Below are 112,482 nucleotides of genomic sequence, written 5' to 3'. Positions count from 1 at the left end.
ATATATTTATCCCCCGTTTTGAAACGGTAAGTAATCTCTTCATAGCTTTGCCCTTTTACTTTAATCATTTTCTTCGTTTGATTCAGTACAACATTCTCTGTTGGATAGAGTTTTTTACCATTGGTTGTTTGGAAACTATTTGGCAATTTACCATAATAACTTAGCTGAAACGCTACCGAGAACAGGTCAAAGGTTGGCATTGTTAATGTTTCTTTTTTCAATGGATCTGCCACTTTCCCATATTGAATATTCTTTGAGTCAATTTCTGCCATAGCATAAGTTTTACCATTTCGAGAATCACGGTAGCTAAGCATATTAAACTGCTCATTACGCTCTTGTCCTTTTGCCGTAAAAACAATGTTATATAAAGGGACATTAATTTTCGACACAATCGAATAATTACGCCCATCATTTTTAAAATGAACATAAGCGGGCATTAAATAATTTGAGCTATATTTAATATTAAAATCTTCCGCCATGGCATTTGCAAAAAAACCGAAAGAAGTGACCGCTAGTAATAATGCTTTTTTAAACAATTTCATTATTTTTCCTCTAATTTTGTCGTTTCGAACATACGTAATATTGCATTGTTATCACGTAACTGCTCTGCTCTTTCCACCTGCATTTTGGTTAGATGTGGTGAAAAATAGTGAATAAAATCATACATATAGTTACGTAAGAACATTCCTCGCTTAAAGGCTATCTGCGTCATACTTGATTGGAATAAATGACTTGCATCAATCGCAACAAGATCGGTATCTTGTTCAGTATGTGCCATTGTTGCCATAATCCCAACGCCAAGCCCTAGGCGTACATAGGTTTTAATTACGTCTGCATCCGTTGCCGTAAACACAATATTCGGCAAAATACCCACTTTATTAAATGCATGATCTAAATCTGAACGACCTGTAAAACCAAAGGTATAAGTAATCAGGTCGTATTTTCCAAGCTCTTCGACAGTTAATTTTCGATTTTGTTTCGCAAGCTCTGCAAGGGGGTGATCAGGTTTGACAATCACTGAACGATTCCACATATAACAAGGCAATAAAACCGCATTTTCAAAGAGATATTGTGCTTCCGTCGTGATCGCTAAATCCACATCCCCCGCCATTAATGCATCGTAAATTTGATTCGGTGAACCTTGGTGTAAATGCAAACTGACTTCTGGATAACGTTCCTTAAATTTTTCAATCACAGAAGGCAACATATACCGAGCTTGTGTATTGGTCGTCGCAATACGTAACACCCCTTTATTTGGGCGAGTTTGTTCTTCGGCTACAGATTTAATGCTCTGTGCTTTTACCAATAATTCACGAGCAATCGCCACAATCTTTTCACCCGCAGGGGTAAGTCCACGAATATGCTTTCCATTACGCTCAAAAATATTGATGCCAAGCTCACTTTCTAATAAACGTACCTGTTTACTGATGCCTGGTTGGGATGTATACAACGTTTCTGCGGCTTCAGTAATATTGAGATTTTGATTAACGATCTCAACAATATAGCGAAGTTGCTGTAATTTCATTTTCCTGTCCTATTTGCAAAATATTAATTAGATCTGACCGCTTACAATGTGAATTAATTGTCTAATATCCGTAATTTCATAAGTCGGCTGAATATCTGTTTTATTGTTCTCGCCTGTATGATTAAACCAACAAGAGTCAATCCCCACACGGTTTGCTCCTAAAATATCAGACGTTAGCGTATCGCCCACCATTAAAATTTGAGACTTATCGACATTGCCAATTTGGTCAAAAGCAAATTCAAAAATCTTAGGGTCAGGCTTTGCCACACCAATAATTTCGGACACAACCACCGTTTCAAAAAATTGAACAGTTTGTGTATTTTCCAATCTTTTTTGCTGAAGAGCTTCCAATCCATTTGTGATGATGCCCATTTTCACTTTTCCATGCAAAGCATGAAGCATTTCCATTACATTTGGTAATGGTTTACTCACAATAGCCATTTCAGCCATTAATTCTTGATTTAATGCTAAAGCATCTTTTCCTGTTTTTTCAGCTAATTGAGCAAAACGTATCGTTTGCAGTTGCTGAATAGTAATTTCTTTATTTTGATATGCAACCCATAGCGGTTTATTGATTTCCTGAAAAGCATCATAATCAGTCTCACTAAAATCAATGCCATAACGAGCTAACATTGTTTTAAGCCCTAAATATGAATTAAATGAAAACAGTGTTTCATCCGCATCAAACAAAATCCATTGATATTTCATTTATCCCTCATTTAATATTTAGTTTTAATTTGAGATTTTACTCTTTGTACTCATTTTTGGATATAAAAAAACGAGAGTAGAATCATTCTACTCTCGTTAATTTCTAATTAATGATGCTTTTATTCAGATTTCATTTGTAATCCATTGTACGAAATGTTGTACTTTTTCTATTTCCGCCATCTGTGGTGGAAAAACAACATAAAATGATTTTTCATCATTCAAGCCCGTTGCAAAAGGCTCAACTAAATTACCTTGATCTAGCTCATGTTGTGCAATAGTTTTATTTGCAATCGCAATCCCTTGTTGATGCATCGCTGCTTGAAGTGCCATAAAGGTATGGCTGAACATAGACCCTGTTTCTTCAACATCAATTTTTGCTGATAAACCAAAATGTTCAACTGTTCTCTTCCACTTATTACGACTAAATACATGTAATAATGTTTTCCCAATTAAATCTTCTGGCTTTTTCAATGGATTCTCTTCTAAAAATTTAGGCGAAGCCAAAATGACTAGTGGCGCTTCTGTCAAACGAATAAACTCAACGTTTTCCCATTTACCTGAACCATAATAGATCGCCACGTCAATTTCTTTACCTAATTGCCCTTCATCTTGATCTACGCCTTTAATACGCACTTCCACATCAGGAAACTTTTCGTGGAAGTCATTTAAACGAGGTACGAGCCAGTGCATACCAAAAGTTTGTGGCACGCTGATCGTCAAAATCTGACGTTTATTTTTAGAACGGATTTTATCTGTTGCTTTGGCAATTTGTTCCAATAGCGGTCTAATTTCATCGAAATATTGCAAGCCCAATTCTGTTAATTCTAATATACGATTTCGGCGATGAAATAACTGAATATCTAGAAAATCTTCTAGTAACTTAATTTGATGGCTCACTGCAGCTTGTGTGACAAATAGCTCTTCTGCAGCTTTAGTAAAGTTCAAATGACGAGCTGCAGATTCAAAAGCTTTTAGTGCATTTAAAGGAGGTAATTTTTTGTTGTTCATAAATTTCTATGTCGTAAGTGACTTTCGCTATCCATTATTTTTTTTGATTAATAAAATTAAAAAATCTCGTTTGTATAAGTGGTCAAACATCTTTAAAATTCGCACCGTACTTAGATGGATAGTGATAGCTGTCTTTGGCTATTTTTGAATTTTAAGTATGATGTTGTGTTTGCATATTGGTCTAGGTAACTAGACTAGAGTAACGAAAGTTACTCATTTCACTTCCTGTATATTTTGAACCTTTTTGGTTTAGCTACCGCCCGCTTTGGGCGGTTTTTTTATACCTAAACAGACCTTATTCTAACAGAATCTATAAATCCTGCTACAAAAAGCGACTTTTTCTTCAACTTTTCTTATTTTTTTGATTCTAACTTATTCATTTTGTTCTAGAATAGTGTAAATTTATTTTTCTAATACTCACAAAAAAGGACACAACAACATGACAACAAAAAATATTGATTGGCAAAACTTAGGCTTCTCTTATATCAAAACAGACTATCGCTTTATCGCTCGTTGGAAAAATGGACAATGGGATGACGGGGAATTAACGACGGACAATACACTCCATATTCATGAGGGTTCTACTGCATTACATTATGGACAGCAATGTTTCGAAGGCTTAAAAGCCTACCGTTGCAAAGATGGTTCAATCAACTTATTCCGCCCAGATCAAAATGCAAAACGTATGCAAGTGACCTGTGACCGTTTGTTAATGCCACAAGTTCCTGTTGAAATGTTTATTCGAGCTTGTAAAGAAGTCGTTAAAGCAAATGAATCATGGTTAGCGCCTTACGGTACTGGTGCAACACTTTATTTACGCCCTTTTGTTATCGGTGTGGGGGAAAATATTGGGGTACGAGCTGCGCCTGAATACATTTTTTCAGTATTCTGCGTACCTGTCGGTGCTTATTTTAAAGGCGGTTTAGCACCTGCTAATTTCCTTGTATCAGACTATGACCGCGCAGCACCAAATGGTACAGGTGGTGTAAAAGTCGGTGGAAACTATGCCGCAAGCTTATTACCACATGAACTTGCCGTTGAACGTAAATTTGCTGATGCCATTTATCTTGACCCTAAAACCCACACTAAAATTGAAGAAGTTGGTGCAGCAAACTTCTTTGGTATCACTAAAGATAATAAATTTATTACACCTGCATCGCCATCCATTTTACCAAGTATTACCAAATACTCACTACTCCATTTAGCGAAAGAACGTTTAGGTATGGAAGCGATTGAAGGTGATGTTTATATCGATCAATTAGATCAATTTGTGGAAGCTGGCGCTTGTGGTACAGCGGCAGTCATTACCCCTATTGGTGGAATTCAAAACGGTGATCACTTCCATGTATTCTATTCAGAAAAAGAAGTTGGACCTATCACTAAACGTTTATATGCAGAGCTAACAGGTATCCAGTTTGGTGATGTGGAAGCCCCTGAAGGCTGGATTGTTAAAGTAGAATAATCATAAACACAAGCGGTTAGTTTTGATAAAACACTTGCAAAGTGTCTCTCAAATCTGACCGCTTACAAAAAGGAGAATTACGATGATTCAACGTTTCCAAGTTGGTAAACGCCTTTCTGAAATGGCGGTTTATAATGGCATTGCCTATCTTGCAGGGCAAGTTCCTGAAGACGATAGCCTTGATATGTATGGTCAAACCAAACAAGTATTAGCTGAAATTGATAAATGGCTTGCCGAAGCAGGAACAGATAAAAGCCGTATTCTCATGGCGCAAGTTTTTGTGGCTAATATGATCGAGTTTGATGATATGAATCGAGCTTGGGACGAATGGGTTGCCGAAGGCAATTCACCACCAAGGGCGGCGATTGAAGCCAAGCTGGCGAATCCAAATTGGAAAGTGGAAATTGTCGTCACTGCAGCGATCTAATTCTAAAGGGGTAAAGGAACAACATTTACCCCTTTAATCTAAATCGCCCACGGCTATACCTTGTTTTCATCAAGGCTAAAATCTGCTCTTTTTCGCTGGAAACTGCTTGATTACTCTGCTTTGCCACCGTCAACGAATGTTGAATAGAATGAGCATGGGTAATCGCAATGGCTAAAGCGTCCGCCGCATCGGCTTGCGGTTTGGCTGAAAGCTGTAAAATACGTGTCACCATATCTTGCACCTGCACTTTATCTGCAGAACCAATACCAACCACAGTTTGCTTCACCAAACGAGCGGCATATTCAAACACCGGCAAATCGTGATTGACCGCCGCTACAATCGCCGTTCCCCTTGCTTGACCAAGTTTTAACGCTGAATCCGCATTTTTCGCCATAAATACTTGTTCAATCGCAAACATATCGGGCTGAAACTGGGTAATGATTTCCGTCACTCCAGCATAAATACGTTTTAAGCGTGTTGGCAAATCTTCCACCGAAGTCCGAATGGCTCCGCTACCTAAATACTCTAATTGTCGCCCTGTTTGACGAATCACGCCGTAGCCTGTCACTCGAGAGCCTGGGTCAATACCTAAAATAATTGCCATATTTTCCTAAAAATAAAAGTGGATCTGTTGTTCACAAATCCACTTTATATTAAATATCAATCAGATAATCAAATTATTTTGCGACAGAGCAGTTTTTCGCAAGAATTTGATTATTTGCCGTAAACATCACTGGGACTGTTGTTTCCGCAGTTTTCTCATTGAAGCCCATATCTAAACTCCATACGTTTGTGCCAGAAACAAATTTCACGCCATCAGTGTAAGCGGTATCTACTTTAAGGTTTTTACCCACAACTTTCTTGTTAATTGTCACTGTTGCTGTCGCTGCTTCACCGTTATTGAACGTATAAACTGCTGAAACAGGCTGGTTTGTTTTACCATTCACGCTACAAGTATAAGCAACTGTTTTTGAACCTGTTACCATATCTTTCGCTGCTGTTACACCACTAGAAACAGCGCTGCCCGTCGCTTTTGCACCGTCAACAACAGCACCACCTGCAGATTTCGCGCCATCAACGACTGCGCTACCCGCATCACCTACCGCACTTACAGTAGAAGATGCGACATCAGATACAGTTGAACATGCAGCTAAAACAACAGAAGCCAAAACAGCTGGAAGGAATTTAACAAATTTCATCATATTCTCCGAAAAAGAAAATTAAAGTAAGGCAGCGACCTCATCGCTGATTTCACCATTATGATAAACGTTTTGAACGTCATCACAATCTTCTAGCATATCGATTAATTTTAATAATTTAGGTGCAGTTTCCGCATCTAAATCTACCGTAGTCGATGGAATCATTGTCACTTCTGCGTTTTCAACTTTGAAACCTGCTGCTTCAATACCATCACGCACTGTGCCTAAGTCTTCCCAAGCCGTGTAGATTTCAAACGAACCATCTTCTTGTGGCTGAATGTCATCTGCTCCTGCTTCAATTGCTGCTTCGGTTAATGCATCTTCATCCGCACTTGCAATTAAAATTAAACCTTTTTTGCTAAACAGATAGCCAACCGAACCTTCAGTACCTAAGTTACCACCACATTTAGTGAAGCTTGGGCGAACTTGTGAAATGGTACGGTTAGCGTTATCACTTAGACACTCAACCATCACCGCAGTTCCACCCGGACCGTAACCTTCATAAATTTTTGTTTCCATATTGGTGTCATCACCACCACCCACACCACGATCAATCGCACGATTAATCGTATCACGTGTCATATTGCTAGATAACGCCTTATCTACTGCCGCACGTAAACGTGGATTTGAACTGACATCACCGCCGCCTAATTTTGCCGCAGTCACTAATTCACGAATTAATTTAGTAAAAATTTTACCACGTTGCGCATCTTGTGCTGCTTTGCGGTGTTTAATGTTAGCCCACTTACTATGACCTGCCATTCTATTGTTTCCTTCTTTCTGAATTTTTAATGTTAATTAAATTTGTAGCAACTATGTTGCTCTATATGTAGGGGCGGGGTTTATCCCCGCCCGAAAAATGTTTTCTATCGCTTGGGCGGAGATAAACTCCGCCCCTACGAATATTCCAAGCGGTCTATTTTTGCAAAAATTTTACAATCGCTTCTGCATTATTTGGCGACTTAGTCAATGCTGCAGCTTCTTCAACAGGCAACCACTGATACGCCAAATGCTCCGTCAAAATCGGTTCGATTTCATCGGGCAAGCCCAATAAAAACCAATGTTCCGTATTATGCGTTACGTCAGGGGCGTATTTATAGCGGAATTGCGGAAAAATCTCAAATTTCACACTTGTTTTGCAATCATAAAGTGCTAAATTTTGAGCAATTATATTAATTCCGACTTCTTCTTTAACTTCACGCAGTGCTGTTTGATAAGGCTCTTCGCCCATCTCAATCGTGCCTGTCACCGACTGCCAAAAGGTTAGATCGTCTTGGCGTTTGAGCATTAAAACGTTATTCGTCTTTTTTGCATAAATCACGACTAAGACAGAATTGGGATTTTTGTAATTCATTGTCTGCTATTCTGTTATAACAATGTTTCTAGGGTTCTAGCCATTAAATATAAGCGATTTGGACTTTGCTGAATGGGCATAAAACCATACTTTTGATAAAAATCCGCCACGCCGTCTTTTGCATCAACCACAATAATTGGGAAACCAACAATACGACTTGCTTGATAGAGATTTTTCAACGCATCACGCAACAGGATTTTCGCATAGCCTTTCTGTTGATGCTTTTTATCCACCGCCAAACGAGCCAATAAGCCTGCCGAAAGTGGAAATTTTGCCTGTTTTTGTAACATTTCAGGTAATTCTGCCACATCAAGCCGTGTCATTGTTAAGGTATAAAATCCTAAAATTATCGTCGGCTGCTGCGGTTCGACCAACACATAAGTGCGTGCCGTGTCTTTCATCGCTTGCTGATTTGCTGTCTGCTGCAGAAAGCGATTTAAGATCGGGTTACCACAGTCAAAATATTTGCGATGATGAATGCTGGGATCTAATAACTGAATATCCATTGACTATCTTTGCTCATCTAAAAAAAGCGATCGCAAATGGGCATTGGGTTCAGGTGGATTATCCAAATAGTGCAGCAGCAAACGGGTATCTTCATCATTAAACTGCGTCATTTTTTCTTCACGCAAAATTGCATTTGCCTTTTCAATCGCAGCGTTTAGCACAAACGAATTTAGGCTAGAAATACCCACTAACGCTGCCGCATTAAGCAGTAATTCTTGGGTTGCCACATCAATTCGAGCGGTAATTCGGGGTAAACTTGCTTGTGTCATCTTTTACTCCTGTGTCATTTTGGCACATTATAAAATCAAAACAGGAAATAGCAAGATAAAACAAGGGGCGAAAATTTCCGCCCCTATCTCCATTACTCTTTTTCAACCGTTGTCTGAATAGCCAATTCCGCCAACGCTTTTGGATTAGCAAAGCTCGGTGCGTCTGTCATCAAACAAGCTGCAGCAGTGGTTTTCGGGAATGCGATTACATCACGGATATTTTCTGTGCCAGTGATGAGCATCGTCAAACGGTCTAAACCAAACGCCAAGCCTGCGTGCGGTGGGGTACCGAATTTTAATGCGTCTAACAAGAAGCCAAATTTCTCTTTCTGCTCTTCTTCGTTAATACCTAAAATGCTGAAGACTGTTTGTTGCATTTTCGGGTCGAAAATACGCACAGAACCTCCGCCGACTTCATAGCCGTTGATCACCATATCGTAAGCATTCGCCACGGCACCTTTCGGATCTTTTACAAGCTCTTCAGGGCTTAAATCTTTCGGTGCGGTGAACGGGTGGTGCATTGCTGACCAGTTGCCTTCATCATCTTTCTCAAACATCGGGAAGTCCACTACCCAAAGCGGTTTCCAAGCGGTGAGATCCGTTAAACCTAGATCACGTCCAACTTTCAAACGCAACGCACCCATTGCATCGGTCACAACTTTTTCACTGTCCGCACCAAAGAAGATAATATCGCCATTTTGAGCATTGACACGTGCCAACAACGCTTTTACCACATCGTCTGTTAAGAACTTCGCAATCGGGCTTTGTAAGCCGTCTAAGCCAGCATTAACATCGTTCACTTTCGCCCACGCCAAGCCTTTTGCACCGTAAATGCCGACAAATTGAGTATATTCATCAATCTGTTTACGGGTAATTTCCGCTCCATTTGGTACACGGATCACCGCCACACGTCCTTCAGGATCATTCGCTGGCTCTTTAAACACTTTAAACTCAACGTCTTTTAAAATATCCGCCACATCGACTAATTCCAACGGATTACGCAAATCAGGCTTGTCTGAACCGTAACGACGCATTGCTTCGGCAAAGGTCATTTGTGGGAACTCACCTAAATCGACATTTAAACGCTCCAACCATAAGCCACGAATCATTTTTTCCATTAACGCACGCACTTCAGGGGCGGTCATAAAGGTGGTTTCCACATCGATTTGGGTAAATTCAGGCTGACGATCCGCACGCAAATCTTCATCACGGAAACATTTCACGATTTGATAATAACGGTCAAAGCCCGACATCATCAGCAACTGTTTGAACAACTGTGGCGATTGTGGCAAGGCGTAGAATTTGCCTTTATGCACACGGCTTGGCACTAAATAGTCACGCGCACCTTCAGGGGTCGCTTTGGTGAGCATTGGCGTTTCAATATCAAGGAAGCCGTTGTCGTCCATATAACGGCGTACAAAACTAGTGATTTTGGCACGGGTTTTCAAACGCTCCGCCATTTCAGGACGGCGTAAATCCAAATAACGATATTTTAAACGCTGTTCTTCGGTGTTATTTTGGTTGAAGTCAAGGGGCAATACCTCTGAATTGTTATAGACCAACAGATCTTTCACCAACACTTCAATCTCACCCGTTGCCATTTCTTTATTAATTTGAGATTCATCACGGGCAATCACTTCGCCTTTAATTTGCACACAGGCTTCGGCACGCAACGCTGACGCTTGTTTGAACAACGCTTCATCTTTCTCATCAAAGAAAACCTGCACGATCCCTTCACGGTCACGAATTTGCATAAAAATAAAACGACCAAGGTTACGCACACGGTGTACCCAACCGCTTAATGTTACTTGCTCACCAACGTGAGTACGGTTTAACACACCGCAATAATGAGAACGCATCATATTTATTATCCTTCTTATCTAAAATTTTGAAAAAATTGTGGCGATTATAGCGAAAAGTGGTTAAAGAAAACAGATTGCAATGGAAAATAATCATTTATACCTTGAAATCCCTTAATTTGTCGCTATATTAGCGGTCGTTTTAGTACAAAAATTTGCAAAGTCAAAATTTGAGGATAGACAATGACTAACCAAACTGAAAAAGAACAAGTAGAACAAGAACTTAACCAAGCAACAGAAACAGCAGAACAAACAGCTGTGGAGCCTGAAGTGCAAGAAACCGTATCGCAAGAAAATGCGGAAATCGACCCGCTTACAGAGGCAATTGCCCGAGTTCAAGAGCTTGAAGAATACATTGCCGAAGCGGATAAACGCGAACAAGATATTCAACTTCGTGCGAGAGCAGAGATTGAAAATATCCGCCGCCGTGCAGAGCAAGATGTGGAAAAAGCCCATAAGTTTGCGTTGGAAAAATTCTCAAAAGAGATGTTGAACGTGGTCGATAACTTAGAGCGTGGTTTGCAAGCCCTTGAGGGAGCAGAAGAAAGCGTGAAATCAGGGGTGGAATTAACGCTCAAAGGCTTAATTTCAACCTTAAACAACTTCGGTATTGAAGCCGTTGGCGTAGTGGGCGAAGCCTTTAACCCTGAACTTCACCAAGCCATTTCAATGCAACCTGCCGAAGGCATTGAGCCAAACCACATCAGCGTGGTATTACAAAAAGGCTACACCTTACACGGACGAGTTATTCGACCAGCAATGGTAATGGTTGCAAGTTAATTTTCTGTTTTTCGACGCAGATCACAAAATTAGCCCAAACCCGTTGTGTGATTTATGTTATTTTTTAAGCATATCAATCACACAAGGAACAACAAATGGACGCAACAATGAGTATTCGATTTGATAAACTTCGCTTTGTGAAAAAGCTACAAGAAGCCAACCAACCACCTGAAGTGGCGGAGGCTTTTGCTGATGCATTAGACGATGCACTTGAGCAAAGCCAGCGGACTTTGCTAAGTAAAGCTGATTTTGAGTTGAGAATGACCCAAATGGAAGCTAAATTTGACACAAAATTAGCTCAACTAGAAACTCGGCTCACAGACACGATGTACAAAATGGTCGGTATTATTGTGGCTGCGATGAGCTTAATTATGGGACTAATGCGATTTATCAACTAACCGAATAACTTACCTTATCCCTTACTTTGCATAAGTAAGGGATTTTACTTTTATTGCTACGATTACCACGATGTCACTACAATTTAACTCTGTTGCCTTACTTCTCGTTGCCTTAATTTTACTCGGCATTTTCAGCCAAAACAGTGCTGTTACTATTGCTGGTGCAGTCTTACTGATTATGCAACAAACCTTGCTCGCAAAATATGTGCCTTATTTGGATCAATATGGCATTAAAATTGGCATTATTATTCTCACTATCGGCGTGCTTGCTCCCCTTGTTTCAGGGCGGATTGCGTTTCCTGAACTGGTTCAACTTTTAAACTGGAAAATGATTGTCGCCATTATTGCAGGTATTGCGGTAGCTTGGCTTGGCGGACGTGGCGTAAACTTAATGGGCGCACAACCGGTGTTAGTCACCGGCTTATTGATCGGCACGATCATTGGTGTTGCTTTTCTTAAAGGCGTACCTGTCGGACCGCTCATTGCGGCAGGGATTTTGTCGTTGGTCATTGGAAAATCGTAAATTAAATTTGAAATATGCAAAAAAATCTTAAAAACCGACCGCTTGATGAAACGCAAAAGGCGTTAATGGCTCAACTTAAAGATCTAACTAATATCGATTATCGCCGTTTGCATTCTCGCATTCAGGGGCTTGCGAACATTAAAAACGACCAAGCCAAACAAGCCGTTATTGCAGAAATTGAAACCGATCTTACCGCTTGTAAAGCCCGTTTTTCGTTACGTAAACAACAAGCAGAACAGCTTAACATCGACTATCCCGATCTGCCTGTATCTGCTCGCCGTGATGAAATTTTAAAACTGATTACGGAACATCAAGTGGTGGTGATTGCAGGGGAAACGGGGTCGGGTAAAACGACTCAGTTGCCGAAAATGTGTTTGGAACTTGGGCGTGGGGTGAAAGGGTTGATTGGACATACCCAGCCACGCCGTATTGCCGCTCGCTCGGTGGCAAGCCGTATTGCCGAAGAGTTGAAATCGGAACTCGGTTCGACTGTCGGCTATAAAGTCCGTTTTAACGATCAGATTAGCGATAACACGCTAGTGAAGTTGATGACGGACGGGATTTTGCTCGCCGAAATTCAGAACGACCGCTATCTCAATCAATACGACACATTGATTATTGACGAAGCCCACGAACGCTCGCTCAACAACGATTTTATTCTCGGCTATCTGAAACAGATTTTGGCGAAACGCCCTGATCTGAAAGTGATCATCACCTCTGCAACCATTGATGTGGAACGCTTTTCCAAACATTTCAACAACGCTCCGATTATCGAAGTATCGGGCAGAACTTTCCCTGTGGAAGTGCGTTATCGCCCGATTGTCGAAGAAGAAGATCAAGACCAGCTACAAGGCATTCTCAATGCGGTGGACGAACTGCAAGCGGAAGGCAGGGGCGATATTTTGATCTTTATGAACGGTGAGCGTGAAATCCGTGATACCGCTGAAGCCTTGCAGAAACAGGAACTTCGCCACACGGAAATTTTGCCGTTGTACGCCCGTTTATCCGCCGCAGAACAGCAACGGATTTTCAATCCAAGTAGCCTAAATCGCATTATTCTTGCTACCAACGTGGCGGAAACTTCACTGACCATTCCGAATATCAAATATGTAATCGACACGGGAACGGCTCGTATTTCCCGTTATAGCTACCGCACCAAAGTACAACGCTTGCCGATTGAGCCGATTTCGCAAGCGTCCGCCAACCAACGTAAAGGGCGTTGCGGTCGTATTTCGGAAGGGATTTGTATCCGCTTGTATTCGGAAGACGATTTCAACTCACGCCCTGAATTTACCGATCCTGAAATTTTACGCACCAATTTAGCGTCCGTAATTTTGCAGATGACGGCGTTGGGGCTGACGGATATTGCTTCGTTTCCGTTTGTTGATGCACCTGATGGGAAGCAGATTCAGGACGGTGTGCGTTTGTTGGAAGAGTTGGAAGCTATTACCCCCTTTGAAAAAGGGGGTCGCTACGCAGTAGCGGGGGGATTTGATAATGCGAAAAAATCCCCCCCTGCCCCCCTTTTACAAAGGGGGGAGCGTTCGGCATATCGCCTCACAGAAATCGGTCGCCAGCTCGCCCAACTCCCTGTCGATCCACGCCTTGCTCGAATGGTGATCGAAGCCGCCAAAAACGGCAGTTTGCACGAAGTGATGATGATTGTCTCCGCTCTTTCTATTCAAGATCCCCGTGAGCGTCCGCAGGAAAAACAGCAATCGGCGGACGATAAACATCGCCGTTTTGCCGATAAAGAGAGCGATTTTTTGGCGTTTGTGAATTTGTGGCACTACATTCAAACGCAACAAAAAGAGCTGACCAAAAACCAGTTTCGCAAGCTCTGCCAAAAGGATTATCTCAACTATTTGCGGGTGCGTGAGTGGCAGGATATTTATCATCAACTTCGCCTTGCGGTGCGTGAAATGGGCTTGCCGATTAACAGCGAAGACGCAAATTATCAGCAAATTCATACCGCTTTATTGGCTGGGCTGTTGTCGCATATTGGTTTAAAAGATAACGAAAAAATGCACTATTTAGGGGCTAGAAACGCTCACTTCTACCTTTTCCCAAACTCTGTACTTTTCAAAAAACAGCCAAAATGGGTAATGGCAGCAGAGTTGGTGGAAACCACCAAATTGTGGGGACGAATGGTGGCACGGATTGAACCTGAATGGGTGGAGCCGTTGGCGAAGCATTTGACCAAATCCAGTTACAGCGAACCACGTTGGGCGAAGTCGAAAGGGGCGGTGGTTGCCGATGAAAAAGTGTCGCTCTACGGCATTCCGATTGTGGCAAATCGCCCTGTGATTTATGGGGCGATTGACCCTGTGGTGAGCCGTGAGATCTTTATCCGCTCGGCGTTGGTGGAAGGCGAATGGCACAATAATTACAAATTTTTCAAAGAAAATAACCGCTTGATCAAAGAGATTGAAGAGCTGGAACACAAATCTCGCCGCCGTGATATTTTGGTGGACGAGCAGGTGCTGTTTGAGTTTTACGATCAGCGGATCGGCACAGACGTGGTGTCGAGCAAACATTTCGACAGCTGGTGGAAAAAGGCATCGCAGAAAGATCCTGAACTGCTCAACTTTGAAAAATCGTTTTTGATGAACGACAACGCTAACAAGGTGAGCGAGCTGGATTTCCCGAACTTTTGGTATCAAGGCTCGCTCAAGCTCAAATTGAGTTATCAGTTCGAAATCGGCTCACAAGCGGACGGTGTCACCGTGCATATTCCGTTGCCGTTGCTCAACCAAGTTGAGCCTGACGGCTTTGACTGGCACGTTCCCGGCTTGCGACAAGAGTTGGTGATTGCCCTGATAAAATCCTTGCCGAAAGCCACTCGCCGTAGTTTCGTGCCTGCCCCAAACTATGCGGAAGCCTTTTTGTCCCGAGCCGAGCCGTTCAAAAAGCCGTTGCTGGAAAGTTTAAGTTACGAACTTCGCCGAATGACAGGCGTGAGCGTTGAGCCTGAGCAGTGGGATTTAAGCCAACTGCCTGCCCATTTACGCATTAGTTTCCGTGTGATTGACGACAAAGGCAAAAAAATTGCCGAAAGCGAAAATTTAGACGAGCTGAAATTTCAATTAAAAGATCAAGTGCAGCATACACTTTCCAACATCGCCGATGACGGTATTGAGCAAAGCGGTGTGCATTTGTGGAATTTTGCCGATTTACCGCAATTTTACGAGCAGAAAAAACAGCATTTCAGCGTGAAGGCGTATCCTGCGATTGTCGATGAAAAAGAAGCCGTGGGGATCAAGCTGTTTGAAACAGAATTTGAGCAAGCCAAAGCAATGCAAGCAGGCTTACGCCGCCTGTTGTTGCTTAATGTGCCGTCGCCGATTAAGTATTTGCACGAAAAACTGCCGAATAAAGCGAAACTCGGGCTTTATTTTGCTCCGTTCGGCAAAGTGTTAGAGTTGATTGACGACTGTATCGCCTGTGCGGTGGATAAGCTGATTGACGATTTCGGCGGTTTTGTGTGGACGGAAGAGAAATTCAACGCCTTGCACGAATTTGTACGAGCGAATTTGAACGATACAACAATCGAAATTGCCAAACAGGTGGAAAAAAATCTCACCCTTGCCTATGAAATCAACAAGCGGTTAAAAGGCAAGCTAGATTTTACAATGGCATTTGCGCTTTCCGACATCAAAGCCCAAATTGAAGGTTTGATCTACCCTGATTTTGTCACCAAAACAGGCTACAAACGCCTTGCAGATTTACACCGCTATCTCACCGCTATCGACAAGCGGTTAGATAAACTCGCCGTGGACAGCAACGCCGACCGAGCCAAAATGTTGCGTGTGGAACAGGTTCAAAACGCCTATCAGCAACTGTTGGCGAAACTACCGAAATCCAAACCAATTTCTGATGACGTGTTGGAAATTCGCTATATGATCGAAGAGCTACGAGTGAGCTTATTTGCACAGCAGTTAGGAACGAAGTATCCAATTTCGGATAAGCGGATTTTGAATATTATTCAAACAATTAAGTTGTAAGTTTTAATTAAGGATATTTCTAATGCAGACCGATAAACAATCAACAATTTATTCCGTTGCGGTAATTACATCGACTATCGGAAGAGCACACCTTGAAAGAGCAATTTTAAGTGTTAAAGCTCAAACTTACCCTTGTAAGCATTATGTATTTATCGATGGGGAACAATTTGCGGCGGACGCTAAAGCCATTTTAGATAAATATCCTGACGTGATTGCCACTTATTTACCAATGAATACTGGGGCAAATCGTTGGACGAACAGCAGTATCAATGCCATTGCACCATTTTTAGTGAAAGAAGATGCAATCTGCTATTTAGATGATGATAACTGGTACGAACCAACTCACGTTGAAATGGGAGTAAAAACCTTGAATGAATCAGGGGCGGATTATGTCTATTCGTTCCGCAATTTTTATTCTCCAAATGGACAGTTTATTTCTAAAGATACATTAGAATCTATTGGATTTTATGAAAATAGACTAGATAATCCATATAATTTCACTATTACTGTCAATGATTCGACAATAAAAATGAATACAATCTCTCACAAAAAACATCATATTGATACCAATTGTTATATGATGAGAAGAGAGTTAGCTATATTGACATCACAATTTTGGTATAGTGGTCTACAAAATGATACAAATGTATTTAATGCTCTTATAAAATTAGGAGCTAATCATTGCAGTACAAGAGAATTCACTGTCAATTATCTATATGATTTAGACAAATATGATATGGGCTTTATTACTACTTTGGAAAATTACTTCCCTCATTTAAGTAGAGAAAGGATAAGACAGATCAATTACCAGCTTACTGCACAAAAGCAACAGCAACATCTTGAGCGCCATGGCGGTGTTTATCCTTGGGATAAAGACTAAATTGAGTATTGCGTGAGAGAGTTTCTCACGCATTTTCAATGCAATATTATGTAGCAATTACATAAACTGTTTTTAAAGGTTATGAAATATAAGGCGTGTTACTGATCTAATTTTAATTTCTCAATTTCTTTACTAAATTCTTCAATATCATCAAAACTTAAATAAACGGAAGCGAAACGAATATAAGCCACTTTATCTAGTCGTTTTAATTCATTAAGTACAAGATCGCCGACAAATTTACTCGAAACTTCCCGCTCGCCTGTGGCTTGTAGCTGTAAAATAATATGATGAATCGCTTTTTCCACATCATCAGTATGTACAGAACGTTTTTCTAATGCTCGGGATAAGCTGGTTCTTAATTTGCGTTCATCAAATGGCTCTCTATTGCCGTTATTTTTTACAATATAAGGAATGAGAAGCTCTGCACTTTCAAAAGTGGTAAAACGTTCTTTACATTCAGGGCATTCACGTCTGCGGCGAATTTGATAACCATCTGCCGCAAGGCGTGAGTCGATCACTTTGGTATCATCAGCCGAACAAAATGGGCAACGCATTATTTTAATCCTTTTTGTCTTGCCACAAATTCTGCATGCAGATTTTCAGGTGGCGGTGGCATTTGTAAGTAGTAGCCTTCTGTTTGGATTTTTTGCAAAACTTCTTGATTATCTACCCGCTTGAGCTGTTTCTCGCCGACTAAATTAAACAACATCACAAATTCAGGTTTGCCAAAAATTTGACGCAACTCCGTAGGTACTTGCTCAAACTGGTCACGTTTTTCAACGTAAAGATACATGCCTTCTTTTTTCGGGCTTTTATAAATTGCACATAACATTGTTTTATTCGTCCTCAAGTTGATAACTGCCTTCATAATTGGTAAAGCGTGAAAATTGTCCTTGGAAACCCAGTGGAACTCGTCCAATCGGGCCGTTACGTTGTTTACCAATAATAATTTCTGCCATGCCTTTGGTATCAGAATTATCGTGATAGACTTCATCACGATAAATAAACATGATTAAGTCCGCATCTTGCTCAATAGAGCCTGATTCACGTAAATCCGAGTTAACCGGGCGTTTGTCTGCACGTTGCTCTAAGCTACGGTTAAGCTGAGAAAGTGCGACAACTGGCACTTGTAATTCTTTCGCCAGTGCTTTTAATGAGCGGGAAATCTCTGCAATCTCAAGGGTTCGATTATCGGCAAAACCCGGCGCTCTCATTAATTGCAAATAGTCCACCATAATTAAACTCAATCCGCCACTCTCTTTAAATACACGTCTTGCACGAGAGCGTAATTCCGTTGGTGTTAAACCCGAGCTATCGTCAATATAAATATTGCCACGCTCTTGTAAAATACCGACCGTACTGCCAATACGAGACATCTCTTCATCATCTAATTGCCCCGTACGGATTCGGGTTTGATCGACGGTAGAAAGCGATGCAAACATACGCATCATAATTTGATCCGCAGGCATCTCAAGGCTAAAAATCAGCACAGGTTTATTTGGCTTTTTAATTTTATTGCCAAACTCATCTTCGACTTCCACATTTCCCATTGCCGCATTTTCACAGAGATTCATAGCAAAGGTGGTTTTACCCATAGACGGACGAGCTGCCACAATGATTAAATCCGATGGCTGTAAACCAGCGGTTTTACGATCTAAGGCAGAAAAGCCTGTCGAAACCCCTGTCACCCCAGAGTTATTTTTCGATCTCGATAGAATTTCAATGCGGGACAAGGTTTCCATCAAAATATCATCAATCTTTTTAGGTCCTTCGTCCGTTGCTGTACGCATTTCTGCAATGTGGAAAACGGATCTCTCTGCTTCATCAAGCACTTCTTTCACGCTTAACCCTTTTGGGTTATAGCTCATCTCAGCAATTTTATTACTGGCGCTGATTAACTCTCGGCGGATTGCCCTTTCGCTGACAATATCTGCATAAGCTAAAATATTGGCAGCACTTGGAGTATTTTTGGATAATTCTGCTAAATAGGCAAAGCCACCCACATCTTGCAAAATACCTTTATTTTTCAAGACTTGGTCAAGGGTTATGATGTCAATCGGCTGGCTATTGCGAGACAGCGTTGCCATCTCTTCAAAAATCAAACGGTGAGCGTGATTATAAAAATCGCCCGCTTGTACCCGTTCGGCTACGCCATCCCAGTTATCATTACTCAATAAAATTCCACCTAATACAGCCTGTTCTGCTTCAATAGAATGTGGAGCAATGTTCAACTGCTCGATTTGTTTATCTTTTGAAATCTCTTTCGCTTTTTGAAATTCGGACATGAGCGCTACTCTTTGGGGAAATCATGGTACTAGTTTAGCGAATTCATCAACATTTTTCAGCTGATTTACACAATGAGAAAGATAACAAGCGGAAAGTTATACAATAAAATTTGCAAATAATTTGTCTGATCTAACCGCTTGTCGTCGAAAATAAGGTTAAAACAATTGCCAAATAGGCTTGCACTCTGCGGGTAATTCCAGATTTTTACCGAGTTCAATCCAACCTGTAGGGAAATGGAAATCAGAGCCAGCAGAAGCATAAAGATCAAACTCTTTTGCCCAACGAGTTAAGAGCTGGCGTTGATCAGGCGTTTGCGCACAACCTGCAACTTCAATGCCATCGCCCCCTGCCTGTTTAAAATCATCAATTAAACGACGAATCCATCTTGCAGTTAGCTTGTAACGTAAAGGGTGAGCAACACAAATCACACCGCCTGCCTTGTGCGTCACTTGGATTGCTTCTTCTAAGCTACACCAAACTGGCTTCACATAAGCCGGCTTTCCCATACCTAAATAACGTTTAAAGGCATGTTCATCATTACGCACATAATCATTTGCCACTAAAAAACGAGCATAATGCGCACGAGTCACTTCGCCACTGGCAAGGGCTTTTGCGCCTTGATATGCACCTTTCACGCCCGCTTTCTCCAATTTTTCCCCAATCAGTTCTGCCCGTTGCTGACGCAATAAACGCTGTTTTTCTAAGAGTTCAACCATAGCAGGATGCGTTTCATCAATGTTCAAGGCGGCTAAGTGAATACTCTTGCCTTCCCATAAAATTGAAATTTCTACTCCGCTAATAAACTGGATAGGCTGAGATTGGGCAAAAGCTTTCGCTTCCGCAATACCTGAAACCGTATCATGGTCAGTCAGCGCTAACATCTTTATGCCTTGCTCGACCGCTCGTTGCACTAATTCTGTTGGCGTTAAGACACCATCTGAAGCCGTACTATGACAGTGTAAATCGTATTTCATTAAGACTCCTTAAGTATCCCAGACTGAATAAAAAACGCCCGATAAGCATCAATCTTCTTAGCAAGACTTAAGGGGTAAGCTCGAGATGTAGATGGCAATCGATATAGAAAAAGCTCACGATCAGGTTGATAAGGAAAAGGAACAAAGCCATTTGTTTTTGGCTCTTTGATTTTTTCAGGCAGTAATGTCAGCAAGGTTTCTGTCGCCTTTCCACCTGTAGTAAAAAGCCAACGGCAGTGCGGAACTTGTTGAAGCACATCAGTTAAATTCACAGGTTCTACAATTTTTAGGAATTTATCCGATGCATTTCCTTGTTCACGAATGGCTGTTTCAGCCGTTGAACACAGTGCAATGCCTTTTTCTCGTAAAAAAGTTTCGATACGTTTTGGATCAAAACGTTTTTCATCACCTACTCGAAAGTAGTCAATATCGTTAAAAAAGATACTGCCAAAAATTCGCCACATATCATTTTGAAAATTAGGGTAATGAAATTCCATACAACGTTTTTCAGGCGTTGGTGGAAATGTCCCCATCATCATAACTGTTGCATTTGGGGGTAAAATAGCAGGAAAAGGGTGTTTTTCTATCTGTTGCATAGGTAAACAAAATGGGCATTACCGCCCATTTTTCATATTAGTATGGATTTGGGAACATTATCCCTATCTGATTATTTCTCGCAAGCTTTTAATGACACTGACCATTCTGCGCCTGATTTAACTTTATATTTCTCCGCAAAATTGTCCATATTTAAAGCAAAAGAGACATTCAGTAAGCTATTAAGATACATTAATGGTCTGCCTTCTTCGACATCCCCAAAACTGCTCTTATAAGGCATACTGCCTGAGTAATGAACCTTCACTTCATTATCCAGTTGTTCTTTGATTTCAACACAAACCTTTCCATCTTTTTGAATACCTGATTTTTCAAGTAATTCACTGCTAATATTCGTCCAAACATTACCATATTGAATATCAAGTACAGGGATATTACCTTTTAATACCCCTTCTTCAAGGGTTGGTTTTTGATACGCAATTTCAGTAACTTTTGCGGGTAATTCTGCACCAACTTCTTCAAAACTAATTTGCCCTGATGCTAATTTTGCGCCTGTATAAGCATAAACATCACGTCCGTGGAAAGTATAAGATTTTTCTGAGCCTTCTAAACGGTTTTTGGTTTCGTCAATTTCACGAACGACATCAATACCTAAAGATTCAGCCACAAGGGTTAAAGTACCATTATCAGGGGTAACGAAGTAGTGACCTGTTTTAGTTTTGAGTACCACCGATTTACGATCGGTCCCTACACCTGGATCAACCACACTGACAAAAACAGTACCTGCAGGCCAATAAGTTGCCGTTTGATATAAACGATATGCAGCTTCCCAAATATTATAAGGCGGGATTTCATGTGTTAAATCAAACATTTTAAGATTGCGATCAACCCCAAATGCAACGCCTTGCATAGCAGAAACAGCACCATCTTTTAAACTAAAATCAGTTTGAAGAACAAGAGCATTTGCAGATTGTTGTGCAAAAGTGACCGCTTGTTGAGATGACGATTTTTCTGTTGTCGCAAACGAAGCCATTGAAAATGCAGCAATAGTAATAGCTAACCAAGTTTTATTCATTTATTAATCCTTATTTTTCATGTTTATTGATAGATTAATTAGATAGTAATCGTTTGCGTCAAGATTGTCTATAAGCCCCAAGGTTTATTTTTGGTTCAATAATGCACTTATTGCTTTTAATTTATCTTTTTTTGTTAATCCTTGATCGGCAAGCTGATTTAGCTCGGAAAGCAAGGCTTCCGATCCACTGCTACTTGTCGCTTTTACAGGCTGGGGTTGCATTAATTGCGTAGCGTAAGCGGTCAGATCTTCCAATAATTTTACTTTTTCGGGGTTATCGTGATATTGAGCGGACAGCTCGTTAATCGCCTGTTCAAAGGCTTCGGCTTTGGCTTCAAGCTGTTGATAGCAATACTTCTGCCAACGTACTTGTTCCGCACGGCTTAGGGTTTCAGGGTAATGTCTTGCTCGATAGTGGAACAGCAACGGTTCAACACGGGGATCGGCAAATTTTAAGCCGTGATGTGCTAACTCTTCTGGCTTAAGGTTTCGCAAAATCGCCATATTATTTTTGTCAGCTGGCTCAAAAAAGCCGTTGTATAACGTTGTTTCGACATTGTTGGACGCTGGATAGGCTTTTTCTTCCGCAAAAATTTCAATCACCTTTTCTCGCACAAGGCTTTTTTGTGATTTGAGCTGTTTCAAATTCTCTAAACAGGCTAGGCGGTCGATCCCCAAACGAGCTGCATTTTCAGGCAATAAGGTTTTGGCTGGGGCTAAAATCGGGCATTTATTGATATGCACCAACTTCAACGGCACAGACGCAAGCCCCTGTGCTTCAAGCTCGGTTTTTTTGGTGTAAAGACGCTCACGCAACAGCTCGGCAGGTTCATTGAGCAACGCCGACATATCACCCGACAAATCACACACAATCACCGCATTTTTATTGGTCGGGTGCCACACCAATGGCACGACCCAAGCGGTGTTGCCACGATAATTGCCCAACATTCCCGAAACGTGTACAAGCGGTGTCATTTCGCCCACATCAATCATCTGCTCTAACGCTTTTTTGCCCCGATTTTGCAAGAAAAAATCGAACAATTTCGGCTGCTTCGCTTTAATCAATTTTGCCATTGCAATGGTGGCATACACATCCGACATCGCATCGTGTGCGTTATCGTGAGCAATGCCATTCGCTTTGGTGAGATTTTCCAACTTAAAACTCGGCATACCGTCATCGTCATACGCCCACTCAATCCCGTCAGGACGCAACGCATAGCAAGCACGCACCACATCAAGCAGATCCCAACGGGAATTGCCGTTTTTCCAGCTATATTCATAAGGATCAAAAAAGTTACGGAAAAAGGTATAACGAGTCATTTCATCATCGTAACGAATGTTGTTATAGCCCATTGTGCAGGTGTTCGGCTGGCTAAATTCAGCGTGAATACGCTCAGCAAATTCAGGCTCGGACAACCCTTGTTGATTACACAGCTGCGGCGTAATTCCCGTAACCATTACCGCTTCGGGTGATGGCAGGTAATCTGCGGTCTGCTTGCAATAAAACATCACGGGTTCACCGATAATGTTAAATTCACTATCCGTGCGGATCCCCGCAAATTGTGCAGGACGATCGGACGCAGGATCGACCCCAAAACTTTCGTAATCGTAAATAAAAAAGGTTGGTTGATTCATCTTTTTGCCTTAATTTCACCGCTGTTAGTAATAGCCCGAAAATAAATTAAAAAAAATTTCAATTTTTTTGAACTAACGCGAAAAGGGGGAGTCTCACGAATAGCATAATGTGCTAGTTTATTTTTTCATTTCCTTAGGTAAGACCTCCCCCGATACTGATTATTGGTATCGGGTTTTTTTATGCTTTAAGATCTCAACCCTATCCCACGTTCAACTAAAGAGTACGCCCAAGCATATAACGCGATAATAAATAACGTTAATACCGCAAAAGTATAGTAAATTGGTACATCGCTGATCCCTAAAAATCCATAGCGAAAACCACTAATCATGTACACAATCGGATTGAATTGCGAGACCTTTTGCCAAAATTCAGGCAATAAACTAATAGAATAAAAAACACCGCCAAGATAAGTTAATGGCGTTAAAACGAATGTAGGGATAATGCCGATGTCATCAAAGGTTTTTGCAAAAACGGCATTAATTAAACCGCCTAAGGCAAAAGCAATGGTGGTCATCAACATGGTTAAAATAATAATGCCCCATGAATAAATATCAAAAGAGACAAAACAGAGCGTAACTAAAGTAACAAGAACCCCAACCATCACGCCACGCATAATACTTCCCGCTACATATCCCCAAATAATCGTGTGAGTGGAAAGCGGTGAAACCAACAACTCTTCAATATTCCGTACAAATTTACTTAAGAAAAAAGAAGATGCCGTATTGGTATAAGATGCAGTAATGGCTGACATCATAATCAAGCCTGGTGCGATAAACTGCATATAGCTTACGCCGCCCATATCACCAATACGATGCCCGATTAATTTACCAAAAATCAGGAAATAGAGCGTGGTAGTAATAATAGGCGGTACTAAAGTTTGTCGCCAAATACGCAATACACGTTTGGTTTCTTTTGTTGCAAGAGTATAAAATCCTGTAATATTCTGCATTTTTTATCCTATTTCAAACTCATAAACAGCTCTTCCAAGCGGTTTGATTTATTACGCATACTGAGTACTTCAATCTGTTGCTCGCTGAGTTGTTGAAACAATTTATTCAAGCCTTGACGACGTTTTACTTCAACTTCAATCGTCGTTTCATCTACCCATTTAAACGGATAATTATCGATCACAAGCGGTCGGTTTTCGCTTAAATCTAGCAAAAAGGTTTCTGTTTCCAACTTAGCAAGCAAGGCTTTCATAGACGTATTTTCAATAATCTGCCCTTGCTGAATAATACCAATGTTACGGCACAGGGTTTCTGCTTCTTCTAAATAATGGGTGGTTAAAATAATGGTTGTGCCTTGTTGATTTAGCTCACGCAAAAAATCCCACAGACTGCGACGAAGTTCAATATCCACCCCTGCCGTTGGTTCATCTAAAATCAGTAATTTAGGATTGTGCATCAAAGCTCGAGCAATCATCACACGGCGTTTCATTCCGCCCGAGAGTTCACGGGTAAAATGTTCCCGCTTTTCCCATAAGTCTAATTTTTTTAACCAAATTTCCGCTTGTTTTAAGGCTTGATCACGCTTTACGCCATAAAAACCCGCTTGATTCACTAACACATCAATCACTTTTTCAAATTGGTTAAAGTTAAATTCTTGTGGAACCAAGCCAATTTGTTGTTTTAATTGAATTTTTTGACTATCCAAGTCATAACCAAACACCTTGACCGAACCGCTCGTTTTATTGACTAGGGAGCTAATAATCCCAATAGTCGTCGATTTCCCTGCCCCATTATGTCCAAGCAATGCATAAAAATCGCCTTGTTCAACACAAAGATCGATCCCTTTTACCGCTTGAACACCCGTTGGGTATTGTTTAATTAAATTTCTTATTTCAAGTGCGTACATGTATTCTATTCCGCTACGGCTCTAATTGTTGATTCATCCATTTGAGCATCAAAAGCCTGTTGTAAAAGTTTAAGTTTTTCGTCCGCTTGTAAGGCTTGTTTAGCTTCCAAAGTCAACTGTTCAAAAATGGTACGACGGAGTTCAAGGGGAGTTTGAAACTCATGACTTTCTCCCTCTGCCATTTCATAAGTTAGCTCTTGTTGTGCAAAGGCATTGTTTAAACTTTGAACAGATTCTTCGTTCTTTAGATGTGCCATTGAAGGCTTAAGCATCAGTTTAAGATGATTACCTTGTTTCTCTGCAAGATAACTATTTAATACTAACTGACGAGTCACGCCGCCAATCTTCAAGTTTTGAACAATACGGCTCCACTCATCTTTTTCACAAGCTAATTCAATGGTTTTTTTCACCAGTTCAGGCGTTTTTTCTTGCAAGATAGCCTGCTTTATATCGGAAGGTTTAGGTGCTTCTTCTTGATTTTCTAACTCTGGATTTAACCATGTCCATCGATACTCTTCATCACTGACGTTTTCCTTAGGCTTAGGTTTTACTGCAGGGAGAGCTTTCTCTCGCTCTTCCTGTGCAGACACTAAACTGGCAAAACCTTGATGAATACTTTTCTTAGGCGGTTTAGGTGTAAGAATAGGGGGTGTTAATTCAGACTTTTTTTTTTCGTCGTTTTGTTCTTGCTTAGCTTTAAGCTGCTGACGAGCTTTCATCGCTAATAACGCAGGAGACATTCCCTCTGTTCCATTATTTGGCGGTAATGTCGAAGAAGCGGGTTGTTGTTGACTATTTTTTGCAAAATTTTGCTCAGAAGTCACCGCTTGTTGTGTCATACCCGATGACTGCTGTTGAGCTAAACGCTCACGCAACTGGCTAATGCTATTTGGGGCTTGCACAGGGGCAACGCTCTGTGTCGGCTGTTGAGCCGTTGGCTGAACTGTTGCCACGCTGATATTTTTGGGATGAAATGCCAACGCTCTCAACATTGTCATTTCTACGCCAGAACGCTGTTCAGGGGCGAAAGGTAGCTCTTTTTTGCCCGTGAGCATCACTTGATAGAAAAACTGCACATCTTCAGGCGAAATCTGTTTTGCCAAAAAGTGAAGCGGTGTCTCTTCTTGATTAGGCTGCTTGAGTAGTTGCAACATCGCAATTTGGTGCAGGGTTTCCGCCGTATCGCTCAACAGCTGTTGCCAATCCACACCTTTTTCCGCAACGGCTCGAATCACCGCCATTGCCTTTTCACCGTCCGCATTCGCAAGGGCTTGCACCAGCTCTAACGGCTGATGATCGTCAATTAAGCCGAGCATTTGGCTGACAATAGGCAAGGTGATATTCGCATTGCTCACCGCAATGGCTTGATCCGTGAGACTCAAGGAGTCACGAATACTGCCCTGTGCCGATTTTGCCAACTTCGCCAACGCAGGTAGCTCAAAGGGGATTTGTTCTTGGGTCAGGATAAATTCGAGATGTTGCTGAATTTGCGACACGTCCAACGCCCGCAGATGAAACTGCATACAGCGAGAGAGAATGGTGATCGGCAGTTTTTGCGGATCGGTCGTTGCCAATAGGAATTTGACATACTCAGGCGGTTCTTCAAGGGTTTTGAGCAACGCATTGAAGCTGTGGCGAGAGAGCATATGCACTTCGTCAATCAAATAAACCTTAAAACGCCCGACCGTTGGCTTATATTGCACATTGTCGAGCAATTCACGGGTATCTTCCACTTTGGTACGAGACGCCGCATCGATCTCAATTAGATCGATAAACCGCCCTTCTTCAATCGCTTTGCAGTTAGCACATTGTCCGCACGGATCAGCAGTAATGCCCGTTTCACAGTTCAAGCCTTTGGCAAACAAACGAGCAATGGACGTTTTACCCACGCCCCGTGTCCCTGAAAAGAGATAAGCGTGATGTAGCCGCCCCTCTCGCAAGCCATTTTCGAGTGCGGATAAAACGTGTTGTTGCCCAACCACTTCACTAAATCGCTGTGGTCGCCATTTGCGTGCTAGAACTTGATAGGACATTTGACCTCTTGATATGTTACATAGCTTTAATGCTATTTCCCCTCTCTCTGCTTTAGGATTCTGAACGAATCCTAAAGCTGTCTCTCTCCCGTAAACGGGAGAAAGGAAGAACTCGACAACCTAGTTTTTTCAACGTGGGGAATTTTATTAGTGACCTTCAAAACTCACTAACGAATATGAATTCACACCGAGTTTTTCCAAGCGTTCTTTACCGCCCAAATCAGGAAGCCAAATCACAAACGCCGCATTTTCAACAGTACCATTTAAACGGCGAATTAACTGCACTGTTGCTTCTACCGTACCACCTGTTGCAAGCAAGTCGTCGATCACCAATACATTATCACCTGCTTGAATAGAATCTGTATGAATTTCCAACGTATCTTCACCATACTCAAGGGCATAAGATTGTGAAATCACCGCACGGGGTAATTTTTTCGGCTTACGCACCAACACAAACGGTACACCTAACGCCAATGCTACAGGCGCACCAAAGATAAAACCACGAGACTCCGTGCCGACAATTTTGGTGATCCCTTTATCTTTAAATTCCGCCACAATCGCATCAACAGACGCTTGGAATGCTGCTGGCACTTCTAATAAAGACGTAATATCACGGAAGATAATCCCTGCTTTTGGGTAATCAGGAATAGATTTAATAGATGATTTGATTAGCTCAAGTTGCTGGCTCATTTTTTGACCTTTTAAACAAGAAAAATAACCTGTGGAATTTAGCAAAATTTATAGGAATTACAAGGAAAAAATAGAACAAGCGGTGCGTTGTTGCAAAAAATTTGCAAAATCGCACCGCTTACTTGAAAGTTTGGATTATTTACGTTGGCTAAACAACCAATCTTGAATCGCCGTGATGTTATACGCCACTTTCCATGTTGCCATATGGGCAATAGCTGGCATATCGCTGCGTAATTTCTCGTGTTTCAACGAACCGCCTGCAAAGGTCGCAAAATGAATGTTTCCGCCTTGTGCTAAAAGGGCTTTCACGTTTTCGTTTAGCTCGTCAATGCTTGCTTCTCCATTCCAACCAAAACTTTCTTTCACTACACCGCCGTTTGCCGCCAAGACTTTGACGATCTCTTTTTCGGTCGGGAATGCTTTCGGATCTTTTTCAGAGACTAAGATAAACAGCTTGTTTTTTGCCATTGGTGCAGTTTTGGTCGGCTCCCACTGCCCTGCCACGATGTAGCTCGCCGCAAAGAAATCAGGGTATTTGATGTTCATCGCAATGCTCATCATTGCACCGCCACTCTGCCCTGTGGTATAAAGGCGATTTTGGTCGATGTTGTATGCTTTGCTCAACGATTTGATCAGGTTGATCGTTGGGTCTAAATCCGCAGGATCGTCCGATTGATCGTTGGTAATAGTATGGTCAAACTGCGGTGCTAACACAAAGGCTTCGTGGCGAGCTTGAAACTCTGGCATCGCCCAAACCGCTGCCCCATTGCCTTGATACAAAGTGTTTTTGACATTGCTATTGGTTGAACCTGCATCGTGAATAAACATCACCAACGGATAAGATTTTTTCGGATCGTAGTTTTTCGGCACATAAAGATTGTACAGCACTTTGATCCCTGTCGCTTCATCGGTGAAAACGTGTTGGGTGAAATTTTCCGCCACTAACTGACGAAGTTTGCTGGTGGTTACTTTTTCCGCTTTCGCTTTGCGGTTATCGCTCACTTCTAACACTACATCACGCTCAAAAGATGGCTCTCGTCCAACGTGGGCTGTAACAAAGCCACTGTCCGCTGGCTCAAGGGTCAATAACACTAAATCAGATTTCGGGCTGTCGCAGTAAGGCACGGTTTTCTCGGCACACTCCACCACGCTGGTGGCTTTTAACACAGTGCGACCATTGACGCTGAATTTATCCGCTTGCACCTTAGTTTGTGGTTGGTCGTATTTTAATAACACGTGATTGACCTGTTGCCCTTCGCCTGTTGGCTGGCTGACTGCGGTGGCATCAACAATACCTGCCAATGCAGAACCCGAGAAAACGAAAGTCAATAACGCAGAAAGTTTAGTCAATTTCATAAAGATTTCCTTGTAAAGAATGATGATTAAAGAATACGTTTAATAGCAGTTTCCGCCTGTTTTTCACCAGCATTTAGCGCCTTTTGATACCAATCTAACGCCAACTGGCGATCCGCTTTGACCCCAATGCCCTGTTCATAAATCCGCCCCAATGCCATTAATGCAGGGGCAGAAATTATATCCCCCCGTTGAGCAGATTGCTGATAATAGTCTAACGCTTTAGCATAATTTTGTGCGATTCCTACCCCATTTTCATAGAGATAACCCAGCCAATACTGCGACGTAATATCGCCCTTATCGGCGGCTTTTTGGAACTGCACAAAGGCTTGCTCGGGATTTTTCTCCACGCCCAACCCGTTTAACAACATCAAACCTAAATAACGTGGTGCTTTCATATGCCCTTGATTATCCGCTTGCTCAAAATAGGTGCGAGCCGTTTGGTAATCTTTGGCTTGGTATAAAGCAACGCCTTTATCTAAGGCAATTTTCGCTGTTGTGTTAGACGCAAGGCTGGACACCGTACCACAAGCGGTAAGTAGTAAGGTCGTCATAAGTAGCAGTTTTTTCATAAAATCTCCCTGTTGAATGTGGGTAGGATAATGGGTAAATCTTAATAAATGCTTAAGAGCATTGATAATTCAAAAAATGTAATCGCTTAATGAAACAAAGTAGGGTGGGTTTTAACCCACACATTTCTTCTTTGAAAAACATTCCCTTCCCCCGTTTACGGGGGAAGGTGCCGAAGGAGGAAGGGGGGATTGCAAACGAAGTTGCAACAAGACATTGCATTTATATGGCTTACTTCCCCCCCCTCAGCCTTCGGCAGCTCCCCCCGCAAGCAGGGGAGCGAATGCTATAAAATCATAGTGTTATGTGACATTTTACGAATTATCAACAGCCCCTAAACTTCCCACTCAATAAACGCCCACTGCGCTTGTCCGTGTGTGATTTTTTGTTGAGATTGCTCTCTTTGTTGATAGAACTGTTGCAATTTGGTTCGCTCTTGTTCCGTCAAGGTGCCGAGAGAAAACTCCACTGCATTTTGCAAGTCTTGGTAATTTTCACCTTGAAACTCACCGCTTGCACCTTGCAAGAAATGCAATTCTGCCTGAATACCACGTTGATATAGGCGATTGAGCAGGTAAATATAGGTCGGAAAGCCAATCGCATCTCGCCCAATCGCTTGGAAAACGCCGCTGTCGAGAAAATGGGGCTGGGTGATAGCGGTGAGATAGACCCGTTTTTTTGCTTTGGCGGTGAGTTTGTCGATCATATCATCAAGATCAGCCACAAGGGTTGAGCGAGAAGCGATCACAATATCCGCCTGTGGTACATCCGCCCAATCATCGTTCCACGATTTATGTAACGGCACAATGTTGTTCAAGCCGAGTTGCTGTTGATAATGGCTCAAGAGTTGCAACATTCCTGCACTAAAATCTAACGCATACACCTGTTGGCAACGTTTGGCGAGCGGAATAGCAAGGGTTCCCGGCCCTGAGCCAATGTCCAACACGCTGTCTGTCGGATCGATACGCATTTTGTCGATAAATTGCGTAGTGTAGCTGTTCTCTTTTTCGACAAATTTTTCACCAAAAGCCACCGCTTTTTTATCCCATTTTTCTGCACTGACATCGTGATAACGGCAAGCCACTAAGTGCTTTTTGTACAATGTCGCAAAATCAATTTCATAAAACGAGTTCATATTTTCTCCTAAAAAGGTAAATGCTGTGCTAGCAAATCGGCTTCAATTTTATAGGTTTGAGCCAGTTGTTCGAGAGTGAGCATCGCCTTTTTCTCCCCTTGTAGAAAGGCAGGCGAACGCTGTTTATCCAAAATCACAATGCTGTCGGCTAAATAATGTGCTTGTTGAGGCGAATGTGTGGTAATCAGCAGGGCAATTTGCTGTTGGCGAAGCCGTTTAATCTGTTCTAACAGCCGAATTTGATTGCCAAAATCAAGGCTTGACGCAGGTTCATCCATAATCAGCAATTTGGCTTGTTGGGCAATCGCTCGGGCAATCAGCACCAACTGCTTCTCACCGCCACTAAGTTGATGATAATAACGGGGAGCTAAATGGGCGATCTGCATTGTCTCTAGGGCTTGCAGGGCAATTTGTTCATCGGTTTTAGCTGGAGTTTGGTACCATTTCAAATACGCCGAACGCCCCATCAGCACCATCTCTTTCACGCTAAACGGAAACAGGCTTTGATGAGCTTGGGGAACATAGGCAATCTGTTGAGCCAGCTCCTGCTGGCTGTAGCTAGCAAGCGGTTGGTTATCAAACCAAATTTGCCCCTGCAAACTCGGCTGAATACCGAGCAAGGTGCGTAAAAAGGTGCTTTTCCCTGCCCCATTCGCCCCGAGAATACAGCAAATTTCTTGCGATTTTAACTGAAAATGAATGTCTGAAATCAGCGGCTGTTTGCCATAGCCGATTGTCAGATTTTCGGTGGTGATCAACGGCTTCATTGTTGCCCTTTTAATAATAATTCGGCAAAGTAGCTTATTTTATATATAACACTACTTTGCCGATACGTTTATGTAAATAAAATCTTAGTAAGTAAACTTAGAATTTATAGCGGATATTACCAAAGAATACACGACCTTCTTCAGGGAAACCTTCACGATATTCATAGTTTTTGTCAAACAGATTTGAAACACCTGCTTCTAAAGCCAAGTTTTCAACAGGCTTGTAGGTAAATTTCACATCTGTTACCCCAAAACCTGCCAATTTAGTATCTTGTTGGCTTTGTGAATAACGGCTACCGACTAACTCTTGTGAAAGATAAGCGCTGAATTTCGGTGTAATTTGGTAATCTACATAAACAAAGCCTTTATGTTTTGGTAAATCATAGATTAAAGCATCTTTGTTTTTGTACTTCGCACGGATATAGGTGTAGTTACCGCCAAGTTGTAACGCATCTGTTACAAAGTAAGTGGCACTGAGTTCTGCGCCTTTATAGTCGGCAGTATCAATGTTTTGTGCTTGGCGTGTGCCATCTGCTAAATTTACATTACCAATTTCATCTTTTACTCTTGAGTAAAAGAGCGCACTTTCAACCCTTAAATTGTCTGTGAGATTTTTCGCATAGGCGATCTCGTAGTGGTGTGCCGTTTCAGGTTTTAAGTATGGATTTGGGGTATTTTGCCCTAAACGTTTTGAGTATCTCTCTTTCATACTCGCAAAGTAGGTTTTCTTCGCATAGCTGAGGCTTAACTCATCATCGGCAAAGAAACTGTGTTTTAAGGCGATTTGATAGTTCAATGCGTGGCGTTTGCCCACATCAAAATCATAAATGCCATATACATCACGCCCCGTACCTGAACCGCTACCACTTCCTGAACCACCACTTGAACGGCTAACCACAATATAATCTTCGGCACTGACTGCATCTCTAGTGTCGTAGCTAGAACCTAAAATTAACTTAGTAGCTTCGCTAAATTTATGGGTATATTCAAGCCCGAAAGAGTAAGTTCTATCCGCCATTTTTTGCCACGGCTCTTCACCTGTTTTTACGCCACGAGCATTATAAATATCGTTCTTTTCTTTATGCACATCATATTTATAACTGGTAGCAAACTTCAACTCATTGTGCGGGTTGATATTCCAGCCTAATTCAACACCTGCTCCATAAGTTTTATCATCATAATAACTTGGCGCATTGCTAGCATTGTGAGCGGTAAGTTGGTTTGTGGTGTAAGCGTTTAATTGGTTTTCAAAGGTATCGTAATAGAACTTAGTTTTTACATAGAACGCATCATTAAGTTGAGTGTGTGATAAGAAGTAAACCCCTTCTTTATCCCAAACTGGCCAATCCCAAAAACGATTGACTTGCTGTCTCCACGTTGCATATTTGCCCGTATAGAATGGTTGCTGTTTTTCACCTTTTTGATTGGTATAAGCAATGACATATTCATCGGTCGCATTTGGTGTGTAACCAAATTTCAGGCTGATTTTTCTATCTTTTTGGATTGAATTTTCACGTCTATTGCCGTCTTCATTGCCGTAGCTATCTGCTTTGAAGTCTTTAGCAAGTTGCTGACCTCTATCTTGCATAAAGCTACCGCCCGCTTGGAAGTAGAATTTATCTTGGCGTGTGCCGATATTAAAATCAAGGTTATTGCCGAACGTACCGCTACTTCTGCCACGTTCAAAACCATAACCGATCTCACCTTCTAAGGCTTTGGTTGGTTTTTGGCTGATTAAGTTGATTGCGCCACCCATCGTATTCGCACCGTAAAGCACCGAGCTTGCGCCTTTGGATACGACAACACGGCTTAAATCAAAGGTGGTAAAACGTCCAAAGTCGGCATTGCCGTCATAAGGCACATAAACCGGAATACCGTCAATAAAGAGTGGTACACGTCTAGCATCAAAACCGCGCACATAGAAATTTTGCTCGCCTCTTGCGCCTTTTTTGTCCACATAAAGCCCTGCGGTACTTGGGGCAATTTCAGAAAGGCGTTTGATTTGGTTTTGTTGAAGTTGCTCACGTTCAATAACAGCAACATTCGCATCACTCGCTTGTTGAGAACCCACATTTCCAACTACCTCAACTTCACCCAAGCTAAATACTTCAGCATTTGCCGTTATTGCCGCTGTTGTTGCAGCAATACAGGTAATCGCAATCTTTTTTTTCATTTTTAATCCTTAAGTTCATTATTATAGTAAATCGCTATTTATATTCATATATAGCGATGGCGATATGTTAATCATAAATAAACTTTTTGCAAGTTTTTAAAATTAAGAAAAAACAGTAAAAATGAAAAGACTCACTTTAATTTAAAACAGGTAAAGCTCTCTTTTTGCCAACGTCGAAACAGGCAGTTAAAACAGCTCTGTAATTCGCTATCAACTAATTCGTCATCGTCGGCATCTACCGTAAAATGTGGGCAACTTGCGGCACTTTCTCGAGCCTTAGGGTAGTGATATTTATCATAAAGAAATTGCCCATTTTCATCGAAATTTTGCATTAAAACGCCCTTAATGTATCAATATCAAAGGTCATAAAAATGCCGTCATCGTTCTGTTTGGCGAGCAACACCGCTTGATGATGTTTAATCACCAGTTTAATTTTATCTTTAAACTGCACCATTGCTGTGCGGTCAATTGGATTAAAATCTTCATCTAACACTCTATCGCAAAGTTTGGCATCTAAAATTTCCGCCACGCTCATCAGCGGTTTTGGTGGTTTTGCTTTACCTTTTACTCTACCGTCTTCGCCAGTGAGCCTGAGCCCAAGCCCTGCCAATGCACCAATCACGCCACGCCCTTCGTTGGTTAATGGTTTGAGATAAATATGGTTTTTCTCGGCAACTGCCAAGGCTTCTGCTTTTTCGATTACTTCATTTTTGGCACGCAGACCAAATTGGATAATCTGTTGTACATTCTTAATTTCATCTTCAAAGACTGCACAAAATCCAGCTTCTGCACTTGGCGCACTTTCTTTCAGTAACAGATCTTCGGCAAAACGAATAATGTCAGGCAGTGCACTTTTCTCGACTTGAGTACTAAATGACATAGAACTGTTGTGGGAAGTGTAATCGATCCGTTCATCGAGCAATAACTGATGACGACCAATAAAGGTGCAAGGAGCAAAATGTTGGCTGATATAGTTTGCAATCATTTCGGCTAACATTCCCGTGGATTTGGGATAACCCAATTCATCGGTATCATCAATGCAGAGATATAGTGTCTGTTTCATCGTTCCCCCAGGAAAATAAAATTCGTCAGATTTTACTTATTACAGCCGGTCTGTTTGCACGCAAAATTTGCAAATTTTTAGGCTCAACTGACCGCTTGTAGTAAGCACAACATTAGCTTACCTTATATCGATATATAAATATATACATAATGCTTCTTTATTATTCAATAAAAACAAGATAGACTGTTCGCATCTCTCTTTTGACCTAATACTATGAAATACTCGTTTAGCATTCTGTTTCTCACCACTTTGATGATAGTGACAGCCCTGATGTCTCTATCGTTAGGTCGTATGGGCATTCCTGTTGAAAATGTGATTGATACATTACTGGGAAATAATCCCAATGCGATGGAAAATAACGTTATTCTAAATCTCAGATTACCACGCATTTTAAGTGCATTGCTTATTGGCTGTGCTATGGCGATAGCAGGCACTGTCTTTCAAGGTATCTTTCGTAATCCGCTGGTTTCACCGGGAATGTTAGGTGTTTCAAATGGGGCTTGTATTGGTGCGGCTTTAGCTATCATTTTTGGTTGGCACCTTTGGGGCATTCAGCTACTTGCCTTTGTTGGCGGTATTTGTGCTGTAATGCTGACATTGGTGATTCCACGATTAATGAAAAAAGATTCCGCCATTATTCTTGTGCTATCGGGTGTTATTGTTTCAGGTTTTATGGCGGCTTGTATGGGGTTGATCACCTACCTTGCGGATCCAGAAACAGAGCTTGCCGATATTGTCTATTGGCAATTAGGTAGCCTTGCCAAATCGAACTATACGAATTTAATCTACCTTTCCCCTATTATGATTGGTTCAGCCATTGCCCTATTTGCGATGCGTTGGCGGATAAATTTATTATCCCTTGGGGAGCAAGAAGCCAAATTAGTCGGGGTGAATGTCAAACTTGAACGTAATGCGATGATTGTCTTTTCAACCTTACTCACCGCTTCCGCCGTCTGTATGAGCGGAACAATTGGTTGGATTGGCTTAATTATTCCCCATTTAGCGAGAATGCTGATCGGTGATAATAATTTGAGAACATTGCCAGTGGCGGCATTAATCGGTGCTACCTTTTTATTGGTTGTCGATACTGTCGCTCGTAATTTATACACCCAAGAAGTGCCGCTCAGTATTTTAACGGGATTTATCGGTGCACCGTTTTTTGCTTGGATCTTAATTCGTCAGCGTGTTGTTGAGTAAAGGAATACACTATGTTAAACGTCAAAAACATTGTATTTAAACGTGGCGAACGGACAATTCTCAACGATGTTAGCCTAAGCCTAGAGAAAGGGGAACTTTTAACGCTGTTAGGGGCAAATGGGGTAGGCAAATCAACCTTATTAAATTGTATTGCAGGATTACTCGTACCAAATCAAGGCGATGTATTGTTAAATGGCATTTCGCTTTCCCGTTTAAGTGCTAAGCAAGTCGCTCGTCAAATTGCTTATATTTCACAACACTCTCCCCAAACCTACCAATACTCTGTTAAAGATTATGTTGTACTCGGGCGTGCAAGCCATTTAAATATGTTTGATAAACCAAGCGAAGCGGACTATCAGCTTGTGGAAGATGCATTGCAAAGGCTGGGTATTTCACACTTAATTGATCATATTTATATGCAACTTAGCGGTGGGCAAAAACAGTTAGTCAATATTGCTAAAGTATTAGTGCAACAACCCCAACTGATTTTATTTGATGAACCAACGTCTGCCTTAGATTACGGCAATGTCTTTAAGGTATTACGCTTAATTCAAACATTGGCGGAACATCAATTTACAGTGATTATGACAACGCATAATCCTGAACACCCTATTTTGCTACATCATAAGCTCCCCCATAGCAAAACAGCGTTACTCACTAGCGAAGGCAAATTATGTGTTGGCAATACCGCTGACATTATCACTGAACCTAATTTAACCCAACTTTACCAATATGCGAATTTGCGTCTTTTTAATGTCGCAGAGCTAGAACGTAAAGTTTGTACTATTTCTCGTTTATAAAAGGACTCTTTATGATGCTCAAACATTTCAACATTTTTAATCGTACATTGGCGATTACTTTGCTCACCAGCTTTTTAATCGCCCCAATCAGTCAAGCTCGAGTTGTTCAAGATATTGAAGGAAAAGGAATTGAACTACCTGAAAAAGTAGAGCGTATCGTCGATTTATGGCCTGCAAACAATCAAATGGTGCTTTTGCTTGGTGGTGCCGATAAATTAGTCGGAACAGCCAAACCGATAGTCAATAATCCTTGGTTTGTTGAAGTTTATCCGAAAATTAAAGATGTGCCTGTATTAGCAAATGGCAACGATGTAAACATCGAAAGTCTATTGGCACAAAATCCCGATGTGGCTTTAATGTCAAATAAAAATCAGCTTAAACTGGTTGAACAAGCGGGCGTAAAAGGTGTGTTAGTGATGTTCCAAGATTTTGATGGGTTGAAAAAGACGCTTCAAATCACGGCAAATGTTATCGGCGGTAATGCACCAAACATTGCTCAAGAATATATCAAAGAGCTTGATGGTAACATTCAATTTGTTGCTGACCGACTCAAAGATTTGAAAGAAGAAGAACGTCCGACAGTTATTCATATCGCTAACGGTTCAAACACCACCAAAATTGATGGCGGAATGTCGATTGTCGGCGAATGGGTAAAATTGGCAGGTGGAAAAAATGCGTTTAACGACAAAGCCAACCTTGTTGATGTCACGATGGAAGATATATTAAGAGTGAATCCTGATGTCATTATTGTAGGGAGTGCCAATGCTGTACAGGGCGTAGAGAAAATTTTATCTGATCCTATTTGGAAAGAGCTACAAGCGGTGCAAAAAGGCAGAGTTTATGTAAACCCACAAGGCACATTCCCTTGGGATCGTTACAGTGCCGAAGAAGCACTACAAGTGCTGTGGGCAGCAAAATTATTACACCCAACAAAATTCGAAGATGTTGATATGGTTGCTAAAACTCAGGCGTTTTATAAAAAATATTACAATTATGATCTCAGCAAAGAAAATGCCGAGCAGATTTTAAAAGGCGGATCGCCGATTAAATAAACGTCAAGGAACTTATATGATCTACTTTTCAGACAAAGAACTCGATGATTTTTTATTAGAAGACATTTATCGTGGCGATCTGACGACCCACGCTTTAGAACTGGAAAAAATCCCTGCTCGGATTTTATTTAAACGTAAAAATGCAGGGATTGTGGCTGGCGTTCAGGTGGCGGAGAAATTGTTAAGAAAGCTTGATATTCAGCCGCAACTTTTTGTCTCTGATGGGGATTGGGTTGAACAAGGCACGCTGTTGCTCTGTGCTGAAGCCACCGCAGATAAGCTACATCAGGCGTGGAAAGTGGTGCAACTGGTGTTGGAATGGTCTTGCGGCGTGGCACAATATACCGCCGAGATGATCGCCAATGCCAAGCAGATCAACCCAAAAGCCGTTGTGGCTTGTACAAGAAAAAGTATTCCGAATACTCGCAAGTTAGCGACCAATGCGGTACTGGCGGCAGGTGGGCATATTCATCGTCAAGGGATTAGTGAAACTTTATTGGTTTTTACCAATCATCGCAATCTATGTGAAGAGCCTGAAAATTGGTCTGCCATTGTGGATAAACTCAGAATCGAAGCCCCCGAGAATAAAATCACCCTTGAAGCCGATAATTTGCACCAGTTTGAGCAAATGCTTTGTGCTGAACCTGATATTATTCAGCTCGATAAATTCTCGCCTGAACAGGTAGAGCAAGCGTTGCATCTGCTTGAAAAATCACAGAAAAAGATCACTTTATCTGTGGCAGGGGGCGTAAATAAGAACAATGTCGCCGAATATGCCAAATTGGGTATTCAGCTGTTCATTACCTCCGCACCTTATTACGCACCGCCTGAAGATATTAAAGTGGTGATTGAAAAATGGAATGGGTAGAGTTATCTCTGCCCTTTTAACAATAAATAAAGAAAAAACGGCGCTCCACAAAGCGAAGTTAAAATACCGAGTGGGATCTCAATCTGTGCTACCGTTCTTGCAAGGGTGTCGGTTAAAACCAAAAAGCTGGCACCGAGCAAAATCGAGACGGGCAACAAGCGGATAAAATTCGCCCCGACCAATAAACGTGCGATATGTGGCACGACCAACCCGACCCAGCCGATAATGCCCGTAATGGAGACGGCACTGGCGGTGCAAAGGGTGGTGAAAATAATCAACAAGTAGCGAGTGCGTTTCACCGATACACCCAATGCTTTGGCTTCATCTTCATCAAGGGAGAGCAAATTCAACCGCCAACGCAGTAAGAAGATCGGAAAAATCCCGAGTATAATCAACGGGGTAAGTTGAATAGCATCGTCTAAATTGACCGCTGTAAGACTGCCTAATAGCCAAAAGGTAATGCTCGGTAACTGGGTAAATGGGTCGGCAAGGATTTTTAACAACGAAATGCCTGCCCCTAACAATGAACCTATCGCAATGCCTGAAAGTACGAGTACCAACACAGGATCTCGCTCTCGATTAGCACTGGCAATCAGCGACACGATCAGCACCGCCAAAATCCCACCGCTAAAGGCAAAAAGTTGTACATAAATCATCGGCAACTGGCAGAAAATCGCCAAAGACGCTCCAAATCCAGCCCCTGCGGATACGCCTAAAATATCAGGCGACACTAGCGGATTTTTGAACATTCCCTGATAGGTCGCCCCTGCACAAGCCAACGCCGAGCCCACCAAACACGCCACGATAATGCGTGGAATACGAATATGCCACAGCACCGTTTGCGTTTGGTTTGCTTCACACTCTTGCCACAAACAGACCAAGCCCTGCCAAAGCTCCGTTGGGGAAATCGCATATTTCCCCACATTTAACGAGAGCAAGACAGAGCCAATCAGTAACAGGATAAAAATCGGCAATAAACGGTGAGCCATTAGTTTTTCGATTGTGGCATTAGCTCTTTGGCTTGTTCATCACTCAACTCAATTTGATAGAACAATTTGTAGAACGCCTTAACTTGTGGCACAAACTCGTCCGCTTTTTTGCCTGCCAAATGATGTTGCAACCATTCCATACCCAATAGACGATTTAAACTCGGCGGCGAGTCTAACCAACCAAACGGCTTATTCGACACAAGATAAACTTGCTTATTTTTCACCGCATTGAGAGCTTGCCATTGCGGATTGTCCCAAACGCTTTGATAAAATTCAGGGAACTGGGTAAAGATAATATCAGGGTTCCACTGCAACAACTGCTCCATTGAGACTTTCGCCAAGCCTTTATGATCGCCCGTTGCCACATTTTTCAGCCCGACCAACTCCATTGCTTCCGTATGAATTGAGCCAGCAAAGCCGGTCTCCAAACCGTCCGCACCACGAGCGAGATAAACGGTTTTTGCAAAATTTTGGGTATTTCCGACCGCTTGTGCTAACACATTTTCTGCATATTTTGCCAAAGGTTCAGCCTGCTCGCTGTTGCCAACCAGTTTGCCTAATTCACGCAATAATTCAGGGGTACGGGTCAAAGCACCGTCTAACAACACATAAGGCACTTGAGTGTGGGCTTGGGTTTTCTTCGCTTGATCGAGATAATTTGGCGACACATTGCCCACATCAACAATCAAACTTGGGGCAAGTGCTACGATTTTTTCAGGGGAAAGGGTACTGTTTTTGCCCGACACACGCCCGAGCGTTTCAAGCTGTTGCAAAGCTGGCGGAAATAATTTCCCTGCCGCTGACTGCATTTTAAAGCCTGCAAAGCCCGCTAATTTTTCAGGAGCAACGGCAAGTAACACCACATCACTCGGGTTGCCCGCACTGATGATTTTCTGCACCGTTTCAGGCTTCGGCAACTCGCCAAAATGCACGCTGATCGGATTTTCTGCCGCATTACTCAACGATGATGCAAACAGTAATGTTGCTAAAGGTAATAGCCACTTTTTCATAGGTTCTCCAGTAGTTGTGAGAGTTATCATTATATAGACAATTATATAGAGATAACGTTTTTACAACAAGAGAACAAGCGGTTAGATTTTTGGGCGATTTACATCGTGGTGTTTTATTCATATAAACTTTGATAATATGCCCTTATTCAACAAAAACTTACTTGGGCATAAAGATGAAAAAATCACTTAAATTTTTGAAATGCTTTTCTGCGGTGGCGGTTGCAGTATGTGCTGGTGTGGGAGCATTTTTAACCTTGCACCCCACTTTTGGCGGCAAGCCCGATGCGGAAAGTTTAGCCAAGATCCGTGCCTCATCGGCATTTGACGGCACGAGATTTGTGAATTTAGAACCAACGATGAATATGACCGTTAAAGAGCGTGAAGACTTTTCCGTATGGGATTGGGTACTCAATGTCGTCAATCCGCCGCCGAATAAGCAGCCAAGCGAACCTTTGCCAACCCTTGCCCTTGATGTGTCGCAGTTGCAAAACGGCAGTTTGGCGTGGTTTGGACATTCTACGGTGCTGTTTCAAACCGATAATCAACGTTTTTTGATCGATCCTGTTTTTTATCGTGCTTCGCCCGTGCCTTTGACTGGAAAGCCGTTCGCGATGACCCACACTCCTACTATTGACGAACTTCCGCCTATTGATGCCGTGTTGATTTCTCACGATCATTACGATCATTTGGATTACAACGCCATACGCGAGTTAGACAGCAAAACCCAGCATTTTTATGTGCCGTTGGGTGTCAAAGCCCATTTGCAACGTTGGGGCATTGCCGATAGCAAAATCACGGAAATGGATTGGCACGAACAAGTCAAGCAGGGCAACGCCACGATTACGCTTGTGCCGTCTCGCCATTTTAGCGGACGTACTTGGGGAGCGGACAGCCCGACATTGTGGGGCGGTTATGTGGTGAAATCGCCAGATTTATCGCTCTATTTTAGCGGCGACAGCGGTTACGGCACGCATTTTGCGAAACACATCGCTCAGTATGCCCCCTTTGATGTGGTGCTAATGGAAAACGGTGCGTATAACAAACAATGGGCGTTGATACACCAACAACCCGAAGAGAGTTTTCAGGCAGCTAAAGATGTTAAAGCAACCTTGCTTGTGCCAATCCACTGGGCGAAATTTGATCTAGCCTATCACGCTTGGAAAGAGCCGATTGAACGCTTGCTCAACAGCAATACCCCACCACAAATGCAAATCGCCACGCCCAAAATCGGGCAGGTATTTCACTTTAGCCAACCGCCAACGGAAAAATGGTGGGAAAGTGTGAAGTAGTGGGGAAATCCAAGAGCGGTTGGATTTTAGGGATTTTTTGCAAATTGCAAAATTTTCTCAAAATTCAACCGCTCTTTAATTTATTCTCTCTGCCACAACGGATTTCGTTCAATCAAATCTTCCACCCATTGTTGAAACAGCTTCACTCGTTTCGGCGTATAGCGTGAATGGGGGTAAATAAAACTCATCGGCATAGCTTGAAGTGGGTAATCTTTTAACACTTGCACCAATTCGCCTGTGGCTAAATAAGGCTCGGCAAAGGCTTTTGGCACATAGCCGATGCCTAATCCTGCTAACAAAGCATGGTAATAGGTTTGAGCGTTATTGTAGGTTTGGCTTGGGGTTTGGTGAAACAGAATACCGTCTTTGACTTGTTCTCTGATTTCCGCTGCCACATAAACCCGAGCGAGCTTGCCTGTGGCGGCAAATTTAAAGGCTAAGTAACAATGCTGTTCCAAATCTTCCGCATTCTGAATGGGGGCGTGTTGCTGTAAATAGTTCGGTGTAGCACACAAGCAGAACGGCATTTGCCCAATCACTTTTGCCACAAGGCGATCATCAGCAATCACGCCGCCACGAATGGCACAATCCACCCCTTCTTCAACCAAATCCACCACACGCTCGCTACTGCCGATTTCAATGCGTAAATTTGGATATTTGGCTAAAAATGACGGCAAATTCGGCACAATCAGGTGATCGGCAACAGGCGAGGGCAATTCAATTTTCAACAAGCCCGAGACATTATCCCCTTGCTGAACTTCTTGGTTGATTTCTTCAATTTCATCTAAAAGCGGTAAGATCCGTTGATAATACTGCAAACCATCCGCTGTCGGCGAAACACGGCGAGTGGTTCGATGTAACAATTTAACACCTAACTGATTTTCAAGGCTTTGAATTTGCCCTGAAAGCGTGGTGGTCGCCACATTTAAATCTTCCGATGCGTTTTTAAAATTGCCTGTTTCCACAATGCGACAAAAGGCACGCATTGCTTCGAGTTTATCTAATGCCATTATCCTACCCTATTATGCGAGTTTTCGTATAGAGAAAACGATTTTACGTTATTTATCGTAGAATATGCAAACCCTATAATCTTAAAATCAATTTTCACTTATAGAGTGATAAAACAATGATTTTAGGTTATTTCAAATTATTTTTACGTTTCAGTGTCGCGACTTCAATGATTTCTGCCATTGCAGATCGCTTTAACTTATGGAGCCCTGAAATGACGGTTTGGGGAACAATGGACGCATTTATTCAATACGCTACACCAGCAATGTTCTATATTCCTGATCCGCTAATGCCAGCTGCCGCTTGGTTTGCCACCATTGTTGAATTAATTGCGGCAATCACCTTGCTTTTAGGCTTCAAAACGGAATTATCCGCTAAAATTTCAGGTATCGTCTTGGCTGTCTTTGCTCTGTCAATGACCTTTTCATTTGGAATTAAATCGGTATTTGACTATTCGGTATTTAATGCTACCGCAGCCGCATTTTCAATTTTACTGATTAAAGAAAAATTCTTAGAATTAGATTCGTTATTCGATGCTAAAAAAGGTAACCACCAATAACGGAGCAAACAATGAAAATTCTACAAATCCTAGCCCACCCTGATTTTGCTAATCCACAACGTGCGGCAAACCAACTGGCACAAGCAGGTTTAGACAAACTTTCTGCATTACCAAGTGCGGAAATCATCACTTATAACCTTTACGATCCGAATTTCCATTTGCCACGCATTGTGGCAGAAACCTTAAACGTGCGTGATCCTGCCTTGATGTCAGAGACACAAAAGCAAGATTTTGCTGCACAACAGGCAATTCTTGAAAATTGGAAATCGGCGGATTTGATTTTTATCTACTCGCCAATCCACAACTTCAACGTGCCGTCTAAATTAAAAGATTTTTTGATAACGTGTTGATTATCGGGCAAACGTTCGCCTTTACGGAATTAGGCTACAAAGGCTTAATGTCTGATGCAACTAAAGTTACAGCGGTACTCACGAGTGGCAGCGATTTCAGCACTGACTTCCGTTATCAAACCCTTGACATCGCCCCGCAATTCTTACGCGTGGCGTTGCATAATATGTCACAATATGAAACTGATTCGTGCGCAAGGCTTAGACATTATCGGCAACGATAAAGCCGCCTTAGTTCAACAGGCAAAACAAGAGTTAGTGCAACATATTGAACATTTAACCTTATAATGAGTAGCAAGCGGTCTCTTTTCGATGCAATTTTGCAAATTTCATCGAAAAACAGACCGCTTTTTTATTGATAAAAAGGAAGTAATATGTCTAAAGAACGACTTGCGGCTTTTACAGACGGTGTATTTGCCATCATCATTACCATTTTAGTGTTAGGATTATATCGCCCAACCGCCATCAATGCGGACGAGCTGATTATTTTAGCGGAACGCTTTTTTTGTTACACCTTAGCGTTTTTCTGGCTAGGTAGTATTTGGGTGCATTTGCACAACAGTTGGGAACGTGTGGAACGTATTTCGCAAGGCACAATTTGGTGGAGCATTATTTTTCTCTTTTTCACATCGTTAGTTCCCCACGCTAACGCCATTATGGACGACCATTTTTACGATCCCATTTCACAGATTTTATATGGTATTGTCGTTTGTGGCACGGTGATTACTTATATGTTGCTTAACCGCCAGCTCTACCAAATCAACCCACAACTCGCCACATCGCATCGTAAATTGCATTATTGGCTGATTGCTAGTTTGCTTGTTATTCTGATCGGTATGGGATTAAGTCTTACCATTTACCCTGCCAGCGTCTCTTTTGCAGTATTGGCAAGTTTGCTGTTTGTGATGATCCCTAGCCATTTCTATGTAAAAAATCATCAGGCGTAAGGGCTTTGCGGAAATTTGCGGAAAAATAGAACAAGGGCAGTTGTGGGGAACTGCCCTGTTTGTTGGGGGTTAGAAAGCGTGTTCCATCATAATTTCTCCATCTTTATGTACTCTGTGTAAGGTAAATCCTTGTTCTTTCAAGGTTTCATAGCTCTCTTTAACCATTGTGGGATTGCCACAAATTAAAAAGCGAGTATGTTCTTTAGTAAACGGAAAATTCAACACTTTCGCTAATTCGCCGGATTTGAGCAACGCAGGAATACGCTGCTGTAATGCCCCTGCAACCGTTTCACGAGTGATAACTGGCTGATAAACAAATTTTTGAGCAACGAGCGGATTTTGGCATAAACGCTCAAAATGCTCTGTAAAAACAAGATCTTGCTGATACGATACCGAATGTACCAACACCACTTTTTCAGCCTGTTGCCATAAATCATTACGGCTCAACATAGAAAGAAAAGGGGCAATGCCCGAGCCTGTGGCTAACATCACGATTTCTTTGCCCTGCGGAATACGGTCTGAAGTAAAAAAGCCCATTGATTTGTTGTCAATCAATAACTTATCGCCCACTTTCATCTGAGCAAAATGTGCCGACATCACGCCGTCTTCGACCAAAATGGCATAAAAATCAAGGGGATCTGCTTGCTACGCCGAAATCATCGAATAAGCTCGCCACACATATTCGTTGCCGTCCCAAAAGCCGAGTTTGGTAAATTGCCCTGCAACAAAATTAAAATGTGCTGGGCGGCTAATACCAAAAGACATCAGCTTTGGCGTGTGATGTGTAATCCATAAAACTTCTTGTTCACTAAAACGCTGTTCTTGGTTTTCCATTATGATTTTCCTATTACAAATTAAAGATAGCAGGATTATATAAACCAAAATTAAACGAATAAATGGGGTAAAATCGTTTTCTTTTTACGAGAATACGGATAATTCTGTCTTTATTAGGATAGATGGAATAAGAAAAAAGCGGTCAGATTTTGCTGAAATTTTGCTAAACTAAAGCAAATTCATTTATAAAAAAGGAAATACACAATGGCAATGCAACCTGTTGAATTAGAAAAATTTTACCGTTTAATCAATCACGGACCGACGACGATTATTTCTGCGGCGGCGGACTGTGTGGAAAATGTGATGTCGGCGGCGTGGGTGTGTGCGGTGGATTTTGCACCGAAAGCGAAACTTTCCGTGATTTTGGATAAACAAACTTTTACGCGTTCGCTGGTGGAAAAAAGTGGCGAGTTGATTGTGCAAATTCCTGTGGCTCGTCAGGCGGAATTGGTAATTGCGTTAGGCGAAAGTCGCAAAGAGAATCCAAACAAAATGGATCAAGTAGAACGCTTTTATCAAGACGGCATTGCCGCCCCATTTGTGAAAGGCTGTGCAGCGTGGATTCATTGCAAAGTGATTTCTGAACCTGAAAACCACCAAAACCACGATTTATTTGTCTGCGAAGTGTTATCAGCGTGGGCTGATGATGAAGTGTTCAGCAATGGACATTGGCATTTTGAAACGGCGGATAAAGGCTGGCGGACATTGCATTACATCACAGGCGGGCATTTTTATACCATTGGCGATGCGATTGATGTGGGTTGATTTGCTTTCAGGCTACCTGAAAAGTCTTTGCACCATAAAAATGCCGTCTGAAAAAACTTTTCAGACGGCATTTCCCCTATCAATAAGCAGACGATCTATTTTCTTCACGCCAACGTTGTTCGGCTGGAGTGTTGGGCATAGGCGGTTTAAAACCATTGACCGTCCACAATTCAATCGGCGTTTCGCCAATATGCAATTCCCAGCGATAACCCCGTTCAGCAACATACGGATTTAAAATGCGTGAACACGCCTGTAAAAATTGCTGTTGTGTGGCTTCATCTTTGATAGAACGAGCGATATGGTTAATTGTTACCCGCACAAAATCGGTGGCAGGTTCGCCCCCAATGTACAACTGCGTATCGTCCAAAGGGTGAAACAACACATTCACATAAAATCTAGGTAAAAACGTGGCGTATAAATCGGTAATTTTTACGGCGATTTCGCTTTTATCTTGTTCGCTAAACGCATTTTTAGGGTGATAAATTTTCCACATTGGCATAAAAAACTCCTTATGCTTGATAACGTTCGGCAGGATTGCCAGATTGGGTGAGTGCTTGCATTAATTGACCACGACTCATTTCAAATTGTTGCCATGTATCCAGTTGTGGCAAGGTCGGATAACACACGCTTTCGCCTTGTGCCAATGCGGTCAATGCCGTATCAACCAAAGTTTCAGGTGTCATAAATAAATGTTCGGGAAATGGGGCAGGTTTATCGCCAAAAAATTCCGATTTAACAGGACCAGGCATCACCACTTGGGCAAACGCACCATGTGGCGACAACTCGGCATGCAACGCACGAGTAAAATTCAATACATAAGCTTTGGACGCACTGTATGCCCCAGCCCCTGCACTTGCCATATGTGCCACGATAGAACCGATATTCACAATCGTCCCTTGTTTTTCACGGATAAAGCGTTTGGACGCAACTAACGACAAACGTGATAAGGCTTGCACATTCACTTTAATCACTTCATCAATTTGCGACCAAGTAATCTGTTCTGCCATACCCAACGCCCCCAAGCCTGCACAATTCACCAAAAGGGCTAAATTCTCTTGCTGTTCAATCAAATGGCTCACGCTCTCTTGCCCACTTTCTTCACTCAAATCGGCAGTATGAACGGTAATATTGACTGAATATTGGGTACGAATTTTGTCTGCCAACTGTTCCAAACGCTCACGGCGACGGGCAACCAATACCAAATCATAGCTTTGTTTGGCTAAACGCTCGGCATATACCGCCCCAATTCCTGATGAAGCACCTGTAATTAACGCTGTTTTTGTCATTGCTTGACTCCTATAAAAATTATGACTGGTTAAGATGTGCGCATCTTAACTCTTATAATTAGAGTTAGTCAAGCTCTTATTATTGAAGTTTTGTAACTTTTTTGATAAAGTATTGATATTACAATTATTTTTTATGGAATTTTTGAATGAAATCAAATGATTTTGACAATATCGTGTGTCCGATTGCCGATGTGTTATCGGTGTTGGGCGATAAATGGTCTGGTTTGGTCTTGCGGGATTTGATGTTGGGCATCAGCCGATACAGCGATTTTAGAGCGTCTAGCAACATTACCAACGCCACATTAAGCGACCGCCTGAAAACGCTAGAACAAAACGGTTTGGTACAAAAACAGCTTTACCAAACTCGCCCAGACCGCTACGAATACCATTTAACGCCACAAGGTCAATCTATGGCGTGGGTGATGTTGGCTCTGGCGAAAGTGGGTACGCAATGGAATTTATCAGGCTGGGAAAATGTGCCGTTACGCTTTGTCAATCAACACACAGGCAATCCCATTCGCTTGACCGTTGTGGACGATGTCAGCGGTCAAGAAGTGGCTTTACACGACTTGAAAATAGAACGGGATAAATAAAAAATGCCGTCTGAACCCAAATTCAGACGGTATTATCATTTTCTAATTCCACAATCTTTTAAAACTTAATCACTTCACTTTCATCAGGCACAAACACTCTATCGCCCAAGCGGTGTTTTTGTACAAACTGGCACAGTTGTTCACGGCTGAACTCGCCTCGACTGCCAACATTGCATTGTAAGATTTTGTGTTTAACGCGGCATAGTTCATTCGTTGCATTTTTATTTTCCTTATTTATTAAAACTGTGGCGGATTATAGAAAGGAAGAGCGTTCGGATAAATAGCAAAAAATCGTTATCTTTGTACGAGAATACGGATAATTGACGTGGTTTCGCGGACTTTTTAAGTCGCTCAAAAACAAAAGAGCGGTCGAATTTTGACGTGTTTTTGCAAATTAATAATAAAATCTCAGCAACCTTTTATTTTCAGCCATTTTATGCTAATTATTAGCACAAGCCTTTTATCTCACATTACGCTTATGTTTACTCAAACTTTTACACGACTCAAACAATATCCCATTCAGCTTTATGCGACTTCGCTGACCTATTACAGCCTGATTGCCCTTGTGCCGTTACTGTCATTTTGGTTAGGATTACTGGAAAAGCTCGGTATTGACGATCTGTTTCACACTGTGATGCACGGCTTTCTTGAACCAATGGGGCAAGTGGAAAGCATTGTCGGCAGTACTTTGTTTGAGTTTGTGCATAACACGCATAAAGGGCTTGCTGACCATTTTACCGTCAGCTTTTTCTTTCTCGCTATTCTGTTCTTTATTTATAAAATTGATAATACAATCAATCAGTTATGGAGGATCAAAAGTAAATTAGATTGGCATTTCGTGAAAACGTGGGGCGGAATGTTTTTGCTGATTTTGCTGTTCTCTGCCCTACTTTTTGCGATCAAATCTTTCCCAAAACCCATTCAATATCTTTGTAATTACAACGTAGCTTTTACGCTATTAATCTGGATTTTCTTCACCTTACCCCGCACAAAAATTCATCTCAAAGCAGCTCTCTGTGGCTCCCTTTGCTGTCTTGTTGGCTGGTTGCTGATAAGCCGCCTGTTCCAACTGCTGATTTACTGGAACGACACCTATTTAGTCGTCTTCCACGATTTTGTCGGTATGATGATTATGCTACTTTGGATTAACTTGCTTTGGGTGTTGCTTTTGACTTCGACAGTATTGGTTAAAGAGATGAATAAAAATTAAGTACCCGCATTTTATAGTAAGTACTTTTGCCTATATATTTTAGTACCTACAATTTATCTGCCAAATACCCTTCCCGAAACCCTTTTGGCGTTGTTCCTTCGTACTTTTTGAAAAACTTATTGAAGTGGGTCGCTTCTTCAAAACCAAGTTGTAAGGCGATTTGTTTGATCGATTGTTGCGTATGCACTAACAGCCGTTTTGCCTCTAGCAACAGTCGTTGATTGATGACCGTTTTGGCAGGTAAACCTGTATGAGCAAGGCAAGCTGAGCCTAGCGTTTTTTCGGTACAGGCAAGCTGTTCGGCGTAAAATTGTACTTGGTGTTTGCTACGAAAATGCTGTTCAAGCAGTTGTCTAAATTGTTGCCAACGTTGTTTTTTGTGGTCTTGTGCAGACGGTTTTTCCGCATAAAGCGTGGTTAAAAGTGCGAGAAAACTGTGCAACTGCGTTTGCAATAAAGGCTGATAAGTTTGTCCGTGCCAGTCAAAATGACGACATTGTTTGAGCTGTTTTAACGCCAATTCAAGCAAGCCAGCTTGTTCAGCTGTAACTTGTTGTTTTTGTGGCAACGTTTGCCCTAACTCTGCACTCAACCATTCCGCTGGAAAGGACAAGCCCCAGCCGTCCCAGCCTTGCATTGAAAGAAAATGATGCACCTGTTGCGGACGAATTAACAACCATTCGCCCGTTTGTTGTGTGACCTGCTGAAAATCCAACAAATGCGGACATTCGCCTTCCGTCACCCACAGCCACACATAACAATCAAAGCGGTGCTGTGCATTTAATTGCTGACGAGCCAGTTCATCGGCTTGCAAATCGCTTTGAGTAAATTCGCTAAACAGACAAATTTCTAACTCTGCGGTTTGGATAATTTCAATCTTATTTCCTGTTTTTGCCATAAATTAGCCTATTTTTACCTTTTTATACCGCAATTTTTACGGAATAATACACAGTATCAAAATCAAAGACAATAAGGAATAAAAAATGACACAAACCGCTTTAATCACAGGGGCATCAAACGGTATCGGTTTAGAGTTCGCAAAAATTCACGCAAAACAAGGGGGCGATTTGGTGTTAGTCGCTCGTTCTGCGGACAAACTCGCCGAACTTGCCGATGAATTACGCCAAACCTACAACGTCAAAGTGACCACCATTGCACAAGATTTAGCCCAACCTCAAGCAGCACAAGCGATTTTTAACGAAACCGAAAAACTCGGCATTCAGGTGGATATTTTGATCAACAACGCAGGCGTGGGCGGTCACGGTCGCTTTTTTGAGCGTGATTTAGTCAAAGAAAGCCAAATGATCCAGCTCAACATCGCCAGTTTAACGGAATTGACCCACTTTTATTTGCAAGGAATGGTCGCTCGCAAACAGGGCAAAATTTTGAATGTCTCGTCCACCGCAAGCTTTTTACCTGGCCCGTTGCAAGCGGTTTATTACGCCAGCAAAGCCTATGTTACTTCCTTCAGCCAAGCCATTGCTGAAGAAGTGCGTGAATTTGGTGTAACCGTGACCGCACTTTGCCCAGGTGCGGTGGCAACAGGTTTCGTTGCTGCTGGCGATTTGCAAGGTGTAGATGCGTGGAAAAATGCAAAAACGCCTGAAGAAGTCGCCGCTTACGGTTACAAAGCAATGCAACAAGACGAACTTGTGGCGTTTAACGAAGCGAAATTAAAATTTGCGTCTGACTGGGTTCTACCGTTTTTACCTCGCAAAACGGTATTGAAAATATCGAGAATGGCAATGGAGAAGAAAAAGTAGCTTAAAAAACGGAGATAATTCAAGCCACTTTATAGATAGCACTAGTGTTCACGCTGGTGCTTTATTCAATCCGAATTTGCAAATTTTAGTAGTAAACTGACCGCTCACTTACCTATTTACTAATACTATCCGCCCACTTAAACAATTCATCTAAATCATAATCGCCCGAATGTGGTACGCCCCAAGGGGTTGCATAATCCACATTTTTACCAGCCATATTGAGCTTCACGGCTAAAATTGCAGAAATAGCGTAGGATGTATCTCGGTCAGAGCTACCAACACGAATACGCCAATGTTGTGCGGCATTTGGATTATCGAGATAATTCATTGCATTCATCATTTTAACCGTTTGAGCATCTGCCATTCCGCCCTGTTTTGTTGAATGAGCAAGGGCATATGGGGTGAAGTGCTGATTATTGGCACTTTCCGTACCGAACAGGTTATTTTCACCTGTGCTTAAATCAAAGGCATCAAACGCAGGCGGCGATTTCATTCGTTTTTCTGAATGAATATAACCGTTCCAATCCATATCGTTTACGCCGTCTTTGCTTAACGTTAGCCAATTTTTATCGCTTAAATCAGCACCATTTTTGCGAGCCGTATCTGCCGCCTTAACCAGCACATTTTTCAGATAGGTTTTAAACGAGCCATTGCCTTGAGCATCAAGGGTAAGCGGATTGCCGTTTTCGTCTTTCAAGTTCAAGCTGTTTAGATAAGCAGGGAACGCCGCTTTTAACTCGTCAGAGACCTTGATTTGCTCAGCGGTTAATTCGCCTTCGATTTTCGGCATCGGTTTTGAACGGTCATTGAAACTTGCCGCATTGAGCTTGCTCATATCCATACGGCTAAATTGGTTTAAGCCGTTAAATTCCCACTCATACGCCATATCCGCGTGTTCAAGGTTAGTAATCGGGCAGTAAGCGGACACCGCAAAAATCGCATCGCTTGCTTCAGCTGCTCCGATCTTTTTAAGTTCCGCCACATAATCAGCGTGATTAGCACTTGCCCCTAACAATGCCGATAACGCCCCACCTGCACTGGTTCCGTTTGAGATGATTTTGTTCGCATCCCCTGCCATTTTCGCATCGTTAAAGTGCAAATAACGCACCGCCGATTTTAAATCCACAATCACTGCTGGGGCTTTGCCCGTATATTTGCCGTCTTTCTCAAGGGTACGCCCACGAGCACCCACGCTTGCTACCACATAGCCTTTAGAAAGTGCGGTGACAATCGCATTCGGTTTATCGTTTGAGCCAAAGCCTTTTTTATCATAGGTTGCCGCTTTGGCTGGCATATAACCGCCTACCGCATTTGGTAAGAAAATCGGGGCAGTGTTGGCGTTAAAACCGTTGATAGAGTCGCCATTAAAATAGGCTTCTGGCACATAAACATTGAGTGTTTGATAATCAGGTTCTAACGGATTTTGCACATACACAATTTTCTCAAAAGCACGGAATTTAATGCTCTCGCCGTTTACTGTCGCTTCAAACAAGCGGTAGTTTTTATCGTTAAAATTGAGATCAAAGCCCGTTTCCGTCTGGTTGAAATAAGGACGATCCGCCAACGGATCAGGCATTGTCGGCGGTGCAGCAAATACGCTTGATACCGTGGTTGCAAAAAGCAGTGTGGTTAAAGTGTTGAGTTTCATCTTGTTCTCCGAGTAGTCCAAGTTATATAAGAGTTTATATAAGACGCTAAAATGGTTCAATGAGTTCCCGAATTGAGAAAAAAAGATGAAATTAGCCAAACACTTTCTCTAAATGTGCTTGATAATCCGCTAAATATTTCGGAACATCAGGGGCTTTAATCACATCGTTGCAAATAAAGGTTGGCAAACGGCTCATCCCTAAAAATTCATTAGCTTTATGGAAATGTAGATACAGCCCATCCACGCCGTTGCCTTCAAAGAAATCTCCTTCACGGGTAAACGCCTCAATCGGGGCATTCCATGTTAAAGAAAGCATATGTTTTTTACCTTGCAACAAACCACCCGTGCCATAACCCTCTGTCGGGTTCACACGGTGGCGACCATCGCTTTGGTACAACTTGCCGTGTCCCGTTGTAAAGACTTCATCCATATATTTTTTCACCGTCCAAGGCTCGTGCATCCACCAGCCTGGCATTTGCCAAATCACCGCATCCATCCAAACGAATTTCTCGATTTCTTCAGCAATATCATAGCCGTGATCAATCACGGTTTCTTGCACCTGATGCCCAAGTGCGGTCAAAACTTCTTTCGCTTTTTGATGTAACGTATGGTTCAACTCACCATGTGAATGACCAAAATTTTTACCACCATCTAATAATAAAATATTCATTTTTTCTTCCTTCTTTGGATAGGTCATAAAAAAGGCGTTACGCCCTGATAAGTGTATGTACGCTTATTATAGAAAAGATGACAAGGTAAGTTAAATCAGGATTTAAAATAGCCCTTATCAGAAAAGATGATATGAGAAAACGAGGGAAAAGTGCGGGCAAAATTTGCAATATTTTTCTAAATTCTGACCGCTTGTTAAGACTAAATTAAATACACCTGTTCCCCCAATAACAACAGGGCAATGGTGATCATCGCCACGCCTGAAAAGCGGCTGATCCAACGGGATAAATCGGGGCGGTAGCGTAAACTGATGCCGACACCCAAGCCCACAAAAGGGTAAATCAAGGCACAGTTGGCAATGTGAATTAAACCGAAAAACAAGGTTTGAACAGGCATTGAAATGTTAGTTTGTGCCGTTAAAAATTGGGGGATTAAGGCTAAAAACATCAGCAACACTTTCGGATTTAAACCGCTTACCGCAATGCCTTTGACGATCCACTGCCGTGCAGGTTGTTGCTCGCCTTGGCTTTCGCCCACTGCTGGCGGTTGGCATAACACTTGTTTACCTAGCCATAACAAATAAGCCGCACCGAGAAAGGTCAAGGCTTGTAGCAACACAGGAAAGGCAACGACCAACGCCCCCACGCCAGCCATTACCGCAAAGATCACGAGCAAATAGCCCAATAACATTCCCAATAACGCCGTGAACACTTTGTTTTTCATTCCTGCCGACATCACATAAGCCCAGTCCGCACCAGGGGTTAAGGTCAATGACATTGATAACGCCCAAAAGCTCCATAACATTGTTTCCGACATTTTTTCTTCCCTTTAACTCAAATTTAATGCCATTATTGTAGCAATCTTGCCCTAGAAAGAAGTTGCAAAGATTGCTAAGATAAGCCTTATTTTTAGAAGATTATTGCGTATGGATAGAATAGATCGAAAAATTCTTGCAGAAATGCAAAAGAATGGGCGAATTTCTCTCACAGAATTGGCGGATAAAATCGGCATCAGCCTCTCGCCTTGCCAACGGCGTGTAAAACAACTAGAACAAAACGGCGTAATTCAAGGCTACCAAACGGTAATTGACCCCAAAGCCGTGGGGCTAGATTTCTCCGCCATTGTGTTTGTAACCTTGAAAAATGTGGTGATGGACGATGTGGCTAAATTTGAATTGGCGTTGCAAGATCTGCCCGAAATTATCCAAGCACAACGCTTATTTGGCGACATCGACTATATTTTGCACATCGTCACACCATCGCTAGAATCTTTCCAACTCTTTTACGACAAAAAACTCACCAGCCTGCCAAATGTGTTGCGACTAAGCTCCACGCTGGTAATGAAAGAAGTTGTGCCAAAACGAGCCTTGCCGTTGAAGATTTAAACGGGAAAAGTGCGGTGGGATTTGTATAGACTTTTGTAAATTTCTGCTCTCCGAAAATCAATAGCTAACAAATCTTCCCAAAATCCCACCGCACTTTGTGTAATGCTAAAAATTTCGCATTCAAGTTAAATTATTTAATAAATTCAACCACTTGCTCAAAAACTTGGCGTGTTTTCGGGCGAGATTCTTGTTTGCGATAACCAAACGCTACCATTACGCTTAACTTAAATTCCTTTGGATCAAATAACCCTTTTTCTGCCAGCAATTTTTCCATTTTGGCATAAGGAAAGCCTTCAATGGGTGTGCTGTCAATGCCGATCATTGCGGCGGCGGTGAGCATATTCCCTAGCGCAATATAACTTTGTTTACACGCCCAATCGTAAAAAGCTCGTGGATTGTCGGCAAACTCGCCTTCAAATTGGCTGTATTGACGGAAAAAGTTTAAACGCATTGCAATGGCATCTTCAGGTAGCTGTTGCACCGTACGCATAAAATGCGGTAAGTAATCGCCGTTTGGGTCAAGAGTGGTTTGATGACGCACTAAAATCACCACAAAATGGCTAGCATCAGTCGCTTTTTCGCCTGCACCCCACGCATTTTCGCGAATCAGTTGCTTGATTTCTGGGTTTTCAATTACTAAAAATTTCCACGGTTCAAAGCCAAACGAACTCGGCGATAAACGCCCTGTTTCGAGAATAAAACGGAAATCGTCATCGCTGATTTTCTTACTCGGATCATAAACTTTGCAGGCGTGGCGGAAGTGATATGCTGCTAAAATTTCATCTTTATTCATTGGTTTTTCCTTATTTTTCTAACACTTTTACCACGGCGGACATTTGTAAATCGCCGTAACCTTGTGCAATGGCTTGGTTAAATAATTGATGGGTTTGCGTAATCACAGGGGCGGATTCCGCTTGTTTTGCCGCTTGTAAGGTATAAGCCAAATCTTTGGTTAAAAGTTCCACTGGGAAAAGCGGTGCAAAGTTTTCGCTTAACATCGAATTTGCCGCCATTTGTACCACGCCACTCCAAGCGGATGTATTGCTTACGGCATTCAAAATGGCTGGCACATCGCTATGTTGGTGTTTGAGTAAAGTGATCAATTCCGCTACCACCGCCACTTGCACGCCCATTAGGGTGTTGGTCGCCAATTTTGCCAAAGCACCCGAACCAATTTGCCCGATCACTTGCTCAGCCGTTTTACCCATTACCACTAAAATCGGTTTCGCTTGCTCAAAAATCTCCTGCTCGCCAGCCACCAAATAGACTAATTGCCCCATTTCGGCGTGCGGACGCGTGCCTGATACTGGCGCCTCTAAAAGAGCGGTCTGATTTTCCGCAAATTTTACCGCCAACTGTTGAATCCACTGATACGTCAGCGTAGAGCTTTCAATAGCGATCGCCCCAGCTTTCATTCCGTATAACGCCCCCGTTTCCTGATCCAACCAAACCTGTGCCGATGCCTCATTATCTCGCACCATTGCGATCACAAAATCCGCATTTTCCGCCGCTTGTTTTGGTGTTTCCGCCCAGCTCGCCCCTTGTTGTAGCAAAGGCTGTGCCGCATTCGGGCTGCGGTTCCACACTTTCACCTTAAAACCCGCTTGCACCAAACGGCTCGCCATTCGGCTGCCCATTGCCCCTAATCCTAAAAAAGCGATCGTTTTCATATAAACCTCTTATTTATCAATCTGTTAAATAACGTTTAAGCTAAAGCAAGTAAAAAAGTGCGGTGAAATTTCAAGTGGTTTTGCGTTTGCAAAATTTCCACAAAATCCCACCGCTTGCTATTAGTAACTGGTTTTGTTTTTCGCCGCTTTTGTTAAGCCGTCAAGCCACGCTTGGTGTCCGTTTACCATTGGGTTTGGCACGGTTTCCGCTAAGCCTTTGGCGAGTTTACCGATTTGGCTTTCTTCGGTGAGCACACGCACGCGGTTGTTTGGCAAATCTTCTAAAATCCACGCGTGATACACATCGCTGAAATCTTCGCCTTCGCCGAAGGTGCCTGACCACGCAAGGCGGACAAGGCTGCCGTTTTCGCTGATGTCAAACTCTTCCACTTTGCAAGTGACGTGAAAGCCGAATGTGTCGAACACAAAGTTCGCATTGGCAGAAAGCTGGCTGGTTGAGCCGTCGCCCACCACGATGTTTTCAGCGTTTTGGTAGTAAGTTCCCCACGCTTTGGTATCGACTAAGTAAGGCAATACGTCTGCAACGCTTAAGTTTTTAACGATCACTTCGTTTGAAACGTAGTTGTCGGTTTCGCCTGGGGTGTATTTTGCTGGCCAAATGATTGCTGGTTGTGAATAAGTTGTCATTTTAAATTCCTTTGTTTATCAATAGGTTAAAAAGTATGTACTAGCGTTTTCGCTATGGGGGCATTATAGGTAGGGTTAAAATATAAGTAAAATCACTATTTAATATAATCCACATCAGGTAAAATGATATTAAAAGCAATCAAACAGACAAAGGGACAAAATGAAATCACTTTATCAACTGGATCTTAACTTACTTAAGGCTTTTGCGGCACTAATGGAAGAACGCAGTGTCAGCAAGGCGGCAGAGCGTTTAGCCATTACCCAGCCTGCGATGAGCGGTATTTTGGTGCGGTTACGGGAAAGTTTTGATGATCCACTTTTTGTGCGGGTGCAACGGGGCGTTGTGCCGACCAATCGGGCGTTAGAACTGGCGCCGCAAGTGAAAACAGTGCTACATCACGTTGAATTATTGTTGCAACCTGCGGAATTTGATCCGCAAACCGCCGAATTGACGGTGCGGATTGCCTGTACGGATTATGCGATGCGAGCGGTGATCGTGCCGTTTTTGAAATTGCTCAAAAAGCAAGCTCCGCACATCAAAGTAGCAGTGTTGGCGATTAACGAAAGTGCGGTGCAAAATCAGCTCGAACAGCGACAAATTGACTTTGCGTTGGTCACGCCCGAGTTTCAAGCCCCCGATATTCACGCCAAAAATTTATATGACGAACGCTATGTGTGTGCCGTGCGACACGACCACCCGATAGCCCAACAATCGCAACTTTCCCTTGAACAATTTTGCCAGTTGGAACAAGCATTAGTGTCGTATCGTGGCGGCAGTTTCAGCGGCGTGACCGACCAAGCCTTGCAAGAGCTTGGCTTGCAGAGAAATGTGAGTGTATCGGTACAAAATTTCATCGTCCTACCCGAATTGCTCACCGAAAGCGACCTACTCGCCGTGGTGCCAGAACGCTTAATCGCAAACTTGCCCAACATCAAATGTTTCGAACCGCCTTTAGCCATCAAAGGCTTTACCAAAACTCTCATCTGGCACGAACGCACCCACAAAGATCCCGCGTATCGTTGGGTGAGAGAGTTGATGGCGAGGGCTTGTGGGAGTTAATTTTGAATGAAACAAGCGGTGAGATTTAGCCAATTTTCTACAACTACCCAAAAATCATCGTCCAATAATCACTCCCCTTTGCCAAAGCATAACCGATCACAAAAAATTGTGCGGTGCCGATGATAATTCCCCATAGGCTTGCCAAAAAGACGGTGCTCAAAGGCAATCGCATTGAGCCTGCTAGCAGTGGCATAAATTTGGAGAGCGGACCGGTAATACGAGCGATGAAAATCGCCATTCCGCCACGTTTGAGCATTAAACGGTAGGCTCGGCGGTAGTGTAAACGGCGTTTGGCTTTGGGGCGAATATATTTGGCGGCGATCTGCTTGCCATAACGTTTGCCGACAAAATAGCTCAATACATCGCCTAATAATGCCGCTGCCCAAATCAGTGGCACAATCCACCACTGTGAAGATTGGGCGACAAAATAGCCGCCTGCGATAAAGAAAAATTCGCCTAGTACAAATAAACTCACGCCAATAAAGGCATCAGCAAATGCCCCTAAGCATAAAATCGCAGGCAGCCACGGTGAACTAAACCACGCCACCAACCAATCAGGAAGTCCGCTCATTAGGCTTTATCGTAGTGACCAAACGGATAGTGAATTTCGTTATTGCGTAACTCGCCACGCCACATTCTCATTACGTTGGCTTTCAAATAGGTGTAGCCCATTTTGAAAATACCGTCTTGATTTAAACGACGAGTATTGAACTCAAAAAAGACCGGCAACATACGGAATTTCACTGTTTTTGACGCACGGTTCACATAGTCGCAATCTTCGCACAGGCTGATCTGCGTATCAAAACCGCCTAACATTTGATGAACGGTTTTCGTAGAAAAAATACAAGCGCCCGTGCAAGTTGGAAACGTATATTGTGTTGCCACCATACCTAAATCAAACAAACGCACACCCACTCGATTTAACCGTGACGGTTCCGTACAATTCATTCTACCTGCACCAACTAATAAACGCTTGTTAATCAAGGCGTTCAAAGCGTTGCCGAGAAAATCAGGGGCAATACGCACATCGGCATCAAAAAAGACAATCCGCTCATATTTCGCATTTTCCGCTCCAGTGTTACGCCCAAGACTATGCCCACGTTCAGACATCACCACAGTGCGTAAATCTAATCTGTCTTGATAAGATTGAGCAATCTCAACGGTATTGTCATCACTATTGCTATCCACCACAATCACTTCAAAATTTTTGTATTGTTGAGCGACGAGATCATTAAGGATATTGCCGATATTTTTAGATTCATTTAGGGTAATAATCACCACGCTGAGAGGGCAGTGTTCCGAAAATAAAGAAGTTTGATTTCTCATTTGCTTTCCTTTCCAATTTAGAGCTGAATGAGAAATACTCTAATCTATAAACCTTAAAAAAATCTTAAGAAAGTAATTTATTTTATAATCTTACCCCAACCCTTTTCGGCACAATAAAAATTGCTGGCAACACAAACAACACCATTAGCCAAAAACTGCCTGTTGGCGAAACTTCGTACACCAATCCTGCAATAAAGGTAAACAGTGCCATAAACATACAACTTGCAAAGCCGAAATAGAGAGCCTGAAGTTTAGCAATCTGTTCTACTGGTTGCGTAGAAATATAGCGGATCATCGCATAATGCCCTGCTCCGTAAGAGATCGAGTGGAACATTTGCAGAGCCATTAACATTGCGAGATTTGTGTTTGAAGCCAACAAGCCCCAACGAACCGCAGAGCCAATAGCAGAAAGTAGCATCAAGTGATAAATTGTCCAGGTTTTGAACAGTCTATTCGCAAAGAAGAAAAAGAGAATTTCAGAGACAACCGCCAATCCCCACAACAAACTGGCTTGTTGGGTCGAAATCCCCGTGGAAGCCCAATAGATTGTGCTGTACGCATAATAGGCGGCGTGGGAGGCTTGAATAAGCGATACGGCTAACAACATTTTGAATGTGGTTGGCACTTTCAAGAGATCGATATAGCTCAAATCGGACTGGCTTTTGTTTGCCGATTGCTCAAAATAGTGGGTCGGTTTTGCCACTAAACCTGTGCCAAGAAAAACCAACCAGCCGATAATAATCCCAATAATCGCACTTTCGCCTAGCCAACCGACCAAATAGCCCGTACTGACCGAGCCAACCACAAACGCAATCGAGCCAAATAAGCGAGTTTTGCCGTAATCAATGCCTGCTTGCTGTTGCCATGTTGAGGCAATGGTATCAGCAATCGGCATTGCCCCGCCGTTAAAGATATGAAACAAGGCAATGGCAGGGAATAAAATCCAAATGGATTGTACCCCAAAAGCGACCAAAAACAGCGTTGCAATCGCTGCCCAAGTTAGCCATCTAGCAAGGGAAAGCAGTTGGTTTGGGTGTTGCACTCGTTTTGAAAAAAACATTGCCCCTAAAAAGCGAAACAGATAGCCTGAGGCAATCAGCAAGCCGATCAACCCCGAATTATAGCCGTGATGATTAAGCCACACGGGTAAAAACGGCAACAGCACGCCATAGGCACAATAAAAGCCGAAAAAGTTAAAGGACGACCATTGAAACGGGCTAAGTTTTATCATAGTAATTTTTCCATCTCTTCCGCCCGCTTGATCGCAGCCAACATCGCCTGCTCAACGGTTGCGGTTAATTCACGCTGTTCAAATACGGCTAAGGCTTGAGCCGTTGTGCCGCCTTTGGACGTCACATTTTCTCGCAAGGTGGCAAGCGGTAGTTCAGGATTTTCCACCACCATTTTCGCCGCCCCCAACGCCACCGATTGCACCAAATAACGAGCGTCTGGTTCGCTAAAGCCCATTTTCACCGCCGCGTCTTGCATTGCTTCCATAAATTTGAAGAAATAAGCAGGGCTTGAGCCGGTAATCGCAATAATTTGGTTCAACTGGGCTTCCGTCTCCACCCAGTAACATTTGCCCACCGCCGAAAGTAGCTGTTCGGCAAATTGACAAGCGGTCTGTTCGACCGATTTTTTTGCAAATAATCCCGATATTCCTTCGCCAATCAAGGACGGTGTATTCGGCATAGTTCGCACGATATTTTTCGCAGTTGGCAACAACTGTTCAAGGCGAGCCACCGAAATCCCAGCCGCCACCGAAATCACCCATTTTTGACGGAAATCGACCTGTGCAAACTCAGCACACACGTCCGACATCATCTGCGGTTTCACCGCCAATATCACCACATCAGCTTGTTCCACCGCCTGCACATTATCCAGCTCAACCTGCACGCCCATCGCCCGAAGCTGTTCTCGCCGAGCTTCGTTACTTTTATTGCGAGCGATAATGTGTGCCGCCGGATAACCGCTTTTAATCAAGCCTGAAATTATCGCAAACGCCATATTGCCCGCCCCGATAAAAGCGATTTTTTTGTGTTGCATTGGGTTCTCCTTGTTTTTGTGAAATGGGTTTTAGCGTAGAATACGTAAGTTTTCCTTTAGCTTGTAGGGACACACTGCGTGTGTCCGCCTATCTATTTTTGTGTAAAGGCGATATTCAACGGACACACGCAGTGTGTCCCTACATCTATGTTGCTAAAGAAAAAAGATAATGACTATTCTACCCCACTAACAAAGGATCACTAAATGTTTTGGCTCAAAAATATAATGATTTACCGTTTAACCAGTGAATTGTCGTTTGACAGCAACGAACTGGAAAGCCAATTACAACAGACCAAGTTCACCCCTTGTCAGCAAGGCGATATGCAAAAATTTGGCTGGTCGGCACCGCTTGCAACCAGCGATTTATTGCATTTTGCTCAAGGCAAACAGTTTCTGTTGGTTTCCCATAAAGAAGAAAAATTGTTGCCGGCACAGGTGATTAAAAAAGAAACAGAAAGTCGCATTGCAGCCCTTGAGCAGAAAGAACAACGCAAGTTAAAGAAAACCGAAAAACAGGCGATTAAAGATGATGTGGTGGCGATGTTGCTGCCACGAGCGTTTAGTAAACATCAATTTACGGCGATTTGGTTAGATTTGGATAAACAGCTGGTTTATGTGGATAGCGGTTCGGCAAAACGGGCTGAAGATACACTGGCATTATTGCGAAAATCGCTCGGCTCACTGCCTGTTGTGCCGATTTCCTTTGCGTTGCAACCAAGCGAAGTGATGACCGATTGGCTTGCCAAAGGGCATACACCAAGCTGGCTGACCTTGTTGGAAGAAGCAGAGCTGAAATCCTTTGACACCGACAGCGTTATCCGCTGTAAACGCCAAGATTTAGAGAGCGATGAAATTGCACAGCACTTACAAGCGGGTAAATTCGTCACCAAACTTGCGTTAGATTGGGAAAATCATTTTTCGTTTGTATTGAACGAAGATGCGACATTGGTAAGGGTGAAATTTGCCGATGAAGTGCGTGAGAAAAATGATGATATTCTCAAAGAAGATAAAGCCCAACGCTTTGATGCGGATTTCTTGTTGATGACAGAAGAATTGCGTCTGTTTACCGAGAAATTAGCGGAAGAGTTTGGGGGAGTGAAAATAAATCTGTAAATTTTTAAGATGGTGTATGTTTTTAAACCAAAATTGTTTGAAATATATAACTCATTGATTTGTAAAATTCCCTTCCCCCGTTTACGGGGGAAGGTGCCGAAGGCGGAAGGGGGGATTGCAAACGAAGTTTGCAAAATTTTAGCGATATTTAACCGCTTGCAGTTTACTCGTTGGGCAAATCCCCCCCTCAGCCTTCGGCAGCTCCCCCCGCAAGCAGGGGGAGCAAATTTGTATTTCGAACATTTGTGGTTTCTTACACTATTATTTAAAACAAAGAGAAAACAATGAAAACCTATCTCGTCGGCGGTGCAGTGCGTGATCAACTGCTCGGCTTGCCTGTAAAAGATCGCGATTGGCTGATTGTCGGAGCGACACCTGAACAGCTTTTGGCACAAGGCTATCAGCAAGTCGGCAACGACTTTCCTGTGTTTTTGCACCCACAGACCAAAGAAGAATACGCCCTTGCTCGCACGGAACGCAAAAACGGCAATGGCTACAACGGCTTTGTCTGTGATTTTGCCCCTGATGTTACCTTGGAACAAGATTTGATCCGCCGTGATTTGACGATTAACGCTATCGCTGAAGATCTAGACGGCAATTATCACGATTTTTACGGCGGTATGGCTGATCTGGAGAATCGGCAACTTCGCCACATCTCCCCTGCCTTTGCAGAAGATCCGTTGCGAGTGTTGCGTGTGGCTCGTTTTGCAGCACGCTTTTATTCTCTTGGCTTTCGTATTTTCCCTGAAACTGCAAAATTAATGCAGGAAATGACCGCTTGTGGTGAGCTGAATCATTTAACCGCTGAACGTGTGTGGTTAGAAACACAGAAAGCTTTTGAAACAGATGCTCCGCAGATCTATTTTCAAGTTTTGCGTGAAGTCGGGGCGTTGAAAGTGTTGTTCCCTGAAGTCGATGCCCTGTTTGGCGTGCCGCAACCTGAACAACATCACCCTGAAATTGATTCGGGTGTACATACTTTGTTGGTGTTGGAACAGGCGAAAAAGTTAGCAACACAGGCGAAAGATCCTGAAAGTCTGTTATTTGCCGCACTCTGCCACGATCTTGGTAAGGCTTTGACACCAAAGGATATTTTGCCCCACCACTACGGACACGAGCAGAAAGGTGTTGCCCCAACCGAGCAGTTAGCCACTCGGCTAAAAGCCCCAAGCCATTGCAAAGAGTTTGCTAAGTTAGTCGCAGAGTTTCATACCCATAGCCACAAAATCATGGAATTACGTCCTGAAACGGTGGTGAAACTATTTAATAAATTAGACGTTTGGAGAAAACCTGAACGCTTTTTTGACTTTTTATTGGTCTGCGAAGCGGATAGCAAAGGACGTTTAGGCTTTGAAAACAGAGAATATCCACAAGCAGAATATGCCAAACAGCTTTATACGATTGCAAGCCAAATTGATGTGCAAGAAGTGATTAAAGACGGCTTTGAGAAAGCGGGGATTAGAGCCGAGCTAGATAAACGCAGAGCAAAAGCGATTCAAGAATGGAAAAAATCCCACTCTTAAAATAAGAGTGGGAATTTGCTAATTATTTTGTCAAATCAATCTGATAAATCGCAAAGCCGGTTTCATCGGTACCGACTAACGACATTGGATATTGTGCTTTTTCGGCGATAAAGGCTTTAGCTTTGTCGCTTGGCGATGTTTCAAAACGAACATCTAACTTGCCTTTTGTCACAATCGGCGCAATACGCCAGTTTTTATCTGCCGTTGGGCTAACCTGACCTTTCGCTTTACTCTCTGCACTTATGTAATTCGCAAGAATTTGACGGTTTTCATCCGGTGCGGCAAAGACGATATGATCTTCGCCTGTTCCTGGGAATTTATTACCATAGGCACGATAGTTGTTGGTCGCAATTAAAAATTCTGCTTTTGGATCAACTGCTTTGCCGTTGTAGGTTAAATTCAACACACGGTGAGCCTTGTCGTTAATCAATTTGCATTCGCCATCATAACGAGCCGGTTGAGTAATATCATATTGATACTGCACACCGTCAATCACATCGAAGTTGTAGGTGCGGAAGCCTTCCCAGTCTAATAGAGTTTGTGGCTGTTCATTTGTTGGGTCGATCTGTTTGAACATACCCGCACTGCACTCTAACCACTCTTTTAACTCTTCACCTGTCACTTTCACAACCACCAATGTATTCGGGTAGAGATAGAGATCCGCAGCATTACGGAAAGTTAATTCGCCTTTGTTCACTTCCGTATAGCCATTTGGATCGTTTTTACGTCCGCCTGCTTTAAATGGTGCACCCGCACTTAAAATTGGTAAGCCTGCAAGGTGTGGCAAGCCTTTGACGATATTTTCCACATAGGCTTTTTGAGCTTGATTGACGATTTGCACCGTTGGATCATCTTGAACAAGCGCCAAATAGCTGTACATATTGTCGGTTGCTTTACCGATAGGCTGTGACACAAATTTGCGAGTCGCCTCGTGAACAGGTTTTAATAAAGCGGCAACTTCAGGGTGATTTTCAACAGTGGCAGCTTTTTTCTCATTGTCGTAAATCGGACGCAATACCGCTTTACCGTCCACCACTAACCATTTGCCATTTTGTTTGGCTAAGGTTAAATCTACCACGCTGATATTGTTTGCCCAGTAACCTGCCATTGACTCTGGAATGCCTTTCACCGTCCCTTTTGCAATATCTACATTTGGCGATTTTGCGAACTCTTTATTTGGGAACAAGCGGTGCGAATGCCCAAAAATAACCGCATCAATGCCTTTTACATCAGCAAGATAGAACGCCGAATTTTCCGCTCCCTCTTTGTAAGGTTCATCAGACGGACCTGTGTGTGCCAACGCCACGATTAAATCTGCCCCTGCTTTTTTAACAATCGGCACATACTTTTCAGCGGTTTTCACAATATCACGGGCTTCAACTTTGCCGTCCAAATGAGCTTTATCCCACACCATCACTTGTGGCGGCACAAAGCCGATATAGCCCACATTTAAGGTATGTTTCACGCCGTCTTCATCTACCACGTCTTTTTTCTGAATAAAGTAAGGCTGATAAACTGGCTCATCAGTTCCTGGTTTGACGATATTGGCGTTGATAATCGGGAATTTCGCTTCTTTAATCGCATCATCAAGGTATTTTAAACCGTAATTAAATTCGTGATTTCCCAACGTTCCTACATCATATTTCATCAAATTTAACGCATCGATCGCAGGGTTTGATTTACCTTCTTTATAACCTACCGCTGCTTGATAATCAGCAATCGGATTACCTTGAATTAAGTCACCGTTATCCACCAACACACTGTTTTTCGCTTCTTTACGAGCCTGTTCAATCAAGGTTGCCGCACGGGTAAAGCCGAATTTGGTTGTCGGAGCATCTTTGTAGTAATCAAAATCTGTTAAAAAACTATGAATATCTGTTGTGCCAATCACACGCAATGCAACTTTGCTATCACCAGCCGCAAATGCAAAGCGATTTGCACTAATCGCTAACACTGTTGTTGCACCAATTTGAAGAAAACGTCTTCTGTTCATCATAACAAGTATCCTTATAAATTTAAAAAGGGGCGGTATTATAGGAAAAATTTACGCTAATATATTGATTTTTTTAATAAAAATGTGATTGATATCACAAAAAAGGCTAAAGTACGTTACTTTAGCCTTCTCAATTATTCGTATTCTTCTAACCAAATCGTCAAGATCGCTTCTAAAATATGCTCATTTGACGCTTGGGGATCATCATCAAAATCTTCCATTTCGCAGATCCATTTGTGCATATCGGTAAAACGCACAGTGGTTGGATCTAAATCTGGGTTCATATCATACAGATTTTCTGCGATCATTCTTACATCTGTCCATTTCATTAGTGTGCCGCCTCGTTTGCGTGGTTTAAGTTATATTTTGGAATTTCAACAACGAGATCTTCTTCACCAACAATACATTGACAAGACAAACGGCTGTCCATTTCTAAGCCCCACGCTTTGTCTAACATATCTTCTTCTTGATCTGATGTTTCGTTTAAGCTATCAAAACCTTCACGGATCACAACGTGACAGGTAGTACAAGCACAAGAGCAGTCGCAAGCGTGGTGAATTTCCACCCCTGCGTTATGTGCAACTTCTAGCAAATTTTCACCCGGCTGTGCTTCAACAACCATACCCTCTGGGCAAAATTCTTCGTGTGGAAGAAAAACAATTTTTGGCATAATGTCCTCTAATATCTTCGATTTAACTTGTAGGGTGGGTCTTGACCCACCATAAAAAAATTATATGTGTTAATGGTTTTGGAATAATATCGGTAAAAGCATTTCCCCCCTTTGAAAAAGGGGGGAACCCGACCATAAAATCAGGCGTTTTTTTATCCCATCACATCATCCACCGCCTTACCTGCCAATGCTTTTTGAATGGATAAATTCATTCGTCTTGCCGCAAAGGCTTGGGTGGCGATGTCGAGATCTTTAACACCTTGCTGAATAGCTTGGCGATCTGTGCCTTGTTTAGCCGAAATCAACTTCTGCAACTCGGCTTCAATAGCTTTAAATTCATCAACAGACAACAATTCCGCCCCATCTTCTTGTAAGGCAATAATCACACTGTCGATCACCCGATCTGCTTCAACACGCTGTTCGGCAAGCTGACGGGCTTCCATATCTTGTTTGGCGTTGGTCATTGATGATTTAATCATCTCGGTGACTTCTTCGTCCGTTAAGCCATAAGACGGCTTGATTTGAATGGACGCTTGCACTTTGGTCGATTTTTCCATTGCCGTTACGCTGAGCAAACCGTCCGCATCAACTTGATAAGTCACTCGAATATGTGCCGCTCCAGCGACCATCGGCGGAATGCCACGCAAGGTAAAACGCCCGAGTGAACGACAGTCGTCCACCAATTCCCGTTCGCCTTGTACAACGTGAACGGTCATTGCCGTCTGCCCATCTTTAAAAGTCGTGAACTCTTGGGCTTTTGCCACAGGAATGGTGGTGTTGCGTGGAATGATTTTTTCCACTAAACCGCCCATTGTTTCAATGCCTAACGACAGCGGCACGACATCAATCAACAACATTTCCGCATCAGGTTTATTGCCGACCAAAATATCCGCTTGAATGGCGGCGCCTAATGCCACAACTTTATCAGGGTCAATGGACGTTAAAGGCGTTTTGCCAAAGAACTCGCCCACTTGCTCACGCACAAACGGTACACGGGTTGAGCCGCCGACCATCACCACTTCACGCACTTCTTGAGCGTCCACGCCTGCGTCTTTTAAGGCACGGCGACAGGTCATCAAAGAGCGTTTGACAAGCGGTTGGATTAACTCATTAAATTGCAAACAGCTAATTTCGCCTTGCCAATTTGCAAATTTCACCGCAAAACTATCCGCTTGCGATAAGCCGATTTTCACTTGAGTGGCAAGTGTAAGCAACTCACGCTGTTGGCTTGCGGTTTCAGGTTGAACGCCTGCTTGTTCAGCGATCCAATTAGCAAGTAGATGATCGAAATCATCGCCGCCTAACGCCGTATCACCGCCTGTGGCAAGCACTTCAAACACCCCACGACTTAAGCGTAAAATCGAAATATCAAAGGTGCCACCGCCCAAATCATACACGGCAATCACGCCTTCTTGTCCGCTGTCTAAGCCGTAAGCGATAGCCGCCGCCGTTGGTTCATTCAACAAACGCAACACATTTAGCCCCGCCAAACGTGCCGCATCTTTGGTACTTTGGCGTTGAGCATCATCAAAATAAGCTGGCACGGTAATCACCACGCCTGCCAACTCGCCAGCTAAACGCTTTTCTGCAAACTGATTTAAGTGGCTTAAAATATCCGCCGACACTTCAATCGGGCTTTTGTTACCTTGTGGCGTTTGGATCAACGGCAAGCCGTTATCGCTGGCGGCAAATTGATAAGGTAAATTAGGGTAACGCTGTGCCACGTCCGCCAACGAACGCCCAATCAAACGCTTCACCGAAATCACCGTATGTTGCGGATCCGCTGCCGCTTGAGCAAAGGCTTCAACCCCAACGGTTTTGCTTTGCGAAGAATAATGTACCACTGACGGCACTAACGCCCGTTCTTGCTCGTCTAGTAGCACCGTCGCCTGTCCGCTACGCACCGTTGCTACTAAAGAATTAGTCGTCCCGAGATCGATCCCCACCGCTAAACGATGTTGATGCGGTGCCGCTGATTGACCCGGTTCGGCGATTTGAAGTAATGCCATTTTATTATCTCGTCATTTTATTAAGTTTGAATAACTCTCTCCCGCTTGCGGGAGAGAGTAAATTAATTCACCACATACCCCATATCATCAGGCGCAAAAGTCGCTTGATAATGGCGTTCTATCGGTTGTTTTTGTTTGGTTTCAGGGTTGATCACTTGATTACCGTTTAAATCAGTCATATCCGCTTGCCAATTAGCCCAACGCAGATCGTGATAAAAACTCGCAATATCAGCAGTTAATGCCCAGCCGATAAACTGAGAATAGTTCAGTCCAATGCTTTCCCATTTCTGCTTTTTCGGGTGAAAATAATGTACTAAGCCGACCTTTTCGCCCAATCCACCGCCATTTACGGCAAAATATCCGCCAATGACATCATCAGCAATTAATAAATGAAACGGACGTTCGCCCGATTGCTCAAAGGTTTTGCCAAAATTCCATTCAAATAAGCCCCGTGGCAATTTCTCACTGCCCGAGCCTAAAATGCGTAACCAACCGTGATCAATTAAAATCCCGCCTGTTTCATAAATCACTGCTCCCAATGGCGTACTGGTCGGCAGTTGTATTCCAACTAGCTCTGCTCCAGCACTTTCTACATCTCGTGGCAGAATTTCATAGTGATTATTCGCTGCATTAAACCACGTTTGCATAATGGCCCAAGCAGATTTTTCTTTGTCGTTGAGTTCTTCAAGGTTCTTCATTATCTACACTACATTTTTTATCCGTGTTGAGAAATTATCTCTTCCCACGTTAATCTATAATAAAACCAATAATGATTTCTAAAAGGTAAATTATATATTGGTAACCATGGTTTATAAGCAGTATTAAAATGTAAAACTAAAGGTATTTCATTTTCTCTTCTTTGTATAAAATGTAATAGACCATTTTTATAATAAATATATTCCCCACCCACTAGATAATTTACATTATGACTTAGTTGTAACCATTTTCCATTGAATAATATATTCAATATGCCTTGGTCCCCATCAGGAACCTGATGAACACATTTTTCTGTTAATTCTAATGCCTTTTGATGAATTTGATATTCTTTCCATAATTTATTATTAATTAATAAAACTCCTGCATTAAAATTATTTACAGTATTATAAATATTTTGAGCAATATCATCTAAAGATGCCGCGACAAAATTATCGCCTAAGTCTAGATCAAATAATGCTTGCAATGAACCATTAACAACTAAATCACTATCTAAATAGAGAACTTTATCATCATTAATAAATTCAGACACAAAATATCTAAAATAGGTAGATTCAGATGATATATGAGCCAATGTTGGATATCTTCTAAGCGCATCATTATTTATTTTGACATCAATGACTTCACAATTTATTTTTTCTAGAAATGTATTTAAATACTGAAACCACTCATAAGAGAATTCTCTATTAAAAATAAAAAAATTGAGATTTTTATTATACAAACAAATAGATTTAATTGTAGTCATTAATTGTTCAGAAAAGCGCAGGTCTGCAGCTAATACAATACTCTGTCTATTCATTATTATTCCTAATAACTAAAAATCAAACAATACTTCTTCTACTCGTTCAATTTCAATAAGCAATTTTTTTATAAAACGAAGTTTATCATTAATAGCTAAGGCTTCACTCCATTGCTGAGAATCTAGTGTTTGTTCAAGCTGTTGCAAAATCGCTTTCTGTTCTTGTTCGATTTTTTGGGTGAAAGCGGTGAGATCTTCTTCGTTTTTTGCAGTTTCGATGCTTTCTAAACTTTCTCGCCATTCCATTTGTTGCATCAAAAATGCCATATCTCGATTGCTTTTTTGCTCAATATCTTGCTGTTCGCCTGTGTGAATGGCGATGATCGCTTCAGCTCGTAAAATCGGATCTTTTAAAATATGCAAAGCATCATTAATTTCCGCCGATTTTTGTATTGCCAAACGTTGTTCTGTGGCTGAACTGGCGGCGAAATTATCGGGGTGTAATGATTTTTGCAAGGATAAATAGCGTTCAGACAGTGCTTGGCTATCAATCTGAAACTGTACGGGCAAATCAAATAGCGTAAATGGATTTAACATTCAAACCTCTTAAACGCTCTTAAACATTGAAACTTTCGCCACAACCACATTCGTTTTTCACATTTGGGTTGTTATATTTAAAGCCTTCGTTTAAGCCCTCTTTGACGAAATCCAATTCCGTGCCACTGAGATAGACTAAACTTTTTTCATCGACAATAATTTTGACGCCGTGTTGTTCAAAGACTTGGTCATCTTCGTTTAAAACATCAACAAATTCAAGGACATAAGCCAACCCCGAACAGCCCGATGTCTTTACGCCCAGCCTTAATCCGATCCCTTTGCCACGGTTTTCTAAGAATGTACGAACACGATCTGCTGCTGCTTCTGTTAGGGTGATACTCATTTTTTCTCCTTGTTTATCTTTGTTATAAAAACATTGTAGGGTGAGTCTTGAGCTGTCACTCAAATATAAATTAATGGTGGGTCAAGACCCACCCTACAATACTCTTAAAACGCAAGCGGTCAGATTTTGCAAATTTTTTACAAAAACTAACCGCTTGTTGAACTATTACTTACCGTTTTTCTCTTTGTAATCCGCAATTGCTGCTTTGATTGCGTCTTCTGCAAGAATTGAGCAGTGAACTTTTACTGGCGGTAATTCAAGCTCTTCAGCGATATCGCTGTTTTTGATTGCTTGAGCTTCATCAAGTGATTTGCCTTTCACCCATTCCGTAATCAGTGAGCTTGATGCAATCGCAGAGCCACAGCCGTAAGTTTTGAAACGTGCGTCTTCAATGATACCTTGTTCGTTTACTTTAATTTGAAGTTGCATTACGTCACCGCAAGCTGGCGCACCAACCATCCCCGTACCAACATCTGTTGCTTTTTTGTCGAATGAACCAACGTTACGTGGGTTTTCGTAGTGATCGATAACTTTATCGCTATATGCCATTTTTAAATTCCTCTTTTTTATTAGGACACAAGCATTGTGCCCCTACACTTTTGTGTCTGCATTTGTAGGGACACACTGAGTGTGTCCGCCATAATTAATGATGCGACCACTCAATCGAGTTTAGGTCGATACCTTCTTTGAACATATCCCATAATGGTGAAAGTTCACGTAATTTGGTTACTGCTTTTTTCACGATTTCAATCGTGTGATCGATCTCTTCTTCTGTTGTCCAACGACCGATAGAGAAACGGATTGAGCTGTGTGCTAATTCATCGTTTAAGCCTAATGCACGAAGTACATAAGACGGCTCTAAGCTCGCAGACGTACAAGCTGAACCTGAAGACACCGCAATGTCTTTTAGCGACATCATCATTGACTCACCTTCAACGAAGTTGAAGCTGATGTTCAAGTTGCTATCCACACGTTTGCCTTCTTCCATTGTGCCGTTTACATAAACTTCTTCCATATCTTTGAAGCCGTTGAATAAACGATCACGCAACGCTTTAATGCGTGGCATTTCAGTTGCCATTTCTTCTTTTGCGATACGATACGCTTCGCCCATACCCACGATTTGATGTACAGGTAACGTTCCTGAACGCATACCACGCTCGTGACCACCACCGTGAATAATCGCTTCTAAACGCACACGTGGTTTACGGCAAACGTATAAACCGCCGATACCTTTTGGTCCGTATAATTTGTGGCTTGAGAACGACATTAAATCCACATTTAAAGCTTGTACATCAACAGGGATTTTACCGACTGATTGTGTTGCGTCCACGTGGAAAATGATTTTTTTCGCACGGCAGATTTTACCAATCTCTTCAATTGGCTGAATAACGCCGATTTCGTTATTTACGTGCATAACTGACACTAAAATCGTATCTGGACGAATTGCCGCTTCTAACTTAGCAATATCTACTAAACCTGTGGTTTCTGGCTCTAAATAAGTGACTTCAAAACCTTCACGCTCTAATTGACGGCAAGTATCTAACACCGCTTTGTGTTCTGTTTTCACGGTAATAATATGTTTACCTTTGGTTTGATAGAAGTGTGCTGCCCCTTTAATTGCAAGGTTGTCAGACTCTGTTGCACCTGATGTAAACACGATTTCACGGGAATCCGCACCAATCAAATCAGCGATTTGGTTACGAGCGACATCCACCGCTTCTTCCGCTTCCCAACCAAATTTGTGAGAACGAGATGCAGGGTTACCGAACACACCGTCCTTTGTCATATATTCCATCATTTTTTTCACAACACGCTCATCGACTGGCGTTGTTGCAGCATAATCCAAATAAATTGGTAATTTCATTGTTACTCCTAACTAAGAGATTTTATAAGATTAATGGTGATGATCGTGGCAGTGAGAAGTCTCACAATCGTGATCGCGATTTTCTTCAATTAATTCAGCTAGTGTTATCGTATGCAAATATTGCTCAATTTGGCTTTCTAAGCGTTCCCACAATGAATGAGTCAAACAGCGACTGTTATTGCTACAATTACCACTTCCTTTACATTTAGAAACATCCACGCTTTCATTAACAGCTGCAATAATCATCCCCACGTTGATATCTTCCGCAGATTTCCCAAGCTGATATCCTCCACCAGGACCACGAATGCTATGAACAATGCCTTCACGGCGAAGTTGCGCAAAAAGCTGTTCTAAATAAGAAAGAGAAATAGCTTGGCGATCAGAAATATCGGCAAGACTGACTGGCATATCTTTGCCATGTAACGCAATATCAAGAATTGCCGTTACTGCATAACGTCCTCGTGAAGTTAGTTTCATGCTTGAGCCTTATTACGAATTAATAACATATTATTAATAGTGAGAATTCTATATACCCTACTTTTTTAGTCAAGTTTTTAATAGGGTTATTTTGAAAGGTTTTATGTATAGATTGAATAGCTTTGATTGTTAAAAGCTATTCAATTAACCTTATTTAACGTATTGATAATTGGAAAATCATTGTTTCCACTTGATAGCTAAAAGCAAACTTAGCATCAAGCTGATAACCACTTTCTACAGATTTAATTTCACTTGTAATTTGGCAAGGCTCAGAAGCTGCTGCATTTGCTTTACTTACAAAATAATCTAATGCATCTTGAGCTTCAGATTCTGTTTTATAAACCTGAGAAATTTCAGCAACGCAATCACTATTATCGATGATATTTCCTACATCAACACTACAGCAAGTTTCTGTTTCATTTACTTTATCTGTCATATTAACCTCGAATTCATTGAAAAATTAAACCAGGAGCATTGTACTCCCCTTGGCTTTTAAGTTCAATTTATTGATTAAAATGTGAAAAAAGTTCCCTTTTAACTGGTCGGAACTGTTCATTTTCCAAAGAATTTTCATTGCTTGAAGTTTATTAGCTCCGTAGAATCCGCCTGTTTTTTTATTTTAACTATAACAACAATTCTTTAAAGGATTACCGAATGACTAAATTTACTAAAACTGTGATTGCATCACTTTTTACTGTTAGTGCCGCAGGTGCTTCTGCTGCAGCGTTCCAATTAGCTGAAGTTTCAACTTCTGGTTTAGGTATGGCATATGCAGGTAATGCTGCTGTTGCGGATAATGCATCAGTAGTAGCAACCAACCCTGCATTAATGACAAAATTTAAAAATACTGAAATCTCAGCTGGTGGCATAATCGTAAATGCAGATGTTGATGTCACTGGTACTATTGGTTCAACCAAAAACAATGCGTCACATAAAAATGTAATCCCTACAGCACTAGTCCCTAATTTATATATTGTATCCCCGATCACAGATCGTTTTTCTGTTGGTGGTGGAATGAATGTAAACTACGGATTGAAATCAGAATATGATTCAAACTTTGCCGCAGGTGTTTATGGTGGTAACACAGAATTAACCGCCCTAAACTTTAATTTCAGCGGAGCATATAACTTAGGCTATGGTTTTAGCATTGGTGCTGGTTTAAATGTCATCTATTCTGATGCACAAGTGAGCCGCCACTTAGGTAGCACAGGTAGTGATGTATCTCGTTTACTAAAAGCAAGAGCAGCACAATCAACTAACCCTGTTGTTTCAGCAACATTAACAAATGTTGCAAATCAAATTGCAGCGATGCCAGCAGAAACATCTGTCTCAAAAATCAAGGGTGATGCTTGGAGCTTAGGTTGGAACGCAGGTTTAGTTTATGAAATCAACGAAAACAACCGTTTAGGTATTTCTTACCACTCACCTGTCAATGTGAAATTTAAAGGAAAATATTCAAATGATTTCCCAACGGCTTATAACGCCCTACTATCACAGCTTTCAACGGTAGGAGTAACTTTACCAATTACTGAAGCCACAGGCGGAACTAGCGTACCAGGACGCTTAAACCTTCACTTACCAGCATATTGGGAAATCACAGGTTATCATAAATTAACCAATAAATTAGCAATGCAATATAGCTATAAACGTACTGAATGGCGTCGTTTCAAAAGCTTAGATGCTTATGGTGAAAAAGGAAATAAATTATTCAGTAAAGAAGAAGGTTATAATGATACTTCTCGTATCGCGCTTGGATTCTCTTACGATGTAAACGATAAATTAACACTACGTACTGGTATTGCTTATGATGAAAGTGCAAGTGTGAACCATCCTTCGATCTCAATTCCTGATACAGATCGTACATGGTATTCTTTAGGTGCAACCTATCGCTTTACACCTAATCTTTCTACTGATGTAGGCTACTCACACTTACGTGGAAGTAAAAATGAATTCAGAGAAGGAACGACAGGTCAATTTAAAGTTAAATCAAGCGCAAACCTTTATGGCTTAAATCTTAACTACAAATTCTAATTTTCAGTTGATGTAATATCAAAGGCGTGTACACTTAGTGGCACGCCTTTTTCTATGGAGCCTGAAATGAAAAATCCGATTTTCTATGAATTTTATCCATCTCCAGTCGGTGAGCTTTTACTTATCGCATCAAACCAAGGATTAATCGGCATTGAGTTTGAACAAGAACAAAATGCGGAGATCGTTAAACATTGGCAATTGGCTCAAACGGCAAGCGGCCAGATTCAAGAGATTTTTTGCAAAACCAAAGCCTATTTAGCCCGTTATTTTGCAGGCGAAACGCTCGATTTTAATCAACTAGATTTTCTCGCTCCACAAGGTACGGCATTTCAACAAGCTGTATGGCAAAAACTACTTGAAATACCCTATGGTAAAACAACTAGCTATGGTGAAATTGCCGCACAGCTTAATAACCCAAAATCCGTCAGAGCCGTCGGCGGCGCTGTCGGCAGAAACCCTATTTCCATTTTAATCCCTTGCCACCGTGTTTTAGGTAAAAATCAAAGTTTAACGGGGTTTGGTGGAGGATTGCCCGCCAAACGTTATTTACTGCAACTGGAAAAGATTAGCTATAAAGATCAAGGAATTGAATTTGTTAATCCAAAACGGAAGAAATTTTAGATATTGCAATTCTAAATTGTAGGGGCAGACCGATGTGTCCGCCCCTACTATGTCATCATTTAAAAGGAAAGATATGCAAAACAACAACTTAGCCACCAAATTTGTCCATGCGGGACGTAAAAAACGTTATACCCAAGGATCCGTCAACAGTGTTATCCAACGTGCGTCTTCCTTGGTTTTCGATTCTGTTGCTGATAAAAAAGAAGCCACCAAAAACCGCTATAAAGGCGCACTCTTTTATGGTCGCCGTGGCACATTAACCCATTTTGCGTTGCAAGATGCGATGTGTGAACTGGAAGGCGGTGCGGGTTGCTATCTCTATCCATGTGGCGCAGCAGCGGTTAGCAACAGCATTCTTGCCTTTGTCGCCCAAGGCGATCACGTGTTAATGACGGGTGCTGCTTACGAGCCAACGCAAGATTTTTGTAATCTCATTCTAAAACGTATGGGCGTAGCAACGACGTTTTACGACCCTCTAATTGCGGAAGATATTGCCGATCTGATTCAGCCAAATACCAAAGTATTGTTTTTAGAATCACCTAGCTCTCTCACTATGGAAGTGCCTGATATTCCTGCTATCGTCAAGGCTGCTCGTGCGAAAAATCCTGATATTGTGATTATGATTGACAACACATGGTCCGCAGGTGTGTTATTCCCCGCCCTTAAATATGGCATTGATATTTCTATTCAAGCAGGAACGAAATACTTGGTTGGGCATTCTGATGCCATGATTGGTACCGCCGTGTCTAACGCTCGTTGTTGGGATCAACTGCGTGAAAATTCGTATCTCATGGGGCAAATGGTGGATGCCGATACGGCTTATGTTACCGCCCGTGGTTTACGTACCTTAGGCATTCGTTTAAAGCAGCATGAAGAAAGTAGTATTAAAGTGGCGCAATGGTTGACGCAACGTCCTGAAGTAAAAGCCGTTTACCACCCAGCTCTACCAAGTTGCCATGGTCACGAAGCCTTTAAACGTGATTTTTTAGGCGCAAGCGGTCTATTTTCCTTTGAACTTTGCAAAACACTTTCGGATGAAGAACTGGCTCATTTCCTTGATCATTTTGAGATCTTCTCCATGGCATATTCATGGGGTGGCTTTGAGTCATTAATTTTAGCTAACCAACCTAAAGAGATTGAACGTATCCGCCCTGCCATTGAACGAAAATTAACAGGCACGTTAATTCGGGTGCATATTGGTTTAGAAGCGGTGGAAGATTTAATTGCAGATCTTGAAGCAGGATTCGAGCGGATTAAATAGCCGTGGGTTTCAGCCACGGTTAAGTATTGCAGTATCCAGTAAAAATACAGGTAGTCAGTTCTCCAAAATTGCAAAATTTTTCAGAAAACTGACCGCTTGTATGATTTATATAAATAATCACACACTCCTTATAAATTAATAAAGCAAACGTTTGCTTTAATGTTTGCCTTTGTGTAAAATTCGCCATCTTTTTTTATCTATCATTTCACTTTTTAGAGGTTTTACACTATGTCTCTTCTTTCTCGTTTCCAATTGGCTGAACGTGGTTCAAATGTTCGCCAAGAGGTCATTGCAGGCTTAACAACCTTTTTAGCTATGGTTTACTCGGTTATCGTTGTACCTAATATGCTCAGCGCTGCAGGCTTCCCTGCAGACTCGGTATTTATTGCAACCTGTTTAGTCGCAGGTTTAGGTTCAATCTTAATCGGCTTATGGGCAAATGCGCCAATGGCGATTGGCTGTGCGATTTCATTAACCGCATTCACCGCATTTAGTTTAGTGTTAGGTCAAGGTATCAGTATTCCTGTTGCATTAGGTGCAATCTTCTTAATGGGCGTAGTGTTCACTCTCGTTTCTATCACTGGTATTCGTGCTTGGATTTTACGTAATCTTCCATCTAGCATCGCGCACGGAGCAGGTATCGGTATCGGCTTATTCTTACTTTTAATCGCAGCAAACGGTGTTGGCTTAGTAGTCGGCAACCAAGCAGGTTTACCGGTCAAAATGGGCGAATTTACCTCTTTCCCTGTCATTATGTCTTTACTTGGTTTAGCGGCAATTATCGGTTTAGAGCGTTTACAAATCAAAGGCTCAATCCTTTGGGTAATTATCGCCATCACTATTATCGGCTTAATTTTTGACCCGAATGTAAAATTCGGCGGTGAAATTTTCAAATTACCAACCTTTGGTGAAAATTCACAATTTTTAAATTTAGATATCATGGGCGCACTGAATGCGGCGATTTTACCGGTGGTATTTGCCCTTGTGATGACCGCTATCTTTGACGCAACAGGTACAATTCGTGCCGTTGCAGGACAAGCTAACTTACTCGATAAAGACGGTCAAATCATCAATGGCGATAAAGCGTTAACCTCTGACTCTGTGAGTAGCGTACTTTCAGGTTTATTCGGTACAGCGCCTGCAGCGGTATATATCGAATCAGCGGCAGGTACTGCAGTCGGTGGTAAAACAGGCTTAACTGCAGTAGTCGTCGGCGTATTATTCCTATTAATGTTGTTCTTCCAACCATTAGCGTTCTTAGTACCGGGTTATGCCACTGCGCCAGCGTTAATGTATGTAGGTTTATTAATGTTAAGCAACGTGTCTAAATTAGACTTTGATGACTTTATCGGTGCTATGTCTGGCTTGGTATGTGCAGTGTTTATCGTATTAACGGCAAACATCGTAACAGGCATTATGTTAGGTTTTGCAACCTTAGTAATTGGACGTATCATTGCAGGCGAATTTAACAAATTAAATATCGGTACTGTGATTATTGCAATCGCACTTGTCGCCTTCTATGCGTTAGGCTATGCAATCTAAATGCTAAGAGCGAACACTTCGCTCTTTCAAAGAAAAGGGGCAAATATCATTTGCCCCTACATCGATAAGCTCTCTAACAAGCGGTCGCTTTTTTCAGCTTTTTTACAACCATCGTTCAATTTAGCATAATATATGTTAAGTCAAGACATCAACCAACCAGTTGACTACCACAGGATAAAAAGCTGTTCTACCTCCAACTTTATTTACTCTATCTGCAAATAAGCTTAACCACGGCAGTAATTGTTGCCGAATAAACGTATCTTGCTCATTTTCTGGTAACTGGTTTAACACTTCTAAGTATACACAAAGGTGATCACTTGGTTCATTATACTGCTTATTTACACTCAATTTGAACCGCTCTAGATATCTATCCATTTTGGTTAGATTTTGTTCCAGTTCTTCATCACCTAAATATGCTGAAGCATAAGGTAATGCACTTACCGCACCTTCAAGTAAAAAGAGTTCCGCATAATCTGCTGCAAGCTCTAAACGAGAATGAGTTTGGATGACCATACAAGCGGTTAGTATTTGCTGAAAATTTGCAACCTGTTGTTCAAAACCAAGCTCACTCATAAATGCAAAAAATGGTTCAAATGTTCCCGCTTGTAAGTTATGTAACTGCTCGTCCGATAGTTCTCGTCCAAGAAGATTACTAAACCAAGTGTAGATAAATCGGCGTTCTTCAACGCCGAGTTCTGCTGGTAATGCCATTAAATTGTTACCTCGATTGGACCAGTAAAGCCATTTGGTTGTGGCGCTTCGCCAACAAATTTCTCAATATTTACTAAGCAAGTATTTGCACTTACTGCTTGGGCAAGGCTTGAGCTACCAATATCTAACGTCATTGTGTTAGGATCGCCATAAGTATCGATTGAGCCTATTTTTTCATCTAGTGGTGAATACCATGCGCCTTCTTGTAAACGCACTACTCCAGTAGGGAAATTATCAGATAATACTGCCCCTGCAATTGCTTGACCGCGATCATTAAAAACGCGCACTAGATCTCCATTTTTGATGCCTAATTTTCCCGCATCTTGTGGATTCAAATATAGCGGTTCACGACCTTGTACCGTGTAAGTATCTCTCAGATCTTTTGATTCACAAAGTTGTGAATGTAAACGTTTATCTGGGTGAACAGATTGCAACCAGAAACCAAATTTTTCTGATTTTGGTCCACCATGTGAACGTTCAACTTTTTCAAACCACATTGGATGACCTTTACAATCATCGTAGCCAAAACTCGCAATTTTGTTACTAAAAATTTCAATAAAACCTGATGGTGTACCCAATGCATGTAGTTCAGGATCTTCACGGAAATCCGCGTGTCTAACCCAAGGTTTACCTTCTGGGAATAACACATAACCTTTCTGCCAGAATTCGTTAAATTCAGGCATTTCAAATTTGCCTTTATTTTCTGCACGGCAATCATTATACAGCTTCTGTACCCACTGCATTTCATCCATACCCCGTGAATATTCTTGCTCACGACCAAAACGACGACAAAGCTCTCTGAAAATCTCAAAATCTGGGCGTGACTGGTAAAGAGGATCGATCAATTTATGCATCGCAATCACACCACGATTACTGTATGAACCATAAGCGTCAATATCATTTCGTTCAAATGGTGTACACGCCGGCAATACAATATCAGAGAAACGGCAGGTCGCAGTCCAGCTATAGTTAATTGATACGATCGTTTCTAATTTTTGAAAGGCTAACTTCATTTTGTTGCGATCAGAATGGCGGTGCCATTGGTTACACCCCGTAAAAATAGCCATTTTATATGGTGCATAAACGACTTTCTGACCATTAAAATTAATTGTTTCACCTGCGTGTAATAATGAGTCACTTGCACGTGCAACAGGAATCACAGCGCTGTAGCCTTTATAGTCACTATTATTATATTTCGGTTTTTTACCTTCATCTAAGTTAAGTGGGAACGCTCCTGGCATTGCAGCACCTGATTCAGGAATACCGATTGAACTATAATGGTGAGCATAGCTAATCCCTCCGCCCGCTAAACCAATTTGACCAAGCATTGACGCTAATACTGCCCCCATCCAATATGGCTGTTCGCCATGTTGTTGACGTTGAATAGCCCAACCGAAGATTAATTGAGTACGTTTTCCTGCAAGCATGTGACTAAACTCACGGATTTTATCTGCTGAAACACCACAAATCTCAGCTGCCCATTCTGGAGTCTTAGCCACTTTATCTTCCGTTTCCCCTAATAAATATGGTACGAATTTCTCAAAACCGACTGTATACATATCGATAAATTTTTTATCGTAGAGATTCTCCGTATAAAGTGTATAAGCAATCGCTAACATAAACGGAACATCCGCTTGTGGATTAATGTAAAGATGTTCACACCCCAAATAATTTTGGGTTTTACTCTTAACAGGATCTACCGAAATGACATTAATCGCCTTATCTGCTACTTTCTGTTTAAGTTGTTCTAGGTAAGCATAAGCTTCATGTGTTTCGCAGTTCCAACCTACTTGTAGATTTTTCACAGGATCACTTGCCCAGAAAATAATGTTTTGGCTCTCTTTTAAAATGACTTCCCAAGACGTTCCTTGTGAATACACTTCCGTTGAACCAAGTACATATGGCAAAATCGTTTGACCTGCCCCCGTTGAATAGTCTCCTGCCGTACTAACACTATTACCATGCATCCCCACAGCACGAATCATGTGGTTACCACAGCTATGGAATTGCCCCGTTGAACGCCAACCTACGTTACCCGTGTGTAATGCCCAAGGACCGAATTCTTTTTGAATGCGTTCTAGCTCTTCATAAAATAGATCTAATGCTTCATCCCAAGTTACACGCACAAAACGGTTATCACCACGTTTGGTTTTATCACTATTATGACGATTTTTAAGCCAGTCTAAACGTACCATTGGATAACGGATACGTGATTCACTATAAATTAGCCCTTTGATTCCATTAATCATTTCCGTTGGATATTTATCATATTCAAACGGTCTCACTTCTGCTACTCGCCCATTGACAATTTTGGCACGAATGGCTCCCCAGTGAGATCCAGTAATCTTCCATTCACTGCTCTCTTTTGCAAATACTTTTTCGGCAACCAGGAAATTTGATGTTGCCATTGCCCCTGCCATAACTGACATGTTTTTCAAAAACTGACGACGGGATAATTTCATAATATATTCCTTCAAATTGTAATTCTGACTGATGATTGGGGCATATTACCCCAGCTACTACTCAATTAATGTTTTTCAAAATCTGATGAGTGCATTTGTAGGTAACGTAACACTTCTTTACCCGTCTGCTTATCCATATTGGTAAAACCTACCATACCGTTAAATAAACCAATCCAGGCATTTGAATCGAAGTGAGCAACATCTGGCTGTCTATGACAGGTACTGCATTGGGTTTTATAGACACTTTCTGCGTGAGCCCAAACTGCCTGAATATCTTCAATTAAGCTTGATTTTGCTACCCATACTTGCATTTTTACTTTTTGCCAAGTCAACCCTGTTATTGGATCTTCTTTTGTTTCAATAACATCAAATTTTGGTTCATTCGCCATAAACTCTTTATTTAATACGGCATCCGTAATATTTTTACCAAATTGGTCATACCAAATACGGCCAAAACCTTTATCTTTACGCCACATAACTAATTCAACTAAATCGGCACTACCTTCACTTTTAACAAAATTTACAGGTACTGCTGTTTCAAGTTGCCCAATTTGGGCAGTAAGAGCATTGTCGCTAAATAATTGAATAACATTTTTAGTGTAGTAAGTTTTCGAAGAAATAGGCGCCTTCACCACTAAATTATCAAATTTAGAGACTTCACCTGTATCATTACTTGATTCAGCTTGTTTTGGTAAATGATGTGCAATACCTTTATGACAATCCATACAGCTTTGATCTTTAGCTGCAGCTGGTTTCATTGCATTGCGAGCTTTCTCAGACATTTTGTCAAAATCCATGCGTTCATAACTATGGCAAGCTTTACACTCTTTTGAACCATTTGCTTCAAAACGTGCCCATTCACGTTCAGCCATTTCTTGACGGTGTTTTTCGAATGCTCCATCTTCTTTATATTTACCACTCATCTCAGCAAATACTTCACGAATGGCCTGAACTTTACGTGCATATTTTGCTGTTTTATCATGGGGTAAGTGGCAGCTTGAGCAAGTTGCAACAACACCTGATGCATTAGACCAGTGTGCTGTTTTCTTAAGTTCTTCTAAAGGTTGTTGCATTGAGTGACAACTAATACAAAATTCTTCGCTATTTGTCGCATCCATCGCATTATTTAAGCCTTGCCAGCTAATTGCTCCCGCAATAAAACCGATAGTGACTAATATACCTAAACCAATTTTTGATGATGGTTTAACAAAAAAATTCTTAATCGCTCCAAACATAATATCTCCTTAAGCAGTAGGTAAACCAATGACAAACATCTGTAATAGCCACACAACTAAACCATAAGTCCCTATACAAATTACCATTGCTAATGGCAAAATAACGCCAGCAATAATTGCCGCTTTCAATATTTCACTCATCATTTTTCTCCTTTATTAAATAGATATAAATTGACGATATACTAATTTTTTATAAAAAACTTACTAATGGGGGAAAATACGTATTTAGGTTAGAAAGGTGGAAAAGTTTGAGAAAAATCAAATTTATTGAGATGATAAAAAAGAAAATGGCGTATAAGAAACATACGCCATAGTAATAGCTTATTAAGCTTTTAAGTTAAACCAAGCGGGTATTTTAAAAGAAGATTCTGCAAAAAGATCCGGAAAAACTACCACACTTTTCCCAGACTGCACTTGATAAGCCAAATGTGGTTGACTAATTGAAAGATCCTTTGAACTATCAGGATAGGTCAATCCAATCTGTTGTTGGTTTCCTAAGTAATACATACCATTTACACCGTTATAAACGATTGAACGAATCCCTTGATTGACTTCTTTAAAACTACGCGAAGAAACACATTCTCTCCACACATTGGCTAATAATTGTACCTGATCATATGCTGCACTTGCCTGAGAGTAAGTTGGCTGGCGATCAAATAGCGTCTGATAATGCTTACGAAATTGCTGCCCCACAAAATTGTTGGTTAGCCCCGTTGTAGATGCCCATATTACCCCCTCACAAATTTGCTGTTCAGGTAAAAATGCCGAAGGTGCATAAATACTATAAATTAGCGCATTAATCGGTGCTTGAATAAAAGCTTGGTAAAAATCAACAATATCTTCAGCAAAATAAGAAGCCAGGACAATCATTGATGGCTGTAGGTTATGCACTTGCTTAATGGCATATTCAAAAGTATTTTCCACCTGATCTAGCTCGATAATATCAACCGTCCAATTTAGCTGTTTTAATGAGATAATCAGAGACTCTATACCAATATAAACTTTCTTCCATTTAACAGTGATGACTAATAGCTGCTTTTGGGCAATCAATTGAGAATAGTTTTGTTGATAAACCTGTAAAAAACGCAATACCCCCAAGCCATAATTTACATCATTAGCACAAGATTGAAATATATTATCGATCTGCTCTATTGGCAGGTTTTGGGCGATTTTATTAGAGTAACTATGGCTAGCAAAGTGTAAATAAGGAATCTGCTGCTGTGCTACATACTCATGAATATCAGGTGAATAGCAGGCATAGCTCGCCGAAATTGCATCCACTTCTTTTTCAACTAATTGTTGATAAGCAGACAAAATACTCTTTTTATCATCAATACAAAAACCTGTAGTTTCAAGCTTTAACTGCCTACCATTAATTCCCCCTTGCTGATTAATGATTTCTACTGCAAGCTGAGAACCATTGACTAATTCTTGTGCATCTATCTTCCCTAATCCTTCAGCTACATAAGGTACACCGATGGTTATAGGATGAGATTTACTCCGTTTAATTGCAAAAACTGGCTTAGAACTACCCGCTTGTAGATCTTTTGCAATTTGCTCAATTTTATATGTCGCCAAAACTGAGCTTTCAAGATTACCAGGGGTTGGTAAACAATAAAGATTTTTACTTATAGCAAATACTGCGAGAACTGTTCTACTATCAATACCTGTTTTCTTAAACAGGTGTTCTATATGTTTTTCAATCGTGCGCTCGCTAATATAAAGCTGTGCCGAAATCTCTTTATTAGTCAATCCAGCACTCACCAAAGTGAGTATTTCCAATTCCCGATTACTAAATTCAAAAGGTAAAGTAACCTCTTTCGCATGAACCAAATTAAAGGTCCGTTTATAGCGCAAAAAAGAAATTTCTAACCAGGTAGTTTTTTGCGGGTGGCGGTAGAAAAAACTCAAAAAATCACGCTTTGAAATTAATAATGCATGGGCATATTTTACAACTTGTGGAAGCCCTGCAAAATATTCAGCCCCCCTTTTATCTTCCCACTCAAAAATATTGCCTTTGTTATCGACCAGACATGACCAATCTGTTCTTTTATTCATCACATTCTCCTTTAAGTGACGTAACATAACAGAAAGCACTCTAATTTTTAATGATCTTTTTCAAAGAACTGTCAATAACTACCAAGAATAGACATTGCTGTTTAAATACAAGCGGTCGCTTTTTTCATATTTTTTACAAATTCCCCAAGTTCTGCCAATAACTTCTCTTGGTTATCCAAATTACGCTCAATAATTTTGACAATCGCTGAACCTGAAATCGCACCATCAGCCCCCATGGCTAACGCCTGTTTTACTTGATGTGGTTCTGCAATACCAAAGCCTTGTAAAATCGGGGCTGACTTGGCTTGTTTAAGTTGTACAATCAAATTATCCAAATTGGCAGCGTGATTTTGATTTTCTGCGCTGGTGACGCCCGCACGAGAAACCAAATACGTATAGCCTTCTGTTTTGGCTGCAATTTGTTCAATGGTGGTTTGATCTGCATTCGGCGGGCAAATAAAGACCGCTTGTATGCCATATTTTTTCGCTACATCGGCAAATTCCGCCGAATATGCGACAGGCACATCTGCCACTAACACGGCATCAACACCTGCTTGCTGACAACGAGCAAAGAAAATGTCAGGTGTTGGCACATAAATTAAGTTGGCACAAAGTAGCAAGCCAATCGGAATAGTTGGATATTTTGCTCTTACTTTGGCAAGTAGTTCAAAGCAAGCGTCAGTGCTGTAACTACCGTCTAAAGCACGTTTATTTGCCGCTTGAATCACTGGGCCGTCAAGTAATGGATCGGAGAATGGAAAGCCAAGTTCTAACGCATCTGCGCCGTTTTCAACAAGGGTTTCGATAATTTCAAAGGAGCGGTCAAAATCAGGATCACATAAGGTCACAAAGGGGACAAAAGCACCTTCATTTTTTGCTTTGAGTTGTGGGAATAGTGTGTCAAAACGGCTCATTGCGCATCTCCATTTAAAATTTTATCCACGGTGAAAATATCTTTATCGCCCCGACCTGACAGATTTACCACCAACAGCTGCTCTTTTTCAGGGTGTTGTTGAATCAATTTAAGTGCATAAGCCAACGCATGAGACGATTCCAACGCCGGAATAATGCCTTCATTGCGGGCTAAGGCTTGGAAAGCATCAAGCGCTTCTTGATCGGTAATCGACACATAATCCGCCCGCCCAATCGCATTCAAATGAGCGTGTTGCGGCCCAACGGAAGGAAAATCAAGCCCCGCTGAAATAGAATATGACTCTTCAATCTGCCCGTCTTTATCTTGCATAATCGGCGATTTCATACCGAAATAGATTCCAACACTGCCATGTTTTAATGGCGCACCGTGTTCGCCTGTTTCAATCCCTTTGCCCGCTGGCTCAACGCCGATTAATTGCACCTGTTCTTCGGCAATAAAATCCGCAAACATCCCAATCGCATTTGAGCCTCCGCCGACTGCCGCAATCACCGCATCAGGCAAACGCCCTTCTTTTTCAAGGATCTGGCGTTTTGTCTCTTCGCCAATCATTTTTTGGAACTCTCGCACAATGGTTGGAAACGGGTGTGGACCCGCCGCCGTACCAAGCAGATAATGCGTCGTTTCATAGTTTGCCGCCCAATCACGCATTGCTTCACAGCAAGCATCTTTTAACGAGCAAGAACCCTTTTCCACAGGCACTACTTCTGCGCCCATCAAACGCATACGAAACACATTCGGCGATTGACGCTCCACATCTTTTGCCCCCATATAAACACGGCAAGGCATATCCAACATGGCACAAGCCAAGGCAGTTGCCACACCGTGCTGCCCTGCGCCTGTTTCAGCAATGATTCGAATTTTGCCCATGCGTTTCGCCAATAAAATCTGCCCTAATACTTGGTTGGTTTTATGCGCCCCGCCATGTAATAAATCTTCACGTTTTAAATAGAGCTTGGTTTTTGTGCCTTTGGTCAGGTTACGACACAAGGTTAACGCCGTCGGGCGACCTGCGTAGTTTTTGAGTAAATCGGTAAATGCTTTTTGAAATTCAGGATCTTGTTGTGCATCAACAAACGCTTGTTCAAGCTGTTTCAACACAGGAACGAGAATTTCAGGCACATACATACCGCCAAATTCGCCAAAATAGGGATTGAGAAGTGTGTTCATATTGCGTCCTTAAGAAATTTAAAATAGGTCAATATGCTTGAAGTGTACTATTAAACTAGTACAAAAGAAAGTATTCTGTAAAATGTTTTAGAAAAGTAACCGCTTGCATATCTACAAGCGGTCTGATTTGAGGGATTTTTTGCAAAAACTAACTTCTTGCCACCGATAACGGCGCAAAACTTTGTGCTACAGGCATCACTTCAATACGATTAATATTGACATGCGGTGGCTGTTGATTCAGCCATAATACGATTTCCGCAATATCTTCTGGTGTGACAAATTGTACATTCTCATACACTTTTGCCGCTTTTTCGTCATCGCCTTTAAAACGCACATTGGAAAACTCCGTACCGCCACATAAGCCCGGTTCAACATTGCTGACCCGAATTGCCGTCCCCGCCAAGTCTGCCCGTAAATTCAAACTAAACTGTTTGACAAAAGCTTTTGTTCCACCATAGACATTCCCGCCTGGGTAAGCATAACTGCCTGCAATCGAACCTAAATTGATAATATGCCCCACATTACGTGCAACCATTTCAGGTAAAATCAACCGTGTGACGGTAACTAAGCCTTTGATATTGGTATCAATCATCTGATACCAATCATTCAAGTCAGTTTTATGTGCAGGCTCTAAACCAAGCGCCAAACCTGCATTATTGACCAATAAATCCACTTGTTGCCAACCTTCAGGGCGATTATTCAACACTTCAGTCGTTTGTTCTGCATTGCTCACATCAAAGGCAAGGGGAAGAAAATGTTCACCTAATTCAGCTTTCAACGCCTGTAAACGTTCAAGTCGTCTACCTGTGCCAATCACTTTATAACCTGCTTGGATTAAGGTTTTGCAAATCGCCAAGCCAAAACCTGACGTTGCACCTGTTACTAATGCGGTTTTCATATTTTTCTCCTGACTTGAAATTATTATTGAACTTGATAATACAAGCGCTCTGATTTTGCAAAAATTACATGTAGGGGCGGGGTTTATCCCCGCCCAGAATAACACCAATATTTAACGGGTGGGGATAAACCCCACCCCTACGAATTCTTTTAAGTTTTGTGCAATAATGCCGAAAATTTTGCTGAATCAGACCGCTTGTTCACGTTTCATCAATCACAAACTCAAACCAATCAATCACATCCTTTTCATGAACACCGTTGGGGATTAACACGCCAGCATTTTTAACGGAATTTGGATCTTGTGAGATTAATGGATGCCAATCAAACAACGGCTTACCTTCATATAATAGGCGATAAGCGCAGGTTTTAGGTAGCCAGCTGAAATCGGGTAAGTTCTTTTTCGTGAGCTTGGTGCAATCTTTTTCGATCTTAAAACGGTTGGGATAATTGGTGCATCGCCCTGTTTCTACATCAAGTAAGTTGCAAGCCACACGGGTGTAATAAAGCCGTTCCCGCTTGCCTCGCCCTTGAATATATTTGCGATAACAACACTGACCACAGCCGTCGCACAACGCTTCCCACTCAGCTTCGTTCATTTCAAGTAGCGATTTGGTTTGCCAAAAAAGCGGTGCGATTTCAGGATTTTTTTGCAACATTAACGAATCACAACCGCAGTGCCGGTTGCCACGACGATAAACATACCTTTATCACCGCCCATCGATTGATATTCCATAGAGACACCAACCACTGCATTTGCACCGACTTTTTTTGCTTCTTTTTCTAATTCTTCCAAGGCTTCTTTTCTCGCACTATTTAGTTTGCTTTCATAAGCACCTGAACGTCCACCAATCACATCGGTAATGCTGGCTAAAAAATCACGAATAAAATTCGCACCTGAAACGACTTCGCCAAAAACTAAGCCTTTGTACTCAACGATTTGGTGATTTTCAATAGTCGGTGTAGTAGTAATAATCATAAGATTCCTATTTCAATTGTTGTTTTAAGGATTGTAACGCAATGGCACGGTGAGAGATTTTTTTCTTCTCGACCGTTTCTAACTCTGCAAAAGTGCAATTTTTTGGCTGATAGAAAAACAGTGGATCGTAGCCAAAGCCGTTTGAACCTCGCTCTTCACGCAAAATTTGTCCGTAACATTCGCCTAATGCAATTTTGGGGGTTGGATCCGTTGGGTGCTGTAACATCACGATACAACTCACAAATTTCGCACGACGATCTTCATCCGCCACATTTTCTAACGCTTTAACCAGTTTTTGACGGTTCGCCGCATCATCACCCTCTACGCCTGCGTAACGTGCTGAATAAAGCCCCGGTTCTCCGCCTAATACGTCAACCGCCAAGCCTGAGTCATCGGCAATCGCAGGTAAACCTGTCATTTGTGCGGCATAGCGCGCTTTGATTAATGCATTTTCCACGAAAGTTAAGCCGGTTTCTTCAGGGCTTTGAATGCCAAATTCACTTTGAGCAATCACTTCAAAGCCAAATTCTGCTAAGACATCCGCCATTTCTTTCACTTTGCCTTGATTACCTGTCGCAAGGACGATTTTGGTTTTGTTCATTTGTTTTCCTCATTTGCAAAATTTTTATCAAATCCGACCGCTTGTTTACCCTCTCTCTGCTCAAAATAGCCTTACGCTATTTTGAGCTGTCTCTCTCCCGTAAACGGGAGAGAGAAAACATTAGTATAAACACGGATCGCTCTCATTGGGTCTCGTTTTAAAGCGTCTATGCAACCACATATATTGACTTTGGGCTTGCATAATTTCAGCTTCGACTACTTTATTCATTAGGGCTGCCGTATCCACATCATTTTCACAGTGACTAAAATCAACCTGCGGGCTGATTTTCACAGTGTAGCCAGAAAAGTCTTCGTTTCGCATTGGCGTAAACGGTACGACGATACTGTTTGGTGCAGAGCGCAACAACATTCTCGTACCTGCCGTAGTACAAGCTTCTTGTACAGCAAAAAACGGCACAAATACGCTATTTTTACGACCATAATCATGATCAGGAGCATACCAAATGGTTTCTCCTGCCCGTAATACTTTGATCATACCACGCAGATCTTTACGATCTAACATCGCTTTATTCGAACGAACACGACCACGGAATTGAATCCAATCCAATAACGGATTATCGTTCGGACGGTAAACACCAATACCTTGATGATGAAGTCCTACAATCCTTGCGCCGAGTTCAAGGGTTAAAAAATGCACGCCAACAAAGATAATACCAGTCCCAACAGGCTGATTTTTCAAATGCTCCAATCCTTCAATTTTCGACCATTTGAGAATACGTTTGTCTGACCAAAACCATGCCATGCCTGTTTCAATAATCGCCATACCGACAGATTCTGCATTTTTCGTCAGAATCTCATCAATTTTGGCTTGAGAGTAATCAGGAAAGCAAAGTTCCAAGTTACGTCTAGCAATCCGCATACGGCGTTTTCCAAAGCCTAAGTGAGTAAAAAGCTTACCTAGGCCTTTACCTATTTTCACTAAAATAGGATAAGGTAACGCTAAAATTAACTTGAAAATACCAAGCCCAAGCCATAATCCCCAATACTTTGGATGTAAAAAATCCCGTTGGAAAGGGGGAAGTTGTTTTTCTATCATTATCTGGTTTCCATTGATTTTACCGATAGGCGAATCCACTCCAGTGCGATTTCACGATGTGCGATAGATAAATTATAAATAGCATCTTCGCTTAACACACCACGAGGTATTTCTGGTGGAATTTCCCCTTGCTCATCTGCATTATAATCTGCTTGCCACTCTTCATCATAATAATAATTTTCTAATGCTTTAATCTGTGGCAACAAGCTGTTCCAAGCTTGCTGAAGCTCCACCATTTTATCAATTAAATCGTTAGCTTGATTTAAAATTTGTTCCATCTGTTGAATTTTTATTAAGCGATGTTCTAATAACATAATATCTCCTAAAATATCGTCGGAATTATAGTCAAAAACAATTTAAAAGTGTTAAGTAGATCAAATTTTTGAGTTTTACTTGATTTCAGGGGTTGAAATTTTGGAGTGAAAGGCATAAGTTGAAGTCATCCAATCAATCGACCAATATGGTCTTAACAAAGAGGTAAATGCTATGACAATCAATATTTCAAGCAAACAAATGGAAGTAACTCCTGCAATTCGTACACACATTGAGGAGCGTTTGGCGAAACTGAATAAATGGCAAACTCAGCTCATTAACCCACATTTTATTATTCATAAATTACCAAATGGTTATGAAGTTGAGGCATCTATTGGTACACCTGTTGGCGATTTATTTGCAAAAGCACACGACGAAGATCTCTATAAAGCGATTAATGAAGTTGAAACAAAACTTGAAACTCAATTAAATAAACAGAAACATAAAGGCGAAGCGCGTCGCGCAGACGATAGCATCAAAAAAGCCAACGAAAGTTTATAAATCACATGAAAAGGGGCGTTTTAAACGCCCCAATTTGTTTTCTAATCTTTAAGAAAGAGTGGACCTAGTCTGCTTTTAGGAATCCCAAACTGTTCAGGATAAATAACATCAACTAAATAAAGCCCTTCTGCTTTCGCCGTGGGGGCCGCCAAGGTTCTATCTTTTTGATCTAACAGCCATTTGATCCACTCCGTTGGCTGTTTTCCTTGCCCAACTTCAATTAAACTTCCCACAATATTTCTAACCATATGATGCACAAAGGCATTCGCCTGAATATCCACGATAATATAATCTCGCTCTCGAGTTACATTAAGATGATGAACATTGCGCCATGGAGTATGTGATTGGCATTGTGCCGCACGAAATGAGCTAAAATCATTTTCACCAAGCAGAAACTGCCCTGCTTGGTGCATTTTTTCATGATCCAATGGATGATAATAGTGAGAAACACCTTTAGGCAAAATCGCTGAACGCAATTTGTGGTTATAAATAATGTAGCGATAACGACGAGCAGTGGCACTAAAACGAGCATGAAAATCTTCGCTGACTTCCACCGCCCATTTTACCGCAATATCATCAGGCAAATGGGTGTTAGTACCAAAGCACCAACTTTGTAACGGACGGTTAGATACTGTTTCAAAATGCACGACTTGCCCTGTGCCATGCACGCCAGCATCAGTTCGTCCTGCACAAAACACTTCACAAGGCGAATTAGCGATAATTGATAACGCTTCTTCCAGTTTCTGTTGAACGGAATCAACATTCTGCTGACGTTGCCAGCCAAAGTAGCGACTGCCATCATACTCAATACCAAGGGCGATTTTCATGCAAAAAATTCCTTAAATCTGACCGCTTGTTTACTTGCTGATGAGTGATAAAAACTCTTTACGAGTATCTCTATCTTGTAAGAATACGCCGCCAAAAGCCGATGTCATCGTTTGGCTATGGGTATCTTTTACGCCACGGCATTTCACGCAGAAGTGAGTTGCTTTGACATAAACTGCCACATCTTCTGTCTCTAAGATTGTTTGGAATGCAGTTAAAATCTGTTCAGTAAAACGTTCTTGCACCTGTGGACGTTGGGCAAAGAATTGCACCACTCGATTAATTTTCGATAAACCAATCACCCAATCTTTTGGGTAGTACGCTACGGCAACTTTGCCATCAATGGTGACAAAATGGTGTTCACACGTACTGGTTAAGGTAATATCATCGACCAACACCATTTCACTCACCTTCATCTGATTCTTGATTTTGGTGATTTTAGGGAAGGTTTCATAATCAAGTCCGCTAAAAATTTCATCCACATACATTTTAGCGAGACGATGTGGCGTCTCTTCAAGGCTGTCATCACGCAAATCTAAGCCGAGAAGTTCCAACACTGAGCGCATATGTTGCTGGATTTCACTGCGACGAGTGTCTTTATCTTTTTGGTGGTCAACTGTTGGGGTTTCAATCCCCTTTGCAAGAAGGGCTTCACGCACGCTTTGGGCTTCTGGAGAGATGTTGCTCATTGATATTCCTCTAAAATTTTAAGCGGAAGATTCTACCAAATTGCCTTAAAAAAACAACGCAATCAATAAAAATAGTGTAGAATCATTCGCAATTACATCAGAAAGAGAATAATAAAATATGTATTATCATTTTAATGAAAAAATTGTCTCATCCGTTCAACAAGCTTTTGTTAAACAGATATTAAATTGCAAAGATTTTAGTCAATCTGACCGCTTGTTAGGCTCATCTAAAGGGAGAGGCACCACTTGGTTTTTAAAGACTGAACAAGAACTAGGCGTAAATAGTGTGTTGCGCCATTATTACCGCGGTGGACTATTTGGTAAGGTGATTAAAGATCACTATTTTTTCCAAGGCAACAAAAATACTCGAGCGATGCTTGAGTTTCGTTTACTTGAACAACTCTCTCAATGGCATCTTCCTGTACCTAGACCAATTGCAATCAAAATCCAACGTAATCTCTGTTTTTATCAAGCGGATATTTTGTTAGAAAAAATTGCAAATACCCAAGATTTAAGCCAGATTTTACAAAATCAGCCATTATCATCTGAACAATATCAGCACATTGGCAAATTAATTCGTCAGCTACACGACCATCAAGTCCATCACTCCGATCTGAATATTCATAATATTCTGCTGGATAAACAAGGCAAGTTTTGGCTGATTGATTTTGATAAATGCCAAATTCAGCAAAACGATGAATGGAAACAAGGAAATTTAGATCGTTTGCTTCGATCTTTCAATAAAGAAACAGAACGTTTAAACATTCAATTTCAACAAAATGATTGGGATATGCTCTTAAAAGGATATCATTCAATCTAAAAGATAAGAGTGAATAACTTTCGCTATTCACTCTTATTTTTAGTCAATTACCAACCTTTCACCATAGCACCTTTAAAAACTTCATTTGCTTTGTTGAATACTTCTTCAGATTGATAGGCTTTAACGAAATCTTTCACGATTTCTTTGTCTTTATTATCTTCACGAGCCACAATTAAATTCACATAAGGTGAATTTTTGTCTTCAACGAAAATACCATCTTTCGTTGGCGTTAAGCCGATTTGACCTGCGTAAGTCGTATTGATAATAGAAAATGCAACATCATCAAGCGTACGTGGCAGTAATGGCGCTTCTACTTCTTGAATATCTAGATTTTTTGGATTTTCAACAATATCAACACGGGTAGAAAGCAAGTTGGTATTATCCTTTAATTTAATTAAGCCTTGTTTTTCAAGCAAAATTAATGCACGACCTAAGTTAGTTGGGTCATTTGGTACAGCAATCTTTTCACCGCCTTGTAACTCATTGATCGATTTAATTTTCTTAGAATATGCGGCAATTGGATAAACAAACGTATTGCCAACAGGGGTTAATTTGTAACCTTTGTCTGCAATTTGTTTATCTAAATAAGGCTTGTGTTGGAAAGCGTTAACATCTAAATCGCCTTTATTCAACGCTTCATTTGGGGAGGCGTAATCGGTGAAAATCACTAATTCAAGATCACGATTGTATTTCTCTTTCGCTACTTTAGCAGCGACTTCCATCACTTCATGCTCTGGGCCTGAAATAACGCCTACTTTTAATACTTCTTTTTTCTCATTACAAGCGGTTAAAACCAATGCTGAAACAACCGCAAGACCTAATAATTTTTTAAAGCTCATCTTTGTCTCCTAAATAAAAAGGAGAGCAGATAGTGCCATTGCACTATACTTCTCTCCATTTTGCCTAATTACCAGCCTTTTACCACGCCGCCGTTAAATAATTTTAACGCTTCTTGGTAAACTTCTTCTGTTTGGAATGCTTTTACGAAAGTTTGTAAACGCTCGTCACCTTTGTTGTCTTCACGGCTGACGATTAAGTTTACATATGGAGAATCTTTTGATTCCACAATCACGCCATCTTTATCTGGACTTAAACCTGCTTGACCTGCGTAGGTGTTATTGATGATCGCTAAATCCACGTCATCTAATGCACGTGTTAACAATGACGTTTCAACTTGAGTGATTTTGATGTTTTTTGGATTTTCGATAATGTCATTCTCTGTTGAGAACACATTTTTCGGATCTTTTAATTTTAATAAGCCGTGTGCTTGAAGTAATAATAATGCACGAGCGGTGTTACTTGCATTATTTGGAATCGCAACAGTCGCACCGTCAGGTAACTCAGCGATATTTTTAATTTTCTTAGAGTATGCTGCAATTGGCCATACGAAAGTATTGCCGATCACCGCCATTTTATAGCCACGGTCTTTACTCTCTTGCTCTAAATAAGGCACCGTTTGGAATGCGTTAGCATCTAGATCTTTTGCATGTAACGCTGCATTTGGCTGTGTGTATTCCGTAAACTGAACTAATTGTACATCTAAGCCATATTTTTCTTTTGCGATTTTAACCGCCACTTCCGTCATTTGCGCTTCTGGACCAGTCATTACACCAATTTTTAATGGCGCAACAGGTTTTGCTGGCTCAGTAGGTGCTGCAGTTGCCGCTTTTTCTTCTTTACAACCTGTTAATGCAAGTGCAGAAACAAGGGCTAATCCTAATAGTTTTTTGAAGTTCATGTTTGCATCCTTAATAGTTTTAATGATACAAGCGGTTACTTTCTAGTAAAAATCTGCAAATCTTTATGTAAATCGCACCGCTTGTAGAAAGTAGAAATAAATTACCAGCCTTTTACCACGCCATCTTTGAAGTGTTTTTGTGCTTCTTGGAACACTTCTTCCGTTTGATAAGCTTTCACAAAGTTTTGTACCGCTTCGCTTGCTTGGTTATCTTTGCGAGCAACGATTAAATTTACATAAGGTGAATCTTTATCTTCAACAAACACACCATGTTCTGTAGTATTTAAGCCAACTTGACCTGCATAAGTATTGTTCACAACCGCTAAATCAACATCGTCTAACGCTTTCGCTGCAACTGATGTATCCACTTCTTGAATTTTTAAGTTTTTCGGATTTTCAACGATATCTAAAGAAGTCGAGAATAAGTTTGTGTTGTCTTTTAATTTAATTAAACCTTGTTTTTCTAAAAGAATTAATGCACGCGCAAGGTTACTTGGGTCGTTCGGTACAGCTACAACAGCACTGTCTTGTAACTCACTCACATTTTTAATTTTTTTAGAATAACCTGCTAATGGATACACAAAGGTATTACCCACAATAACTAGATTATCTAAACCTTTAGACGCAGAGTCTTTGTCTAAATAAGGCTTATGTTGCATTGCATTTACATCTAAATCGCCTTTGCTTACTGCAGTATTTGGTAAGGCATAATCATTAAATAAAACAAACTCAACATCTAAACCGTATTTCTCTTTTGCAACCTGAGCTGCTTTCTCTGCAACGGTATGTTCAGGGCCTGACATCACGCCTACTTTGATTTTTTGTGTTTGTGCTGCTGGAGCTACCGCAGATGTTTCTGCTTTTTTCTCTTCTTTACAGCCAGTTAATGCCAAGGCAGAAACGACGGCTAAGCCTAGTAATTTTTTGAAGTTCATAGGAAGTCCTCTTAAAGTGATATATACAAACTGATTCTCTTAGTACGGTATAGCCGTACTAGGTTAGCCATAAGTCAGCTCCTTCGGAGCTGATAGACATAAAAAACACCTTTTTGATGATTATTTATACATAAAACATCAACAATCTTTAACGATGATCGTAACGTTTAGCGAGATTGTCGCCGATTTTTTGGCTAATCATCACAATCGCCACGATAATAATCGTTGCGATCCATTTTACATAGACCATATTACGATGTTCACCGTAGCTGATCGCAAGGTTACCCAAGCCACCGCCACCAACAGCGCCCGCCATTGCCGAGTAGCCGATAAGTGCAACAAGGGTTAAGGTGATACCGTTGATTAGAATTGGTAACGACTCTGGTAGATAAAATTTTGAGACCACTTGCCAATTCGTCGCCCCCATGGATTTTGCTGCTTCAGTTAAACCACTTGGGATTTCTAGTAACGCATTTGATGTTAAACGAGCAAAAAATGGAATCGCTGAAACGCTTAATGGCACAATCGCCGCCGTGGTACCTAATGTGGTTCCAACCAATAAACGCGTAAATGGCAATAACACCACAAGCAAAATAATAAACGGCACAGAACGACCAATATTGATCACCACATCAAGCACTTGGTGTAAGCCTTTATGCTCTAAAATTTCGCCTTTGCCTGTTAAAAACGCCACAAAACCGATTGGCATACCAACTAATACGGCTAATGCCGTTGCCACAAAGCCCATATATAAGGTTTCTAATGTGGACATTGCCACCAACTCCCACATTTTAGGAGTAAGTTCATTGATAAAATCATTCCACATAGCCCAATACCTCAACTTTCACATTGTTATCAATTAAATAGAATTTTGCTTCCGCAATCGAATCGTGATCGCCTTCGACTTCGGCAATCACAAAACCAAATTTCACCCCGCCTGCATAATCAATTTGTGACATTAAGATACTGAAATCAATGCTAAATTTCTTCGATGCGTGAGAAAGCAACGGCGCATCCACAGAACGCCCTGTAAACTCAAATTTAATAATTGGCTTACTGTTTGGTGTTTGATGTGGTGAAAGCTGATCCATATACTCTTGTGGTAATTCGATATGGAATGTGGATTGAATAAAACGTTGCGCCAATTCTGTTTTAGGATTGGAAAAAATCTCACTGACCGAACCGCTTTCAACAAGCTGACCTTTATCAATCACCGCCACACGATCACAAATGCGTTTTACCACTTCCATTTCGTGCGTAATTAATAAAATGGTTAAGCCTAAACGTTTATTAATATCTTTTAATAATTGTAAGATTGACTGTGTTGTCGCAGGATCTAATGCGCTAGTTGCTTCATCACACAACAACACTTGCGGATCGTTAGCAAGCGCACGCGCAATCGCCACACGCTGTTTTTGACCGCCAGAAAGATTGCTCGGATAAACATCGTGTTTATCCGACAAACCGACAAGCTCAAGCAATTCACTCACTTTACGCTGAATTTGATCTTTCGGCGTATGGTTTAATTCAAGGGATAACGCCACGTTTTCAAAAACTGTGCGTGATGAAAGTAAATTGAAATGTTGGAAGATCATACTAATCTTACGGCGTGCAAGATTTAGATCTTTCTCTGAAAGCGTTGTTAAATCTTTGCCATCAACAATCACCTGCCCCATCGTTGGGCGTTCTAATAAATTCACGCAACGAATCAAGGTACTTTTACCCGCACCCGATGCACCAATCACGCCGTAAATTGTCCCCTTCGGCACTTCAAGATTAACGTTATCAAGGGCAGTAATTTTTTTACCCTTAACGTCGAACTGTTTGCTGATATTTTTCAGCTGAATCATATTCTCTATCCACACTTTATTAAAAATTAATAATCTTGGCTATTTTAGACGTCTAGATTGCTATGTCAATTCACAAAATGAAATTTTTTATGCAAAAATTGCATAACGATATTAATTCTCTTCATAAAAAAGAAAGTAGGTTGGGCATCATCCCCAACCTACTTGTTAACATTTCGCTATTCTCTCAAACACTAACCTAATTTTCTCAGCATCCTTCACACCTTTCGCTGATTCCACGCCTGAGTTGAGATCAACACCTAAACAGCCTTGTTTCAAGGCGTTATCAATATTATCCAAGCCGATTCCACCCGCTAAGAGTGCTTTGGCTTTAATTTCATTTGGAATCAATGACCAATCAAACGCTTCGCCCGAACCGCCTTGTTTGCTGTCTAAAACGTAGCGATGAACAAGCGGGTTCTGCTTAAATTGTGTCTGTGAATTGACGGAAATCGCTTTCCAAATTTGAATTTTGCCGTCGAATTTTTCAGCCAATTCGGCAATATAAGCCTCATCTTCTGCGCCGTGTAACTGCACGGCAAACAACTCAAGCTGTTTTGCAATTTTTTCGACAAAACTGACCGCTTGATCTTGGAAAACACCCACAAAACGCAATGGCGCTTGCACGACAAGCTCTTGCGCTTGGCGTAACGATAAGGCTCTTGGTGATTTTTCTGCGAAAATCAATCCGCCATATAATGCGCCGTTCTGATATACCGCTTGCACATCTTGCGGACGGGTTAACCCGCAGACTTTATTCTCGCCATACACCACCGTTCGCACGGCATTATTTAAATCCGCCTTACCCATTAAGCTACTGCCAATCAAAAAGCCGTGAGCAAAAGGTTTAATCTGTTGAACTTGTTTGTGATCGTAAATGCCCGATTCGCTGATTAAACGGGTTTCTGTAGGAATCTGCGCTTGGTATTTTTGCACAAGTTGCACAATGCGATTCATATCAATGGATAAATCGTGCAAATTGCGGTTATTCACGCCGATAATTTTGGCTTTCAAGGCTAATGCTCGCTCAAATTCCGCTTCGTTGCTGGTTTCCGTCAAGACACCCATACCCAACGAATGCGCCAGCTCGCTTAATTGACGATAGGTTTCATCGTCCACCACCGATAACATCAACAAAATCGCATCGGCTTGATGATAACGAGCCAAATACACTTGATAAGGCGAAATCATAAAATCCTTACACAATACAGGTTGTTCAACCTGTTGGCGAACCTGATTGATATAGGCAAAATCCCCTTGGAAATATTGTTCATCGGTCAACACCGAAATCGCTGTGGCATAATTTTTATAAACTTGAGCAATCGCATCTAAATCAAAATCGGCTCGAATTAAACCTTTTGAAGGTGAAGCTTTCTTGCATTCCAAAATGTAAGCGGGTAGTTCGTGCGAACTTTTTGCAAATGCGTGATAAAAATCTCGATCACTTGGAGTAAGCTGATGTTGAAATTCAGATAACGGAAAGGCTTTTTCTTTTTGCTCGACCCAACGCGCTTTATCTTGAACAATCTTCTGAAGAATGGTAGGTTGATTTTGCATATTTTGTCCTTATATATGGGCAATTCGTTTTTATGGACAGAACAATAAAGGACAGCTAATGAAAACACAAGTAAAACAACATTTAAATGATCTTGAAATTGCGCTTCGGTTGCACGATTTATGGGAGATGACCCCGCCGTCTGAAGAAGCACTGGCAAATGATGAGCCGTTTTGTGTCAGCACGCTTTCAGCAACTCAATGGCTACAATGGATTTTCTTACCTAGAATGCACGCTTTGTTAGATGCCAACGCCGAATTGCCCCGCAATTTTGCCGTGTCGCCTTATTTGGAAGAAGCGTTAAAAGATTTGGATTATCTCCATGCGTTGCATACGCCGTTAGTAAAACTAGAAACCTTATTGAAAAGCTAATGGAACTTGAAATTCTTTACCGTGATGATGAGCTGATTGCGATTAACAAACCTGCGGGAATGTTGGTACACCGCAGTTGGCTCGACAAACATGAAACCGTGTTCGCCATGCAGACCTTGCGAGATCAAATTGGTCAACACGTTTTCCCAATTCACCGCCTTGATCGTCCGACATCAGGCGTATTGCTCTTTGCGCTAAACAGCGACATGGCTCGTACCATGAGTTTGTTATTTGAACAACATCAAGTACAAAAAAGCTATCTTGCGATAGTGCGTGGTTACTTGATAGGGGAAGAGCGGATTGATTACCCGCTGAAAGTTCAGCTAGACAAAATTGCCGATAAATTTTCTCAAGAAAAAGAAGCGCAGGAAGCGATTACCGATTATAAAGGCTTAGCCACAGTAGAAATGCCTTATCCCGCAGGGAAATTCCAAACAGCTCGTTACAGCCTTGTGCAACTTTTCCCAAAGACAGGCAGAAAACATCAATTGCGTCGCCACATGAAGCATCTGTTTCACCCCATTATGGGCGATACCAACTATGGCGACTTACACCAAAACCGTGCTTTAACGGCAAATACAGGCTGTGACAGATTATTTCTCCATTCCAATTCTTTGCAATTTATTCACCCGAAAACATTGCAAAAAATTGCGATAAACGCACCGCTTGATGCTCAATGGAAAACACTTTTTACACAATTTAATTGGAACTTTACTGAATTTTATTAGACTTAAAGAGGTTCGAAATGGATAATACGTTATTGAGTTTAACTCATGAACAGCAACAACAAGCCGTTGAAAAAATTCAACAACTTATGCAACAAGGTATCAGTAGCGGAGAGGCAATAGCCATTGTCGCTCAACAATTGCGTGATGCTCATCAACAATCAGAGGAAAAATGATGAAAAAATATTTTGCACTCACTATGGCACTTGTATCGGTAACAGCCGTAGCAAATACAAACAAACCAGTAAATAGCCATACTGCAGAACAAAAACCACCTATGATGGTATTAACTACTGTAGATGTAAGTGGAAAAGTAATGAAACCGTTAAATAGCCGTGTTTATTCTCTTAGCAAAGCCAAAACTGAACTTTGTTGGGAAGTCTTTAATATTCCATTTATTGCTAAAAATAGAATTACAGAAGTTTTCGATACTCCAGATACGGCAAAATTTACAACTACAGATTCATCTATTGTTAGTAGTAATGATAATAAAACACATACTATTATTACCTATCAACCATCTATTAATAATGAGCTCATTAGAAGATGTTGGAAGTTTGATAAAACAGATCCGTTGGGAACATATAAACTTACTCTTCAGGTTAATGATGTCACATTCCCAACACAGACATTTAGCGTAGTGAAGTAATTAAAAAAGAGATATTATGTAATAGTTACACAAAAACGTGAAAATAAGAAAGATTTTATCTACCATCTTATTTTCACGTTTTTTATTAGCAAAACATTCTTATTTTCGTTAAATTCCAAAGTAAATAATGTTTACTTGACAAATAATTAAGAATATTTTCAGGAAGATCTACTTCGTGAATATTTCTATATTGGCTAATTATTTTATCGTTATTTGGTTCAAGTCGAATAAAATCAGCTAACTGTTGTCCAAATTGATATTTCTCGAAATTAGAATAATGAGCTATATTACAAGCGGTTAATTTATCTATTTCTTTTGCAATTTTATGTGGCTGCCCAACTAAATAGCCACGTTGTGCTTTACTAAGGCTACTAAACCACATGCCATCTTCTTTAGGCAATTCATCTAAAAAAGCAAGTAAGTCTACTAAATTTCCTTCTTTTAATTCAAACTCCAATTCACAAATAACATCTTCGCCAAAAGGATTTTTAATCACGCCTCTATCTAATGCAATTTCAATTTTTGATTTCTGAAAATCAACTAACCATTTTTCTCTCGTAAAATCAGTACTAAATATTGCCTGTAAATGAGATTGTAGCTGTTCTACATTCTCAATGTTTAAATTAAAATGTGAAACCAATTTTTTAAGATCTGGCGTTGAATTTTCTAAAGGTAAATTATATTCTGGTCTTATGTGTAACCCGCCCGTAATTTCGCCTTTTGTTTTTAAGGTTAATTCAAATTGCTGATTTTTGTTTCTTACTCTCAATCCCATTTGATTACGTTGAAAATAACCATCTAGAGAATCATAATATGTATTCCCTAATATTTCTTTCTCGTGAGAAAGAATATTCTGAGTATTTATCCATGCTTTAATAGTAGAAATATTTTTCTCTTCAAGCATAATTTTTAATTCAATTTCTTTTTCCATTTTTAACCTTTTATAAAAAAGAAAAAGCCTATCATTTGATAGGCTAATTCATTTAATCATATTATTGATTGTTCTGAGGTGCTACATTTTGTACAGGAGCTTGGGATGTTTGCGCTTTCTGTTTCTCTTCTTCAGTTAAAGTCACGTTTCCCACATGTGTACGACGTTGCAATTCATGATTTTGTAATAATTCATTAATACGACGCTGTTGGTACTCTAGCTGTTCTGCCGTTGGCTGATCTTTAGACGGCGCATTATAGCTCACAGGTTGAACAGAGTTCGTGAAAGGTAATGTTTGTAACACAGGTTGCTCCGCTTGTGCAACTTCATCATTACCGTTCATCATATTTACCCCTAATACAACGGATAAGCAAACCGATGCGGCAATCCCAGCTTGCATAATTGGAGTACTCCAACGTTTTAGTTTTAAGAGCAAGCCTTTCGGTTTTTCTTCTGTCTTAGCAGTTTCCATTTCTTCATTTTCAAGTAAAGCCGCCATTTTCGCTGAAAAATCGCTACCCAAAATCTGCTCTTCGCCACGCATCACGCTACGAATAGTATGATAGTTTGCCCACGTTTGTTGTAACTCAGCACTGTTGCATAAAGTTTCAGCGAAATTATCGCTTTCTTTATGTCCGTCCATATAGGCGGAAAGTGTTTCTTTATGTTGCATAGATAGCTCCAAGGATGTTTAAATTTGTTGCATAAGCGGACCAACTTTTGCGTCAATCGCTTCTCTTGCTCTAAAAATTCGAGAACGAACTGTACCGACGGGACATTGCATTGCTTCTGCAATTTCTTCATAACTTAAACCTTCTAATTCACGCAAGGTGATCGCAGTTTTAAGCTCGTCAGGTAAACTTTCTATGGTATCAAATACCACACGTTTTAATTCTTCGGATAACACCAAATTTTCTGGCGTATCTGCTTCACGTAACTGAATACCGCTGTCATAACTTTCTGCATCTTCAGCTAAAATATCTTCTTTTGGCGGTCTTCTACCTAAAGCAGTTAAATGATTTTTTGCTGTGTTTACAGCAATTCGATAAAGCCACGTATAAAAAGCACTTTCCCCACGGAAAGAGTTCAATGAACGATAAGCTTTAATAAAAGATTCTTGTACAATATCAGGAATATCGTCTCTTGCGACATAGCGAGTAAGCAATCCTGCTACTCTATTTTGATAACGCACGACGAGTAAATTAAACGCTCTCTTATCACCATTCTGTGCACGTTCAACCAATTCCTGATCGGTTATTTGCTCACTCATCGCTTTGCGTTCTCCTAACTTCTACGCTGTTTTTATTTTTTTCTAATGCACGCTCGTTAGTGCGTGGAAAAATGGAAAAGTTCATATAAATAATTTAATTGAATAAAATTTAGACCGAAATTTACAAAAATAGCTATTTTTTAGTAACACGAAAGCGTTGTAATGCCATCGCAACCAGTAAAATTATGCCACAGATTCCATAAAGTAACCAATTACCAAATTGAGCAAACAACGTCTGCCCTTTCATGATAGGAACTGAAGCCGTTAGGGTTGTTGCTTCAAATTGTGGTGCTTGTGCAGTGACTTTGCCATAAGCATCAACAAAGGCTGTTATCCCCGTATTCGTGGCTCGAATTAATGGTTTTCCTAATTCTAAAGCTCGCATTCTCGCCATTTGGAAATGCTGCCATGGACCTTGGCTTGCGCCAAACCAAGCATCATTTGAGATCGTCAATAAATAATCGGCTTGCTGTGCTTGCTGATTTTGTTGCACTTGATGCGTAAAAATAATTTCATAACAAATCGCCATATTAAAACGATAATTTGCGGCAACCAACGCGGGTTGAATAAAATCACCTTGAGATAAATTAATTGGCAACACAAAAACATCACGCATCCAATCTAATAAATCGCCAAATGGCACATATTCGCCAAAAGGCACTAAATGATGTTTATTGTAACGTGGCGATTGTGCAATCGAATAAGGCAGTGCTTTATTGCCTAATACCGTCGCACTATTGAATAATCCATGTTGAGATTGATGTAATGTGCCAATAATCACTTCACTGCCAACTTGCTCGCCAACCCGTTGGAGCTGTTGCATTAATGGCTCAATTTGCTCTTCCAAAGCGGGAATAGCAGATTCAGGCAAAATAATCACTTGATATTTACCTAAAACAGATTGAATCAACTGCTCGTAAGTGCTTACGGTATAATTAAAATGGGCAGGATCCCATTTCATTTTCTGTTCAATATTCCCTTGCACCAAGGCGACCGATACAGGCGCTTTATCTTTATCAACGGCGATAAAGTTCAGATATTTTGTCGCAAAAGCGAGTACTAATACGACAATAAGTGATGCACTACAAGCGGTGAGATGTTGTGATTTATTTGCAAATCCACGTAAAATCAGCACCAAATAACCACTCACCACCATCACAAAGAAAGTTAAGCCTTCTACGCCAAAAATAGTCGCAAGATTGGCAAATGGGCTATCAATCTGGCTATACCCGAATTGTAACCAAGGGAAGCCCGTAAACACCACGCCACGCAAATATTCCGTAAAGGTGAAAATGACCGCCCACACCCAAGGACTTGTCGCTCTAAAACGCTGAATAAAATAAGCGAAAAGTAAAGGATAAAGGGCAAGATAGCCCGCTAACAATAAAACAGCGAGATAACTCACCATTTCTGGCACACCGCCAAATTGGGTCATGCTTATTTGAACCCAATTTACGCCAACGGCAAAGTAGCTCACTGCCCAAAGAAAACTGCCCCAAAGTGCTTGTTTTTTCTCTGTTGATGTAGCAAGCCAAATCAGCCCTGCTGCCGATAAAAAGGCAACAATCCAATAGTCAAACGGGGAATAAGCTAATGTGCCTATTCCCCCTGAAATGATTGCCACTAAACAAGCGGTTAGATTGGATGATTTTTTTGCAATACTCATTCGCTATTTTTCTCTTGAGCCATTAATTCCAACTGTTCATCACTTACTGTAACTCGTAATTGAATCAATCGACGGCTATCTGCTGATGTCACTTTAAACATCATTCCACCTAATTCAATTTCTTCACCACGTTTAGGCAGATGACCAAAGGCTTGCATCACCAAACCACCGACCGTATCGACTTCCTCATCATCAAAACTGATCGCAAATTGCTGATTAAAACGTTCTATATCTGTTAAAGCAAGGACTGCATACGTATGTTGTGATAATTGACGAATCGGCTCCACTTCTTCTTCGTCAAACTCATCTTCAATATCGCCCACAATCTGTTCTAAAATATCTTCAATGGTCACTAAACCCGAGACAGCACCAAATTCATCTACCACAATTGCCATGTGAAAACGCTCCGAACGGAACTCTTTTAGCATTCTATCCACACGTTTACTTTCAGGCACAATCACGGCAGGACGCAAAATCGCTTCCATATTAAACGGCTCTGAATCCGTACGGAGATATTTCAATAAATCTTTCGCTAACAAAATCCCTTCGATCGTATCTTTACCACCACGAATCACTGGGAAACGAGAGTGTGCTGATTCGACAATCAAATCCACACAAGCATCTAACGGCTGCTCTGCATCAATAAAGATAATCTGCGGACGTGGGATCATAATATCCCTGACTCTCAATGAAGAGATTTCCATTACTCCTTCGATCATCTCTTTTGTGTCTGAATCAATTAACTCATTTTCAGCCGAGTCACGAATCACTTCCACCAAATCTTCTCGATTTTTAGGCTCTTGCTGAAATAATCCGCCAAATATTGATTTTAAAAAGGATTTCTTATCTTGCGTCTGCGCACTTTGCTGTTCATCACTCATTTTATGTACTCATATACAAATAAATCAGGCGAAAATTACCATACTTCAAATAAAAAATCGACAAAGATTGAAGATTCTCACTTTCTATTTACAAAAATTTAGCATAGGATATGCGAGTTTTTACCCCAAATACCCATTCCCTTTTAGGAGATTATTTATGAAATTAGGTAAAATTACACTTGCTATTGCTACATTTACTTTAGGTATCACTAGCGCTTCTGCTGGTACTCTCACCACTTCATCCAATGTGAATATTTTGGCATTTGATGGACAAAAAGTGAAAAAAAATACGGTATTGCAAATCAATGACACCCAACAACACCAAGTCGTTGTCGAAGTTTCAAGTATTTATCAATCAGGTTCAGACAACCAATTCTATGAATCTGCGCCCCTTGTAGTAACCTTCGCGGGGAGTCAAGAAAATATCCAAATCATCGCACCTACACTACGTAACGATCTAGAAGTGGAAAAATTCAAAAAATCTCCAACCTTTAAAATTCAAACCGCATCAGGACAAGCACTTGAGTACAAACAAGATGAATTAAAAGGCGAAGGTTTTATGCCGAATGCAAATATTGTAGATAACCTTGCAACTTACAATACAGGAAATGGTGTTGCTGCAGTAAAATCCCTTGCTGTCACAGCAATGCCTATTGCTATTGCTGGTGGCTCAAATAAAGTAGCTAAAGGCAAAGTGATGGTTCAAGGCGAAAATATCGCAGAACAACAATTACAATATTGGTTCCAACAAGCTGACAAAGAAACGCAAAAACGCTTCTTAGATTGGGCGAAAAAGCAGTAATATCAAACAAAGCACCTTCGTTTAGAAAACAAGGTGCTTTTTCTTTATATTCTTCCTTTCTAAATTACACTCGCCATCATTCAAAACTGCTTTAATTTAAGGTACAATCTCACTAATTTTTTCAATTAAAAATAGCATTATGAGCAAAAAACCAAAAGTAGCTTCTAATACCATTGCATTAAATAAACGTGCTCGACATGAATATTTTATCGAAGAAGAGATAGAAGCTGGCTTAGAATTACAAGGCTGGGAAGTCAAATCTCTACGTGCAGGTAAAGCAAATATCGGTGATAGCTATGTTACCTTTCGTAATGGCGAGGCTTTTCTATTTGGCGGAACCATTACACCATTAAATGTGGCTTCGACCCATATTGTATGCGACCCAACTCGTACCCGTAAGTTATTGTTAAATAAACGAGAATTAGATACCCTTTACGGCAAAGTGAGCCGTGATGGGTTTACCGTTGTAGCACTTTCGCTCTACTGGAAAAATGCATGGGCGAAAGTCAAAATTGGCTTAGCCAAAGGGAAAAAACTGCACGATAAACGTGAAGATATTAAAGACCGTGAATGGCAAGTGGCTAAACAGCGGATTATGAAAAATGCAAACCGTGGGTAATACAAGCGGTAAGATTTCAATAATATTTTGCAAAATAGAAAAAGGACAACAAAATGATCGATCAAAACCTTTTGCGTACTAACCTTGATGAAGTCGCACAGATTTTAAAACTTAAACGTAACTTTACCCTTGATGTCGCTCGTGTGACTAGCCTTGAAGAACAACGTAAAGCGTTGCAAGTGAAAGCGGAAAATCTTCAAGCAGAACGTAACGCACGTTCTAAAAATATCGGCGCGGCAAAAGCCCGTGGCGAAGATATTTCGGCATTGCTTGCGGAAGTAGACTCAATGGGTAACGAATTAGACTCGGCAAAAATCGAATTAGACAAAGTGCAAGCAGAAATCCGTGAGTTACTGTTAAACATTCCAAACTTACCGGCAGACGAAGTGCCATTAGGCAAAGATGACAGCGAAAACCTTGAAGTTTCTCGTTGGGGTACGCCACGCCAATTCGATTTTGAAATTAAAGACCACGTTACCTTAGGTGAAAACTTAGGTGGATTAGATTTCCCTGCAGGCGTGAAATTAACGGGCAGCCGTTTCGTGGTGATGAAAAGCGGTATCGCTCGCTTACACCGTGCTTTATCACAATTTATGTTGGATTTACACACCGAACAACACGGCTATGTGGAAACCTATGTGCCGTACCTTGTAAACCACGACACCCTTTATGGCACAGGTCAATTGCCAAAATTTGGCGAAGATCTGTTCCACACCCAGCCTCTTGAAGGACAAGATCCTAATGCAGTGCAAAAACCTTACGCCTTAATTCCAACGGCGGAAGTGCCTGTCACCAACCTTGTACGTGATGAAATTTTAGACGAAGAAACATTGCCGTTGAAATATACCGCTCACACCCCTTGTTTCCGCTCTGAAGCAGGTTCTTACGGTCGTGATACTCGTGGCTTAATTCGTATGCACCAATTCGACAAAGTGGAAATGGTACAAATCGTTGCCCCTGAAAAATCCATGGAAGCCCTTGAAGAATTAACAGGACACGCGGAAAAAGTGTTGCAGTTGCTCAATCTTCCATACCGCAAAATGTTGCTCTGCTCTGGTGATATGGGCTTTGGCTCAAGCAAAACTTACGATTTAGAAGTTTGGCTACCAGCACAAAATACCTACCGTGAAATCTCATCTTGCTCAAATATGTGGGATTTCCAAGCTCGCCGTATGCAAGCTCGTTGCAAAGCCAAAGGTGATAAGAAAACTCGCCTTGTTCACACCCTAAACGGTTCAGGCTTAGCCGTTGGACGTACCTTAGTGGCGGTGCTTGAAAACTATCAAAACGCTGATGGTTCAATTACCGTACCTGATGTATTAAAACCATATATGGGTGGGATTGAAATTATTAAATAAATTTCTCTCCTAGAAAAATGGCTAACTCACCGAGTTAGCCATTTTTGATCTGCTCTAATTTACTAAGCCATCACTTTTTCTTTCTGAAAACTTTTCCAAATATAATAGCCATTCACACAAACAACAAAAATGTTTAAACCTGTTACAGGAAAAGAGCTAATTAAGATGCCATAAATCACAAAACAAATTGCGCCAAGCGCGTTAACTAAACGCAACTTGATCACATCTTTTAATAAAAATGAGCCTGCAACTAAAATCATTGCCACATAACCTAAAATTTCAATACTATCCATTTTGTCATCCTCTTATAAATAATGAATGCTCTTATTTTACCTAGACTTTTTTTACTTGTCGGCAAGTCTTTGAAACGCAAAGGTTTGCGTGAAAAAACTTTACAAAACAATAGAAATTTCACTGCTTTTTTATAAGAAATAGGGTACAATTCGCAACATAGTTGTACTAGTAAAGTAGTATTTTAAATGGAAACCTTACTTCAATTTTTAAGTGAATATCTCACTCACATTACTTGGATTGGCGCTTTAGAACTTGGACTCATTTATGCGCTAGTTGCTCTTGGCGTACTTATTTCTTACAAAATCCTTGATTTCCCTGATTTAACTGCCGATGGCAGTTTTCCTTTAGGTGGCGGTGTTTGTGTTCTCTGTATTTTAAACAGTGTCGATCCTTGGCTTGCCACAATTTTTGGTATGTTTGCTGGAGCTATGGCGGGGATGATTACTGCAAGCTTGCATATTGGTTTTAAAATTGAAAAACTGCTCGCCAGTATTTTGATGATGATTGCACTCTATTCAATTAATCTACGCATTATGGGCAAACCGAATGTCTCTTTACTTGGCGATCCAACCGTTTATGACAGTATCACCGCACAAGATGATCTTCAGCTAGCGATTGTACGTTTATTGATTGCTGTTTTTGTGGTAATTATCGCGAAGCTACTGTTTGATCTCTTTTTTGCAACCCAAGTCGGCTTAGCAGTACGAGCAACAGGGACGAATCCACGTATGGCAAAAGCACAAGGGATTGCAATTAATAAAATGACCTTGCTCGGTATGGCAATTTCCAATGGTTTAATTGCCCTTGCTGGCGCGTTGTATGTACAAAGTAACGGCGGTTTTGATATTTCTATCGGCGTAGGTACGATTGTGATTGGCTTAGCAGCAGTGATTATTGGAGAAGCCATTTTCTCAGCTAAACGGATCATTTGGCTGACCTTTGCTGTGATTATTGGCTCCATTCTCTACCGTTTCTTTATCGCGATTGCCTTAAATAATGAAACATTAAACGGCATTGGTTTTGGTCCGCAAGATCTTAATTTAATTACCGCATTGTTGGTGGTTGCCGTACTTGCGCTACCTAAATTCAAACACAAACTTAAAGTGAAAAGGGGTTAATAATGATTGAACTGAACAACTTATTTATCACCTTTAACAAAGGTACTGTGATTGAAAACCCTGTTCTGCGTGGATTAAGCCTGAATGTCGCAGAAGGCGAATTTGTCTCTGTTATCGGCAGTAACGGCGCAGGAAAATCAACCCTACTCAATGCAATCAGCGGAGACTACCCGATTGATGCTGGTGAAATTTTTATCCAAGGCAAAGAAGTGAGTAACACAACAAGCTGGCAACGTGCAAACCTTGTTGCTCGGGTGTTTCAAGACCCTATGGCTGGAACCTGTGAATCCTTAACGATTGAAGAAAATATGGCACTTGCCTATCAACGTGGACGTAAACGTGGCTTAGGCTTTGCCTTAAATCGCCAACGTAGAGAACTATTTAAAGAGAAACTCGCTTTACTCGGATTAGGCTTAGAAAACCGTCTTACCGACCAAATGGGCAGACTATCAGGCGGACAACGCCAAGCGGTGAGTTTGTTGATGGCATCGTTACAACCATCAAACATTTTACTGTTAGATGAACATACCGCCGCCCTTGACCCAAAAACGACAGCTTTTGTATTAGAACTCACCAATAAAATCGTGCGAGAGCAAAAACTCACTACCTTAATGGTCACCCACTCCATGCGCCAAGCTCTCGATTATGGCGATAGAACCGTGATGTTACACCAAGGGCAAGTCGCCTTTGATGTGGCAGGAGAAGAACGCAAGCGGATGGATGTGCCTGATTTATTGCATTTATTTGAAAAAAACCGCCACGAACAACTTAGTGATGACGGTTTATTGCTAGAAAGCTAAAATAATAGCTCTATGAGAAATTAATTCTATCATTTCGATTAGTAGCATAATTAAGCTCAGCCTAATTCTTTAGGCATAGTAGACAAAATTGTTGCTGAACCGTCAAAAACTATGCCATGTGGACAAAATTGTTGCTAATGTTTATTTTT

At 41.3% G+C, this 112,482-nt stretch carries 125 protein-coding genes (1 of these 125 only partly in view); 38 read left to right on the top strand and 87 right to left on the bottom strand.

Annotated elements, in window-relative coordinates:
* The 4 genes from C5N92_RS08870 to C5N92_RS08855 all read right to left on the bottom strand — a co-directional run.
* Window positions 1–542: the 5' portion of a hypothetical protein gene (locus tag C5N92_RS08870; RefSeq protein ID WP_111750496.1), read on the bottom strand. The gene continues 100 nt to the left of window position 1, outside the view; the window shows 542 of its 642 coding nt (coding positions 1–542); the start codon lies at window positions 540–542; its stop codon lies off the left edge, out of view.
* Window positions 542–1,525 carry an HTH-type transcriptional regulator CysB gene (gene cysB / locus C5N92_RS08865; protein WP_111750495.1) on the bottom strand — a complete coding sequence of 328 codons (984 nt, stop codon included), beginning with the start codon at window positions 1,523–1,525 and terminating at the stop codon, window positions 542–544. Before cysB ends, C5N92_RS08870 begins: the two co-directional genes overlap by 1 nt.
* 27 nt (window positions 1,526–1,552) lie before the next feature.
* Window positions 1,553–2,233, bottom strand: a complete 681-nt coding sequence (gene yjjG, locus C5N92_RS08860; protein ID WP_111750494.1) for a pyrimidine 5'-nucleotidase — start codon at window positions 2,231–2,233, stop codon at window positions 1,553–1,555.
* Between the two features lie 123 nt (window positions 2,234–2,356).
* Entirely contained in the window at window positions 2,357–3,241 is an 885-nt protein-coding gene (locus tag C5N92_RS08855) for a transcriptional regulator GcvA (protein ID WP_111750493.1), read from the bottom strand.
* A gap of 400 nt (window positions 3,242–3,641) precedes the next feature.
* Between C5N92_RS08855 and C5N92_RS08850 the strand changes: the two genes are divergently transcribed.
* On the top strand, window positions 3,642–4,703 hold the full coding sequence (locus C5N92_RS08850) for a branched-chain amino acid aminotransferase (RefSeq protein WP_255409129.1): 1,062 nt from the start codon (window positions 3,642–3,644) through the stop codon (window positions 4,701–4,703).
* Window positions 4,704–4,785: 82 nt separating this feature from the next.
* Window positions 4,786–5,130, top strand: coding sequence for a RidA family protein (locus tag C5N92_RS08845; protein ID WP_111750491.1), 345 nt, complete (start codon window positions 4,786–4,788; stop codon window positions 5,128–5,130).
* A 25-nt stretch (window positions 5,131–5,155) separates the two neighbouring features.
* Here the strand turns inward: C5N92_RS08845 and ruvC are convergent, their stop codons facing one another.
* The 7 genes from ruvC to aspS form a co-directional block, all read right to left on the bottom strand.
* Window positions 5,156–5,734: a crossover junction endodeoxyribonuclease RuvC gene (gene ruvC / locus C5N92_RS08840; protein ID WP_111750490.1), complete on the bottom strand. Its 579-nt coding sequence runs from the start codon at window positions 5,732–5,734 to the stop codon at window positions 5,156–5,158.
* A 73-nt stretch (window positions 5,735–5,807) separates the two neighbouring features.
* On the bottom strand, window positions 5,808–6,332 hold the full coding sequence (locus tag C5N92_RS08835) for a Holliday junction resolvase (RefSeq protein WP_369828942.1): 525 nt from the start codon (window positions 6,330–6,332) through the stop codon (window positions 5,808–5,810).
* A gap of 18 nt (window positions 6,333–6,350) precedes the next feature.
* A complete protein-coding gene (locus tag C5N92_RS08830; protein WP_111750488.1) occupies window positions 6,351–7,091 on the bottom strand; it encodes a YebC/PmpR family DNA-binding transcriptional regulator in 741 nt (246 codons plus the stop codon).
* 154 nt (window positions 7,092–7,245) lie between these two features.
* Entirely contained in the window at window positions 7,246–7,683 is a 438-nt protein-coding gene (gene nudB / locus C5N92_RS08825; protein ID WP_111750487.1) for a dihydroneopterin triphosphate diphosphatase, read from the bottom strand.
* 14 nt (window positions 7,684–7,697) lie between these two features.
* Window positions 7,698–8,189, bottom strand: coding sequence for a GNAT family N-acetyltransferase (locus C5N92_RS08820; protein ID WP_111750486.1), 492 nt, complete (start codon window positions 8,187–8,189; stop codon window positions 7,698–7,700).
* 3 nt (window positions 8,190–8,192) lie between these two features.
* Window positions 8,193–8,459 carry a type II toxin-antitoxin system TacA family antitoxin gene (locus C5N92_RS08815; protein ID WP_111750485.1) on the bottom strand — a complete coding sequence of 89 codons (267 nt, stop codon included), beginning with the start codon at window positions 8,457–8,459 and terminating at the stop codon, window positions 8,193–8,195.
* A 92-nt stretch (window positions 8,460–8,551) separates the two neighbouring features.
* A complete protein-coding gene (gene aspS, locus C5N92_RS08810) occupies window positions 8,552–10,321 on the bottom strand; it encodes an aspartate--tRNA ligase (protein WP_111750484.1) in 1,770 nt (589 codons plus the stop codon).
* A 180-nt stretch (window positions 10,322–10,501) separates the two neighbouring features.
* Here aspS and grpE point away from each other — a divergent pair, with 180 nt between their 5' ends.
* From grpE to C5N92_RS08785, 5 genes are all read left to right on the top strand, one after another.
* Window positions 10,502–11,098, top strand: coding sequence for a nucleotide exchange factor GrpE (gene grpE, locus C5N92_RS08805; protein WP_111750483.1), 597 nt, complete (start codon window positions 10,502–10,504; stop codon window positions 11,096–11,098).
* 95 nt (window positions 11,099–11,193) lie between these two features.
* Window positions 11,194–11,496, top strand: a complete 303-nt coding sequence (locus tag C5N92_RS08800) for a CCDC90 family protein (protein ID WP_111750482.1) — start codon at window positions 11,194–11,196, stop codon at window positions 11,494–11,496.
* A 70-nt stretch (window positions 11,497–11,566) separates the two neighbouring features.
* On the top strand, window positions 11,567–12,019 hold the full coding sequence (locus C5N92_RS08795; protein WP_111750481.1) for a DUF441 domain-containing protein: 453 nt from the start codon (window positions 11,567–11,569) through the stop codon (window positions 12,017–12,019).
* A 14-nt stretch (window positions 12,020–12,033) separates the two neighbouring features.
* On the top strand, window positions 12,034–16,023 hold the full coding sequence (hrpA, locus tag C5N92_RS08790) for an ATP-dependent RNA helicase HrpA (protein ID WP_111750480.1): 3,990 nt from the start codon (window positions 12,034–12,036) through the stop codon (window positions 16,021–16,023).
* A gap of 22 nt (window positions 16,024–16,045) precedes the next feature.
* On the top strand, window positions 16,046–16,903 hold the full coding sequence (locus C5N92_RS08785; protein WP_111750479.1) for a glycosyltransferase family A protein: 858 nt from the start codon (window positions 16,046–16,048) through the stop codon (window positions 16,901–16,903).
* 98 nt (window positions 16,904–17,001) lie between these two features.
* Here the strand turns inward: C5N92_RS08785 and nrdR are convergent, their stop codons facing one another.
* The 18 genes from nrdR to C5N92_RS08695 form a co-directional block, all read right to left on the bottom strand.
* Window positions 17,002–17,457 carry a transcriptional regulator NrdR gene (gene nrdR / locus C5N92_RS08780; RefSeq protein ID WP_111750478.1) on the bottom strand — a complete coding sequence of 152 codons (456 nt, stop codon included), beginning with the start codon at window positions 17,455–17,457 and terminating at the stop codon, window positions 17,002–17,004.
* Window positions 17,457–17,735 (bottom strand): YcgL domain-containing protein, encoded by a 279-nt coding sequence (locus C5N92_RS08775; protein ID WP_111750477.1) that lies wholly within the window; start codon window positions 17,733–17,735, stop codon window positions 17,457–17,459. The genes nrdR and C5N92_RS08775 overlap by 1 nt, the downstream gene beginning before the upstream one ends.
* A 4-nt stretch (window positions 17,736–17,739) precedes the next feature.
* A complete protein-coding gene (locus C5N92_RS08770) occupies window positions 17,740–19,188 on the bottom strand; it encodes a replicative DNA helicase (RefSeq protein ID WP_111750476.1) in 1,449 nt (482 codons plus the stop codon).
* 156 nt (window positions 19,189–19,344) lie between these two features.
* The gene (rnm, locus tag C5N92_RS08765) at window positions 19,345–20,163 is read right to left on the bottom strand and encodes an RNase RNM (protein ID WP_111750475.1); all 819 of its coding nucleotides are present in this window, start codon (window positions 20,161–20,163) and stop codon (window positions 19,345–19,347) included.
* Window positions 20,163–20,759 (bottom strand): DNA glycosylase, encoded by a 597-nt coding sequence (locus tag C5N92_RS08760; RefSeq protein WP_111750474.1) that lies wholly within the window; start codon window positions 20,757–20,759, stop codon window positions 20,163–20,165. Before C5N92_RS08760 ends, rnm begins: the two co-directional genes overlap by 1 nt.
* 71 nt (window positions 20,760–20,830) lie before the next feature.
* Window positions 20,831–21,790 (bottom strand): SAM hydrolase/SAM-dependent halogenase family protein, encoded by a 960-nt coding sequence (locus C5N92_RS08755; protein WP_111750473.1) that lies wholly within the window; start codon window positions 21,788–21,790, stop codon window positions 20,831–20,833.
* 84 nt (window positions 21,791–21,874) lie between these two features.
* Window positions 21,875–23,425, bottom strand: coding sequence for an exodeoxyribonuclease I (gene sbcB, locus C5N92_RS08750; protein ID WP_111750472.1), 1,551 nt, complete (start codon window positions 23,423–23,425; stop codon window positions 21,875–21,877).
* A gap of 185 nt (window positions 23,426–23,610) precedes the next feature.
* Entirely contained in the window at window positions 23,611–24,375 is a 765-nt protein-coding gene (locus C5N92_RS08745; RefSeq protein ID WP_111750471.1) for an ABC transporter permease, read from the bottom strand.
* An 8-nt stretch (window positions 24,376–24,383) separates the two neighbouring features.
* Window positions 24,384–25,280: an ABC transporter ATP-binding protein gene (locus C5N92_RS08740; RefSeq protein WP_111750470.1), complete on the bottom strand. Its 897-nt coding sequence runs from the start codon at window positions 25,278–25,280 to the stop codon at window positions 24,384–24,386.
* Between the two features lie 5 nt (window positions 25,281–25,285).
* Window positions 25,286–27,313 carry a DNA polymerase III subunit gamma/tau gene (gene dnaX, locus C5N92_RS08735; protein WP_111750469.1) on the bottom strand — a complete coding sequence of 676 codons (2,028 nt, stop codon included), beginning with the start codon at window positions 27,311–27,313 and terminating at the stop codon, window positions 25,286–25,288.
* Window positions 27,314–27,460: 147 nt separating this feature from the next.
* Window positions 27,461–28,003 carry an adenine phosphoribosyltransferase gene (gene apt / locus C5N92_RS08730; RefSeq protein WP_111750468.1) on the bottom strand — a complete coding sequence of 181 codons (543 nt, stop codon included), beginning with the start codon at window positions 28,001–28,003 and terminating at the stop codon, window positions 27,461–27,463.
* Between the two features lie 135 nt (window positions 28,004–28,138).
* Window positions 28,139–29,359 carry a PHB depolymerase family esterase gene (locus C5N92_RS08725; protein WP_111750467.1) on the bottom strand — a complete coding sequence of 407 codons (1,221 nt, stop codon included), beginning with the start codon at window positions 29,357–29,359 and terminating at the stop codon, window positions 28,139–28,141.
* Window positions 29,360–29,385: 26 nt separating this feature from the next.
* Window positions 29,386–29,928 (bottom strand): tetratricopeptide repeat protein, encoded by a 543-nt coding sequence (locus C5N92_RS08720; RefSeq protein ID WP_111750466.1) that lies wholly within the window; start codon window positions 29,926–29,928, stop codon window positions 29,386–29,388.
* Between the two features lie 332 nt (window positions 29,929–30,260).
* A complete protein-coding gene (locus tag C5N92_RS08715; protein ID WP_111750465.1) occupies window positions 30,261–31,061 on the bottom strand; it encodes a class I SAM-dependent methyltransferase in 801 nt (266 codons plus the stop codon).
* Between the two features lie 8 nt (window positions 31,062–31,069).
* A complete protein-coding gene (locus C5N92_RS08710; RefSeq protein ID WP_111750464.1) occupies window positions 31,070–31,828 on the bottom strand; it encodes an ABC transporter ATP-binding protein in 759 nt (252 codons plus the stop codon).
* A 97-nt stretch (window positions 31,829–31,925) separates the two neighbouring features.
* Window positions 31,926–34,001 (bottom strand): TonB-dependent receptor plug domain-containing protein, encoded by a 2,076-nt coding sequence (locus C5N92_RS08705; RefSeq protein ID WP_111750463.1) that lies wholly within the window; start codon window positions 33,999–34,001, stop codon window positions 31,926–31,928.
* A gap of 131 nt (window positions 34,002–34,132) precedes the next feature.
* Window positions 34,133–34,333, bottom strand: a complete 201-nt coding sequence (locus C5N92_RS08700) for a molybdopterin biosynthesis protein MoeB (protein ID WP_111750462.1) — start codon at window positions 34,331–34,333, stop codon at window positions 34,133–34,135.
* The gene (locus C5N92_RS08695) at window positions 34,333–35,064 is read right to left on the bottom strand and encodes a thiamine biosynthesis protein ThiG (RefSeq protein ID WP_111750461.1); all 732 of its coding nucleotides are present in this window, start codon (window positions 35,062–35,064) and stop codon (window positions 34,333–34,335) included. The genes C5N92_RS08700 and C5N92_RS08695 overlap by 1 nt, the downstream gene beginning before the upstream one ends.
* A gap of 213 nt (window positions 35,065–35,277) precedes the next feature.
* Between C5N92_RS08695 and C5N92_RS08690 the strand changes: the two genes are divergently transcribed.
* The 4 genes from C5N92_RS08690 to modD are packed head-to-tail and all read left to right on the top strand — an operon-like array spanning window position 35,278 to window position 38,981.
* Complete coding sequence (locus tag C5N92_RS08690) at window positions 35,278–36,261, top strand: FecCD family ABC transporter permease (protein WP_111750460.1); 984 nt, start codon at window positions 35,278–35,280, stop codon at window positions 36,259–36,261.
* An 11-nt stretch (window positions 36,262–36,272) separates the two neighbouring features.
* Window positions 36,273–37,061: an ABC transporter ATP-binding protein gene (locus C5N92_RS08685; RefSeq protein ID WP_111750459.1), complete on the top strand. Its 789-nt coding sequence runs from the start codon at window positions 36,273–36,275 to the stop codon at window positions 37,059–37,061.
* A gap of 14 nt (window positions 37,062–37,075) precedes the next feature.
* Window positions 37,076–38,113: an ABC transporter substrate-binding protein gene (locus tag C5N92_RS08680; RefSeq protein WP_111750548.1), complete on the top strand. Its 1,038-nt coding sequence runs from the start codon at window positions 37,076–37,078 to the stop codon at window positions 38,111–38,113.
* Between the two features lie 16 nt (window positions 38,114–38,129).
* Complete coding sequence (modD, locus tag C5N92_RS08675; RefSeq protein ID WP_111750458.1) at window positions 38,130–38,981, top strand: ModD protein; 852 nt, start codon at window positions 38,130–38,132, stop codon at window positions 38,979–38,981.
* A 2-nt stretch (window positions 38,982–38,983) separates the two neighbouring features.
* Here the strand turns inward: modD and C5N92_RS08670 are convergent, their stop codons facing one another.
* Entirely contained in the window at window positions 38,984–39,970 is a 987-nt protein-coding gene (locus C5N92_RS08670) for a FecCD family ABC transporter permease (protein ID WP_111750457.1), read from the bottom strand.
* Entirely contained in the window at window positions 39,970–40,980 is a 1,011-nt protein-coding gene (locus tag C5N92_RS08665; protein ID WP_111750456.1) for an iron ABC transporter substrate-binding protein, read from the bottom strand. The genes C5N92_RS08670 and C5N92_RS08665 overlap by 1 nt, the downstream gene beginning before the upstream one ends.
* Window positions 40,981–41,153: 173 nt before the next feature.
* Between C5N92_RS08665 and C5N92_RS08660 the strand changes: the two genes are divergently transcribed.
* Window positions 41,154–42,269 carry an MBL fold metallo-hydrolase gene (locus C5N92_RS08660; protein WP_111750455.1) on the top strand — a complete coding sequence of 372 codons (1,116 nt, stop codon included), beginning with the start codon at window positions 41,154–41,156 and terminating at the stop codon, window positions 42,267–42,269.
* Between the two features lie 80 nt (window positions 42,270–42,349).
* On the opposite strand, the gene C5N92_RS08655 is transcribed toward C5N92_RS08660, so the two are convergent.
* Window positions 42,350–43,279, bottom strand: a complete 930-nt coding sequence (locus C5N92_RS08655; RefSeq protein WP_202820558.1) for a LysR family transcriptional regulator — start codon at window positions 43,277–43,279, stop codon at window positions 42,350–42,352.
* 116 nt (window positions 43,280–43,395) lie between these two features.
* On the opposite strand from C5N92_RS08655, the gene C5N92_RS08650 reads away from it, so the two are divergent.
* From C5N92_RS08650 to C5N92_RS08640, 3 genes are all read left to right on the top strand, one after another.
* Window positions 43,396–43,836: a DoxX family membrane protein gene (locus C5N92_RS08650; protein ID WP_111750454.1), complete on the top strand. Its 441-nt coding sequence runs from the start codon at window positions 43,396–43,398 to the stop codon at window positions 43,834–43,836.
* An 11-nt stretch (window positions 43,837–43,847) separates the two neighbouring features.
* On the top strand, window positions 43,848–44,186 hold the full coding sequence (locus C5N92_RS08645) for an NAD(P)H-dependent oxidoreductase (protein ID WP_111750453.1): 339 nt from the start codon (window positions 43,848–43,850) through the stop codon (window positions 44,184–44,186).
* Window positions 44,187–44,557: 371 nt separating this feature from the next.
* Window positions 44,558–45,130, top strand: a complete 573-nt coding sequence (locus C5N92_RS08640) for a TMEM175 family protein (protein WP_111750452.1) — start codon at window positions 44,558–44,560, stop codon at window positions 45,128–45,130.
* A gap of 69 nt (window positions 45,131–45,199) precedes the next feature.
* On the opposite strand, the gene C5N92_RS08635 is transcribed toward C5N92_RS08640, so the two are convergent.
* A complete protein-coding gene (locus C5N92_RS08635) occupies window positions 45,200–45,745 on the bottom strand; it encodes a ferredoxin--NADP reductase (RefSeq protein ID WP_238138451.1) in 546 nt (181 codons plus the stop codon).
* A 30-nt stretch (window positions 45,746–45,775) separates the two neighbouring features.
* A complete protein-coding gene (locus C5N92_RS11385; RefSeq protein ID WP_238138452.1) occupies window positions 45,776–45,964 on the bottom strand; it encodes a ferredoxin reductase domain-containing protein in 189 nt (62 codons plus the stop codon).
* 204 nt (window positions 45,965–46,168) lie between these two features.
* Between C5N92_RS11385 and C5N92_RS08630 the strand changes: the two genes are divergently transcribed.
* A complete protein-coding gene (locus tag C5N92_RS08630) occupies window positions 46,169–46,729 on the top strand; it encodes a flavin reductase family protein (protein WP_111750451.1) in 561 nt (186 codons plus the stop codon).
* Window positions 46,730–46,808: 79 nt separating this feature from the next.
* On the opposite strand, the gene C5N92_RS08625 is transcribed toward C5N92_RS08630, so the two are convergent.
* Both C5N92_RS08625 and C5N92_RS08620 read right to left on the bottom strand, forming a co-directional pair.
* Complete coding sequence (locus C5N92_RS08625) at window positions 46,809–47,228, bottom strand: tautomerase family protein (RefSeq protein WP_111750450.1); 420 nt, start codon at window positions 47,226–47,228, stop codon at window positions 46,809–46,811.
* Window positions 47,229–47,238: 10 nt separating this feature from the next.
* Window positions 47,239–48,015 (bottom strand): SDR family NAD(P)-dependent oxidoreductase, encoded by a 777-nt coding sequence (locus C5N92_RS08620; RefSeq protein WP_111750449.1) that lies wholly within the window; start codon window positions 48,013–48,015, stop codon window positions 47,239–47,241.
* Window positions 48,016–48,161: 146 nt separating this feature from the next.
* Between C5N92_RS08620 and C5N92_RS08615 the strand changes: the two genes are divergently transcribed.
* Entirely contained in the window at window positions 48,162–48,608 is a 447-nt protein-coding gene (locus C5N92_RS08615) for a winged helix-turn-helix transcriptional regulator (RefSeq protein ID WP_111750448.1), read from the top strand.
* A gap of 69 nt (window positions 48,609–48,677) precedes the next feature.
* Here the strand turns inward: C5N92_RS08615 and C5N92_RS11260 are convergent, their stop codons facing one another.
* Window positions 48,678–48,827 (bottom strand): hypothetical protein, encoded by a 150-nt coding sequence (locus C5N92_RS11260; RefSeq protein ID WP_161494258.1) that lies wholly within the window; start codon window positions 48,825–48,827, stop codon window positions 48,678–48,680.
* Window positions 48,828–49,086: 259 nt separating this feature from the next.
* On the opposite strand from C5N92_RS11260, the gene C5N92_RS08610 reads away from it, so the two are divergent.
* Window positions 49,087–49,818 (top strand): YhjD/YihY/BrkB family envelope integrity protein, encoded by a 732-nt coding sequence (locus C5N92_RS08610; protein ID WP_161494259.1) that lies wholly within the window; start codon window positions 49,087–49,089, stop codon window positions 49,816–49,818.
* A 46-nt stretch (window positions 49,819–49,864) separates the two neighbouring features.
* Here the strand turns inward: C5N92_RS08610 and C5N92_RS08605 are convergent, their stop codons facing one another.
* Window positions 49,865–50,716, bottom strand: a complete 852-nt coding sequence (locus tag C5N92_RS08605) for an AraC family transcriptional regulator (protein ID WP_111750446.1) — start codon at window positions 50,714–50,716, stop codon at window positions 49,865–49,867.
* Window positions 50,717–50,801: 85 nt separating this feature from the next.
* On the opposite strand from C5N92_RS08605, the gene C5N92_RS08600 reads away from it, so the two are divergent.
* A complete protein-coding gene (locus C5N92_RS08600) occupies window positions 50,802–51,581 on the top strand; it encodes an SDR family NAD(P)-dependent oxidoreductase (RefSeq protein ID WP_111750445.1) in 780 nt (259 codons plus the stop codon).
* A 112-nt stretch (window positions 51,582–51,693) separates the two neighbouring features.
* Here C5N92_RS08600 and C5N92_RS08595 read toward each other — a convergent pair whose 3' ends face one another.
* From C5N92_RS08595 to C5N92_RS08585, 3 genes are all read right to left on the bottom strand, one after another.
* Window positions 51,694–53,157 (bottom strand): subtype B tannase, encoded by a 1,464-nt coding sequence (locus C5N92_RS08595; RefSeq protein ID WP_369828951.1) that lies wholly within the window; start codon window positions 53,155–53,157, stop codon window positions 51,694–51,696.
* A 163-nt stretch (window positions 53,158–53,320) separates the two neighbouring features.
* Window positions 53,321–53,899 (bottom strand): NAD(P)H-dependent oxidoreductase, encoded by a 579-nt coding sequence (locus C5N92_RS08590; RefSeq protein ID WP_111750443.1) that lies wholly within the window; start codon window positions 53,897–53,899, stop codon window positions 53,321–53,323.
* Between the two features lie 200 nt (window positions 53,900–54,099).
* Complete coding sequence (locus tag C5N92_RS08585; RefSeq protein ID WP_111750442.1) at window positions 54,100–54,714, bottom strand: LysE family translocator; 615 nt, start codon at window positions 54,712–54,714, stop codon at window positions 54,100–54,102.
* A gap of 109 nt (window positions 54,715–54,823) precedes the next feature.
* Between C5N92_RS08585 and C5N92_RS08580 the strand changes: the two genes are divergently transcribed.
* The gene (locus tag C5N92_RS08580; RefSeq protein ID WP_111750441.1) at window positions 54,824–55,282 is read left to right on the top strand and encodes an Lrp/AsnC family transcriptional regulator; all 459 of its coding nucleotides are present in this window, start codon (window positions 54,824–54,826) and stop codon (window positions 55,280–55,282) included.
* A gap of 130 nt (window positions 55,283–55,412) precedes the next feature.
* Here C5N92_RS08580 and C5N92_RS08575 read toward each other — a convergent pair whose 3' ends face one another.
* The 3 genes from C5N92_RS08575 to C5N92_RS08565 all read right to left on the bottom strand — a co-directional run bounded on the left by C5N92_RS08575 (window position 55,413) and on the right by C5N92_RS08565 (window position 57,600).
* Complete coding sequence (locus tag C5N92_RS08575; RefSeq protein ID WP_111750440.1) at window positions 55,413–56,075, bottom strand: NAD(P)H-dependent oxidoreductase; 663 nt, start codon at window positions 56,073–56,075, stop codon at window positions 55,413–55,415.
* A 10-nt stretch (window positions 56,076–56,085) separates the two neighbouring features.
* Entirely contained in the window at window positions 56,086–56,952 is an 867-nt protein-coding gene (locus C5N92_RS08570; protein WP_111750439.1) for an NAD(P)-dependent oxidoreductase, read from the bottom strand.
* A gap of 120 nt (window positions 56,953–57,072) precedes the next feature.
* Window positions 57,073–57,600 (bottom strand): SRPBCC family protein, encoded by a 528-nt coding sequence (locus C5N92_RS08565; protein ID WP_111750438.1) that lies wholly within the window; start codon window positions 57,598–57,600, stop codon window positions 57,073–57,075.
* 160 nt (window positions 57,601–57,760) lie between these two features.
* Between C5N92_RS08565 and C5N92_RS08560 the strand changes: the two genes are divergently transcribed.
* Window positions 57,761–58,660 carry a LysR family transcriptional regulator gene (locus tag C5N92_RS08560; protein WP_111750437.1) on the top strand — a complete coding sequence of 300 codons (900 nt, stop codon included), beginning with the start codon at window positions 57,761–57,763 and terminating at the stop codon, window positions 58,658–58,660.
* A gap of 43 nt (window positions 58,661–58,703) precedes the next feature.
* Here C5N92_RS08560 and C5N92_RS08555 read toward each other — a convergent pair whose 3' ends face one another.
* From C5N92_RS08555 to proC, 4 genes are all read right to left on the bottom strand, one after another.
* Window positions 58,704–59,231 (bottom strand): DedA family protein, encoded by a 528-nt coding sequence (locus tag C5N92_RS08555; protein WP_111750436.1) that lies wholly within the window; start codon window positions 59,229–59,231, stop codon window positions 58,704–58,706.
* Window positions 59,231–59,986, bottom strand: a complete 756-nt coding sequence (locus C5N92_RS08550) for a glycosyltransferase family 2 protein (protein ID WP_111750435.1) — start codon at window positions 59,984–59,986, stop codon at window positions 59,231–59,233. The genes C5N92_RS08555 and C5N92_RS08550 overlap by 1 nt, the downstream gene beginning before the upstream one ends.
* A gap of 82 nt (window positions 59,987–60,068) precedes the next feature.
* Window positions 60,069–61,217: a 3-phenylpropionate MFS transporter gene (locus tag C5N92_RS08545; protein WP_111750434.1), complete on the bottom strand. Its 1,149-nt coding sequence runs from the start codon at window positions 61,215–61,217 to the stop codon at window positions 60,069–60,071.
* Window positions 61,214–62,032: a pyrroline-5-carboxylate reductase gene (gene proC / locus C5N92_RS08540; protein ID WP_111750433.1), complete on the bottom strand. Its 819-nt coding sequence runs from the start codon at window positions 62,030–62,032 to the stop codon at window positions 61,214–61,216. Before proC ends, C5N92_RS08545 begins: the two co-directional genes overlap by 4 nt.
* Before the next feature lie 204 nt (window positions 62,033–62,236).
* On the opposite strand from proC, the gene rdgC reads away from it, so the two are divergent.
* Window positions 62,237–63,145: a recombination-associated protein RdgC gene (gene rdgC / locus C5N92_RS08535; RefSeq protein WP_111750432.1), complete on the top strand. Its 909-nt coding sequence runs from the start codon at window positions 62,237–62,239 to the stop codon at window positions 63,143–63,145.
* A 284-nt stretch (window positions 63,146–63,429) separates the two neighbouring features.
* A complete protein-coding gene (locus C5N92_RS08525) occupies window positions 63,430–64,668 on the top strand; it encodes a multifunctional CCA addition/repair protein (RefSeq protein ID WP_111750430.1) in 1,239 nt (412 codons plus the stop codon).
* 22 nt (window positions 64,669–64,690) lie between these two features.
* Here the strand turns inward: C5N92_RS08525 and cpdB are convergent, their stop codons facing one another.
* The 12 genes from cpdB to C5N92_RS08465 all read right to left on the bottom strand — a co-directional run bounded on the left by cpdB (window position 64,691) and on the right by C5N92_RS08465 (window position 74,510).
* Window positions 64,691–66,664 carry a 2',3'-cyclic-nucleotide 2'-phosphodiesterase gene (gene cpdB, locus C5N92_RS08520; RefSeq protein WP_111750429.1) on the bottom strand — a complete coding sequence of 658 codons (1,974 nt, stop codon included), beginning with the start codon at window positions 66,662–66,664 and terminating at the stop codon, window positions 64,691–64,693.
* Between the two features lie 131 nt (window positions 66,665–66,795).
* The gene (gene iscX, locus C5N92_RS08515; protein ID WP_111750428.1) at window positions 66,796–66,990 is read right to left on the bottom strand and encodes a Fe-S cluster assembly protein IscX; all 195 of its coding nucleotides are present in this window, start codon (window positions 66,988–66,990) and stop codon (window positions 66,796–66,798) included.
* Window positions 66,990–67,331: an ISC system 2Fe-2S type ferredoxin gene (fdx, locus tag C5N92_RS08510; protein WP_111750427.1), complete on the bottom strand. Its 342-nt coding sequence runs from the start codon at window positions 67,329–67,331 to the stop codon at window positions 66,990–66,992. Before fdx ends, iscX begins: the two co-directional genes overlap by 1 nt.
* A 152-nt stretch (window positions 67,332–67,483) precedes the next feature.
* Window positions 67,484–69,340, bottom strand: coding sequence for a Fe-S protein assembly chaperone HscA (gene hscA / locus C5N92_RS08505; RefSeq protein ID WP_111750426.1), 1,857 nt, complete (start codon window positions 69,338–69,340; stop codon window positions 67,484–67,486).
* 62 nt (window positions 69,341–69,402) lie between these two features.
* Entirely contained in the window at window positions 69,403–70,038 is a 636-nt protein-coding gene (locus C5N92_RS08500) for a DUF2625 family protein (RefSeq protein WP_111750425.1), read from the bottom strand.
* Between the two features lie 17 nt (window positions 70,039–70,055).
* On the bottom strand, window positions 70,056–70,853 hold the full coding sequence (locus C5N92_RS08495; protein ID WP_111750424.1) for a glycosyltransferase family 8 protein: 798 nt from the start codon (window positions 70,851–70,853) through the stop codon (window positions 70,056–70,058).
* A 15-nt stretch (window positions 70,854–70,868) separates the two neighbouring features.
* Window positions 70,869–71,390 carry a Fe-S protein assembly co-chaperone HscB gene (gene hscB / locus C5N92_RS08490; RefSeq protein ID WP_111750423.1) on the bottom strand — a complete coding sequence of 174 codons (522 nt, stop codon included), beginning with the start codon at window positions 71,388–71,390 and terminating at the stop codon, window positions 70,869–70,871.
* A gap of 19 nt (window positions 71,391–71,409) precedes the next feature.
* A complete protein-coding gene (gene iscA / locus C5N92_RS08485) occupies window positions 71,410–71,733 on the bottom strand; it encodes an iron-sulfur cluster assembly protein IscA (RefSeq protein ID WP_111750422.1) in 324 nt (107 codons plus the stop codon).
* A gap of 165 nt (window positions 71,734–71,898) precedes the next feature.
* Complete coding sequence (gene iscU, locus C5N92_RS08480; protein ID WP_111750421.1) at window positions 71,899–72,282, bottom strand: Fe-S cluster assembly scaffold IscU; 384 nt, start codon at window positions 72,280–72,282, stop codon at window positions 71,899–71,901.
* Window positions 72,283–72,376: 94 nt separating this feature from the next.
* Entirely contained in the window at window positions 72,377–73,597 is a 1,221-nt protein-coding gene (locus C5N92_RS08475; RefSeq protein WP_111750420.1) for an IscS subfamily cysteine desulfurase, read from the bottom strand.
* A gap of 30 nt (window positions 73,598–73,627) precedes the next feature.
* Window positions 73,628–74,074 carry an Rrf2 family transcriptional regulator gene (locus C5N92_RS08470; RefSeq protein WP_111750419.1) on the bottom strand — a complete coding sequence of 149 codons (447 nt, stop codon included), beginning with the start codon at window positions 74,072–74,074 and terminating at the stop codon, window positions 73,628–73,630.
* A gap of 154 nt (window positions 74,075–74,228) precedes the next feature.
* Window positions 74,229–74,510 carry a YfcZ/YiiS family protein gene (locus C5N92_RS08465; protein ID WP_111750418.1) on the bottom strand — a complete coding sequence of 94 codons (282 nt, stop codon included), beginning with the start codon at window positions 74,508–74,510 and terminating at the stop codon, window positions 74,229–74,231.
* 218 nt (window positions 74,511–74,728) lie between these two features.
* On the opposite strand from C5N92_RS08465, the gene C5N92_RS08460 reads away from it, so the two are divergent.
* The 4 genes from C5N92_RS08460 to C5N92_RS08445 all read left to right on the top strand — a co-directional run bounded on the left by C5N92_RS08460 (window position 74,729) and on the right by C5N92_RS08445 (window position 79,529).
* Window positions 74,729–76,105, top strand: a complete 1,377-nt coding sequence (locus C5N92_RS08460) for an outer membrane protein transport protein (protein WP_111750417.1) — start codon at window positions 74,729–74,731, stop codon at window positions 76,103–76,105.
* A gap of 66 nt (window positions 76,106–76,171) precedes the next feature.
* On the top strand, window positions 76,172–76,726 hold the full coding sequence (locus tag C5N92_RS08455) for a methylated-DNA--[protein]-cysteine S-methyltransferase (RefSeq protein ID WP_111750416.1): 555 nt from the start codon (window positions 76,172–76,174) through the stop codon (window positions 76,724–76,726).
* A gap of 73 nt (window positions 76,727–76,799) precedes the next feature.
* Window positions 76,800–77,987, top strand: coding sequence for a cystathionine beta-lyase (metC, locus tag C5N92_RS08450; RefSeq protein WP_111750415.1), 1,188 nt, complete (start codon window positions 76,800–76,802; stop codon window positions 77,985–77,987).
* A 228-nt stretch (window positions 77,988–78,215) separates the two neighbouring features.
* Window positions 78,216–79,529, top strand: coding sequence for an NCS2 family permease (locus C5N92_RS08445; RefSeq protein WP_111750414.1), 1,314 nt, complete (start codon window positions 78,216–78,218; stop codon window positions 79,527–79,529).
* A 135-nt stretch (window positions 79,530–79,664) separates the two neighbouring features.
* Here the strand turns inward: C5N92_RS08445 and torD are convergent, their stop codons facing one another.
* The 13 genes from torD to C5N92_RS08380 all read right to left on the bottom strand — a co-directional run bounded on the left by torD (window position 79,665) and on the right by C5N92_RS08380 (window position 91,940).
* Window positions 79,665–80,240, bottom strand: a complete 576-nt coding sequence (gene torD, locus C5N92_RS08440) for a molecular chaperone TorD (RefSeq protein ID WP_111750413.1) — start codon at window positions 80,238–80,240, stop codon at window positions 79,665–79,667.
* On the bottom strand, window positions 80,240–82,702 hold the full coding sequence (gene torA, locus C5N92_RS08435; RefSeq protein WP_111750412.1) for a trimethylamine-N-oxide reductase TorA: 2,463 nt from the start codon (window positions 82,700–82,702) through the stop codon (window positions 80,240–80,242). Before torA ends, torD begins: the two co-directional genes overlap by 1 nt.
* A 65-nt stretch (window positions 82,703–82,767) precedes the next feature.
* Window positions 82,768–83,937 carry a pentaheme c-type cytochrome TorC gene (gene torC, locus C5N92_RS08430; protein ID WP_111750411.1) on the bottom strand — a complete coding sequence of 390 codons (1,170 nt, stop codon included), beginning with the start codon at window positions 83,935–83,937 and terminating at the stop codon, window positions 82,768–82,770.
* Between the two features lie 9 nt (window positions 83,938–83,946).
* Window positions 83,947–84,081, bottom strand: coding sequence for a nitrate/trimethylamine N-oxide reductase NapE/TorE (locus tag C5N92_RS08425; RefSeq protein ID WP_111750410.1), 135 nt, complete (start codon window positions 84,079–84,081; stop codon window positions 83,947–83,949).
* A gap of 180 nt (window positions 84,082–84,261) precedes the next feature.
* Window positions 84,262–85,995, bottom strand: a complete 1,734-nt coding sequence (locus tag C5N92_RS08420) for a LuxR C-terminal-related transcriptional regulator (protein ID WP_111750409.1) — start codon at window positions 85,993–85,995, stop codon at window positions 84,262–84,264.
* 101 nt (window positions 85,996–86,096) lie between these two features.
* Window positions 86,097–86,909 (bottom strand): tryptophan synthase subunit alpha, encoded by an 813-nt coding sequence (gene trpA / locus C5N92_RS08415; protein WP_111750408.1) that lies wholly within the window; start codon window positions 86,907–86,909, stop codon window positions 86,097–86,099.
* Complete coding sequence (gene trpB, locus C5N92_RS08410; RefSeq protein ID WP_111750407.1) at window positions 86,906–88,096, bottom strand: tryptophan synthase subunit beta; 1,191 nt, start codon at window positions 88,094–88,096, stop codon at window positions 86,906–86,908. The genes trpA and trpB overlap by 4 nt, the downstream gene beginning before the upstream one ends.
* 148 nt (window positions 88,097–88,244) lie before the next feature.
* Window positions 88,245–88,994: an SDR family oxidoreductase gene (locus C5N92_RS08405; RefSeq protein WP_111750406.1), complete on the bottom strand. Its 750-nt coding sequence runs from the start codon at window positions 88,992–88,994 to the stop codon at window positions 88,245–88,247.
* 199 nt (window positions 88,995–89,193) lie between these two features.
* Complete coding sequence (locus tag C5N92_RS08400; protein ID WP_111750405.1) at window positions 89,194–89,649, bottom strand: YcgN family cysteine cluster protein; 456 nt, start codon at window positions 89,647–89,649, stop codon at window positions 89,194–89,196.
* On the bottom strand, window positions 89,649–89,969 hold the full coding sequence (locus C5N92_RS08395) for a heavy metal-binding domain-containing protein (RefSeq protein WP_111750404.1): 321 nt from the start codon (window positions 89,967–89,969) through the stop codon (window positions 89,649–89,651). Before C5N92_RS08395 ends, C5N92_RS08400 begins: the two co-directional genes overlap by 1 nt.
* Window positions 89,970–89,976: 7 nt before the next feature.
* Window positions 89,977–90,570, bottom strand: coding sequence for an RdgB/HAM1 family non-canonical purine NTP pyrophosphatase (gene rdgB / locus C5N92_RS08390; RefSeq protein WP_111750403.1), 594 nt, complete (start codon window positions 90,568–90,570; stop codon window positions 89,977–89,979).
* A gap of 120 nt (window positions 90,571–90,690) precedes the next feature.
* Window positions 90,691–91,626: a Kdo(2)-lipid IV(A) acyltransferase gene (locus C5N92_RS08385; RefSeq protein WP_111750402.1), complete on the bottom strand. Its 936-nt coding sequence runs from the start codon at window positions 91,624–91,626 to the stop codon at window positions 90,691–90,693.
* Window positions 91,626–91,940 carry a DUF4298 domain-containing protein gene (locus C5N92_RS08380; protein ID WP_111750401.1) on the bottom strand — a complete coding sequence of 105 codons (315 nt, stop codon included), beginning with the start codon at window positions 91,938–91,940 and terminating at the stop codon, window positions 91,626–91,628. Before C5N92_RS08380 ends, C5N92_RS08385 begins: the two co-directional genes overlap by 1 nt.
* Before the next feature lie 172 nt (window positions 91,941–92,112).
* Here C5N92_RS08380 and hpf point away from each other — a divergent pair, with 172 nt between their 5' ends.
* Window positions 92,113–92,439: a ribosome hibernation-promoting factor, HPF/YfiA family gene (hpf, locus tag C5N92_RS08375; RefSeq protein WP_111750400.1), complete on the top strand. Its 327-nt coding sequence runs from the start codon at window positions 92,113–92,115 to the stop codon at window positions 92,437–92,439.
* A 41-nt stretch (window positions 92,440–92,480) separates the two neighbouring features.
* Here hpf and truA read toward each other — a convergent pair whose 3' ends face one another.
* Both truA and folE read right to left on the bottom strand, forming a co-directional pair.
* Window positions 92,481–93,266, bottom strand: a complete 786-nt coding sequence (gene truA / locus C5N92_RS08370; protein ID WP_111750399.1) for a tRNA pseudouridine(38-40) synthase TruA — start codon at window positions 93,264–93,266, stop codon at window positions 92,481–92,483.
* A gap of 30 nt (window positions 93,267–93,296) precedes the next feature.
* Window positions 93,297–93,953 (bottom strand): GTP cyclohydrolase I FolE, encoded by a 657-nt coding sequence (gene folE, locus C5N92_RS08365; protein ID WP_111750398.1) that lies wholly within the window; start codon window positions 93,951–93,953, stop codon window positions 93,297–93,299.
* Window positions 93,954–94,071: 118 nt separating this feature from the next.
* Between folE and C5N92_RS08360 the strand changes: the two genes are divergently transcribed.
* Window positions 94,072–94,773, top strand: a complete 702-nt coding sequence (locus tag C5N92_RS08360) for a 3-deoxy-D-manno-octulosonic acid kinase (protein WP_111750397.1) — start codon at window positions 94,072–94,074, stop codon at window positions 94,771–94,773.
* A gap of 47 nt (window positions 94,774–94,820) precedes the next feature.
* Here C5N92_RS08360 and metQ read toward each other — a convergent pair whose 3' ends face one another.
* The 6 genes from metQ to trpCF form a co-directional block, all read right to left on the bottom strand.
* Entirely contained in the window at window positions 94,821–95,612 is a 792-nt protein-coding gene (gene metQ, locus C5N92_RS08355; protein ID WP_111750396.1) for a methionine ABC transporter substrate-binding lipoprotein MetQ, read from the bottom strand.
* A gap of 68 nt (window positions 95,613–95,680) precedes the next feature.
* Window positions 95,681–96,511: a MetQ/NlpA family ABC transporter substrate-binding protein gene (locus C5N92_RS08350; protein WP_111750395.1), complete on the bottom strand. Its 831-nt coding sequence runs from the start codon at window positions 96,509–96,511 to the stop codon at window positions 95,681–95,683.
* 101 nt (window positions 96,512–96,612) lie between these two features.
* Entirely contained in the window at window positions 96,613–97,446 is an 834-nt protein-coding gene (locus C5N92_RS08345; RefSeq protein ID WP_111750394.1) for a MetQ/NlpA family lipoprotein, read from the bottom strand.
* 148 nt (window positions 97,447–97,594) lie between these two features.
* Window positions 97,595–98,272 carry a methionine ABC transporter permease gene (locus C5N92_RS08340; protein ID WP_111750393.1) on the bottom strand — a complete coding sequence of 226 codons (678 nt, stop codon included), beginning with the start codon at window positions 98,270–98,272 and terminating at the stop codon, window positions 97,595–97,597.
* Window positions 98,262–99,296, bottom strand: a complete 1,035-nt coding sequence (metN, locus tag C5N92_RS08335) for a methionine ABC transporter ATP-binding protein MetN (RefSeq protein ID WP_111750392.1) — start codon at window positions 99,294–99,296, stop codon at window positions 98,262–98,264. Before metN ends, C5N92_RS08340 begins: the two co-directional genes overlap by 11 nt.
* Before the next feature lie 165 nt (window positions 99,297–99,461).
* Window positions 99,462–100,850 carry a bifunctional indole-3-glycerol-phosphate synthase TrpC/phosphoribosylanthranilate isomerase TrpF gene (trpCF, locus tag C5N92_RS08330; protein WP_111750391.1) on the bottom strand — a complete coding sequence of 463 codons (1,389 nt, stop codon included), beginning with the start codon at window positions 100,848–100,850 and terminating at the stop codon, window positions 99,462–99,464.
* Between the two features lie 58 nt (window positions 100,851–100,908).
* Here trpCF and C5N92_RS08325 point away from each other — a divergent pair, with 58 nt between their 5' ends.
* Genes C5N92_RS08325 through C5N92_RS08310 form a run of 4 tightly spaced genes read left to right on the top strand, consistent with a single transcriptional unit; the run spans window position 100,909 to window position 102,594 of the window.
* Window positions 100,909–101,220, top strand: coding sequence for a YqcC family protein (locus C5N92_RS08325; protein ID WP_111750390.1), 312 nt, complete (start codon window positions 100,909–100,911; stop codon window positions 101,218–101,220).
* Window positions 101,220–101,948, top strand: a complete 729-nt coding sequence (truC, locus tag C5N92_RS08320) for a tRNA pseudouridine(65) synthase TruC (RefSeq protein WP_111750389.1) — start codon at window positions 101,220–101,222, stop codon at window positions 101,946–101,948. The genes C5N92_RS08325 and truC overlap by 1 nt, the downstream gene beginning before the upstream one ends.
* A 17-nt stretch (window positions 101,949–101,965) precedes the next feature.
* A complete protein-coding gene (locus C5N92_RS08315; protein WP_111750388.1) occupies window positions 101,966–102,121 on the top strand; it encodes a YoaH family protein in 156 nt (51 codons plus the stop codon).
* Entirely contained in the window at window positions 102,121–102,594 is a 474-nt protein-coding gene (locus tag C5N92_RS08310; protein WP_111750387.1) for a pseudouridine synthase, read from the top strand. The genes C5N92_RS08315 and C5N92_RS08310 overlap by 1 nt, the downstream gene beginning before the upstream one ends.
* A gap of 85 nt (window positions 102,595–102,679) precedes the next feature.
* On the opposite strand, the gene C5N92_RS08305 is transcribed toward C5N92_RS08310, so the two are convergent.
* The 5 genes from C5N92_RS08305 to corC form a co-directional block, all read right to left on the bottom strand.
* Window positions 102,680–103,525 carry a CYTH domain-containing protein gene (locus tag C5N92_RS08305; protein WP_111750386.1) on the bottom strand — a complete coding sequence of 282 codons (846 nt, stop codon included), beginning with the start codon at window positions 103,523–103,525 and terminating at the stop codon, window positions 102,680–102,682.
* A gap of 61 nt (window positions 103,526–103,586) precedes the next feature.
* Window positions 103,587–104,198 carry a sigma-E factor negative regulatory protein gene (locus tag C5N92_RS08300; RefSeq protein ID WP_111750385.1) on the bottom strand — a complete coding sequence of 204 codons (612 nt, stop codon included), beginning with the start codon at window positions 104,196–104,198 and terminating at the stop codon, window positions 103,587–103,589.
* Window positions 104,199–104,216: 18 nt separating this feature from the next.
* Window positions 104,217–104,795 carry an RNA polymerase sigma factor RpoE gene (rpoE, locus tag C5N92_RS08295; protein ID WP_111750384.1) on the bottom strand — a complete coding sequence of 193 codons (579 nt, stop codon included), beginning with the start codon at window positions 104,793–104,795 and terminating at the stop codon, window positions 104,217–104,219.
* Between the two features lie 133 nt (window positions 104,796–104,928).
* Window positions 104,929–106,461: an apolipoprotein N-acyltransferase gene (lnt, locus tag C5N92_RS08290; protein WP_111750383.1), complete on the bottom strand. Its 1,533-nt coding sequence runs from the start codon at window positions 106,459–106,461 to the stop codon at window positions 104,929–104,931.
* A complete protein-coding gene (gene corC, locus C5N92_RS08285; protein ID WP_111750382.1) occupies window positions 106,458–107,342 on the bottom strand; it encodes a CNNM family magnesium/cobalt transport protein CorC in 885 nt (294 codons plus the stop codon). Before corC ends, lnt begins: the two co-directional genes overlap by 4 nt.
* A gap of 157 nt (window positions 107,343–107,499) precedes the next feature.
* Between corC and C5N92_RS08280 the strand changes: the two genes are divergently transcribed.
* The 3 genes from C5N92_RS08280 to serS all read left to right on the top strand — a co-directional run bounded on the left by C5N92_RS08280 (window position 107,500) and on the right by serS (window position 110,121).
* Window positions 107,500–108,144, top strand: a complete 645-nt coding sequence (locus tag C5N92_RS08280) for a curli polymerization inhibitor CsgI-related protein (RefSeq protein WP_111750381.1) — start codon at window positions 107,500–107,502, stop codon at window positions 108,142–108,144.
* Between the two features lie 139 nt (window positions 108,145–108,283).
* The gene (gene smpB, locus C5N92_RS08275) at window positions 108,284–108,763 is read left to right on the top strand and encodes an SsrA-binding protein SmpB (RefSeq protein WP_005712359.1); all 480 of its coding nucleotides are present in this window, start codon (window positions 108,284–108,286) and stop codon (window positions 108,761–108,763) included.
* A 53-nt stretch (window positions 108,764–108,816) separates the two neighbouring features.
* Window positions 108,817–110,121, top strand: coding sequence for a serine--tRNA ligase (gene serS / locus C5N92_RS08270; RefSeq protein ID WP_111750380.1), 1,305 nt, complete (start codon window positions 108,817–108,819; stop codon window positions 110,119–110,121).
* 62 nt (window positions 110,122–110,183) lie between these two features.
* Here serS and C5N92_RS08265 read toward each other — a convergent pair whose 3' ends face one another.
* Window positions 110,184–110,414: a YgjV family protein gene (locus C5N92_RS08265; RefSeq protein ID WP_111750379.1), complete on the bottom strand. Its 231-nt coding sequence runs from the start codon at window positions 110,412–110,414 to the stop codon at window positions 110,184–110,186.
* Between the two features lie 186 nt (window positions 110,415–110,600).
* Here C5N92_RS08265 and C5N92_RS08260 point away from each other — a divergent pair, with 186 nt between their 5' ends.
* Both C5N92_RS08260 and C5N92_RS08255 read left to right on the top strand, forming a co-directional pair.
* Window positions 110,601–111,533 (top strand): ABC transporter permease, encoded by a 933-nt coding sequence (locus C5N92_RS08260; protein ID WP_111750378.1) that lies wholly within the window; start codon window positions 110,601–110,603, stop codon window positions 111,531–111,533.
* A gap of 2 nt (window positions 111,534–111,535) precedes the next feature.
* On the top strand, window positions 111,536–112,333 hold the full coding sequence (locus C5N92_RS08255; RefSeq protein ID WP_111750377.1) for an ABC transporter ATP-binding protein: 798 nt from the start codon (window positions 111,536–111,538) through the stop codon (window positions 112,331–112,333).
* The last annotated feature ends 149 nt before the right edge of the window (window positions 112,334–112,482 follow it).

The sequence above is a fragment of the Glaesserella australis genome (assembly GCF_003260095.1).
Taxonomy (GTDB): domain Bacteria; phylum Pseudomonadota; class Gammaproteobacteria; order Enterobacterales; family Pasteurellaceae; genus Glaesserella; species Glaesserella australis.
The sequence above is the reverse complement of the archived record's forward strand: the minus strand, read 5'-3'. Positions and strand labels throughout refer to the sequence as shown.

What these genes read in the sequence shown, in the direction of transcription:
- hrpA (WP_111750480.1), top strand. Translation starts at nt 12,034, where the DNA reads ATGCAAAAAAATCTTAAAAACCGACCGCTTGATGAAACGCAAAAGGCG.
- C5N92_RS08255 (WP_111750377.1), top strand. Translation starts at nt 111,536, where the DNA reads ATGATTGAACTGAACAACTTATTTATCACCTTTAACAAAGGTACTGTG.
- C5N92_RS08280 (WP_111750381.1), top strand. Translation starts at nt 107,500, where the DNA reads ATGAAATTAGGTAAAATTACACTTGCTATTGCTACATTTACTTTAGGT.
- torD (WP_111750413.1), bottom strand. Translation starts at nt 80,240, where the DNA reads ATGGCATTACCAGCAGAACTCGGCGTTGAAGAACGCCGATTTATCTAC.
- C5N92_RS08785 (WP_111750479.1), top strand. Translation starts at nt 16,046, where the DNA reads ATGCAGACCGATAAACAATCAACAATTTATTCCGTTGCGGTAATTACA.
- C5N92_RS08600 (WP_111750445.1), top strand. Translation starts at nt 50,802, where the DNA reads ATGACACAAACCGCTTTAATCACAGGGGCATCAAACGGTATCGGTTTA.
- torA (WP_111750412.1), bottom strand. Translation starts at nt 82,702, where the DNA reads ATGAAATTATCCCGTCGTCAGTTTTTGAAAAACATGTCAGTTATGGCA.
- C5N92_RS08570 (WP_111750439.1), bottom strand. Translation starts at nt 56,952, where the DNA reads ATGAAAACGATCGCTTTTTTAGGATTAGGGGCAATGGGCAGCCGAATG.
- C5N92_RS08845 (WP_111750491.1), top strand. Translation starts at nt 4,786, where the DNA reads ATGATTCAACGTTTCCAAGTTGGTAAACGCCTTTCTGAAATGGCGGTT.
- rdgB (WP_111750403.1), bottom strand. Translation starts at nt 90,570, where the DNA reads ATGAACAAAACCAAAATCGTCCTTGCGACAGGTAATCAAGGCAAAGTG.
- C5N92_RS08300 (WP_111750385.1), bottom strand. Translation starts at nt 104,198, where the DNA reads ATGCAACATAAAGAAACACTTTCCGCCTATATGGACGGACATAAAGAA.
- proC (WP_111750433.1), bottom strand. Translation starts at nt 62,032, where the DNA reads ATGCAACACAAAAAAATCGCTTTTATCGGGGCGGGCAATATGGCGTTT.
- C5N92_RS08710 (WP_111750464.1), bottom strand. Translation starts at nt 31,828, where the DNA reads ATGAAGCCGTTGATCACCACCGAAAATCTGACAATCGGCTATGGCAAA.
- C5N92_RS08380 (WP_111750401.1), bottom strand. Translation starts at nt 91,940, where the DNA reads ATGTTATTAGAACATCGCTTAATAAAAATTCAACAGATGGAACAAATT.
- rdgC (WP_111750432.1), top strand. Translation starts at nt 62,237, where the DNA reads ATGTTTTGGCTCAAAAATATAATGATTTACCGTTTAACCAGTGAATTG.
- torC (WP_111750411.1), bottom strand. Translation starts at nt 83,937, where the DNA reads ATGTTTGGAGCGATTAAGAATTTTTTTGTTAAACCATCATCAAAAATT.
- hscA (WP_111750426.1), bottom strand. Translation starts at nt 69,340, where the DNA reads ATGGCATTACTTCAAATCGCCGAACCGGGTCAATCAGCGGCACCGCAT.
- rnm (WP_111750475.1), bottom strand. Translation starts at nt 20,163, where the DNA reads ATGAAATACGATTTACACTGTCATAGTACGGCTTCAGATGGTGTCTTA.
- C5N92_RS08640 (WP_111750452.1), top strand. Translation starts at nt 44,558, where the DNA reads ATGTCTAAAGAACGACTTGCGGCTTTTACAGACGGTGTATTTGCCATC.
- hpf (WP_111750400.1), top strand. Translation starts at nt 92,113, where the DNA reads ATGACAATCAATATTTCAAGCAAACAAATGGAAGTAACTCCTGCAATT.
- folE (WP_111750398.1), bottom strand. Translation starts at nt 93,953, where the DNA reads ATGAGCAACATCTCTCCAGAAGCCCAAAGCGTGCGTGAAGCCCTTCTT.
- C5N92_RS11260 (WP_161494258.1), bottom strand. Translation starts at nt 48,827, where the DNA reads ATGCAACGAATGAACTATGCCGCGTTAAACACAAAATCTTACAATGCA.
- C5N92_RS08455 (WP_111750416.1), top strand. Translation starts at nt 76,172, where the DNA reads ATGAAAAATCCGATTTTCTATGAATTTTATCCATCTCCAGTCGGTGAG.
- C5N92_RS08820 (WP_111750486.1), bottom strand. Translation starts at nt 8,189, where the DNA reads ATGGATATTCAGTTATTAGATCCCAGCATTCATCATCGCAAATATTTT.
- C5N92_RS08615 (WP_111750448.1), top strand. Translation starts at nt 48,162, where the DNA reads ATGAAATCAAATGATTTTGACAATATCGTGTGTCCGATTGCCGATGTG.
- yjjG (WP_111750494.1), bottom strand. Translation starts at nt 2,233, where the DNA reads ATGAAATATCAATGGATTTTGTTTGATGCGGATGAAACACTGTTTTCA.
- C5N92_RS08445 (WP_111750414.1), top strand. Translation starts at nt 78,216, where the DNA reads ATGTCTCTTCTTTCTCGTTTCCAATTGGCTGAACGTGGTTCAAATGTT.
- C5N92_RS08760 (WP_111750474.1), bottom strand. Translation starts at nt 20,759, where the DNA reads ATGCAACAGATAGAAAAACACCCTTTTCCTGCTATTTTACCCCCAAAT.
- C5N92_RS08495 (WP_111750424.1), bottom strand. Translation starts at nt 70,853, where the DNA reads ATGAATAGACAGAGTATTGTATTAGCTGCAGACCTGCGCTTTTCTGAA.
- trpB (WP_111750407.1), bottom strand. Translation starts at nt 88,096, where the DNA reads ATGAACACACTTCTCAATCCCTATTTTGGCGAATTTGGCGGTATGTAT.
- C5N92_RS08340 (WP_111750393.1), bottom strand. Translation starts at nt 98,272, where the DNA reads ATGTGGAATGATTTTATCAATGAACTTACTCCTAAAATGTGGGAGTTG.
- C5N92_RS08260 (WP_111750378.1), top strand. Translation starts at nt 110,601, where the DNA reads ATGGAAACCTTACTTCAATTTTTAAGTGAATATCTCACTCACATTACT.
- ruvC (WP_111750490.1), bottom strand. Translation starts at nt 5,734, where the DNA reads ATGGCAATTATTTTAGGTATTGACCCAGGCTCTCGAGTGACAGGCTAC.
- C5N92_RS08585 (WP_111750442.1), bottom strand. Translation starts at nt 54,714, where the DNA reads ATGTCGGAAACAATGTTATGGAGCTTTTGGGCGTTATCAATGTCATTG.
- C5N92_RS08500 (WP_111750425.1), bottom strand. Translation starts at nt 70,038, where the DNA reads ATGAAGAACCTTGAAGAACTCAACGACAAAGAAAAATCTGCTTGGGCC.
- C5N92_RS08835 (WP_369828942.1), bottom strand. Translation starts at nt 6,332, where the DNA reads ATGATGAAATTTGTTAAATTCCTTCCAGCTGTTTTGGCTTCTGTTGTT.
- C5N92_RS08740 (WP_111750470.1), bottom strand. Translation starts at nt 25,280, where the DNA reads ATGTACGCACTTGAAATAAGAAATTTAATTAAACAATACCCAACGGGT.
- C5N92_RS08420 (WP_111750409.1), bottom strand. Translation starts at nt 85,995, where the DNA reads ATGAATAAAAGAACAGATTGGTCATGTCTGGTCGATAACAAAGGCAAT.
- C5N92_RS08670 (WP_111750457.1), bottom strand. Translation starts at nt 39,970, where the DNA reads ATGGCTCACCGTTTATTGCCGATTTTTATCCTGTTACTGATTGGCTCT.
- C5N92_RS08775 (WP_111750477.1), bottom strand. Translation starts at nt 17,735, where the DNA reads ATGTTATGTGCAATTTATAAAAGCCCGAAAAAAGAAGGCATGTATCTT.
- C5N92_RS08625 (WP_111750450.1), bottom strand. Translation starts at nt 47,228, where the DNA reads ATGCCAATGTGGAAAATTTATCACCCTAAAAATGCGTTTAGCGAACAA.
- grpE (WP_111750483.1), top strand. Translation starts at nt 10,502, where the DNA reads ATGACTAACCAAACTGAAAAAGAACAAGTAGAACAAGAACTTAACCAA.
- modD (WP_111750458.1), top strand. Translation starts at nt 38,130, where the DNA reads ATGATCTACTTTTCAGACAAAGAACTCGATGATTTTTTATTAGAAGAC.
- C5N92_RS08695 (WP_111750461.1), bottom strand. Translation starts at nt 35,064, where the DNA reads ATGAAACAGACACTATATCTCTGCATTGATGATACCGATGAATTGGGT.
- C5N92_RS08545 (WP_111750434.1), bottom strand. Translation starts at nt 61,217, where the DNA reads ATGATAAAACTTAGCCCGTTTCAATGGTCGTCCTTTAACTTTTTCGGC.
- C5N92_RS08855 (WP_111750493.1), bottom strand. Translation starts at nt 3,241, where the DNA reads ATGAACAACAAAAAATTACCTCCTTTAAATGCACTAAAAGCTTTTGAA.
- metC (WP_111750415.1), top strand. Translation starts at nt 76,800, where the DNA reads ATGCAAAACAACAACTTAGCCACCAAATTTGTCCATGCGGGACGTAAA.
- C5N92_RS08560 (WP_111750437.1), top strand. Translation starts at nt 57,761, where the DNA reads ATGAAATCACTTTATCAACTGGATCTTAACTTACTTAAGGCTTTTGCG.
- C5N92_RS08665 (WP_111750456.1), bottom strand. Translation starts at nt 40,980, where the DNA reads ATGAAAAAGTGGCTATTACCTTTAGCAACATTACTGTTTGCATCATCG.
- aspS (WP_111750484.1), bottom strand. Translation starts at nt 10,321, where the DNA reads ATGATGCGTTCTCATTATTGCGGTGTGTTAAACCGTACTCACGTTGGT.
- C5N92_RS08650 (WP_111750454.1), top strand. Translation starts at nt 43,396, where the DNA reads ATGATTTTAGGTTATTTCAAATTATTTTTACGTTTCAGTGTCGCGACT.
- C5N92_RS08325 (WP_111750390.1), top strand. Translation starts at nt 100,909, where the DNA reads ATGAAAACACAAGTAAAACAACATTTAAATGATCTTGAAATTGCGCTT.
- C5N92_RS08620 (WP_111750449.1), bottom strand. Translation starts at nt 48,015, where the DNA reads ATGACAAAAACAGCGTTAATTACAGGTGCTTCATCAGGAATTGGGGCG.
- C5N92_RS08350 (WP_111750395.1), bottom strand. Translation starts at nt 96,511, where the DNA reads ATGAACTTCAAAAAACTATTAGGATTAGCCCTTGTTTCTGCACTTGCA.
- C5N92_RS08425 (WP_111750410.1), bottom strand. Translation starts at nt 84,081, where the DNA reads ATGATGAGTGAAATATTGAAAGCGGCAATTATTGCTGGCGTTATTTTG.
- C5N92_RS08475 (WP_111750420.1), bottom strand. Translation starts at nt 73,597, where the DNA reads ATGAAATTACCAATTTATTTGGATTATGCTGCAACAACGCCAGTCGAT.
- C5N92_RS08525 (WP_111750430.1), top strand. Translation starts at nt 63,430, where the DNA reads ATGAAAACCTATCTCGTCGGCGGTGCAGTGCGTGATCAACTGCTCGGC.
- C5N92_RS08400 (WP_111750405.1), bottom strand. Translation starts at nt 89,649, where the DNA reads ATGTTGCAAAAAAATCCTGAAATCGCACCGCTTTTTTGGCAAACCAAA.
- C5N92_RS08830 (WP_111750488.1), bottom strand. Translation starts at nt 7,091, where the DNA reads ATGGCAGGTCATAGTAAGTGGGCTAACATTAAACACCGCAAAGCAGCA.
- C5N92_RS08580 (WP_111750441.1), top strand. Translation starts at nt 54,824, where the DNA reads ATGGATAGAATAGATCGAAAAATTCTTGCAGAAATGCAAAAGAATGGG.
- cpdB (WP_111750429.1), bottom strand. Translation starts at nt 66,664, where the DNA reads ATGATGAACAGAAGACGTTTTCTTCAAATTGGTGCAACAACAGTGTTA.
- C5N92_RS08395 (WP_111750404.1), bottom strand. Translation starts at nt 89,969, where the DNA reads ATGATTATTACTACTACACCGACTATTGAAAATCACCAAATCGTTGAG.
- C5N92_RS08550 (WP_111750435.1), bottom strand. Translation starts at nt 59,986, where the DNA reads ATGAGAAATCAAACTTCTTTATTTTCGGAACACTGCCCTCTCAGCGTG.
- metQ (WP_111750396.1), bottom strand. Translation starts at nt 95,612, where the DNA reads ATGAGCTTTAAAAAATTATTAGGTCTTGCGGTTGTTTCAGCATTGGTT.
- hscB (WP_111750423.1), bottom strand. Translation starts at nt 71,390, where the DNA reads ATGTTAAATCCATTTACGCTATTTGATTTGCCCGTACAGTTTCAGATT.
- dnaX (WP_111750469.1), bottom strand. Translation starts at nt 27,313, where the DNA reads ATGTCCTATCAAGTTCTAGCACGCAAATGGCGACCACAGCGATTTAGT.
- C5N92_RS08685 (WP_111750459.1), top strand. Translation starts at nt 36,273, where the DNA reads ATGTTAAACGTCAAAAACATTGTATTTAAACGTGGCGAACGGACAATT.
- C5N92_RS08715 (WP_111750465.1), bottom strand. Translation starts at nt 31,061, where the DNA reads ATGAACTCGTTTTATGAAATTGATTTTGCGACATTGTACAAAAAGCAC.
- metN (WP_111750392.1), bottom strand. Translation starts at nt 99,296, where the DNA reads ATGATTCAGCTGAAAAATATCAGCAAACAGTTCGACGTTAAGGGTAAA.
- trpCF (WP_111750391.1), bottom strand. Translation starts at nt 100,850, where the DNA reads ATGCAAAATCAACCTACCATTCTTCAGAAGATTGTTCAAGATAAAGCG.
- C5N92_RS08745 (WP_111750471.1), bottom strand. Translation starts at nt 24,375, where the DNA reads ATGCAGAATATTACAGGATTTTATACTCTTGCAACAAAAGAAACCAAA.
- truC (WP_111750389.1), top strand. Translation starts at nt 101,220, where the DNA reads ATGGAACTTGAAATTCTTTACCGTGATGATGAGCTGATTGCGATTAAC.
- C5N92_RS08385 (WP_111750402.1), bottom strand. Translation starts at nt 91,626, where the DNA reads ATGATAGAAAAACAACTTCCCCCTTTCCAACGGGATTTTTTACATCCA.
- C5N92_RS08800 (WP_111750482.1), top strand. Translation starts at nt 11,194, where the DNA reads ATGGACGCAACAATGAGTATTCGATTTGATAAACTTCGCTTTGTGAAA.
- corC (WP_111750382.1), bottom strand. Translation starts at nt 107,342, where the DNA reads ATGAGTGATGAACAGCAAAGTGCGCAGACGCAAGATAAGAAATCCTTT.
- smpB (WP_005712359.1), top strand. Translation starts at nt 108,284, where the DNA reads ATGAGCAAAAAACCAAAAGTAGCTTCTAATACCATTGCATTAAATAAA.
- trpA (WP_111750408.1), bottom strand. Translation starts at nt 86,909, where the DNA reads ATGAGCCGTTTTGACACACTATTCCCACAACTCAAAGCAAAAAATGAA.
- C5N92_RS08705 (WP_111750463.1), bottom strand. Translation starts at nt 34,001, where the DNA reads ATGAAAAAAAAGATTGCGATTACCTGTATTGCTGCAACAACAGCGGCA.
- lnt (WP_111750383.1), bottom strand. Translation starts at nt 106,461, where the DNA reads ATGAGTATTGCAAAAAAATCATCCAATCTAACCGCTTGTTTAGTGGCA.
- C5N92_RS08795 (WP_111750481.1), top strand. Translation starts at nt 11,567, where the DNA reads ATGTCACTACAATTTAACTCTGTTGCCTTACTTCTCGTTGCCTTAATT.
- C5N92_RS08565 (WP_111750438.1), bottom strand. Translation starts at nt 57,600, where the DNA reads ATGACAACTTATTCACAACCAGCAATCATTTGGCCAGCAAAATACACC.
- C5N92_RS08405 (WP_111750406.1), bottom strand. Translation starts at nt 88,994, where the DNA reads ATGAAAACCGCATTAGTAACAGGTGCAACGTCAGGTTTTGGCTTGGCG.
- C5N92_RS08265 (WP_111750379.1), bottom strand. Translation starts at nt 110,414, where the DNA reads ATGGATAGTATTGAAATTTTAGGTTATGTGGCAATGATTTTAGTTGCA.
- C5N92_RS08605 (WP_111750446.1), bottom strand. Translation starts at nt 50,716, where the DNA reads ATGGCAAAAACAGGAAATAAGATTGAAATTATCCAAACCGCAGAGTTA.
- C5N92_RS08310 (WP_111750387.1), top strand. Translation starts at nt 102,121, where the DNA reads ATGAAAAAATATTTTGCACTCACTATGGCACTTGTATCGGTAACAGCC.
- iscA (WP_111750422.1), bottom strand. Translation starts at nt 71,733, where the DNA reads ATGAGTATCACCCTAACAGAAGCAGCAGCAGATCGTGTTCGTACATTC.
- sbcB (WP_111750472.1), bottom strand. Translation starts at nt 23,425, where the DNA reads ATGAATCAACCAACCTTTTTTATTTACGATTACGAAAGTTTTGGGGTC.
- C5N92_RS08460 (WP_111750417.1), top strand. Translation starts at nt 74,729, where the DNA reads ATGACTAAATTTACTAAAACTGTGATTGCATCACTTTTTACTGTTAGT.
- C5N92_RS08470 (WP_111750419.1), bottom strand. Translation starts at nt 74,074, where the DNA reads ATGAAACTAACTTCACGAGGACGTTATGCAGTAACGGCAATTCTTGAT.
- C5N92_RS08690 (WP_111750460.1), top strand. Translation starts at nt 35,278, where the DNA reads ATGAAATACTCGTTTAGCATTCTGTTTCTCACCACTTTGATGATAGTG.
- C5N92_RS08630 (WP_111750451.1), top strand. Translation starts at nt 46,169, where the DNA reads ATGGCAATGCAACCTGTTGAATTAGAAAAATTTTACCGTTTAATCAAT.
- C5N92_RS08815 (WP_111750485.1), bottom strand. Translation starts at nt 8,459, where the DNA reads ATGACACAAGCAAGTTTACCCCGAATTACCGCTCGAATTGATGTGGCA.
- C5N92_RS08725 (WP_111750467.1), bottom strand. Translation starts at nt 29,359, where the DNA reads ATGAAATTGACTAAACTTTCTGCGTTATTGACTTTCGTTTTCTCGGGT.
- apt (WP_111750468.1), bottom strand. Translation starts at nt 28,003, where the DNA reads ATGAGCCAGCAACTTGAGCTAATCAAATCATCTATTAAATCTATTCCT.
- C5N92_RS08555 (WP_111750436.1), bottom strand. Translation starts at nt 59,231, where the DNA reads ATGAGCGGACTTCCTGATTGGTTGGTGGCGTGGTTTAGTTCACCGTGG.
- cysB (WP_111750495.1), bottom strand. Translation starts at nt 1,525, where the DNA reads ATGAAATTACAGCAACTTCGCTATATTGTTGAGATCGTTAATCAAAAT.
- C5N92_RS08770 (WP_111750476.1), bottom strand. Translation starts at nt 19,188, where the DNA reads ATGTCCGAATTTCAAAAAGCGAAAGAGATTTCAAAAGATAAACAAATC.
- C5N92_RS08660 (WP_111750455.1), top strand. Translation starts at nt 41,154, where the DNA reads ATGAAAAAATCACTTAAATTTTTGAAATGCTTTTCTGCGGTGGCGGTT.
- C5N92_RS08305 (WP_111750386.1), bottom strand. Translation starts at nt 103,525, where the DNA reads ATGGAAAAAGAAATTGAATTAAAAATTATGCTTGAAGAGAAAAATATT.
- nrdR (WP_111750478.1), bottom strand. Translation starts at nt 17,457, where the DNA reads ATGCGTTGCCCATTTTGTTCGGCTGATGATACCAAAGTGATCGACTCA.
- C5N92_RS08645 (WP_111750453.1), top strand. Translation starts at nt 43,848, where the DNA reads ATGAAAATTCTACAAATCCTAGCCCACCCTGATTTTGCTAATCCACAA.
- C5N92_RS08575 (WP_111750440.1), bottom strand. Translation starts at nt 56,075, where the DNA reads ATGAATAAAGATGAAATTTTAGCAGCATATCACTTCCGCCACGCCTGC.
- C5N92_RS08755 (WP_111750473.1), bottom strand. Translation starts at nt 21,790, where the DNA reads ATGAATAAAACTTGGTTAGCTATTACTATTGCTGCATTTTCAATGGCT.
- truA (WP_111750399.1), bottom strand. Translation starts at nt 93,266, where the DNA reads ATGAAAATCGCCCTTGGTATTGAGTATGATGGCAGTCGCTACTTTGGC.
- C5N92_RS08465 (WP_111750418.1), bottom strand. Translation starts at nt 74,510, where the DNA reads ATGACAGATAAAGTAAATGAAACAGAAACTTGCTGTAGTGTTGATGTA.
- serS (WP_111750380.1), top strand. Translation starts at nt 108,817, where the DNA reads ATGATCGATCAAAACCTTTTGCGTACTAACCTTGATGAAGTCGCACAG.
- iscU (WP_111750421.1), bottom strand. Translation starts at nt 72,282, where the DNA reads ATGGCATATAGCGATAAAGTTATCGATCACTACGAAAACCCACGTAAC.
- C5N92_RS11385 (WP_238138452.1), bottom strand. Translation starts at nt 45,964, where the DNA reads ATGGAAAACCAAGAACAGCGTTTTAGTGAACAAGAAGTTTTATGGATT.
- C5N92_RS08315 (WP_111750388.1), top strand. Translation starts at nt 101,966, where the DNA reads ATGGATAATACGTTATTGAGTTTAACTCATGAACAGCAACAACAAGCC.
- C5N92_RS08655 (WP_202820558.1), bottom strand. Translation starts at nt 43,279, where the DNA reads ATGGCATTAGATAAACTCGAAGCAATGCGTGCCTTTTGTCGCATTGTG.
- C5N92_RS08595 (WP_369828951.1), bottom strand. Translation starts at nt 53,157, where the DNA reads ATGCCTGATCCGTTGGCGGATCGTCCTTATTTCAACCAGACGGAAACG.
- C5N92_RS08700 (WP_111750462.1), bottom strand. Translation starts at nt 34,333, where the DNA reads ATGCAAAATTTCGATGAAAATGGGCAATTTCTTTATGATAAATATCAC.
- C5N92_RS08345 (WP_111750394.1), bottom strand. Translation starts at nt 97,446, where the DNA reads ATGAACTTCAAAAAATTACTAGGCTTAGCCGTCGTTTCTGCCTTGGCA.
- C5N92_RS08360 (WP_111750397.1), top strand. Translation starts at nt 94,072, where the DNA reads ATGTATTATCATTTTAATGAAAAAATTGTCTCATCCGTTCAACAAGCT.
- C5N92_RS08610 (WP_161494259.1), top strand. Translation starts at nt 49,087, where the DNA reads ATGTTTACTCAAACTTTTACACGACTCAAACAATATCCCATTCAGCTT.
- C5N92_RS08590 (WP_111750443.1), bottom strand. Translation starts at nt 53,899, where the DNA reads ATGAATATTTTATTATTAGATGGTGGTAAAAATTTTGGTCATTCACAT.
- rpoE (WP_111750384.1), bottom strand. Translation starts at nt 104,795, where the DNA reads ATGAGTGAGCAAATAACCGATCAGGAATTGGTTGAACGTGCACAGAAT.
- C5N92_RS08680 (WP_111750548.1), top strand. Translation starts at nt 37,076, where the DNA reads ATGCTCAAACATTTCAACATTTTTAATCGTACATTGGCGATTACTTTG.
- fdx (WP_111750427.1), bottom strand. Translation starts at nt 67,331, where the DNA reads ATGCCAAAAATTGTTTTTCTTCCACACGAAGAATTTTGCCCAGAGGGT.
- nudB (WP_111750487.1), bottom strand. Translation starts at nt 7,683, where the DNA reads ATGAATTACAAAAATCCCAATTCTGTCTTAGTCGTGATTTATGCAAAA.
- C5N92_RS08720 (WP_111750466.1), bottom strand. Translation starts at nt 29,928, where the DNA reads ATGAAAAAACTGCTACTTATGACGACCTTACTACTTACCGCTTGTGGT.
- iscX (WP_111750428.1), bottom strand. Translation starts at nt 66,990, where the DNA reads ATGAAATGGACAGATGTAAGAATGATCGCAGAAAATCTGTATGATATG.